Here is a 115343-nt window from a genome sequence, read left to right as displayed (position 1 = left end):
TTTGCGAAATATACGGCATGTCTCTGTCTTTTGGATCTGACCACGCGGCACCCATACAAAAACGAGTTGCGCCTTTTTGTTTGGCTAAACGCGCTTGTTCTACTACTTTTTCTACCTCTATTAGGCGTTCGCGTTCTAAGTCGGTTCGGTAATGCCCAGACTGCGGGCAATATTTACAATCTTCTGGGCAGGCACCGGTTTTAATCGATAATAAAGTAGAAATTTGCACTTCATTTGGGTTGAAATTAGCACGATGAACCGATGCGGCTTTAAATAGTAAATCGTTAAATGGCATTTCAAATAGTGCTTTAACTTCACTGTGGGTCCAGTTGTGACGAACAGGTGCAAGTTCCATAGTTTTCTACTCTCTTTATTTTTTTCATAACGGTGATATTGGCTTAGTCTACTTCTTGAAGTACCATTGTCAACAAACCCAAGCTCACTTAAGTTTACATATGATTAAAAAGAATACGATTGACCTAGATTTTGATCGCCAGCATATTTGGCACCCTTATACCTCTATGACCAAACCTATAATGGTTTACCCTGTTACCCACGCAAATCATAATATTATTGAGCTTGAAACAGGCGAGCAACTCATTGATGGCATGGCCTCATGGTGGAGCGCTATACATGGCTATAACCACCCAGTTTTAAATAACGCCATGATTGAGCAAATTAACTCTATGAGCCACATTATGTTTGGCGGATTTACCCATAAACCCGCTGTAGAGCTGTGTAAAAAGCTAGTAAGCATTACCCCTGCTAGCTTAACTAAGGTATTTTTAGCCGATAGCGGCTCGGTAAGTGTTGAAGTAGCTATAAAAATGGCGCTGCAGTATTGGCTTAGCCAAGGCATTTCTAACAAACAAAAATTAATGACTCCCTACAAGGGCTATCATGGCGATACCTTTGCGGCTATGAGTGTATGCGATCCAGTTAATTCAATGCACAGTTTGTACAGCGGCTTTTTACCCGAGCATATTTTTGTACCAGCCCCGGTAAGCCAATTTAATAGTGAATTTAACCAAGCTGAGGCAACCGAGCTTGAAGCGTATTTTAAAGCGCACCACCAGAGCGTTGCGGCATTTATTATTGAGCCAATTGTACAAAATGCTGGTGGCATGAACTTTTATCACCCTGAGTACTTAGCCTGCGTACGCAAGTTATGCACGCAATATAAGGTGTTACTTATATGCGACGAAATAGCCACAGGCTTTGGCCGTACCGGTAAATTATTTGCCGTAGAGCATGCTAATATTCAGCCCGATATAATGTGTATAGGCAAAGCACTCACTGGCGGCGCTATGACCCTATCGGCCACTCTTACCAGTGACAAAATAGCCACAGGTATAAGCGAAGGCGAAGCCGGTGTATTAATGCACGGCCCTACTTTTATGGGCAACCCGCTTGCCTGCGCTGTGGCCTGTGCCAGTATAGATTTACTGCTTGAGCAAAACTGGCAGCAGCGCATAACCAACCTAAACAGCCAACTACAACAACTCAATAAGTGCAAAGAGCTTGATGACGTAGCCGATGTACGCACTTTAGGCGCTATTGGGGTGGTAGAGCTAACAGCGGAAGCAGGCAATGTTGATGTGGCTAAAATTCAGGCTTATTTTGTAGCACAAGGTGTGTGGATACGCCCCTTTGGTAAACTTATTTATTTAATGCCGCCATATATTTCAGACCATAGCAGCATAAAAACCTTGTGTGATGCCATTTATAACGCCATTAAAGGCAAGCATTACGCTTAAACTTACCGCTAAATTAAAGTTTTAGGGTTAAAAGTTGTACACACTTTGCCCTAATAAACAAATAGCCCCTTAACTCACCTTTAGAGTATTGATCTCAGTGATCTTTACCTATATGATAATACCTATCATTTACAGTTACCTTTTCGGACTCTTTTATGAACTTATTATTTAAACCAGCTAAAGCGTTAGGCGTAAGCCTGTTATTAGCCTCTGCTTTTATAACGCAACCGGTACTTGCAAACGGCCCTATTGGAGAGCATGTTAATCATCTTCAGGCTAATCTTAAAAGTTACGCCGAAGAAGTAGAGTGGATGGTTGGCAAAGTCGATACCATGGTAAGCGACTACGATACTAAAGGTGCTAAAGCGGTAAAAACAGATGACCTTATTGAATATTGGGAGTCGGTTAAATTTCACAGCGCCATAGAAACCAATTTTGTACCTGTTTACGCTTCTATTTGGCAAGGTATTTACGGCGTAAAAATGGCTATCGAAAACAAACAGCCTGCAGCTGAAGTTCGTAAACAACAACAAGCCATGAACAATGCCCTATGGCAAGGCCTTGGCGCTGTTAAATTAGCGGCAAAATTTCAGCAACAGGGTTTATTAGCAAATGTAACAACAACAGCAACCAAAGAAATGACCCAAAGTGCCACTATCGACGAAATTAAGCACCGACTCGATCGTGTTGTTGCAAAGTTTGCTGAGCGTTTAAACGACGAAGCCACCGAAATTGTACACGACACTTACCTACACTTATTTGAAGGCGTAGAAGGCACACTGATAGCGCAAGACGCTAACTTAGTTGAAGTGTTAGAGAAAGACTTTAACGTAACACTGCCACTTGCTATTTCTAGCAACAAAAGCGTAGACGAAGTACGTAATGTAATAAGCGACATGCAAACAAAATTAGATCGCGCTAAAACGCTGATCGAAAAAGCCGAAAAAACACGTAAGGATGTATTTTAAGTGAAGCGTAGGACCTTTATACAAGGCCTGGTTGCGCTTGGGGCTGTCGGTGCATTACCACTGCCTCTTGCTCGCGCACTAGCGGCCAATATAGCAAACCCTGTGTCTGTAGATAGCTTACCTAAACTAGAGGGTGAGCTTACGCTTTATTTAGGGCGTGGTGAAGGTGGCTTATACGAAAACGTATTACAAGCTATCGAGAAAAAAAATCCAAACCTTAAACTCGGTATACGCCGAGGCCCAACTGCTGCATTAGCAAATACCATAGTAGCTGAAGCAAAAGCAGGCGTTCGCCGTGCTGACTTATTTTGGGCGGTTGACTCAGGCGCGATTGGTTTAGTTACCGATGCTGGCCTTGCACAGCCAATACCAAGTGATTTATCGGCTCAGTTACAACCGCAATTTAGATATAAAGAATGGACGCCGGTAACCGGCCGTATTCGTACCTTACCATACAACACGTCGCGTTTAACTAAAGAGCAAATTCCCACCAGCATTATGGAAATTGCCGACAGCGATTTAAGTATTGGTTGGGCCCCTGCTTATGCGTCGTTCCAGTCGTTTGTAACTGCAATGCGAATTTTAGAAGGTGATGACAAAACCGCTAAGTGGCTTAAAAAAATTAAAAAGCGCTCTAAAACCTATGCCGGTGAATTAGGTGTAGTTATGGGCGTTGAGCGCGGTGAAGTTGATATTGGCTTTGCCAATCACTATTACACACTTAGGTTAAAGTCGGGCAAGCCCGATGCTAAGCTAGATTTAGCTTTTACCCAAAACGATGCAGGCTGTTTGGTCAATGCCTCAGGGGTGTTAGCTTTAAGTGACGATCCGTTAGCAACTAATTTTATGCGTTATTTACTAAGCACCGAAGTGCAAAGCTATTTAGCCAGTGAAGCTTACGAAATCCCACTTGTTAATGGCATTAGTGTGCCACAGGGCATACCGTCTTTATCGAGTATTTCGCCGCCTAAAATTGATTTAACTCAGCTCGCCGATTTACGCCCCACTATCGATTTAATGCGCAGTAGCGGCGTACTGTAATGCGACTACCTGCATCCTATCCAATGGCGCTGCTTGCAGCGCTCATTACGCTTACCCCTATTTATGTGTTAATTACCCTTGCCAGCGACACAAGCTCAGTATTTGACAGCCATAACCTCGACATTTTAGCTAATACCTTATCGTTAATGGCGTTAACTGTATTGGGTTCTATTTTAATTGGCGTGCCACTGGCGTTTATTAGCGCTTATGTACATTTGCCATTTAAAAAATTATGGCTGGTTATATTTGCAGCTCCCTTAGCTATACCTAGTTATATAGGGGCGTTTACACTTTATGCAGCTTTTGGCCCTGGGGGGGAAATAAATAATCTACTTAGTATTCCTACCCCCTCAATGGACGGCCTTAGCGGCGCAGCCATAGTAATGACCTTGTACACATTTCCGTTTGTAATGATGACCACCCGCTCGTCCTTACTCAGCCTTGATGCCAGTATGGTAAACGCTGCACGTACACTGGGTATGTCGATGACACAAAGTGTATTTAAAGTAATATTACCCCGCGTAGTTAATGGTATTGCCGCGGGCTCTTTGCTTGTTGCACTTTATACTTTATCTGACTTTGGTACACCGGCAATGATGCGCTTAGATACCTTTACTCGAGTTATTTATGTGGAGTACAACGCCTTTGCTTTGGGCCGTGCGGCTATGCTCTCGTTGCAATTAATGGTTATTGTTGGCTTTTTATTAATGATTGAATCACAAATAAAAACCGCCACTGAACGCCAAGGCAGACCACTTATTTTATTCCCTAAAAAGTGGCAGTTAAGCGCTATGTTTATAACTTTTGCGCCTATTTTGCTATTAGCCATTGGCTTACCTTTAGCTATATTTTCGTTGTGGCTGGCACGGGATGGTTTTAGCGGCTTTGATTTTAGTATTGCTTGGAACTCAACATATGCCTCAGCAATTGCTGCTGTAGTAGCTGTAATTGTGGCCATTCCGGTTGCTCATGCGGCTCTTAGCGGTAAAGCAGGTAAAGTAATGGAGCGCGTAACTTACTTTGGCTTTGGTATTCCGGGCATAGTAATGGGCACAGCGCTTGTTTATGGCGGCTTGCAACTGCCCTTTTTGTATCAAACATTAGGGTTGCTTATTATTGCTTATACGCTGCGCTTTTTACCCCTTGCTGTAGGCTCAGTACGTACCAGCACCGAACACTTAGATCCAAGCTTGGTAAAATCGGCCCGGGTACTTGGTGCCAGCCCACGCGAAGCATTTATGCGTATAACACTGCCCTTAACTATGCGCGGTATTATTGCCGGTGCAGCATTAGTGTTTTTAGAGTCGATGCGTGAACTAGAGGCCACCTTATTACTTGGCCCTACGGGGTTTGAAACCCTCTCTACTTATTTGTGGCGTGTATACGAAGCCGGCTATTTTGGCCGCGCTGCTATTCCGGGGTTATTATTAGTTGTGATTTCTGCGTGCGCGTTAGCTATTATGCTCACTGGCGAAAAACGCAACCAGCTCGAACATTAAGGATTTAATAACAAATGCTATCTGTAAGTCAGTTGTCTATAGATTATGGCAGTAACCGTGTAGTAAGCGATTTAAACCTATCATTAGGCAATAACGAAATTCTTATGCTTGTAGGCCCTACTGGCTGCGGTAAAAGTACTATTTTGCAGGCATTAGCCGGCCTTATACCTATAAGCGAAGGCGAAATAAACAGTGGTAAATGGCGGGCAACGCCTAAAATTACTGTGCCTGCGGAAAAACGCAGTGTAGGTATGGTGTTTCAAGATTTTGCTTTATTTCCGCATTTAACCGTGCAGCAAAATATTTTTTTTAGGTTAAAAGACACCAGCCCAGGCGAGCATTGGATAAAGTTACTTGGCCTTGATGAGTTTAGAAATAAAAAACCAGCAACGCTTTCAGGCGGACAAAAGCAACGCGTAGCACTTGCGCGCACCCTTGCCCACCAGCCCGACTTTGTATTATTAGATGAGCCGCTTTCTAACTTAGACGCCGCACTAAAAGACATGCTGCGCTGGGATATTCGCAACGCGCTTAAAGCGGCGGGCGTACCTGCAATTTGGGTAACGCACGACCAAGAAGAAGCATTGTCGGTAGGCGATCGTGTGGGTGTACTGCAAGGCGGTAAAATTCAGCAAATAGATACACCAGAGCGCTGTTTTAGTATGCCTAACAATCGATTTGTGGCACGCTTTTTAGGGGAAGCCAGCTTTATAAGCGGCCAGTTTAGCCAAGGCCAAGCAACCACAAGTATTGGTAATGCCCCTGCCCACGGTGTTGATTGCGATAGTGGCGATGTAGATGTGCTGCTGCGCCCCGATGATGTATTACTAGTGCAAAGTAGTGTGGGTAATAATGGGGAAATTATTTGGGTGCGCTTTGAAGGTGGCAGCCGCTTATGTGCTATAAAGCTTGCCTGCGGAACTGTAGTAACCAGCCGCGTTAGCCATGAAATAGTGGTAAACCCCGGCGATGCTGTACATGTATCTTTAAGTACCTCACACCCGTTAGCGGTTTATAAACAACTCGCGCAATAATAAAGTATGCAACACTAAAAAGCCCATTAACATGGGCTTTTTTAATCTGTATAAATTACCATTCAAACATATAGGCCATTTTACTAATAGTTTTAAGTGGAATGTTATGGCTGTTACGCTTGGCATATAAATGCTGCATAGATTTGTCTTTTACTTCGCCCACAATCACTTCTTTTACTTGATAACCCAAAGCAACTGCCGCTTGCGCATAGGCAATAAATTCCCATTTTTTAATATTGGTGTTATCTACAATCACCAACGGAATATTTTGTGCTAAAGCGTTAATAAAGCGCGCTAAATTTAAATTATGGTATTGCGGCAATTTAAACTTATCAAATTGGTATTCACCTTGATCATTAATAAAATAATCATCGGTTGAGCAAATAACATATTGGCTTTCGTCTGCACCGGCGAGTTCATCGGCAAGATTTTGCGCATAATAAGACTTACCGCTTCCTGGTAGTCCTCGTAAAATAAAAACTTGTTTCATAGCATCCATTTTTTAGTATGTAATGGTAAAACGATTAATATAAAAATATCTGAATGTTCATAATGCCACAAAATGGGTAAACATAAGAGCAACAAATAACAATACTCACATTTAGGCCTTAAAACTGTATAAAAATAAAGCGCATTTATAAAAATTTTTAAAGAGTTGCCCACAATAGTTTTTTTATCTTACTTTACTAGGTAAGATACAGGGTTCAAGTGCAGCGCCGTTTAAGAGCAATTTTGCCAGCGTGTGGTGCGTAGTTAAATTATATAGTTAGGCAACTTATATCATTGGAGTGAAGATGAGCCATTTAGCGATTTCAGAGCTATTAAAAGGCAAGGTATCGGTAGACAGCCAAGTTACAGTAAAAGGCTGGATCCGTACTCGCCGCGATTCAAAAGCAGGAATTTCATTTTTAGCCGTTCATGACGGTTCGTGTTTTGATCCTATTCAAGCGGTAGTTCCTAATTCACTTAATAATTATGATGAAGTCACTAGCCTAACAGCCGGTTGTTCTGTGTCGGTTACCGGTGTTTTAGTGCAATCTGCTGGCCAAGGTCAGTCTTATGAGATTCAAGCTAACTCGGTTACTGTATTAGGTTGGGTAGAAAACCCAGATTCGTACCCTATGGCTGCAAAGCGTCATAGTATTGAGTACTTACGTGAGCACGCTCACCTTCGCCCTCGTACTAACATGATTGGTGCCGTAACCCGTGTACGTAACTGTTTAGCTCAAGCTATTCATCGCTTTTACCATGAGCAAGGTTTTTTATGGATAAGCACCCCTATTATCACAGCAAGTGACTGTGAAGGCGCAGGTGAAATGTTCCGCGTATCAACGCTTGATATGCAAAACTTACCGCTTACCGATAAAGGCGAAGTAGATTACAGCGAAGATTTTTTTGGTAAAGAAGCATTTCTTACTGTATCTGGCCAGTTAAATGGTGAAACTTACGCGTCGGCAATGTCAAAAATTTATACGTTTGGCCCAACCTTCCGCGCAGAAAACTCAAATACTTCGCGCCACCTTGCCGAGTTTTGGATGGTAGAACCTGAATTAGCATTTGCTGATTTAGAAGATATTGCAAAACTAGCAGAGCAGATGTTGAAGTATGTGTTTAAAGCCGTACTAGAAGAGCGCCGCGATGACATGGAATTTTTTGCACAACGTGTAGAAAAAACAGCCATTACTCGCCTTGAAGAATTTGTAGAAAAAGACTTTGCACAAGTTGATTACACCGAAGCGGTAGAAATATTAAAAGCCTGTGGTAAAAAGTTTGAGTACGCTGTTGAATGGGGCGTAGATTTACAGTCTGAACACGAGCGTTACTTAGCAGAAGAACACTTTAAAGCACCGGTTGTTATTAAAAACTACCCACGCGATATTAAAGCGTTTTACATGCGCCAAAACGAAGACGGTAAAACCGTTGCCGCAATGGACATAGTAGCGCCAGGTATTGGTGAGATCATTGGTGGCTCACAACGTGAAGAGCGCCTAGATATTCTCGATGCTCGTTTAGACGAAATGGGCTTAAACAAAGACGACTACAGCTGGTACCGCGATTTACGTAAATACGGTACTGTGCCGCACTCAGGCTTTGGCTTAGGTTTTGAGCGTTTAGTTGCTTATGTTACTGGTATGGGCAACGTACGTGACGTTATTGCCTTCCCTCGCACTAAAGGCAGCGCAACGTACTAATACGTTAACGCTTACTGTGTACCATAGTAAAAACCAGCCGATGGCTGGTTTTTTTATGCCTAAGTAACCTGAGATCCGGATAATAAACTTATCTCAAGCAGCTATTTTTCAGCGCTAACTGCGTTGAATTTTCTTGCAATAGGCCAGTCAGGTTAAGTGAATAAGTACCTTAGGTTTATTAGGCACAATCAAAAGCCGCAGCATCATAAAATGATACTGCGGCTTTTAATTTATCACTATAACTATAAATACAAATATAATTTTTAGTTATTAACTTATAGAGCTTGCTCTAGCTGTGGTAAAACATCAAACAGATCGGCAACTAAACCGTAGTCTGCAACCTGAAAAATAGGTGCGTCTGGGTCTTTATTAATTGCGACAATTACTTTTGAGTCTTTCATACCGGCTAGATGCTGAATTGCACCACTAATACCCACTGCAATGTACAAGTTTGGCGCTACAATTTTACCTGTTTGCCCTACTTGCATGTCATTTGGTACAAAGCCTGCATCAACTGCTGCGCGCGAAGCACCAATAGCAGCGCCTAACTTGTCGGCTATTCCGTGTAATAAACTAAAGTTTTCGCCATTTTGCATACCACGACCACCTGAGATAACCACAGTAGCTGCGGTTAATTCTGGGCGCTCTGATTTAGTTTGCTCATCGCTTACAAAGCTGCTTAGCGCAGAATCGGATACCGTATTAACTGCCGTTATTGGCGCGCTTGCTTGCTCTGTTTGTAAGTCGAAGCTACTAGCACGTACAGTGATAACTTTTTTGCTATCGAGTGACTTAACCGTGGCAATTGCGTTGCCCGCATAAATAGGACGCTTAAATGTTTCTGCGTCAACAACGTCAATAATTTCTGAAATTTGTGCAACATCAAGCAAGGCTGCAACGCGTGGCATAAAGTTTTTACCTGTAGTGGTAGCACTTACCACTATGTGGCTATAAGAATCAGCAAGCGATAGCACTAAATCTGCCATACTTTCAGCTAATTGATGTGCATATACTGCGTTATCTGCTACCAGTACACTGGCTACGCCATTAATAAGCGCAACTTCTTCGCTTAATACACCTAGGTTTTCGCCCGCAATAAGCACATCAATAGGAAAACCAAGTTTTGCTGCTGCGTTAATTGTTTTTGAGGTTTCTGGTTTTAATACACCGTTATCGTGCTCTGCTATTACAAGTGTTTTCATTTAGATTACCTTCGCCTCTGTTTTTAGTTTTTCTACAAGTTGCGCCACGTCCTCAACTATAATACCGGCAGTACGTTTAGCTGGCTCTTCAACGCTAATTAATTGCACACGGGCCGTTAAATCAACACCCAAAGTATCGGCTGCAATAACCTCAAGCGGTTTACGTTTTGCTTTCATTATATTTGGCAGCGACGCATAACGTGGCTCGTTTAAACGTAAATCGGTAGTTACAATAGCCGGTAAATTAAGCGCTACTGTTTGTAAGCCGCCGTCAACTTCACGGGTAACATTAACTTTTCCATCAACCACTTCAACTTTTGAAGCAAACGTACCTTGGCCACGTTTAGTCAATGCAGCTAGCATTTGGCCGGTTTGGTTATTGTCTGAATCAATTGATTGCTTACCTAAAATAACTAATTCTGGTGCTTCTTGTTCTACAATTTTTGCAAGTAATTTAGCAATGTGCAGCGACTCTAACTTTTCATCGGTTTCGATGTGAATGGCTTTGTCGGCGCCTAGGGCTAATGCCGTACGTAACTGTTCTTGCGAGGCTTTTGGCCCAATTGTTACGGCAATAACTTCGCTTGCTGTACCCGCTTCTTTTAAGCGAATTGCTTCTTCAATTGCAATTTCGCAAAATGGGTTCATCGCCATTTTTACGTTGGTTAAATCAACGTCTGTTTTGTCTGACTTAACTCGCGCTTTTACGTTGTAATCTATAACTCTTTTTATTGGTACGAGAACTTTCATATGGACTCCATCGTTATTTAAACCTACAAGCTGACGTGCACGTCAACCTATTTATTTTATGAAATCAGACTACTGTCTATTGACGTAAACATCAACCTAAAATAACCTTTAAACATTCACAACCCATAACTTTTTATTAGCATCTATCAAATGGGTTATGTATTTCATTAACGTGTAGTTAAATATAGGGTACGTTAACCATTCGAATAAGAGGTATTTATGATCACCCGGGAAACCATGGAATTTGATGTAGTTGTTGTAGGTGCAGGCCCAGCGGGTCTTGCATGTGCAATAAAACTGGCACAACAAGCGCAAAATAAACAACAAGAATGCATGATCTGTGTCGTTGAAAAAGGTTCAGAAGTGGGTGCTCATATACTCTCTGGTGCCGTGTTTGAAACCAAAGCGCTGGATGAATTACTGCCAAATTGGCAAGAGCTCAACGCCCCTGTAACCACCAAAGTAGCAAAGGATGAAATTTACTGGTTTAACAACGAACAAAAAGCCACCGCTATTCCGCACTTTGCTACACCAAAAACCTTTCATAATGATGGCAATTATATTGTCTCTATGGGGAATGTTTGTCGCTGGTTAGCTGAGCAAGCAGAAGCACTGGGAGTTGAGATTTTTCCTGGGTTTAGTGCGCATTCGCTTATTATTGAAGACGATACAGTACAAGGCATTATTACTGGCGATATGGGCCTTGATAAAGACGGTAACGAAAAAGATGGTTACATGCCTGGCATGGAGCTACGCGCTAAATACACCGTATTTGCCGAAGGTTGTCGTGGTCATTTGGGCAAACAACTCATTAATGAATTTGCCCTCGATGATGAGTCATCACCGCAGCACTATGGCTTAGGCTTAAAAGAAATTTGGCAAATTGATGAAAGTAAGCATCAATTAGGCACAGTAGTACACGGTACAGGCTGGCCATTACAAGGCGATACTAACGGCGGCGCATTTATGTACCACTGTGAAAACAACCAAGTTGTGGTAGGACTGATTGTTGATCTCAACTACTCAAACCCGCATTTAAGCCCGTTTGATGAGTTTCAGCGCATGAAACACCATCCTGTGTTTAAAAATGTATTAGCAGGCGGCGAGCGTGTTGCTTATGGTGCTCGTGCTATTGCTAAAGGCGGTTTGCACTCATTACCAAAAATGCATTTTCCTGGTGGGTTATTGGTAGGCTGCGATGCAGGTACGCTTAACTTTGCAAAAATTAAAGGTAATCATACTGCAATGAAGTCGGGTATGGTGGCAGCTGAAGTTATTTTTAAAGCATTAGAAAATGAGCAAGCAAATACCGACTTAAGCGAGTTTAAAGACGCGTTTGAGCAATCTTGGGCTTATAAAGAATTGCAGCAATCACGTAACTTTGGCCCTGTTATGCACAAGTTAGGTAAGTTTGTTGGTGGCGCATATAACACCCTAGATCAAAATATTTTTAATGGTTGCTTGCCATTTACCTTTAAAGATAACACCCCAGATCACGATACTTTAGTTGATGCGGCGGATGCCGATAAAATAGTGTATCCAAAACCCGATGGTAAACTCAGTTTTGATAAGTTGTCGTCGGTATTTTTATCAAATACTAACCACGAAGAGTCACAGCCGTGTCATTTGCAATTAAAAGATCCGAGTATTCCAATTGCAGTAAACTTAGTTAAATTTGATGAACCAGCGCAGCGCTATTGCCCTGCTGGGGTTTATGAAATTCAAGAAATTGCTGGCACTAAAGAGTTTGTGATTAACTCGCAAAACTGCGTGCATTGTAAAACCTGCGATATTAAAGATCCGAGCCAAAATATTACTTGGGTAACTCCGGAGGGGACTGGCGGGCCAAATTATCCTAATATGTAGTTATTATTGTTAATAAAAAGTAGGTTTTTACATATAAATTATAAACCTACACTAATTTGCAGGGGCTTGTGCCCCTGTTTTGCGCTATGCTTACCCTAGTTTTTATAAAAGAGAATTAGTTATGCCGTCGTCAAAAGTTGTTTTTCGTTTTTTAGCAGAGCCTACTGATGTAAATTTTGGTGGTAAAGTGCATGGTGGAGCCGTCATGAAGTGGATTGACCAAGCTGGCTATGCATGTGCTGCAGGCTGGAGTGGCCATTACTGTGTTACCGTATCTGTGGCTGGGGTGAAGTTTAGACGCCCTATTTTAGTAGGCCAAATTGTTGAAGTGGAAGCTAAAATAGCGCATACCGGTAAAACCAGTATGCAAATATTTATTCAAGTGCGTTGTGGCGACCCCAAAACACAAAATATGGTTGAAACCAACCACTGTGTTATTAGCTTTATTGCTATGGATGAAACCGGTTACCCAGTAGCTGTGCCTTCTTTTAAAGCGATTACCGAAGAAGATTTAAAATTAGAAAACTACGCTATAAAAATGAAAGAAATTGCAATAGAGACGGAAAACTTACTGCATAAGGTATAAGTAACTAAAGTGTGCCTGTAAAAACCTCACACTTTTTGTAAAACATGCAATAGAGCTTAGAAAGTAACAACTAATAAAAGTTCACTGCTGTACACGTATCATACAAACGGCCATAAAAACCAATACTAAAGTAGGTTTTTATGGCCGTTTTTTTATGTTTTTAATAATTGGCATGCTCACTGCACCTACCTTGATGACGTTTGATTTAATTACATCTTATTTTTTCAAGCATTTGATTTTTATTATTAAAGGAGCTAATTCATGATTAAAACACTTTCTCTTTCTACACTTGCTTTAGTAACACTGGGTTTTAATACTGCAGCTAAGGCTGATATTGCTGATTTCGATTCTCCACGTATCTACACGGGTGTTGGTTACGGTCAATATTCTTTTGAATTTGAAGACAGTGACAAAGACACTGACTTTGACGACGATGCACAAATGCTAAAAGGTTACGTTGGCGCACAATTTAACGAGTATTTAAGCTTAGAGCTTGCTTATCAAAACTTTGATGAAGTAAGTGATGTGGACAGCAAAGCTGAAATTGATGGCGTATCGCTTGCCGCACGCTTGGGCTACCCTATTACAGAGAGTTTTTCTGTGTATGCAAAAGGCGGTTGGCTTGAGTGGGATGCAGAATACACACAAGATTTACCAGTAGGTTCTGTTTCAGCTTCTACAGATGGTGGTGATGCGTTTTACGGTGCAGGTATTGAATATGCACTTACAACAAACGTTCAATTTCGTTTAGAGTATGAACGCTATAAACTTGATGACGATATTGACCCAGATATGGATGTAGCGTCTGTATCAGTGCAGTACATGTTTTAATTAAACCCTAAAACGTGTGTAAAAGGTAAGCTTAGGCTTACCTTTTTTGTTTTGAGTGGTTTAAACGCACATGCATATAAACCACTTAGTCTAATCAATACCTTTTAGACTAGGCTTCTATGAGTAATAAACTCACTTACAAGTAATGCCATAAACGCTAAATATGGGTAGAATAGCGCTCTATTTCATTTGCACCCGAGTACTATGAGCGATTATACCATTTCGGCTATTGGCCACATTCAATCTCCTTATAAACAAAAGTTTGCTATACCTAGGCAACCTCGTTTAGTGCCAGAAGCTAAAGCAAAGCTTATTTTTGCGCCTGACTTTAATCGTGAAGAATTTGTACGCGGGCTCGATGAGTTTAGCCATATTTGGCTGCTATTTCGTTTTCATGAAACAGCCGACAAAGGCTATTCGGCTATGGTGCGCCCGCCTCGTTTAGGTGGTAATGCCCGCAAAGGCGTGTTTGCCACGCGTGCCACTTTTAGGCCTAACGCCATTGGTATGAGCGCAGTAAAACTAGAAGGTATAGAGTATAAAAATGGCCAACTGAGCTTATTACTCGCCGGAATAGATTTACTCGATGGCACACCAATAATCGATATAAAACCTTACTTACCCTATTCTGACTCTATGCCAGAGGCCAGTGCGGGGTTTGCCGACACCCGCCCAGAAACCCACATGAGCGTTGAATTTACCCCTGAAGTACTAGATTTTATTGCGCAGCAAACGCAATATCCAGATTTACAGGCGTTTATAAGTAATGTGCTAAAGCAAGATCCTCGCCCTGCTTATAAAAAGCAAAAAGACGGACAGCAAAGCTACGGCATGACTTTGTATAACTATAATATTTGCTGGCAAGTTAATGAGTCACATAATTTAGTTACTAGTATAGAAAATACCTAAATAATTTATCACTTAGCGCTTTAGTGTAAATGCAACCGCTGGTAGACTGAAGCCCTTACAATATGTACATAATTACTCTAATTTCGGAAACAACATGCGTACCAGTCAATATATACTCGCCACACTTAAAGAAACGCCTTCGGATGCTGAAATTGTATCGCATCAATTAATGCTTAGAGCCGGTATGATCCGTCGTGTCGCTTCGGGTTTATACACTTGGTTACCCACTGGGTTACGGGTACTTAGAAAAGTAGAAAATATCGTACGTGAAGAAATGAATAAAGCCAATGCGATTGAAATGCTGATGCCAGTAATTCAACCAGCAGATTTATGGGAAGAATCAGGTCGTTGGGATGAGTTTGGTCCTGAACTTATGCGTTTTACCGATCGTCATAATCGTACCTTTGCGCTTGGCCCAACTCACGAAGAAGTGATCACTGATTTTGTGCGTAAAGAAATTAGCAGCTATAAACAGCTACCAATTTCTTTATACCAAATACAAACTAAAGTGCGCGACGAACGTCGCCCGCGTTTTGGTGTAATGCGCGCCCGCGAATTTACAATGAAAGATGCCTATTCATTTCACTTAAGTGATGAGTGTTTAGATGCAACGTACCAAGTAATGCACAAAGCGTATTGTAATATTTTTGAGCGTTTAAACTTAGACTACCGCCCTGTTATTGCCGACACGGGTTCTATTGGTGGTAGCGTATCGCATGAGTTTCATGTACTTGCAGAATCTGGTGAAGACGCTATTGCATTTAGTGATGGCAGCGACTACGCAGCAAATATTGAAAAAGCAGAAGCACTTGCACCAAGCGAGCCACGCCCAACTGCAACAAAAGAGCTTAAAGCGTTTCCAACGCCTGACGCTAAAACAATTAACGAGCTTAAAAAGCACTACGGTGTTAAACCACATCGCGGTGTTAAAACATTAATCGTTTACGCTGCGCCTGATGAAAACGGGGTACGTGGTTTAGTTGCGCTAGTTTTACGCGGCGATCACGACCTTAACGAACTAAAAGCTGAAAAACACCCGTTAGTAGATTCTCCGCTTGAAATGGCAACAGAGGCAGACATTGTTGCTGCTATTGGTGCAAAACCTGGCTCATTAGGCCCGGTTGGCCTGTCTATGCCAATTATTGTTGATAGAAGCGCTAACATACTAGCTGACTTTGTTGCCGGCGCTAATAAAGACGACGAGCATTACAGCGGCATTAACTGGGATCGTGATGTAACTGATTATGAAGTTGCTGATATACGTAATATTGTAGAAGGCGATGCAAGCCCATGTGGCCAAGGCACTTTACAAATTAAACGTGGTATTGAAGTTGGCCATATTTTCCAACTTGGCACTAAATACTCACAAGCAATGAAGGCTGGCGTATTAAACGAATCAGGTAAAAACCAAATAATGACTATGGGTTGTTATGGTATTGGTGTGTCGCGTATTGTTGCTGCAGCAATCGAGCAAAACAACGACCAATACGGTATTATTTGGCCACAACCAATTGCACCGTTTGATTTAGCTATTGTGCCTATGAATATGCATAAGTCGCATCGCATTCCAGATATTGCTAACAACCTTTACCAAGGCTTAAAAGATGCTGGCCTTGATGTGTTATTTGATGACCGTAAAGAGCGCCCTGGCGTTATGTTTAACGACATGGAATTAATTGGCGTACCATTTACATTAGTTATTGGCGAGCGCAACCTTGATGAAAACAAAGTTGAACTTAAAAACCGCCGCACTGGTGAAAAGCTAATGATTGATATTGATACAGCAATCGATGCAATTAAAGCAGCTGTTAAAGGTTAAGCATAAAATACACTTAACTATAAATAAAAAAACCGCTTTAAAGCGGTTTTTTTATATCTAAAATATAATCACTTCAGCTAAAAAGGTGACTTATTAAAAGCCGCCTATTTCGCTTTAGTGTTAACTCAACCACGTAATAAGCTTGTCTTTTAACGTTTGCGGCTTAATTGGTTTAGTAATGTAGTCGTTCATACCGGCCGTTAAACAACGCTCTCTGTCGCCTTCCATTGCACTTGCTGTCATCGCAATGATAGGCACATGAATATATTCTATTCCGGCTTTGGCGTTTCTAATTTCGCTGGTGGTATCGTAGCCGTTTAAATTAGGCATTTGGCAATCCATTAAAATAACGTTAAAAGGTTGCTGTTTATTGCTCTTTAACGCCTCTAAAGCTTCAAGACCGTCAGATGCACAGGTGATTTTAACTTTAGTGTGCTTTAAAATCGCTTTAGCCACTTCTATGTTGATCATATTATCGTCAACTAAAAGCACATGATAAGCTGATAAGTCTGCATCTACAGGCTCTTCAATTAAGCTCTTTGGTGGGGTAATAACAAACTCGCTACTGGCACCAAATAAACTCGCTAATTTGTAACTAAACTCATCTTGGGTAAGCGGTTTATTTAAAATATGTAGATGATCAGGAAATACTTTTTTCGATTGTTTGTTCATCACCATATCACGCAAAATTAGTACATATTTTTTATCGTACTGTTTGCAAAAGCTAATCAGGGCATTAACTTGTGGATGGTCGTCGTCAATAATTAATAAGTCCGCTTCAAACTCATCATGCTCACTAAAGTAATCTAATCTAACAATATTACTTTTATCTACTTTGCATGTTTGCAGTAATAAATCGCACACATTGTTATACACATTATCGCGAGCAATTAATGCAGCAACATCAATACTGGTAGCAAGCTCAATACCGGTATTTAGCTTTTTCTGGGGTGCTACATGCAGCTCAACGGTTGCAGTAAAAGTGCTCCCTACCCCTTTTTCGCTTGTTAGCGATATATTACCACCCATTAATTGCGCTAGCTTTTTACAAATTGATAAACCCAAGCCGGTACCGCCAAAATGGCGTGTGGTGCTTGAATCTTCTTGGGTAAACACTTCAAATAGTTTATCTATATTTTCAGCTGCTATGCCAATTCCAGTGTCTTTAACCGCAAAACTCATCTGTAATTTAGTATCGGTAATGTATTTAGAGCCTATGGTTAAGCTAACTTCACCTTTGTGAGTAAACTTAAAAGCATTATTAACCAAATTAATTAAAATTTGCTTAAGGCGATGGCTGTCACCTACGACCATACGATCAACAATATTGTGGGTGTGTAAAAATACTTCAAGTCCTTTGCGTTGCCCTTGTAGCGCTAATGAGTTAATCATATCGCTGCACACGGTAACAACATCAAAGCTGTGATTATCAATATCGAGCTTACCTGCTTCTATTTTTGAAAAATCTAAAATATCATTAATTAAATTCATTAAAGAATTAGCACTGCTATTTGCAAGTTTTAAATAATGATGCTGTTGCTCTGATAAGCCATCTTCTTTAAGCATTTCTAGCATGCCTAATACCCCGTTCATAGGGGTGCGTATTTCGTGAGAAATATTAGCTACAAAGTCACTTTTAGCTTGGCTTGCTGCTAATGCTTCATCTATTGCGCGTTCAAGCTCTCGGGTTCTTTGCGAAACTTTAAGCTCTAAAGTGGTATTAACTCCCTCTAGTTCAGCTTGAATATTTTTAAGCGAACTTATGTCTCTTAAAATAGCCGCAACTTGATAACGCTCATTAAACACATCATAAATACTGCTGAGGGTTATTGAGTAGTAGTATTTATTGCCCGAACTGTCGGTGTGCATGGCTTCAAAGGGCATTTTAGAGCCATTTTTAATGGTTTCTCTTATGCATTGCTCATCTTCTTTATTTAAAGTAAATAAAGAAATAAAATTTACGTTATCACTCTCTAGTATATCGCCAAACACTTGCTTAGCTGTGTTATTAAATTGCACCACTTTACCCGACTCTGAAATGCTAAAAATAGCATCTAAGGAGTTTTCTATTACTGTGTTATTTTGCTCTTTTAACGAGTTAATAAGTAACTTTCGGTTTATAAAGCGCTGATACAGCATGGTCATAACTAAAAACACACCAAAAAATACAGCTAATGTAGTAATAAAGCTTTGGCGTCTCTCGCTCACTTTTGCTAATAATGTTTGCGTATCTGCACTCACAGCAAGCTCGAGTGGCAGCATGGCAATATCATTACCAAAATAAATACGCTTTTGCAGTGTGTATTGTTGTGGGTAGTTATTTAACGGCAGCGTTTTGTCTGCAGCCATATTTTGCGCGCCAACAGACTCTTGCTCCCAGGTTCTGCTTTTATTAAACTCAAACCCAAAGCGCAGCTCTGGGTTTGGATGATATAAAAACTCACCTTGGTTATTCATTAAATAAATTGCAGTGCCTTGCGGAGACTCAAAAGTGAGGCTTTTAAATAGTTGCTCTGCATAATAATTCGTAACTAAAACCGCAGAAACCTGTTTGTTTTTGTCAAATACAGGTTTTGCTACCCGAAAGGTACTGATATAAGGCTGCTGAATTTTACCATTTTCACGGTTGTAATTTATTGGCGAAATATAAACAGTGTGCTCATCAAGCATACTGGTTTTAATAACGTAATCTCGTTGGCCTTTTTGTTGTAATTGCTCGCCTTCGAGTATGGTAATTTTGCCTTGCTCGGTCCGATCAACCCTTACGACTTCTTGCCCGCCTTCTGCTAGCATTATATAACGCGCTTGTAATATGCTTTCGTCGGTGCGCATAAAGCCAGAAAATATACTCGCTAAGCGATTTTTCCAAATGGCCATAGGCGTTGCAGATGCTGGATCTGACAATTGATTTTCACTAGCGCGTGATATTGCTTTTATAGGTGGGGTTGCATCTAAAAATCGAATGGCGTTAACGCTGTCGGTAAAGTGTTTTTTTAACGATAATGTTTTAGTTTCGAGTTCGCGTTTTAGCTCTATTTGCGCCGTGTGATAAATTTCACTTCTTACTTTTTGCTCAAATATATACATTGAAGGCAACGCAATGATCATAAAAATCATTACGGCAAAAAGTATTAGCTTATTACTTTTTGCAACTCTAGATAAAAAATTTCGTTTTAACATTTACTATTACCTACACTATAGTACTTACATAAGTAGTCTAGATTGAGAAACAATAAACCTCAAAATTAATTACTTACCTCTTTTATTTGCAATAAAGAGTGCCAAATTATGAAGTGTATTCTACCACTACCATTGCTCTTAATGAAATAAACTAAACGCTATTTATATTTGTTTATAAATGAAAAAAGGCAGCGAGTGCTGCCTTCAAAACTTAAAGCTTTGTCTATTAACTATCTAAATAACACATCTTCGCGGTTAAACCATTTAACGCAAAAAGCTAATAAAATACCGGCAATAATAGCTGTAGCTAAAAATATTAGCCCTATTAGCGTGTAATCTACTGTGCCTTTAACTATTTCTTTTATTGCTAACGCTACATTAGTGACAGGAATAAACGCTGTTTTAACAGTCAGTTCCACATTTGGCATTAAGGCAATTATTACCGGAAAAATAACGCCCAGAGATAACGGTGTCATGTAGTTTTGCGCTTCTTTAAAGGTACGTGCGTAAATTGAAATAGCTAACGCTAGCGCAGAAAATATAGCCGCCAGTGGTAACAGTAATACAAAAATCATTAATAAATCAGAAACGGCTAAGCTACTAAATGCAACTTTAATAAATTCAAGATCCGCAAAAGTAATCGCCAAGGCTATCCACACTCCCATACTCAGCACAGTAATGGTTGTAGAGGCAATCGAAGTAGTTAAAAGGGTAATAAATTTACCTAAAACAAGTTGCGTACGGGTGATAGGTGTTAACAACAATGTCTCTAGGGTGCCACGTTCTTTTTCGCCTGCCCCTAAGTCAATGGCAGGATAAGTTGCTCCCATTAATACTAAAGGCACTAATAAATACGGTAAAAACCCACCTATTTTTTCACCTAAGTTTTCACGTTTATCGGCGGTATCTACTTTTACAACTTCAATTGGTTCAAGTATTGCTTTTTGCGTTGCTTCGTCAATGCCAAAACTAAGCAGCTTTTGTACTTGTAACGCATCGCTGTATTCTTGCGCTAGCTCTTTCACCCGCTGAAACAAAAAGTTAATAGACTTAGCGTCGTTAAACACTACCTGCCATTTGCTTTGCTGTGCATTATTTAACGTTTGCTGTGCATTGCTTGGTAAATAAATGCCCATATCAATATCGCCAGCAATCACTGCGGCTTTAAGCTGTGCAACACTATTAAAGGTTTTAGTGCCTTTATACTGCTCAAAACTTTTATGGTAAAACACTTTGTCGGTAAACTCTGGCGCATAGTCGCCGTTTACAATAGCGTAGGTATTTACTTTTTGCTCTGCATCCATAGCTGCTTGTGCGCTAATAAAGGCAACAACGGCAAAAATAAGTGGGAACACTGCAACTGGCACAGCCACTACAAATATGAGCGTTTTTTTATCGCGTAGTAACTCTCTTAATTCCTTTTTAAATACTTCAAACATCACGTTTCTCCGTTAATATGTTCATAAACGCTTGGTTAAGTTCTTCACTGTTACCTGTTTGTTTAAACTCTTCTACAGTGCCATCAAAACAGCTTACGCCTTCGTTAATCACTGCTACGCGGTCGCACAGTAAAGCAACTTCATCTAGGTGGTGCGTTGAAAAAACAACCGGTGTGCCTTGCGCTTTTAAACCTTTTATAAAGTTAATTACCGTTTGTGTGGTCATAATATCTAACCCGGTCGTTGGCTCATCTAAAACCACTACAGCAGGATAATGCACTACTGCGCGGGCAATATTGGCTTTTTGTTTCATTCCGGTTGAGAGGTTTTCTGCACGCTTATCTATAAATTTATGCATATCGAGCAAGGTAAATAGCTCTTCGCAGCGTGTTGCAATATCTTTTTTACTCATGCCATGGAGTTTTGCAAAATATTCGATGTTTTCTTTTACGGTTAAACGCCCGTATAAGCCGGTTGAACCCGATAGAAACCCAATCGATTTACGCCCCAGCAATGGCTTTTTTATTATGTCGTTACCGGCAATGGTAATACTGCCGGCATCGGGTTTTAAGGCAGTAGAAATCATTCTTAACGTGGTGGTTTTACCTGCGCCATTTGGTCCTAGCAGTCCAAGTACTTCGCCTTTTGCACAACGAAAGCTAACATCTCTAACTGAATGAAAATAATCTTTATCTTCGCGCGGGTCTATTTCATCTACTTTGTTTTTTTTATGATCTTTAGTTAGCTTAAATTTCTTTTTAAGGCCAATAACTTCTATCATGTTCGTATCCTTCGTTTTTCTCTAAAGTAATCCGTATTATTATAAAATGTGTCGTCGGTGTTGTCCTCATGCCACCCCGGAACACCTAGTAGTGGTAAAGGTGAAAGGAGTTTATTGTCGGCTAAACACTGATCGGTTTTTATCATCTCATAAAGTCTTTGATCTAGGTACTGGTATTGGGTAACTAAATCTTTACAAAATATTTCATCGGGTACAGTTACAAACAACGCTTTACCCGTTAAACCAATATAGGGTTTAGTTAGCATTTCGTAATTTGCATGGCCAAACATAAATGGTTTGATGGTTTTTCCCCACTGCGCTCTATGCTCAACAAACGCTGTTTTCCATTGATGATCGCGCAACCACTGTTGCCATTGGGTATTGCTAATAGCCAGTACAACACCGCATTCGTCAAATAAGGTTAGGGCATTGCGATGTTTGGTACGCTGCTTTGTGCCATGTACTGCAATATCTGCTACATGGCGTTGATTAATAAGCGCTTTGGTTTTAGGAAATAAACACCAAATAAAGCCACCAAATAAGTCGTGCCAATTTTCAGTACGCGTAGGCACCTGCCCTGTTTCAAAAATAACTTGCTCGTAATAACGCTCAGCAAAATCTATTTTTGCATCATCGACAAAGCTAATAGCCAAGTTATTGGCATTAATTGCGTTTAAGTGTGGGCTAAACCAGCTAGGCAGAGGCCAATTTTTTTGCTCATGTATATTAAACAACGTGCGCAAATGCTCAAAAGCGCCGCTTTGTAAGCAGCTTGGCTGAAATTCTTCTGGGGGAGTAAAACGCTTCATTATTATTTGTACTTACTAGTTTATACCTTAAATTTTGTAACAGTTTACCGCAAAAACTGGTTCTAATTAATAGAACTTCATATACTGGGTTATCTTAAAACAAAAATAGAGCCAATATGAAACGTTATTTCTCTCTTACCCTTATCACTGCTGCCGTATTAGCGGGCTGCGCTACAACAAGTATTACCTCCGATGATGTAACTAAGGGCTACAACAGTATTCAAGCTGATGAAATTGCTAAGCATGTAAAAGTGTTAGCATCGGATGAATTTGGTGGCCGTGCCCCTTCATCGCCAGGCGAAAAGCTAACGCTTGATTACCTAACAGCCCAATTTAAAGCCTTGGGTTTAAAGCCCGGTAATGGCAATAGCTTTTTACAAGAAGTTCCGCTGGTTTCGCTTGAAGCAGACTCAGACATGGTATTAAAAATTGGTGGTAAAAACTACCAATACAAAACAGACATGGTAATGGGCAGTAGTCGCATTAGCGAAAACCAAGCAATTGAAAACTCTGAGCTCGTATTTGTTGGTTACGGCGTTAATGCACCAGAGTATAACTGGAACGATTACGAAGGCTTAGATGTTAAAGGCAAAACGGTAGTAATGCTGGTAAACGATCCGGGCTTTGCAACTAAAAACCCTGATTTATTTACTGGCGATGCCATGACATATTATGGCCGTTGGACTTATAAATACGAAGAAGCGAGTCGTCAAGGTGCAGCGGGCGCAATTATTATTCACGAAACAGCACCGGCTTCATACCCTTGGTCTGTAGTAGAAAACTCGTGGAGTGGTGAGCAGTTTGGTTTTCAAAAAGAAAACAACAATATGGACCGTGTAGCGGTTGAAGGCTGGGTAACAACAGACGTAGCCAAAGAGCTGTTTAATAAAGCAGGGCTTGATTTTGATACACTAAAAGCCAATGCTGCAAAAGGCGCTTACCACGTTGATATGGGCGATTTGACTGCCTCTATAAAGATAAAAAACACCATTAAAAAGTCTATCTCGTATAACTTTATTGCCACTTTACCGGGCAGTGAAAAACCAGATGAACATGTTATTTATTCTGCACATTGGGATCACTTAGGCACTGATAAAAACCGCAAAGGGGATCAAATTTTTAATGGCGCGCACGATAATGCTACCGGTACGGCTGGTTTAATTGAAGTGGCTGAAGCCTTTACTAAATTACCTAAGCACCCTAGCCGTTCAATGACCTTTTTAGCGGTAACCGCTGAAGAGCAAGGCTTATTAGGGTCAAAATATTATGCAGCTAACCCTGTTATTGCTGCCAATAAAACCGTTGCTAACATTAATATGGACAGCTTAAATTTATTAGGCAAAGTGAAAGATATTAGCGTGGTAGGTATTGGTAAATCACAAATGGATGATTTATTAACAACGGTTGCGCTTGAGCAAGGCAGAACAATATCTGGCGATCCTAATCCTTCTTCGGGTGGTTACTATCGCTCTGATCACTTTGCTTTTGCAAACATGGGCATTCCAGCCATGTACGCAGGTGGTGGCACGCAAGCCTTTGACGAAGAAACTGCAAACTACCGTAAGCGTATGAGCTTAGTACTGCGTGGTTGTTATCATCAACCATGCGATCGCTACCGTGATGAATGGGATTTATCGGGCGCGGTGCAAGACCTACAATTATTTTATAAAGTAGGTTTTAATATTTCTGAGCAAGAGCAATGGCCAACGTGGAACACTAACTCTGAGTTCCAACGTAAGTAATTTAATCTTATCTAATCGAAAAACTCAAATGATATTGATTATCATTTGAGTGCAATGTAAAGTGTAGCTTAGTTACTTACTAGGCCACACTTTATGCAATTACTCTCACATAGTGGATTTATAACAGCCAATTCAAAACGCTTTATGGGTCAAAACAAACGCTTATTATTACCACTTTTTATATTAGTGTGTTTAGCCCTACCTAATTTACGCGCTATTACTATTACTGCACTCAGTGACGCATTTTTTCAGGTCAGTGTTTTTGTAGCAGCTACCTTACTAATTTACTACTATGCCATAGCACGTTTACCACAATTAGAGCTTAGTTATTTAAGCGCTAAGTCGCCTATTTTAGAAGTTGCTTTTGCATCTATACTAGGTGCATTACCAGGCTGTGGTGGTGCAATTATTGTTGTTACCCAATTTACAAAAGGCCAAGCCAGTTTTGGCGCTATTGTCGCGGTTTTAGCTGCAACAATGGGTGATGCGGCATTTTTACTACTTGCTACTCGCCCTACTGAAGGGGTAATTATTATGGGTATTGGCTTGGTTGTAGGAACTTTAAGCGGGTTGATAGTAAATGCTATTCATAAAAAAGGCTTTTTGCGACCACTCCCACAACAGCATAAACAACAGGTTATACAGCTACCAACAGCTATTATTAAAATATCTAAGCCGGTATGGATGGTTGCTATTGTTCCAAGCTTAATTATTGCTTTGTTAATTGCGTTTAATGTTGATTTTAACAAGTGGGATACTAATATACCTAACATTATTAGCTCTTTTGGCGCTGCAATGGCACTGTTTATTGTCAGTATTTGGGCGTATTCGTCTAAAGGAGAGAGCTATAAAGAAGTCACCGCAGAAGACGATGCATGTAAGCGTAATCCTCCCTCTAATATTACCAAGGTATTACAAGACACTCACTTTGTAACTGCGTGGGTCGTTGCGTCATTTATGTTATTTGAAATATTAGTAAATGTGGCAGGACTTGATTTAAAAGCATGGTTTTTACACTATGCGTATTTAGCACCACTTATAGCGGTATTAATCGGTTTTTTACCCGGTTGCGGGCCACAAATAATTGTTACCACTTTGTACATTCAAGGTATTATTCCATTTAGTGCTTTAACTGCAAATGCTATTTCTAACGATGGCGATGCGCTGTTTCCTGCCATAGCAATGGCACCAAAAGCCGCGCTCATAGCAACTTTTTATACTGCAATACCGGCTTTAGCCGTGGGTTATGGTTTATATTTTTGGTGAGTAAATAATACTTTTAAATACAGTAAACAAAAAACCAGCAGAAGCTGGTTTTTTTAATAACAATAAGCGCGTATGTTTAGCTCATCGCCATCATCATTACCGATGGGTTTTCTAAGTACGATTTCCAAAGGTTATTAAAACGAGCAATAGTGCCGCCATCAATCACGCGATGATCGCCAGACCAGCTCACCTGCATTATAGCTTTGCTTACCACTTGGCCGTTTTCATCAAAACGCGGTAAGTGCTGTAATTTACCCAAAGCAACAATAGCCACCTCTGGTTTATTAATAATAGGCGTCGCAATAGTGCCGCCAATTGCACCAATATTTGAAATACTAATAGTACCGCCTTTCAAATCATCTGGCGCAACACGACCTTCTCGCGCTGAGTCGGTTAAACGGGTTAAATCGTTTGCAACTTCTACAATACTTTTGCTCTGACACGATTTAATATTAGGCACTAATAAACCTATTTTTGAGTCAACTGCAATTCCAATATTATGATCGTTATAATAGGTAAGCTCGCTGCACTCATCATTTACTTTAGAGTTAAGTACTGGGTACTCTTTCATTGCAAGCGATAATGCTTTAACAAAAAACGGCATCATGGTTAGTTTAATACCTTGCGCTTTATACTGCTCTTTTAAACTAGAGCGAAGCGCAATTAGCTTAGTTAAGTCTACTTCATCACTAAAGGTAAAGTGTGGAATGGTCGAAACCGACGCCACCATTTGTTTAGCCATTGCCGCTTTTATGCCTTTAATTGGCTCTACACGTGTACCACCTGAGTGTGTAACTGATGTTTTTTGCTCATTACCACTGTGCAATGGTGAGGTATCGATAGTGTTAGGAACTTCGCCTTTTACAAACTCTTCTATGTCTTGTTTATAAATACGGCCATTTTTACCACTGCCCGGTACACAAGTTAAATCAACATCAAGCTCGCGTGCTTTACGACGAACCGCTGGCGATGCAACTGCTTTTTTATTCACAATTTTAGTTGTTTGCTCAGCTTTAATAGCCGCTGGTTTATCTGCTGCATTAGTTTGTGCTTTTACCACTGCTTGATTTATATCTGCATCGGCTTTAGCTGTGCGCCCTGCTACCGTCATTTGAAATAACGGGCTGTGCACTTTGGCTATTTCACCTTTTTGATAATACAGCTTATTTACAACACCGGTATATTTTGCCGGTATTTGTACCAAGGCTTTGTCTGTCATTACATCACAAACCGCTTGATCCTCAACTATTTCTTCACCTTCGGCAACTAACCAGTCAACAATTTCACACTCAACAATACCTTCGCCTATATCTGGCAAAATAAAATCTTCTAAGTGCTCGCTGCTATTATTACTGACAACCGTTTGAGCTGCTTTTTCAAGTGCTGCATCAGCTTCTTCGCTAACTGCTTCACCACTTACATTCATAGCAAATAATGGCCCATGAACCTTGGCAATTTCACCTTTTTGATAATAAAGCTTGGTAATTACCCCATCATGTACAGCGGGTATTTGCACTAATGCCTTGTCTGTCATTACATCACAAATAGGCTGATCTTCAGCCACAGTGTCACCTTCTGCCACAAGCCATTCAACAACTTCGCATTCAACTATGCCTTCACCAATATCGGGTAATATAAAATCTTTAGCCATGGTATCCCCTAAAAATCCATTGATTGTTTAATTGCGGCCAATACTTTTAATGCATCCGGTACATATTCTTTTTCAAGCGCTAACGGATACGGCGTATCTAAGCCACACACGCGCATAATTGGCGATTCTAAATGTAGGAAACATTCTTGACCAATGGTTGCCGCTATTTCTGCACCAAAGCCATTAGTAATTGGCGCTTCGTGGCTAACAATCAAGCGTCCAGTTTTAGTCACCGACTGTGCAATTGCCTCTACATCCCATGGTAAAATACTGCGTAAATCAATTACTTCGCAGCTAATGCCTTGTTCACTTGCTTGTTTGGCGGCGTCTTCTATTATTTCCATTTGCGCGCCCCACGCAAGTAAGGTCACGTCTGTACCTTGCTGTACTACCTCGGCTTTTCCAAGCTCAATGGTGTAATCTTCTTCTGGCACTTCGCCGATTGATGCGCGGTATAAGCGTTTTGGTTCAAAAAACAATACCGGGTTGTCATCTTTGATTGCCGCGCGTAATAAGCCTTTTGCTTGGTACGGGTTACGCGGCACAATAACTTTTAAGCCTGGTGTATGTGCAAAGTAAGCCTCGGGTGATTGTGAATGATACAAGCCCCCTGCAATTCCGCCGCCGTAAGGTGTACGAATAGTTAAATTACCCACATTAAACTCATTACCACTGCGGTAGCGAAATTTAGCTGATTCATTAACTATTTGGTCAAAGGCTGGAAATATATAATCTGCAAACTGAATTTCTGCCAGCGCTGGAGCGCCAAAAGCCGCTAAACCATTCGCAAAACCTAAAATACCTTGCTCTGTAAGCGGGGTATTAAATACACGGTGTTTACCGTACTTTTCTTGTAAGCCTGAGGTTGCTCTAAATACACCACCAAAGTAACCCACATCTTCGCCAAAAATACAGGCTTGTGGATGCTCTGCCATAGTAATGTCAAGTGCAGAGTTAATTGCGTGTAGCATGTTCATTTTAGCCATTACTTAATTCTCCCTGCTGTAACTGGGTAGGCATCTGGATGCAGTTTTATATGCGCTTTTAGTTGCTCATATTGGCGTTGCAATGATGGAATTGGGGTATCGTAAACATCTGATATTAATTCTTCTAAAGCTGGCTTTGCCACTACTTCGGCACGTTTTAGCGCAGCTAAAATTTCTTCACGAATTGATTCTTTAGCTTTTACATCGTCGGCTTCGTTTAGCCAGTCTTGCTTAATTAGCCATTTTCTAAACTTGTCGATTGGGCATACTTGATGATTAGCTTCTTCATCTTTAGAGCGATAACCACTTGGATCGTCTGAGGTAGAATGCGCACCTAAGCGATAAGCAATTGATTCAATTAAAATTGGCTCGCCTGTGCTCACTGCAATTTCACGGGCTTTTTTAGTTGCCGCATACACTGCAAGGGCATCTGTGCCATCAACACGAATTGTTTTAATACCGTAACCAACGCCACGAGAAGCAATGCCGTCACCTTTAAACTGCTCATCTGCAGGGGTCGAAATAGCATAACCATTATTACGGGCAAAAAATATTACCGGCGCTTGATGCACTGCGGCCATATTTACACCGGCATGAAAGTCCCCTTCAGACGCTGCGCCTTCACCAAAATAACAAATAGTGATGTTATCTATAGTGCTGGCAAGCTCACCTGTTTTAGCATCTATATGTTTAATTTTTTGACCATAAGCGTAGCCAGTCGCTTGTGGAATTTGTGTTCCTAATGGCGATGATATGGTCATATAGTTTAATGCTTTAGAACCATAATGAATCGGCATTTGACGGCCTTTGCCTAAATCCAGTTCATTAGAAAACATTTGGTTCATAAACTGATCAAGCGTAAAACCACGATAGTGAAGCGCCGCTTGTTCACGGTACTGAGCCATAATCATATCATTTTGATCAAGCGCAGCTGCAGAGGCTGTTACTGCAGCTTCTTCACCTAAACATTGCATATAAAAGCTAATGCGGCCTTGGCGCTGTGCACCTTGCATGCGCTCATCTAACAAACGTATAAAGCGCATGGTTTCGTATAATTTAATTGCGGTATGTTTTGAAATGTCGGGTGCGGTTGCACCTGGATGAATCTCGCCGTCCTCAGTTAAAATACTAAGGGTTGGAATAGTTAACGCATTGCCATCGATAAACTCAAGCTTATGGTTAATATTCAGCGATACGTTATTTGGATTACTCATAACCTACCTTCTTTTGTTGTCGATAAAACAGTGCCCATTAAATTATTATTGTGGGTTGATTGCTGCGAATAAACTTTGCAACATCTGCACTGTCTTTAATTAAAGCTGCCGACACTTTACGTTAACGTAAAGTGTTATTCAACAAATCTGTGACGAAACAAAACTAAATAGTGAGTATAAAAATGGCAAGTTAACTATACAGATATTTTACTATTTATTAATCATATAGTTAACTTATTACAACAAGTGGTCTGATCAGCTATTTTAAATAAAATTACTGTCTATCGCCATTGGCACAACGGTTAACAGCGCTCGCTGCCCAATAGCTACGTTTGCATTGGGGAAAATAATCGCTTCTCCTTGCACATCGGCGTAGTAAGGTGTATCGCCATCAGTAGCTAACAACTCACCCTTGGCAAAACCTGTGAAGTTTTCGGCCTGATCTGAAAATGGAAAACTAAATTCATTCTGCGTTCTATTTATGGTGCGGTGCACAGTAAACAACTCGAATTCATCTGCATTAAATTCTGGATATTCAACCTTATCTTGGCTAATTAATGCAGTGAGTGTTTGTTTGGTTTTTGCAAAGCGGCTCATGTCATTCTCACCAAAGGACTTAACTTGGCCAAGCTCGACCGTAAACGAATCGGCACCATGCACAAATGATGAATAATAACTAAAGGTGGTTGCTGGGGATTTCATCATTAATACGGTATTTACCCCACAACTTAATAAAAACTGTAATTGCGACTTTTTCCACGGTTTACCATGTAAATAAGGGTACACTGCAAACTTTTCGTTTTTAGAGCCACGAATTGCAGTATGTAAATCGTAATGGCAGCGGCTGCTACCTTGCTCACCTCGGCTAAAAAAGTCACTTACGTACTGCTCTAATTTGGCTGCACGGGTACGTTCGTTATTCATTGGTACGCCGTCTACGCTATGGTGGCCATTAAACAACCTGTTAAGGTTTTCTTCTACAAAACGCAAACCAATATTAATTGATTGCGGATTACCAAAAATAAATAAAACGCGCTGCTTTAGGAGCAGCTCACCGGCGATTATTTGTTTAATTAATTCGTCGCATATTTCGATTGGTGCGGTTTCGTTTCCGTGCACTGCACTTGAGTACACTACGTCTTTGCTTGAAACATTGGCCGGTTGAAACTCTATAACACCGGTATCATGAATAGTAACTACTGTGCCATTATTAAGGGTGAACTCCCCTGCGGCTAAGTGCCATTCGTTATTGCGGCTTAGCGTTAAAAAGTCGCCAGTTTGTTTTAATTCTTCGATGTAATCTGGAGTAGTGGCTGACATATGGATAAAAGCCCTTTGTAAAATTGAAATTATTATTATGCAATTAAAAACAAAAACGGCTGATTAAATCAGCCGTTTTTAAGTAATATAAGCGATATTAGCTAATAACTGAGTCTACTAGCTTTTTAGCTTCTTTTTCAAGTAGTGCTAAATGCGCTTCACCTTTAAACGACTCAAGGTAAATTTTGTATATATCTTCAGTACCCGATGGACGCGCTGCAAACCAACCACTTTCGGTAACTACTTTTAAACCACCAATTGGCGCATTATTACCTGGCGCATGGGTTAGCTTTTGTAAAATAGGTTCACCTGCGAGTGTATCGGCTTTAACGTCGTCGGCACTGAGGGCTTTTAAACGCGATTTTTGCGTGCTTGTAGCCGGTGCGTCTATACGTTTATAAAGCGGCGAGCCAAATTCTTGCTCTAACTCTTTATAAAGAGCAGACGGTGTTTTACCGGTAACAGCAAGTATTTCGGCCGCTAATAAGCCCATAATAAAGCCATCTTTGTCGGTACACCAAACACTGCCATCAAAACGTAAAAATGCGGCGCCAGCACTTTCTTCGCCGCCAAAGGCTAACTTGCCTTTATTTAACCCTTCAACAAACCATTTAAAGCCAACCGGTACTTCTTTTACTTTACGGCCATTACGCTCAGTAACTTTGTCGATCATGGAGCTGGAAACTAACGTTTTGCCAATTTGCACATTTGCGTTCCAGTCTCGATTTTTAAGCAAATAATCAATCGCAACCGCTAAAAAGTGATTAGGGTTCATTAAACCATCTGGCGTTACTATGCCATGGCGGTCGTAATCTGGATCGTTACCAATGGCAATATCAAAATCATCTTTAAGCGCAATAAGGTTGGCCATTGAATAAGGTGATGAGCAATCCATACGAATTTTGCCATCTTTATCAAGTGGCATAAATGCAAAACGAGGATCAACAACATCATTTACAACGCTAATGTCTAAATTATATTTTTTAGCGATAACCGGCCAAAAATTAATGCCTGAGCCGCCCAGCGGATCAACGCCAATTTTGATACCCGCTTCGCTAATCGCTTTTAAATTAACAATATTTTCTAGATCATTAATATACGGGGTCATTAAGTCTTGGTATTTAATAAACCCTGAGCGCGAGGCTTTAGCAAACGGAAATAATTCCACTTCAACTAAGTCCTCTAGTAATAACTGATTAGCTCTGTCTTCTATCCATTTAGTTACGTCGGTATCGGCAGGCCCGCCATCGGGTGGGTTGTATTTAAACCCGCCATCCTCTGGTGGGTTATGCGAAGGCGTAACTACAATGCCGTCGGCTAATTCATTTGGGTGCAGCTTGTTGTAACTTACAATAGCGTGGCTAATTACCGGTGTTGGAGTAAAGTCACCATCGTCTTGGGTGATCACTTGCACTTCGTTGGCTACTAATACTTCTATTGCCGAATTAAAGGCCGCTTCACTTAAAGCGTGGGTGTCTTTTCCTAAAAATAACGGGCCAAAAATATCGTTTTGTTTTCTGTAGTCACAAATAGCTTGAGTAATAGAGAGTATGTGCGACTCGTTAAATTTAACATCGTAGGAGCAACCACGATGCCCTGATGTACCAAATGCAACACAATGCTCTGGATTCTGCTCAAGGTCTGGCTCATTTAAATAATACGCAGATACTAATTTAGGTACATTTATTAATACCGATTGTGGAGCTGGTTTGCCCGCACCTGGATGAATAGCCATAGTATTTCCTTACAGGTAGTCGCGAATTTTTTCAGCTTGTTCTGTGCTATAACCTAAACACAAAGCAACTTCATGAAGCATCATTTTTTTACGTGTAGTGTTAGAGTTTGTCATTACCCAGTACTCACTGTCGGTGATGTTTTTAGGGTTCATACTGCTACCACTATTAACTAAGTCTTCTTTGCTAGTAGCAAAGTAAACGCGATCACGGCCTTTGATATCTAATACGGCGCGAAAGTCAGTTTTATGGGTACGGTAAAATGCACTTAAAATAAATAAAAAACGACCCACAACGCCTTTTTGCATTGCCAACTCTTCTTTATTTAATACATTAAATACATTCGCATTTTTTTGCTGCACAGACTTCTCAGCTACTGCACTTGGCTTAGCAGCAAGCGCAGGTGTTTGCTCTGCTACAGGGGGAACTTTAGGCAAGGTAGTTGTTGTTTGATTATTTTGATTAAGCTCTACGTTTGCGGTCTGAATTTTTTCGCCGCTCAGATTTAATAAACGACGTAAAATAGTGGATGCGCTCTCACCAATACTTTGCGTATTGCTGGCAATATACTGATATAACTCGTCGTCTATGTCGATTTGTTTCATGTTCTTCCTGTCATTACGGCCACATTTTTCTTTCCGTGTGATTATACCCAAACCAGTTAGAAATGCGAGTTACAACAAACCCCGCTGTAAACATATATTTTAAATTACTTATGTGCGCTATTTAAATTACTATTTAGCACGATTAAATAGCTAAATATTGTTGATAAAACAGGCTACAGCCCAATATTATATTTTGTGACTGTATTTTTTGCTTTTTAAGCAAATGCTCGTCACACTATGGCGAATTTTACACTGAGGCTAATATGCAGTTAAATTATAAGCAACAAGGGCAAGGCCCACATGTTATTTTAATTCATGGGCTTTTTGGATCATTAGAGAACTTAAACGTGATCGCAAAACCCCTTAGTGAATTTTATACCGTAACCAATGTCGATTTACGTAACCATGGCAAATCGCCCCATAGCGATACAATGACTTATGCGGCAATGGCCCAAGATATTATTGAATTATTAACGCATTTGAACATAGATAAAGCGCACATTATAGGCCACTCTATGGGCGGAAAAGTAGCAATGGAATTGGCATTAACCCATCCAGAGCACGTTAATAAATTAATTGTGCTTGATATAGCACCTGTTAGTTACCCTGCTCGCCACACTAAAATTATTCAAGCGCTTAAAGCGGTTGCAAACGAATCTATTACAGATAGAAAGCATGCCGATGCAATTATGCAGCCTTTTATAGACGAGATGGGTGTGCGTCAGTTTTTATTAAAAAGTTTAGCTAAAAACGATGAAGGCAATTTTGCATGGCGGTTTAATTTATTGAGTCTTGATAAAAATTATTCGATAATTACCGACAATGTTAATGAAAACAATTCTTGTTTGTGCGACACTCTATTTATTAAAGGTAATGATTCTGACTATATATTAGCTGAGCATAGAGCGGCTATTAAGGCGCGCTTTAGTAATGCCAGTGCCAAAATAATTCACGGTGCTGGCCACTGGTTGCATGCGCAAAAGCCATTAGCAGTGAATAAAGCAATAAATGACTTTTTAACTGCGATTTAAACTCATTTTAATCGCCTGTTTTTGATTTTGCGTACTAAAAAGTCGTATATTTATATGCTATAGTATGCGCCGTTTAATTTAAAGGTTACACGTTGATGGTCAGTCAGTTAATTAACGAATTTGATACCTTAGGGTTGTATTTTGGCTTAGCCGGTATTTTTATATTTATCGGTATGGCAATTAAAGACGTACTAAAAAGCGGCAATGTACCCAAGTTTGGTCGTTACATTGTTTGGGCTGTACTCTTTTTAGGGTGTTCTGGCTTTATTGCTAAAGGACTTATTCAAGTATTTTGGCAAGGCGCAGGTGTAGGTTAAGCATGGCCAAGTCAGAAACAGATAGAACAACGCTCGATTTATTTGAATACGAAAAACGCCCAGGCAGACCTAAAACCAATCCCCTTCCACGGGATATGCAGTTAAAGGTTAATAAACGTAATCAAATAAAAAGAGATAAAGCACGTGGTTTAAAGCGTGTTGAATTTAAAGTTTCTTCACAGTTATATCAGGCACTTAGTGATATGGCAGATGCACAAAATATTAGCCGCAGTGTGTTGATTGAAACAATTTTACAAGAAAGATTGGCTATTGATAGATAAAAGGTTTAATCCATGGCAAGTGTAGGCATTTTTTTCGGAAGTGACACAGGTAATACAGAACACGTAGCAAAAATGATCCAAAAAGAATTGGGTAAAAAGCTCGTAGCTGTACATGATATTGCAAAAAGCTCTAAAGAAGAGATTGCGGAATTTGATTTAATCTTATTTGGTATTCCTACTTGGTATTATGGCGAAGCGCAATGTGATTGGGATGATTTTTTTCCTGAGCTTGAAGAAGTAGACTTTGAAGGTAAGCTGGTTGCTATTTTTGGTTGTGGTGACCAAGAAGACTACGCAGAGTACTTTTTAGATGCAATGGGCATGATTAACGATATAGTTACTGAACGTGGTGCTATTGTGGTTGGTCATTGGCCAAGTGAAAGTTATAACTTTGAAGCATCTAAAGGTATTGCTGATGACAAACATTTTGTTGGTTTAGGTATCGATGAAGACCGTCAACCAGAACTCACTGAGCAGCGTGTTAAAGCCTGGTCTGCCCAAGTTTATGAAGAAATGTGTTTAAGCGAACTTGCTGATTAACTTTATTTTTTCTTGGTTTTTGCTTAAATTAGTAGCAATATATTAGTAAATGCGTTTTTATCGGTATTTATTAGCTTTGACCTTTGCACTTAGTAGCTAGGCACGTTACCCTTACCGGTTGATGTGTCGTGTACATCTATTCGTGTACATCCTTGCAAGGTGTCTAGTATAACCAAACAAAATTGAGACAGATTTAATGACTGATCATAATTTGGAATTAAAAAAAGCCGGTTTAAAGGTTACTTTACCGCGAATTAAGATTTTAGAGATTTTACAATCACCTGATAACCAGCATATTAGTGCTGAGGATGTTTATAAAATTCTTCTAGATTTGGGTGAAGAAATCGGTCTTGCAACTGTATATCGCGTACTTAATCAATTTGATGACGCTGGTATTGTTACTCGCCATCACTTTGAAGGTGGTAAATCAGTATTTGAACTTGCAACCAGCACTCACCATGACCACTTAGTATGTCTAAAATGTGGTAAAGTGGTTGAGTTTGAAGATGATGTTATTGAACGTCGCCAACTTGAAGTTGCTGAAAGAAATGGTATTAAATTAACCAATCATTCTTTATATTTGTATGGTGAATGCGAAGACAAAGAAGCGTGCAAAAATTTTGCTAATAATATAAGTTAAGCTTGTATTATAAACAAAAAAAACCTGCTTAATGCAGGTTTTTTTGTCAGTAAAATTCCCAGTACTCATTACTAACACTTCCTAGGTAATAATGAGTACAGAGGCGTTAACCTTTACTGGGTTTTTGACCATGAGTCACGCAGACCCACTGTTTGATTAAATACTATGTTTTTCGCTTTTGAATCTCGCGAAAAATAGCCAGTACGTTCAAACTGAAAACCTTGCTCGGCTGCTGAATTAGCCAACGATGGCTCTAACTTAGCATTCGTTAAAATAACTAATGAGTCAGGGTTTAAGGTGCTTTCAAACTCATCGGCTGCTGCTGGGTTTGGTACGCTAAATAAACGGTCATACAAACGTACTTCTGCTGTAATCGCTTCACTTGCCGATACCCAATGAATAACCCCTTTAACTTTACGACCATCACTTGGGTTTTTACCTAGCGTTTCTGGATCATAAGTACAGTAAATAGTGGTAATTTCACCGTTTTCGTCTTTTTCAACACGCTGTGCTTTAATAACATAAGCACCACGTAAGCGTACTTCTTTATCAAGTACTAAACGTTTGAACTTGTTATTAGCTTCTTCTTTAAAGTCTTCACGTTCAATATAAATTTCACGTGTAAATGGCACATCACGACGACCCATTTCTTCTTTATTTGGGTGATTAGCCACAGATAAGGTTTCTACTTTATCAGCATCATAGTTTTCAATAACGATTTTAACGGGATCAAGTACCGCCATTGCACGTGGTGCATTTTCGTTAAGATCTTCACGAATACAGGCTTCAAGCATGCCCATTTCAACCATGTTTTCTTGTTTGGTTACACCAATACGTAAGCAGAACTCACGAATGGAGGCTGGGGTATAACCACGACGACGTAAGCCTGCAATCGTAGGCATACGTGGATCATCCCACCCTTCTACATGATTATTCACTACTAAGTCGCTGAGCTTACGCTTAGACATAATAGTGTACTCTAGGTTTAAGCGTGAAAACTCAATTTGTTGTGGATGACACTCTAAACTGATGTTATCAAGTACCCAGTCATATAAACGACGGTTATCTTGAAACTCCAGTGTACACAATGAATGAGTAATACCTTCTAGCGCATCAGAAATACAGTGAGTAAAGTCGTACATTGGGTAAATGCACCACTTATCTGCAGTTTGATGATGATGAGCAAAGCGTACACGATAAATAATAGGATCGCGAAGCACCATAAATGAGCTTGCCATATCAATTTTAGCGCGCAGTACACACTCGCCTTCTTTAAACTCGCCATTACGCATTTTTTCAAATAACGCGAGATTCTCATCACTTGCTGTATCGCGGTATGGGCTGTTTTTACCCGGCTCTTTTAATGTGCCACGGTATTCACGGGCTTGATCTGCCGTTAAAAAGCACACATACGCTAAGCCTTTATTTATTAGCTCAACTGCATAATCGTATAATATATCGAAGTAATTAGACGAGTATTTAATTTCGCCATCCCAATTAAAGCCTAACCACTGCACGTCTTCTTTAATAGAATTAACGTAGTTAATATCTTCTTTTTCTGGGTTTGTATCGTCAAAGCGTAAGTTACATAAACCGTTATAGTCTTTTGCGATGCCAAAATTTAAACAAATTGATTTTGCATGGCCAATGTGTAAAAAACCATTTGGTTCGGGTGGAAAACGAGTATGCGTAGACGCATGCTTTCCACTTGCTAAATCTTGGTCAATGCGGGTTCTAATAAAATTACTTGGGCGATTCTCGATTTCCGCCATAGGAGTATGATCCTCAAAATAGTGCGTGATAACAAAACTAATGCATTATTACAAAAACATACACTAACATACAGCAATAGATTAAGGTTTATTTTAGATCTTGGTTAACTTTAATTCAGTAACGAGTCAGTTAATGAATAAACTTTGTTTTAGCGCAATAATAACGTCATCAAAGGCCATTATAGTAAGCAAATAACCTGACTTAAAGGAACCATGATGGCTATACAAAATCAACACCGTGTTTATATTCCAACCAATGCCCGTACCAATCACTACCTTTTAGCTGAAATAACCCCTACCACTGATTTTTATAAAAGCTTTAGTAATATTAACTGTTGTTATGAGCGTATAGCACGTGAGCTTTTTTCTTGCTGTGATGAGCTTGGCTTACACAATGTGCATTTATTAGCGAACGACAAACTACCTGTAGTACGCTTTAACGATGAGTCGTATCAGCTTGAAACGAATAAACAAATGTTGTTTTTTTATAACCCTCGCTACCACGAAGCACATAAAGCGTACTACACTGAAAATATAGCCAGTAAAAAAATCAGGCTGTTATTTTTAGCAACCGGTGACGATCTGCGTGCAAATTCAGCACTGTTTCATAGCAAAGTACAAAAGGTATTAAATAATTTACAACAGCAGTTATTTTTAGAACAACCACTGTTTAAACTGCGCGATCATCAACATTTAACCTATGACTTATTTGCTAAAGATAAAGGCAATAAACAAACCTACGGTTATAAACTGCGTAGCCTCTACCCTCGCTACCAGTCAAGGCAGTGTAATATTCCCAGTGATCATGCCCAAATGAGCTATGCAACCTTCGCTATTCCAGTGTCACGAGCAATCAAAACGCAATTTCAAACACAAATAAATAATCGTGATTTTAAGCAATTTTATACATACTTTACCGATTTATTTACCCAAATTTGTAATACCAATAAGTTAACCCACGGGGCTATGGTTGCTAATGGCGCTATACCAATTATTCGTAATAGCAGCATTGATAAAAATGACGGTAATCAAGAATTACAAAAGTTAAGCTTTGACATAGAGACTGATCAAGTGCAAATTAAAGCGCTATTTAATGAAGATAAATTAGTAGAAACACTGCATTTTGTAGTGGTAGCTGCGCAGCATAATAATAATGAAATGGGCTATGGGCGGTTTATGAATCAAGTAGAGAAAACGATTCATACTTTGTGCGATGAGTTAGCTATAAATAAACAACGCCAAGATTTATCAGTGCGGTTTTATCAGCATATAAGCTACCTATACTAAGTGTAAAAGTAAAAGTGCAGATAACAAAAAGGCTCGCATTAGCGAGCCTTTTTAGAGCAAAAAAGCGATTACCAGCCTGTTTTCTCTTTAAGTGCTTTACCGATATCAGCAAGTGAACGTACAGTTTTTACGCCCGCAGCTTCTAGTGCAGCAAATTTCTCATCAGCAGTACCTTTACCACCGGCAATGATTGCGCCAGCGTGACCCATACGCTTACCTTCTGGTGCAGTAACACCAGCAATGTAAGATACTACAGGTTTAGTAACGTGTGCTTTGATGTACTCTGCAGCTTCTTCTTCTGCAGTACCACCAATTTCACCGATCATTACGATCGCTTCAGTTTGTGGATCTTTTTCGAACATTTCTAAAACGTCGATAAAGTTAGTACCTGGAATTGGGTCGCCACCAATACCAACACATGTAGACTGACCAAAACCAGCATCAGTAGTTTGCTTAACTGCTTCGTACGTTAATGTACCAGAGCGAGAAACAATACCTACTTTACCAGGTTTGTGGATATGACCAGGCATGATACCAATCTTAGTTTCACCAGGAGTAATAACACCTGGGCAGTTAGGACCGATCATACGTGTACCTGTTTGATCTAGTTTGATTTTAACATCAACCATATCAAGTGTAGGAATACCTTCAGTGATACAAACAATCAGCTCGATGCCTGCATCGATTGCTTCTAAGATTGCATCTTTACAAAAAGGTGCTGGTACATAGATAACAGACGCAGTTGCGCCAGTTTCTTGTACTGCTTCACGCACTGTATTGAATACAGGAAGACCAAGGTGCGTTTGACCGCCTTTACCTGGGCTTACGCCACCAACCATTTGTGTACCGTACTCAAGCGCTTGCTCTGAGTGGAAAGTACCTTGGCCACCGGTGAAACCTTGACAGATAACTTTTGTATCTTTATTGATTAATACAGACATTATTTGCCCTCCGCAGCAGCAACTACTTTTTCAGCAGCGTCTGTTAGTGATTCAGCAGCGATGATGTCTAGACCAGAGTTTTTAAGAACTTCACGGCCTAGTTCAGCGTTAGTACCTTCTAAACGTACAACTACTGGTACGTTTACGCCTACTTCTTTAACTGCGCCAATGATGCCTTCAGCAATCATGTCACAACGTACGATGCCGCCAAAGATGTTAACTAAAACAGCTTTAACATTATCATCAGAAAGAATGATTTTGAATGCTTCAGAAACACGTTCTTTAGTCGCGCCGCCGCCAACATCTAGGAAGTTAGCCGGTTTGCCACCGTGTAGATTTACGATGTCCATAGTACCCATTGCTAGGCCTGCACCGTTAACCATACAACCAACGTTGCCATCTAGCGCTACGTAGTTAAGCTCAAAGCTTGCTGCATGTGCTTCACGTGAATCTTCTTGTGAAGGATCGTGGAATTCACGGATTTTAGGTTGACGGTAAAGTGCATTACCATCGATACCGATTTTGCCGTCAAGACAGTGAAGGTTACCTTCGTCTGTGATCACAAGCGGGTTGATTTCAAGTAATGCGAAATCAAAATCAGTGAACATTTTACCAAGACCCATAAAGATCTTAACAAACTGTTTCATTTGTACTGGGTTAAGACCCAATTTGAAACCTAGTTCACGTGCTTGATAAGCTTGAGGACCTACTAATGGGTCGATCTCAGCTTTATGGATAAGCTCAGGTGTTTCCTCAGCAACAGTTTCAATTTCAACGCCGCCTTCAGTAGACGCCATGAAAACAACTTTGCGAGATGCACGGTCAACAACTGCACCTAGGTACAATTCGTTGGCGATGTCAGTACAGCTTTCTACTAAAATTTTAGCAACTGGCTGGCCTTTCTCGTCTGTTTGGTAAGTAACTAGGTTTTTACCTAACCAGTTAGCTGCAAACGCTTTAACTTCGTCGATAGTTTTTACTAGCTTTACACCGCCAGCTTTACCACGTCCACCTGCGTGAACCTGAGTTTTAACAACCCACATATCGCCGCCAATTTTTTCAGCAGCAGCTGCAGCTTCTTCAGGTGTATCGCAAGCGTAACCTGTAGAAACTGGTAAACCATATTCGGCAAAAAGTTGTTTTGCCTGATACTCATGCAAATTCATGATGCTTTATCCAAATTTTTATACTAAAAGAGCCGAATATTTTTTCAAATAAACAACTATCCCAAATTGCGACCATAGTATAGATCCCAAGGCTTAACATGAAAACCCCAGTATGACCAAAGGCGCAAAAAAAAAGCTGTGAATGTTCATTCACAGCTTACATTTCATACAACTAAATTAAACATCCAGTAATAAGCGTGTTGGATCTTCAAGTAACTCTTTAATTGTTACTAAGAAGCCAACAGATTCTTTGCCATCAATGATGCGGTGGTCATAAGAAAGTGCTAAATACATCATAGGAAGTATTTCTACTTTACCGTTTACAGCCATTGGACGATCTTGGATTTTATGCATACCCAAAATTGAAGACTGCGGTAAATTAATGATAGGAGTAGATAGTAAAGAACCAAATACACCGCCATTTGTAATAGTGAAGTTACCACCCGTCATATCATCAAGTGTTAGCTTACCATCACGACCTTTTAGTGCTAGCTCACGAATACCTTTTTCGATTTCTGCAACTGATAACTTGTCACAATCTTTAAGTACTGGCGTTACTAGACCACGAGGTGTAGATACAGCGATGCTGATGTCGAAGTAGTTGTGATAAACAATATCGTCACCATCAATTGATGCATTTACATCTGGGAAGCGCTTAAGTGCTTCAGTAACCGCTTTCACGTAGAAAGACATGAAACCTAAACGAATACCGTGGCGCTTTTCAAACACTTCTTGATACTGCTTACGAAGGCTCATGATAGGTTCCATGTTCACTTCGTTGAATGTTGTTAACATTGCAGTTGAGTTTTTCGCTTCAAGTAAGCGCTTAGCAATTGTTTTACGTAAACGCGTCATAGGAACACGTTTTTGTGTACGATCGCCCATTGCTGCTGCAGGTGCCGCCGCTGGTGCTGCTTTTGCCGCTGGTGCAGGTGCTTTTAAGAAAGTATCTACGTCTTCTTTAGTTACACGACCGTTTTTACCCGTGCCTTTAATTTTTGCAGCGTCTAGGCCTTTTTCAGCAATTAAACGACGTACTGAAGGTGTTAACACATCAGAGCTGTCGTTTGACTCACTTGCTGCTGGTGCAGCTGCGTCTGCTTTTTTAGCTGGTGCTGCTGGAGCGCCGCCCGCTTTAACCGAACCAATTACTTGCTCGCCTAATACAGTGTCGCCTTCGCCGTGGATTATTTCACCCATGATACCGTCTTCTTGAGCAACAACCTCAAGTACCACTTTATCAGTTTCAATATCTACTAAGTTTTGATCGCGAGTTACTGCGTCGCCTGCTTGTACATGCCATGTAGCAATTGTTGCGTCTGCAACTGATTCTGGAAGTACAGGAACTTTAATATCCACTTCTTTACCTTCTGATGCTGGTGCTGATTGCGCCGCTGGCGCGTCTTCTGATTTAGTTGCTGCAGATTCTTCAGTTGAAGAGTCTTCTTTTGGTGCATCTTCACTTGCTGGTGCTGCATCAGCATCGCCAAGTAAACCGATAACTTGATCGCCAAGTACCGTAGCGCCTTCTTCTTGTGTAATTTCAGTAATCACACCGTCATGTTGCGCAACAACTTCTAAAACCACTTTATCTGTTTCAATGTCTACTAAGTTTTGGTCGCGAGTTACTTTGTCGCCAACACTTACATGCCATGTAGCAACGGTAGCATCTGCAACCGACTCAGGAAGAACAGGAACTTTAATTTCTGTGCTCATTGCTTATCCTTTATTTTCGATAGTAAGCGCGTCGGCAACGAGCGCTTGTTGTTCTTTAGTATGTACTGACATATAACCACATGCTGGTGATGCTGAAGCCTTACGACCCGCATACGTTAGTTTAGCGTTTTGTGGAATAGCATCTTTGAAGTGATGTTGCGAGCAATACCATGCACCTTGGTTTTGCGGCTCTTCTTGACACCATACAAAATCAGTTACGTGCTGGTAACGCTCTATAATAGTTTTCATTTCGTCGTGTGGGAACGGGTAAAGCTGCTCTACACGTACGATAGCAATATTATCTTGTTCAAGCTTGCGGCGCTCTTGTAATAGTTCATAGTAAACTTTACCACTACAAAAAATAACGCGCTCTACTTTCTCAGGGTTAATATCATCAATTTCGTCAATCACATTATGAAAAACACCTGCAGAGAGTTCTTCTAGCGAAGACACTGCTAACGGATGGCGTAGTAATGACTTAGGCGTCATAACAATCAGTGGACGACGCAATGGTCTAACTGATTGACGACGAAGCATTGCATATACTTGCGCTGGCGTTGAAGGTACACATACTTGCATATTGTGATCAGCACAAAGTTGTAAAAAGCGCTCTAAGCGTGCAGAGCTGTGCTCTGGACCTTGGCCTTCGTAACCATGTGGTAATAAAATAGTAAGGCCGCATAAACGCCCCCACTTTTGCTCACCCGAGCTTAAAAACTGATCAAATACAACTTGTGCGCCGTTTGCAAAGTCACCAAACTGTGCTTCCCAAATAATTAATGACGTTGGCTCTGCCGTTGCGTAACCATATTCAAAAGCAACAACCGCTTCTTCAGAAAGAACTGAATCGAATACTTGGAAAGTACCTTGATCTTTACCAACATGCTCAAGTGGAGTGTAAGTCGCACCATCGGCTTGACTATGTACTACCGCATGGCGATGGAAGAAAGTACCACGACCAGAATCTTGTCCAGTAAAACGAATATCTGTGCCTTCTGCTGCAATAGTTGCATAAGCTAGTGTTTCTGCCATGCCCCAATCAAGCGGCTTTTCGCCAGATGCCATTAGCTTACGATCGTCGTAAATTTTCTTCACGCGCGATTGCGCTTTATGACTCTCTGGGTAGCTAGACACTATGTTGCCAAGCTCTTTTAGTTTTTCAACCGAGACACTTGCATCGTAATCAACACTCCATTCATGGCCAACATACTTTGCCCAATCTGATGAATGTGATGTTTCTGGCTGTATTTCATCAACCACACAATTACCTTCGTCTAAACCATTACGGTAATCATCAACAAGTGCTTTAACCTCATCTTCAGTGAATGAGCCTTCGGCAATTAATTGATCAGCGTAAATTAAACGTGGAACTGGATGCTTTTTAATTTTTTGATACATAACAGGCTGAGTAGCATTAGGCTCATCAGCTTCGTTATGACCATGGCGACGGTAACAAACAAGGTCAATTACAACGTCACGCTTAAATTGGTTTCTGAAATCAAGTGCCAGTTGAGTAACAAATGCCACTGCTTCTGGATCGTCAGAATTAACATGAAATATTGGCGACTGCACCATTTTAGCAATGTCAGTACAGTATGGAGTAGAACGTACATCGTCTTGTTTAGACGTTGTAAAACCAACTTGGTTATTTACTACTATACGAATACTACCGCCACAGCTAAAGGCGTTTGTTTGTGACATGTTAAATGTTTCTTGTACAACACCTTGACCAGCAATTGCTGAGTCGCCATGAATTGTAATTGGCAGTGCTTTAATACCTGAGCTGTCACCTAAGCGGTCTAAACGAGCACGTACTGAGCCCATAACCACTGGATTTACAATTTCAAGATGCGATGGGTTAAACGCAAGTGCCATGTGCACATTGCCACCTTTAGTAGCAAAGTCAGATGAGTAACCCATGTGGTATTTAACATCACCCGAGCTTAACGTGTCTTTGTGTTTACCGGCAAACTCATCAAATAACTCTGATGGATTTTTACCAAGTACGTTCACAAGAACGTTTAAACGGCCGCGGTGAGCCATACCAATAACAGCTTCTTTTTGGCCACTTTCACCAGCGCGGTGAATCAGCTCTTTAAGCATAGGTACTAACGCATCGCCACCTTCAAGTGAGAAGCGCTTAGCACCTGGGAACTTAGCCCCTAAATATTTTTCAAGACCATCGGCTGCGGTTAATCCTTTAAGGATACGTAGCTTTTCGTCTTTATTGAATTTTGGCCTAGACTGAACAGACTCTAAACGCTGTTGTAACCAACGTTTTTCTTCTGTTGATGTGATGTGCATATACTCGGCGCCAATAGAACCACAATATGTGGTTTTTAGTGCTTGGTATAACTCACCTAGAGGCATAGTATCGCGCCCTACAGCAAACGATCCTACATTAAATTCGCGGTCAAAGTCAGCATTGGATAGGTCGTGGTAATCTAGCTCTAAATCTCGTACGCGCTCTCGCTGCCAAATACCTAACGGATCTAAGTTAGCATTTTGGTGTCCACGAAAACGGAAAGCATTAATAAGTTGCAATACTTTAACCTGTTTAAGGTCACCGCCACTGCCCTCTGCTACCACTACTTCTCTATGCTTGTTTTTAGCAAGCGCCGCAAACTGTGCTCGAACTTCTGAATGTTTTACTTCAACATCCACACCATCAACTTTAGGTAATTGTTCAAACACTTCTCGCCATTCTTCTGGCACCGAAGTCGCATCGTCTAAATACGCTTCATAAAGCTCTTCAATATAAGCAACGTTACCGCCGTTTAAATGTGAAGATTCTAGCCATGCCTTCATCACACCTTCGTGCATTTATAAGCCCTTTTCTTTAGCGCAGAAATTAATAGTTATGATAACAGGATGACTAATTAGTATTAGCCATCCTACATTTACTAAGTAATTAAACCGCTCGGTTTAATAACATAGATTTTATTTGTCCAATTGCTTTGGTCGGATTAAGACCTTTAGGACAAACGCTAACACAGTTCATTATACTGTGGCAACGGAACACACTGAAAGCATCGTCTAAGTCAGCTAAACGCTCTTCTGTTGCTGTATCTCGGCTATCAGCCAAGAAACGGTAAGCATGAAGAAGGCCTGCTGGACCAATGAACTTGTCTGGATTCCACCAGAACGAAGGACACGATGTTGAACAACATGCACATAAAATACACTCATAAAGCCCATCTAACTTATCACGTTCTTCGATTGTTTGAAGACGCTCGCCAGCTGCTGGCGTGTCATTAATTAGATACGGTTTAACTTTTTCGTATTGAGTGTAGAACTGACTCATGTCAATAACAAGGTCACGAACCACAGGTAAGCCTGGTAATGGACGCACTACTATTTTACCTTTGCCACCTTTTTGCAGCGTAGATAAAGGAGTGATACATGCCAAACCATTTTTACCATTCATGTTAACACCATCAGATCCACACACACCTTCACGGCATGAACGACGGAAAGATAATGTTGGATCTTGTTCTTTTAAAAGAATAAGTGCATCCAAAACCATCATGTCGTGACCTTCCTCTGTTTGCAAGGTGTATTCTTGCATACGAGGTGCGTTGTCAACATCGGGATTATAACGATAAACTGAAAATTGTACTTGTGCCATCGTCTATCTCCTAGTACACACGTGCTTTAGGTGGGAAAGCTTCACGCGACTTAGGCGCGTAGTTTACGTCACGCTTGCTCATTTCATCCGTTAACGGATTAAATACTGAGTGACATAACCAGTTTTCGTCATCACGATCTGGGAAGTCAAAGCGAGAATGTGCACCACGGCTTTCGGTACGGAAGTTTGCAGCTACTGCAGTTGAGTAAGCTGTTTCCATTAAGTTATCTAGTTCAAGACATTCAATACGCTGCGTGTTGAAGTCTGATGATTTATCATCAAGACGTGCATGTTGCAGACGTTCACGAATTTCTTTAAGTTCTTGCAGACCAGCAGCCATTGAGTCACCTTCACGAAATACCGAGAAGTTAAGTTGCATACATTGCTGTAAGTCTTTTTTGATTTGAACTGGATCTTCACCTTGGCCAGCCGTTGAATTTTCCCAACGATTGTAACGTGCAAGTGATGTTTCTAAATCAGACTCTGATGCCGCTTTAGAAATTTCAACATCATTTAGGTATTTACCTAAGAAGTTACCGGCCGCACGACCAAATACCACTAAATCAAGTAATGAGTTACCACCTAACCGGTTAGCACCGTGTACTGATACACAGGCAATCTCACCTACCGCAAACAAACCTTCAACGATTGTTTCTTTGCCGTTTGCGTCGATTTGTAGCGCTTGACCATTTACGTTGGTTGGCACGCCACCCATCATGTAATGACATGTAGGAATTACTGGAATTGGTTCTTTTGCAGGGTCAACGTGAGCAAATGTTTTAGCAAGGTCACATACACCAGGAAGACGCAGATTTAGTGTTTCTGCACCTAAGTGATCTAGTTTTAGCTTAAGGTGAGGACCCCAAGGACCATCACAACCACGACCTTCACGGATCTCAGTCATCATTGAACGTGCAACCACATCGCGAGACGCTAAGTCTTTTGCGTTTGGTGCATAACGTTCCATGAAGCGCTCGCCATCTTTATTTAAAAGATAACCACCTTCGCCACGACAACCTTCAGTTACTAGCGTACCCGCGCCAGCAATACCCGTTGGGTGGAACTGCCACATTTCCATATCTTGCATAGAAATACCAGCACGTGTTGCCATACCAACGCCGTCGCCGGTGTTGATGTGCGCATTAGTAGTTGATGCAAAAATACGACCCGCACCACCTGTTGCTAATACTACTGCTTTAGATTTGAAATAAGTGATTTCACCTGTTTCAATTTCAATTGCAGTACAACCTACTACATCACCATTATCGTTTTTAACTAAATCAAGTGCATACCATTCTGAGAATACATTTGTTTTGTTTTTAACATTTTGTTGATAAAGAAGGTGTAATAGTGCGTGACCAGTACGATCGGCAGCTGCCGCAGTACGTGCAGCTTGTTCACCACCAAAGTTTTTCGATTGACCACCGAAAGGACGTTGGTAAACACGGCCATTTTCAAAGCGAGAAAATGGGAGACCCATGTTTTCTAATTCAGTAATAGCTTCTGGGCCTGTTTGACACATATATTCAATAGCGTCTTGGTCACCGATAAAATCGGAGCCCTTAACGGTATCGTACATGTGCCATTCCCAGTTATCTTCGTGCGAGTTACCAAGCGCTACTGTAATACCACCCTGTGCTGATACAGTGTGTGAGCGAGTTGGAAATACTTTAGAGATTAAAGCACACGTTTTGCCAGACTCAGTAATAGCTAAAGCAGCGCGCATACCTGCACCACCGGCACCGATTACTACGGCGTCAAATTCACGAACAGAATATTTCACTTATACACCCCATAATACGATTAGACCAATAGCTACGTAAGCAAAGGCCATTAGGTTTAGTACAAAGCCTAAAACAGCACGAAGCTTAGCGCACTTAACATAGTCTGTTAGAACTTGCCAAAGGCCAATGCGGGTATGAACCATAATGCAAACCAGGGCAATTAAAGTAAACCCTTTCATTGCTAGGTTAGAGAAGAGGCCTGTCCAGGCTTCGAAAGTGACTTCTGGCGTTGCTAAAAAATAGCCGATAATAAAAATCGCATACGCGCTTATTATTAATGCCGTGGTACGTAAAGATACGAAATCTTGTACACCATCACGTTTAAGAGTTGCTTGATTTAAAACCATATCCACACCCCTGCCAATACGGCAAACACAACGCCAAGAGCCATTGCAATTTTAGCGCTGAGGTTACCTGATTCAAGTTCTTCCCAATGTCCCATATCCATAATCATATGGCGAATACCACCAATAAGGTGATAACCCAATACAGACACGGTGCCCCAAGCAATAAATTTGGCAATGAATCCGTTAAACAGACCCTTGACGAATTCAAAACCTTCAGCAGAAGAAAGAGACTCTGACCAAGCCCAAATGACAAACGTTAAAGCAAAAAATAATGCAACACCGGTGACGCGGTGGAAAATTGACGCTTTAGCCGTTGCCGGCATAGATATAGTTGTTAGATCTAGATTTACAGGTCTTTGCTTTTTCACAGTTACTTGCCCATCTTGCCCACAGTGGGGCTCATCTACTTGTTTTTCTAAAACCCACCAAATATTTCTGATGGAACTATCAAAATAAACGTCTCTTTACAAATAAAGTTCACTATAATGCAAAAATTATAATGTAAAAATATGTTTACCTAAATACAATACGGTTAAAAACCTTCGACAGTATATATAGCCGCAGGCCTTTTTACAATTCTTGTTTAGTTAGAGCCATTTGCAAATTAGCCAATGGTATAATATTCAAACCATACCGAATATTTATTATACGTATACGCATAATGCTTATAAAAATTGACTTTATACCCCTCTTTCACGTTAAAATGAGAAGATGTGCTTAAAACAGATTTTAGAGTATAAAATCAGAATAGTTATCTTAATAGGAGATACATAGATGGCGGATAAGAAAGCCACAGTCCATATTGATGGTCTAGATCCAATCGAACTTCCAATTTATCAAGGTACTGCTGGCCAGGATGTAATTGACGTACGTACATTAGGTTCACATGGTCACTTTACTTACGATCCAGGTTTTATGTCGACTGGCTCTTGTGAATCTACAATTACTTATATTGATGGCGGCAAAGGTGTTCTACTTCATCGTGGTTACCCAATTGAGCAGCTTGCTGAAGACTCTAACTATGTAGAGCTATGTTACTTACTATTAAACGGTGAGTTACCTTCAAAAGAGCAGTATGAAGAATTTGCACAACAAATCACTCGCAGCACTATGCTAGATGAAAAAATTGCAACTTTCTTCCAAGGTTTTCGTTTTGATGCACACCCTATGGCAATGCTATGTGGCGTGGTTGGTGCTTTATCATCTTTTTATCATGAAGATCTTGATATTACAGACGCAAGCCAACGCAAAACAAGTGCAATTAAATTAGTAGCTAAGTTACCTACTATTGCAGCTATGGCTTATAAAACAAACATTGGCCAACCATTTGTATACCCACGTAACGATTTAAGCTACGCCGAAAACTTCTTACATATGATGTTCTCTGTACCTGCTGAAGAGTATAAAGTTAACCCTGTAACGGCTAAAGCTATGGATAAAATATTCATGCTTCATGCTGATCATGAACAAAACGCATCAACGTCTACTGTACGTCTTGCAGGTTCATCTGGTGCTAACCCATATGCTTGTATTGCTGCTGGTATCGCATCTCTTTGGGGCCCTGCACACGGCGGCGCTAACGAAGCATGTTTAAACATGTTAGAAGAAATTGGTTCTGTTGATCGCATTGACGAATACGTAGCTAAAGCAAAAGATAAGTCAGACCCGTTCCGTCTTATGGGCTTTGGTCACCGTGTTTACAAAAACTTTGATCCACGTGCAACGGTAATGCGTCAAACGTGTCACGAAGTACTTGCTGAGCTAAATATTCAAGATCCATTGCTTGATATTGCAATGAAGCTTGAGCAAATTGCGCTTGAAGACCCGTACTTTGTTGAGAAGAAACTCTACCCTAACGTAGATTTTTACTCAGGTATTATCTTAAAAGCGATCGGTATTCCAACAAGCATGTTCACTGTAATTTTTGCAATGGCACGTACTGTTGGTTGGATCACTCACTGGGATGAGATGCTATCTCAACCTGGTCATAAGATCAGCCGCCCACGTCAGCTTTACACGGGTTACACACAACGTGACTACAAAGCAACTGACAAGCGTTAATTCGCTGTAATATTGCTTAAGTATTTTAAAAGGTCGCTATTGCGGCCTTTTTTGTTACTCAGCACTTGAGAATTATCTTAAACAGATTACAATTCTCGCCCTAAATTGACTAATTAAATGAGCTTATGTCTGTTTCCACGTTTGATATCACTAAAATACGTAATGATTTCCCTATCCTAAATCAAACGATTAATAGCCAAACTTTAACTTATTTAGACTCTGGGGCAACCACACAAAAGCCACAATGCGTTATTGATACCACGGCAGAGTTTTATGCAGCGCAAAACGCGAACGTACATCGTGGACGCCATACCCTCAGTGAGCAGGCTACTTATCGTTATGAGCAAGTACGCGATAAAGCTGCAGAATTTTTTGGTGTTAATAGTAATGAAATTGTATGGACTAAAGGGGCAACTGAAGCTATAAACTTAGTCGCTAATGGCTTAAAAAATCAAATAAAAGCCAGCGATACCATCATTATTACGCCTATTGAGCATCATGCTAATATTGTACCTTGGCAGGTTTTGTCTCAGCAAACTGGTGCTAAGCTTGCTATTTTACCGCTTAACGACGATGCCACCTTTGATATACCTGCATGCTGTGAATTTATAAAGCAGCATAAACCTAAGTTATTGGCCATTAGCCAAGCCTCTAATGCGCTTGGTAATATCACTAATTTAGCGCCGTTGATTGCCAGTGCGAAAGCGGTAGGCGCATTAGTACTGGTTGATGGCGCACAAGGGGCAATGCATTTAAAAGCTAATTTAAGCACACTTAATTGTGATTTTTACGTTTTTTCTGCCCATAAAATGCTGGGGCCAACCGGTTTAGGTGGCTTATATGGCCGCTACGAGCAATTAAATGCCCTCACCCCATACCAAACCGGGGGAGAAATGATCCAAACCGTAACCTTAACGCACAGCACTTATCGCGATGCACCGGCAAAGTTTGAATCGGGGACGCCAAATATTGCCGGCGTATTAGGCTTTGGTGCAGCACTTGAGTATATAAATGCATTAAATCATCCTGCTTTAATTGAATATGAACAAACGCTATTTAATTATGCAGCCAATAGACTACAGCAAATTGATGGCATCACCCTATTTAGTGACCTTAAGCATAATATTGGCACTTTATGTTTTAACTATAAAGATGAGCATCCATACGATTTGGCAACTTTACTTGACGGATATGGGGTTGCACTGCGCAGTGGCCATCATTGCACTCAGCCTTTAATGGCGCATTTAGGGGTCAATGGCACCCTTAGAGCAAGCTTAGCTTTCTATAATAACCATACAGATGTAGATAATTTTATTGATGCACTACAAAAATGCATTGCTCTATTAGACTAATGTTGGATAAGAATATGACAAATACTTTTAATAAAGCAGCCCAAGGGATAAAAAATGCACCTGCATGGCAGCAAAAATACCGAGAAATAATGTTACTTGGTAAAACATTACCAGTACTTGCTGACGTTTTGAAAATAGACAGCGCATTAGTCCCTGGCTGCGAAAGTAAAGTGTGGCTATTTGTGGAGTTTGATTTAACCGAAAATACACTCGTGGTGATAGGTGATTCTGATACCCGTATTGTAAAGGGCTTACTTGCCTTAATATTAGCGCTATACAATGGCCTTACCCCAGAGCAAGTACTGGAGATAAACGCCTATCAAGAGTTTGAAAAACTAGGGTTAATTAGCCACTTAAGTCCATCTAGAGGGAATGGTATTAAAGCCATGGTAGAGACGATTCAAACCATGGCTAAACAAAAAATAAGTTAAATTAACTCAAGATCCGGTTAAATTATAAGCAGCGTTATGCTTGGGAACTAAGTAAACGCTGTTTTTTATCTAAATATTTACGAACGGCTTTTGCAGCTACAAAAAAGCCAAAGCTGCCAGTGATCATAGTCACTGAGCCAAAGCCATTATTACAATCCATATTCATACTACCATCGGCATTTTGCTTAGCATGGCAAACACTGCCATCACTGCCTGGGTATACCAGCTGCTCTGTTGAATATACACAATCAATATTAAACTTACGCTTAGGGTTATTACTAAAATTATATTGCTTGCGTAAAATATAACGCACTTTAGCTAAGAGTGGATCTTGGGTAGTTTTAGCCACATCGCCAAACGTAATTTGCCCCGGATCAGTTTGCCCACCTGCGCCGCCGGTAGTAATTACAGCTAGTTTATTGCGTTTACAATGCGCAATTAATGCCGCTTTTTCTTTCACTGCGTCAATACAATCAATAACATAATCAAAGCCCTGAATATGCTCATGAATGTTATCTAAAGTAATAAAGTCATCAATCACCTGCACTTCACATTGTGGGTTAATTAACTCACAACGCGCTTTCATCGCCTCCACTTTAGCTTGGCCAATGGTGCCGGTAAGTGCGTGTATTTGTCTATTTACATTAGTGGCACAAATATCATCTAAATCTATTAGGGTTAATTTGCCAACCCCAGTGCGCGCCAATGCTTCTGCGGCCCAACTACCAACACCACCAATGCCAACAACACAAAAATGTGCCTGCTGTAACCAGTCAAACTGTCGTTGTCCGTATAAACGTTTGATCCCGCCAAAACGTATGTCTGTTACTTTTTCAGTCATTTACCAATCCAGTTGCCATGGTGTTTTCCATGCTTGAAAATCTTGATGTTTAATTAATTGTGTAAACTCATCCCCATTATCGGGTAAAAGAGTAAATTGTATTTGCTGCTCATTCCATAAGAAATCAAGCGCAAATGCATGCAAGTAAGTACGTGCGCTATGCGCACCTGCATAAGAGGTATCACCTAATATAGGTGCGCCTATACTTTTTAGCGCTACTCTTAATTGGTGCGTTTTACCTGAGTAAGGTTTTAAAATATACCCCCTAAAACCGGGTTTATAACTTACAGAATAAAAACGACTAATAGCAGGATTAGCTGTTGTTGTAAGTAACTTAAAAGTACCACGGCGTGATTTTGCCATATCGCCTTTTATCCAACCCTGCTTTTTTTTAGGCTTGGCGTCGCTAATAGCCAAGTAAAACTTATTAATTGTGTGCTCAGTAAACATTTGCGTAAATTTAGCGGCGGCGAGTTTATTGCGCGCTAAAATAAGCAAGCCTGAGGTCACTTTATCGAGGCGGTGTACTGCAAAGAGTTTTTCATTTAATTGCTGCTCTGCTAATACCACAAAACCTGCGGCGTCTTCTGAATGAAAATTCAGCCCTGCAGGTTTTGCTAAAATATAAAAGTCTCTATGACTATGCACAACTTTTAAATAGGCTTTATTCGTAATGCTCACGCGTGTTTACTTTGCAAATAGCTAATTACTTTAGCTAAATCTTCTGGCGTATCGACACCCGCTTGTGGAGTAATATGCGCTTGCTCTATTTTAATATTGTAGCCATGGTAAAGCACACGTAATTGTTCTAGTGATTCTAGCTGCTCTAGCGGTGACACACTTAGCTCAATATATTGCTTAATAAAACCAGCTCGGTAGGCATAAATACCCACATGGCGTTGAAACGGCGTTAAATCCAGCGTGCTCTGCTCGCCCATCATGGCGCTACGATCAAACGGAATACTGGCACGCGAAAAATACAATGCATTTTTATTAATATCGCTAACGACTTTAACTGCATTAGGATTAAAAACGTCTTCTTGCTCTTCTATCGCTACACTTAAAGTGGCCATAGGTGCAGTTGATTCATTTAATAACGTGGCAACTTGAGATACATTTTCTGGTGCCAATAATGGCTCATCACCTTGCACATTAACTACAATAGTGTTGTTATCAAGCTTAAGTAAATCAACAACCTCTGCTAAACGTTCCGTGCCTGACTGATGATCTTCACGCGTCATTAATACATCACTTGTAAAGGTACTCACAGCATCAAATACTTTTTGATGATCGGTCGCAATAACAACTTTACTCGCACCCGATAAACAGGCTTTTTCGTAAACATGCTGGATCATTGGCTTACCACAAATATCGGCTAGTGGTTTGCCTGGTAAACGGCTAGAAGCGTAACGCGCAGGAATAACAACTACGAATTCCACTTTTGTACCTCATCAAGTGACAATTCACGCGCTTCATTTTCAAGCAATACTGGAATGTCATCGATAACCGGATACGCCAACTTAGCGGCTGTACTTATTAGTTCGCTGTTTTCTTTATCAAAACGTAATTTACCCTTACATACTGGGCAGGCGATAATTTCGAGTAATTTTGTATCAAAGGCCATTGAGGATCCCTTTATCTTTTAATAATGAATTTAATTTGTTTATAACGCTATCGGTAGGTTGAGCATCCACTGGTAAGTAATACCAATTTTGTTTTGCAAAAGCACTACACTTTACAGCATCTTTTTCGGTCATTAACACATTTTCATCACCAAACTGAGTAAAATCATCAGCAGTGTATGCATAATGGTCTCGATAATGATGGGTTGATACTAAGGTAATACCTTGTGCTTGTAATGACTGTTCAAAACGCAGCGGATTACCAATAGCACTCACAGCGTGGGCTGTTAATATAGGCTCTGTTAGCGTACTATTATTGAGCACAGATTTTAAAGCTGCAGGCTGCAAATTATAACGTTGTGGGTTGTTGCCGCCATTTTCTATCACTAAATCAACGCTCTTTAAGCGCTTTTTAGTTTCGCGAAGCGGGCCTGCTGGCATTAACAAACCGTTGCCAAATTGACGTGCACTATCAACAATACAGCATTCAATACTGCGTGCCATTTTATAATGTTGCATGCCATCGTCAGATATAATTACATCAATAGCAGAGGTTTGTTCCAGTAATTCTATATTTTGTTGTCTGTTTGGGCCAACCGCTATGGGGCACTGCAAACGATGATATAAAAGTATCGGTTCATCGCCCGCCTCAAGCGTAGTACTGTTATGATCAACAAGCAATGGATATTGCTTAGCATGCCCGCCGTAGCCTCGGCTAATAATACCTACAGATAAACCTTGCTGAGTTAAATGAGCGTGTAGCCACAGTACAAATGGCGTTTTACCATTGCCGCCAACACTAATATTACCCACTACAATTACAGGTGTTTTGCTACTAAATTGCGTTAGTATACCGCATGTATAAAGCCATTTACGTAATGTTGATATTAGCCAAAACAGTGCAGCTAAAGGCAGTAATAATATAGTAATTAAACTGACGGGCTGATACCAGCTTTGTTCAATTTTGCTCACCCTTGCTCACCAAATTGCATTTTGCATAATGCTGAATAAGTGCCATTATTTGCCAGTAAACTTAAATGATCGCCACTTTCAATAACACTGCCATTATCTATAACATAAATTCGGTCGCTATTTTCTATCGTCGATAAGCGATGCGCAATTACAATCGAGGTTTTGTCTTTCATTAATGCCTCGAGTGCTTGCTGAATTAGTTTTTCTGATTCAGTATCGAGCGCAGATGTTGCTTCATCAAGGATTAAAATAGGCGCATCTTTTAATATTGCACGAGCAATAGCAATACGTTGGCGTTGACCACCAGAGAGCATTACCCCATTTTCGCCAACCATAGTATTTAGCTGCTCTGGTAAGTCTTTTACAAACTCCCATACATGCGCTTGCTTGGCTACTTTTTCCAGTTCTTGCTCCGATATTTCACGCTGTAAACCGTAACAAATATTATTGGCAATGGAGTCGTTAAATAACACCACTTGTTGCGACACTAGCGCAAACTGACGACGTAAATCGGTTAGCTTATAATCATGCAGTGCAATGCCATCGAGTAAAATTTCACTCGGCGCTTCTAAATCGTAATAACGTGGCAATAAGTTAGAAATAGTTGATTTACCTGAGCCCGAACGCCCAACTAAAGCAATGCTTTCACCCGCTTTAATAGTTAACGATAAATTGTTTAATACCGGCTCATCTTTAGTTGGGTATTTAAAGGTGACATTTTTAACTTCAATCAAGCCTTGTACTTTATCTACGCTTACTGTACCTGTGTCTTTTTCGACTTCCTCGTCGAGTATTAAAAACACACTTTGCGCAGCTGAAACTCCTCGCTGCATATCACTATTTACATTAGCCAGCTGTTTTAGCGGGCGAAGTAACATCATCATTGATGAAATTAATACCACAAAATCGCCCGAGCTTATGGTGTCAATCATCGAAGGCATTGACACAACCCATAAAATAACCGCCATAGCGCTGGCAGCCAATACTTGAATGATTGATACACTCAAGGCTTTAGTTGCGTCCATTTTAATTCGTTGCTGACGATTATGATTATTTACTTTTGAAAACTGATCTATTTCTTGATTTTGGCCACCAAAACCATGGATCACTTTGTGACCACTTAGCATTTGCTCTGAGCTACGAGTAACTTGCCCCATAGCTGATTGAATACTTTTAGAAATGTGTCTAAAGCGCTTTGACACCACAGTTACTATGACTGCAACTAAAGGAATAATAACTAAAAATATCAGCGATAATTGCCAACTGGTATAAAACATAACTGCGAGTAAAAATACTACAAAAGCACCTTCACGCACTACAATTAATAATGCCTTGGTAATAGCTTGTTGTACTTGTTCGGTATCAAAGGTTATTTTAGAAATGAGATCGCCGGTGGAATTTTTATCATGAAACGAGACCGGTAAATGTAAAATATGTTCAAACAACTCTTGGCGCAGCGAGCGCACAACTTGTGAGCCTACATAACTCAAACAATAAGACGACATAAAGTTAAATACACCACGTCCTATTACCAAAGCAATAACTACAAAGGGGGCATATTTTAGTACATCAGCATTTCGCTCATTAAGACCTTCGTCAATAAACGGCTTCATAAGCTGAATAAATAAAGCATCCATACCTGAATACCCTATCATGCCAATAATAGCGACGATGGCGACAGTTCTGTACGCACCAACGTAAGAAATAAGACGTTTATAAATTTGTGTAGTACTTTGATCCATAACACTCTCTTTATACAGTTACAGCCCCTATTGTATCCTCAGGGAGGCTAAAACAAAACGTCAATCTTTAATAAACCAATAACTTTCACGCCCTCTGGCCGTTTCAACATGCAAATTAGTACTATAAAATTTAATTCTAATTTGTCCTTGCTGCCCAGTAATATATTGCGCAGCGCCAATTTTATTAAACCGCGCAACCACTTCATCATTAGGAAAGTGCCATTGTCCTTTGTAAGCACTCGAATGCACCACAACTTTAGGGTTAACAGCCACAATAAACTCACTACTTGATGAAGTACCACTACCATGATGCGGGCTTATTAATACATTGCTTGCTAAATTATATCCTGCGGCAATCAGTGCGCGCTCTCGTTGCTTAGAAATATCACCGGTAAAAAGTACACTGTGTTGCGCGCTACTAATTTTGACTACGCAGGAGTCATCGTTGTTATTATTAAAAGTAATTGAACTAAATGTTTGTATTTTTAGCCCATAAAAATCCACAGTCATGGGTTTGCATAAACTGGGTATGCCATTTGGATGAAAAGCAGTGAGAGTCGATTCAAAGCCTGCCTCTATAAAATGTTTAATGCCTCCTGCATGGTCGTTATCTTGATGGCTTAAAATAGCGGTAGCAATATTCAGGTTATTAGCTTTTATATACGGCAGTAAAATACTACGTGTTCGGCTAAAACGGTTAAAATAACTAGGTCCAAAATCATAAATTAATGCATTGTTATCTTTTTCTAACAACACCATCAAGCCATGCCCAACATCAAATATGTTTACTTGCCAATCACTTTTGGGGGTAAAGTAACTATCAACCAGCAATACACTTAACGGAATACTAGCAAGCCATTTGAATTTCACTAAATACAGCAGTAGCATGGTTACATAACTAAAAAGCACTATGTCTATAGTAATTGTGCCCACATTTAACCAACGCCAACCTGGCGGTATTGCCATTAATTGTTGATACAAAAAATACAATACGGGGTCAAATAACGACACTATCATGCTCATATCAATAACACTGCTCAATATCGCAACCACTAATAATAATGGCATAATGATAAAGGCGAGCAACGGAATAGCGATTAAGTTCAAGACCAACCCAGCCAAACTCACACCATTAAAAAAGTATAACGACAAAGGCAATAAACCTATAAATAGTGCCCCTTGTATAGCACATAACATGCCTACTTTAGCGACAACAGAAGCCCCCTTAAAAGGTACTTTTGTAATAACAATAAAGATGATAGCCACAGCTAAAAATGAAAAATACAAACCTGGATTTAATACATTAAAAGGGTTAATCATTAAAACTAAAACCAAGGCGTATAAAATACTGCGCCAACGTAGCGATTGTTTAGCTAGGTAATACAATAATAAGTAGCACCCTAGCATTATTAAAGCCCGGGTCGCAGAGACAATAAAAGCGCTTAAATATACATAAAAAAATGCCGCTATAAAGCCCATTAAGCTATAACAAGTTGCTAGGTTAATTGTTTGTTTTATTCTAATTCTGGTTCGGCTTACAAGTGACCGTGTTACAAAAAAAGCAAAGCCAAATACTAACGAAATATGCAACCCAGAAATTGCCAGTAAGTGGCTTAACCCCAGCGTTTGCATGGTCAGCTTTTGTTCAAAGTTCATTAAGGACTTGTCGCCAGTCAGCAGCGTATAATAAAGCCAGTTAAGCTTAGACTCTTTAAATATGTGTTTAATATAGTGGCGATAAGCTATAACGTGTTGGTTTCTTTTTGTATCAGTAATAATTAAATTTTTATTGAGTACTTTGCCTTTAAAAAATATTTTTTGCGTAAATGCATAAAGTTGATTGTCAAAAACAGTAAAGTTTTTTGTGCTTCTAAAATTTTTTAAATGTGCGTGAGCACTGAAGGTTGCGCCTACTTCTAATATTTGCGCTGAATCAACACTTAACATAGCGCTAGGGGCGGTAAAGTAAGCGTAATCTTGTTCATCAAGCTTAATAATTTTTGCTTTTATATATTGTGGAGCATTAGCTGATACAACGTCTTCAACAATTAACTTTACTGAATATGCATACTTTTCACCCTGCGCTGGTAGCTCAAACGAGTAAAAAAGTGTGAAATGCACTAAGATAGCAAAAATAGCGCAAATAAAGCCTAACAAAACATTTGAAAACGGCTTAAAATAAGCGCTCGCAATTAGGATTGAAATTGTGATGAGTATAAATTCGAGGGTTTGAAAGTAAAATACGGTTGCAATACTTCCGCACACAAATCCAAGACTAATCCACATTGATGTAAATGGTTGCTTTAAATGGCTAAAAAAACGATCCAACGATTTTTACCCGATCCAAATAAAATTAGGCATCACAAATCTCTTAAAATATTTGGCCGTTTGTTACAAGACGCGAACCTTTGGCATTTAAATCGACGCTCTGCGCGTGGTGCATTCGCTGTCGGGTTATTTTTTGCGTTCATCCCTGTTCCTTTTCAAATGGTCCTAGCTGCAGCAACCGCTATTGTGTTTAGGGTAAACCTGCCCATTTCAGTAGCCTTAGTATGGATAACTAACCCCGTTACCATGCCACCTATTTTTTACTGCTCTTATCTTATTGGCACCCTAGTACTAAACCAGCCAGAACAACACTTTTCCTTTGAAGCAAGTTGGCCTTGGTTTATCGAAAGCTTAACGACTATTGGCCCAGCATTTTTAGTTGGGTCCTTGGTGTCGGCATCAGTTGCCGCTATTATTGGCTATTTTGGAATAGATATTATTTGGCGGCGTTCAGTTAGAAAAGCATGGTTAGTACGTAACAAGTAGCCAATAGTTATAATGACTATAGACAAAAAAAGCCCAACTTAACAAGTTTGGGCTTTTTTTGTTTCTCTGCTTAAATTTTCGATTTAAATTCTATTAAAACCTAAATACTCGTCTAAACGCAATGAGTGGTAATAATAATAATCCATACCAAGAGAAGCTTGCAGAGCGACGTTCATAAACTTCAGCCTCTGGTGGTGCACAATCTTCTATCGTGCCATTAGGGATTGGCGAAAGCTTTACTGCTACAGCAACACTTTCATATTCAGTTTTACCATTAACATCGGTTACAACTTTACCTAATGAGTCACGCTTTTCAACAGTTTTAGTGGCCACACCAAATATTTCATTATTTTCGTTAATCACTTTAGCTTCACTCATGCTATAGCTATAACTACTAGTACCGTCCATGCCGTAACACGGCAATAAGTCATTTAAATTAGTGATTTTATCATCACCTATTTTATAAATGAACGCTGCTGAGCGACGTGAATTATCAGAAATACCAACCTCACCTTCGCCAACAATATAACCTTGGTTATTTATACTGTTACCGTATGAGCTTGAGCTCGTAAAATAGCTGTCTGGATAAACTGTAGTACCCGTTGCTATATCATGATAGAAAAATTTATTACGTAAGGCGCCATCAATACGCCTTGTGGCATAACCTGTCACAACATTATTATCGTTGATTGCTAAAGACTTACCGCCTTGCCAACCATCTGGTTGATTTATAAATTCAACCGCTTTGCCATCTTTAAAATAAGCTGGCATAGTTAAAATGGTACTATAATTATCATAATAACGCGTGTTCGATACACCAACAGCAACCCCTTGGCTGTTAACTGCTAATGCATTACTGATAAACGTGGTATTTTCAATTTCATCCACATCTGGCACCAAAGCTAAACCAAGTGCTTCGGTAGACGTGATATTAAATGCGTTATCAAGCGTCCATTTCGCTGCTTGCTTATTAAATATCCCACGGGTTGTTTGATTATTAATAATTTCAATACAGGTTGAAAATGGCTCATCTTTTTCATTACAGTAATCAGTAATAATGGTTTGACGCGTTTGCGGTATACCAAGTGACATATTACCAACAACAATATAACCATCTGCGGCTTTTACAATATCAGAGGCTTGGCTAGTACCACCATACTCACTAAATCGGGGTACCAAAGGAACTTCCATACCGCTTTCAGATATAATAATACCGCGCTCTATAAAGTCACGAGTAAACCATGATGTAGGATCAGTTTCTTCCTCTATGGTAAACTCTATTTTATCAAATGGAGCACTGCCCCAACCAACTGTAGTGCCATCTTCTGCAACAGCGTTGTAAAAGTTAGTTACAGAGCGGGTAACACCTGGGTAATCTGGCGAGTTTATATCAAACAAAGTTTGCTCAACAGCAGCGCCACTATCATATTTTATTGCGGTTAGTGAGCTTAACTTTTGAAACTGATAATTAGCCGACACATTATTAGCTAAAAAACGAATCATGAAGCTATGTGCATCTGCGTTAGTTGCTACAGCATTGTTTTTTTTAATGTCATCTAACGTAAAAGTAATATCTTTATCACTAAGCTCAAATGCATTAACTTCATTAGTGTAAGCGTTTTGAATTAAACTCAGTGAAAAGTCAATATGCTCAATATCTACAGGTAAATTATATAAGCCATTAGCTATACCTATAATATGGCCACTTTCACTTACATCGGTAACATAAGAATATTTCGCGCCTTCAAGTGCACCTAATTCCGTTAATTGATAAGTCGCACTTAATGCTGAAGTACTCATTGTTGCTAAAATACTGGCAGCGAGTAATTTATATTTCATTTTAGTCCTTACTACTGATTTTTTAATTCTTCAAGTTCTTCCCAGCGCGAAAACGCGGCCTCAAGGTCTGACTCAAGTTTTGCCAAATGGTTCAATGCCTTAGCCGTTATATCACTGTCTTGCTTAAAAAAATCAACATCACTAACTATAGCTTGTTGAATTTCAACATCGGCTTCGAGTTGTTCCATTTTATTAGGCAGCTGCTCTAATTCAAGTTTTAATTTGTAAGAGAGCTTATTACCTTTAGCCTCTGCTTTAACTGCTGGCGCAGCAGGTGCTTTTTCAACTTTTTTAGTTGCTTGCTGTGGTTGACTTTTTTGTTGCTCTGCTAAGTAATTAACATAGGCTTCGTAATCACTGTAGCCGCCAACAATATCAGTAATCTTGCCATTACCTTCAAATGCCCAAACACTAGAACAGGTATTATCAATAAACTCACGGTCATGGCTTACTATTAATACGGTGCCTTGATACTGGTTAATAATATCTTCCAAAAGCTCTAATGTTTCTATATCCAAATCATTAGTTGGCTCATCGAGCACTAATATGTTTGACGGTTTTAAAAACAGTTTAGCCAATAACAAGCGGTTTTTTTCACCACCCGAAAGCGCTTTTACTGGCGTACGGGCACGTGCTGGCGGGAACAAAAAGTCTTGTAAGTAACCTAATACGTGGCGCGAGCGACCACCCATCATTACTTCTTGCTTACCCTCAGCAACGTTGTCTTGTACTGTTGCTTCTTCGTCTAACTTTTCACGGTATTGGTCAAAGTAAGCAAATTCTAAATTAACACCTTGCTTAGTTTCACCGCTATCTGGGGCTAGGCTACCAAACATTAATTTTAATAACGTTGTTTTACCAATACCATTTGGACCAACTAAACCAATACGATCGCCGCGCATAACCAAGGTTGAGAAGTCATCTGCAATCACTTTATCTTTAAATGCATGACAAAGATGCTTAGCTTCAAATACCAATTTACCCGAACGGTCTGCCGTTTCAATATTAAAGTCTGTTTTACCTACTTGGTCAACACGTTGTTTACGCTCGTTACGTAGTTGCTTAAGTTCTCGTACGCGCCCTTCATTACGCGTTCTTCGTGCTTTAACACCTTGACGTATCCACGTTTCTTCTTCGGCTAAACGCTTATCAAATAAAGCGTTTTGGCTTTCTTCAACTTTTAAGTCGTGGGCTTTTTGCTCTAAATAAGTAGCATAGTCGCCAGGGTATGATATTAATTTACCACGGTCTAAATCTAGAATACGCGTTGCAACAGCACGAATAAAGGCACGGTCATGCGATATAAATACAATGCCGCCTTTAAATTCTTTTAAAAATTGCTCAAGCCACATAACACTTGCCATATCTAAGTGGTTAGTAGGCTCATCGAGTAATAATAAATCTGGCTCACTAACCAATGCACGAGCAAGCGCAACTTTACGCAACCAACCACCTGAAAGTGATTCAAGCTTAGCATCAGGTGTTAACTCTAATTGGGTTAAAACCACTTGAATGCGACTATCAAAACGCCAGCCATCAACCGCTTCTAATTGGTTTGATAAACGCTCAAGTTTATTTAATAATTTATCGGTACATACGGTTTGTAGCTCTGTACTCACATGATGAAAATCAATCAGTAAGCTAGCAATTTCAGGCATACCTTGGGCAACATAATCAAATACAGTGCCGCTTGCGCCTTTAGGTGGATCTTGTTCTAAACGAGAAATTCTTATACCACCAAGCTGGTTTATTTCACCATCATCTAATAAAACCTCACCATCGAGTACTTTTAATAACGTTGACTTACCAGCACCATTTCTACCTACAACACACACGCGCTCGCCACTTTCAATCACTGCATCTGCTTTATTAAGCAATGCATGAGTACCAAAGGCCAGTTGTGCTTTTAAAATTCTAATTAAATCCATAATTCTTCTTTGCTCTTATTCTGCTTGCGCTAAAAATTCACGCACGTCTAGTGCAGTAAAAGGCCAAAATAATTGTTGGCCTTGCTCACTTTTAAATACCGGAATACTAACCTGATAATCAGCAATAAGCTGATCATCAGTCATAATATCTACTAGCAATAATTCATTGTGGCTATTAACTAATCCCTTAATTAATTGCTCAGCTTGTTCACACAAATGACAACCATCTGTGTGATATAAAATCCACTTAGCCATGGGTAATTAACCAGCTATTATGAATTTTTTTATTACGCTTAAAATCAGGCGATAAGGTTTTGTCAGAAATATTAACCGCTTTTAAGCCCAAGCCAATTAAACCCACTTCATCCATAACAAAGCCACGTTTATTATTAGAAAAAATAAGCGTACCCGACGGGCTTAATATTTTTTTAACCCAAGTTAATAACTTAATATGATCGCTCTGCACATCAAATGCATCTTTCATACGCTTAGAGTTTGAAAACGTCGGGGGATCTAAAAAGATTAAATCGTACTGCGCCGTCGCATGCTCTAGCCACTTTAAGCAGTCTGCTTGCTCAAAACGGTAGCGAGTATTACTAATATTATTTAAATCAAAGTTGTCTTGGCCCCATTTTAAATAGGTTTTTGACAAGTCAACCGTGGTAATTGCTTTAGCGCCACCAAGTGCTGCATGTACTGACGCTGTACCTGTGTAGGCAAATAAGTTTAAAAAGCGCTTATCTTTGGCGTTTTCTTGAATATAACGACGCATTAAACGGTGATCTAAAAACAAGCCAGTGTCTAAGTAATCAAATAAATTCACTTTAAACTTAGCGCCAAACTCTTCAACCACCATAGTGCGGTTTTGTTTAGCCATTGGCGTGTATTGCTCTTCGCCTTTTTGCTTTTTACGTACTTTTACAGCAATATTCTCTGGTGCTATTTTGAGTTGTTCAGCGGTTAAGCTGATCACATCTTGTAAGCGTTTTTCAGACGTTTTTTCATCAATTTCTTTCGGGGCTGCGTATTCAAAAATAACCGCTGAGTCACCGTAAATATCTACAGCAACGTTGTACTCAGGAATATCAGCTTCGTATACACGGTATGCTGTAATTTCGTTTTGCTTAAGCCAGTTTTTTAAACCCTGCTTGTTCTTTTTCAATCGATTAGCAAAAGACATTGAACCTTCAAAATTCAGCGCTTTTTTATCATCGGTTGTCAGGCTTACTTGTTTGTCATCAAGTTGATACAAGTTAAGTTCAACATCTAACGGGCCATTTTTAAATTTATAACGTTTCAGCCTAACCAACTTTAACAGCTTAAATAAGCTCTCATCCATACCCAGTAAAGCAAGCTTCCAATGATTGAAGTGCTTTTTAAAGCCCACACCTAAATTACGATGTAAATCTACAAGCTCAGCCATAGAACCAATACGCTCACCATAAGGTAAGTTAGATATAACTACGCCAGGTAATTTAGCCACTGCGGTTAGTTTAGTTGCATCACTTTGTTTAAACTTAATAATATCGTCTAGCTCAGCACGTTTTGCGTTATCAATTGCCTTACCTAATACTTGAGCGTCGTAATCGTGGCCAATGAGCCATAATTTAGGGTCTATAATATTGCCCAGCAATTCTTCTTTTAGCTCTTTAAATTTCGCAGCTCTAAAACTTGGTAAGCGCTCAAATGCAAAGCCTTCGCGAAATAAGCCGGGAGCTTCGTTGCGCGCCATACCGGCAGCTTCAATTAAAATAGTACCTGCACCACAACATGGGTCAAACAAAGGCTGATTTACATTTTCAAGCCAGCCGCTGCGTTTGATTAATGCCGCTGCTAAATGCTCTTTTATAGGTGCTTTACCTTGGCCCTGTCGGTAACCACGCTCAGATAAACGCGGGCCAGAGTAATCTATATACATAGATACGCCATAACGATTTAAACGCGCAACCACACGCACATTAGCGTCTTGTTTATCAACATTAGGGCGCTGCTCGAATAAGTCGTTAAAGTAATCAACTATGGCATCTTTTATAACTAAACCAGAAAACTGTGTATTTTTTAATGAGTCGTTGGTGCCATTAAAGTCGACAGCAAACGTTTGTGTAGGCCCAAACCATTCTTGCCATGGTTGTGAGCGAGCAAAGTTATACAGGCTATTTTTGTCATCTACGCCTTCTTTTTCTTCAATAAGCATAAGCACGCGCGTAGCAAAGCGAGTCGATAAACACACCTTTTGCGCCAATAATGAGTCTGCCTCAAAGCGAACAGAACCAACAGTTTGCTTAGACACAGTTGCGCCAAGTTCTGTTAGTTCATCAACCAATAAATTTTCGATTCCGATAGAAGTAAGTGCGATAAATTGCAAAGTAGTAACCCTTAATAGCTAATTGCGCAGGATTATAACATAGGTTTGCATACAAACACGCCATAAACACGGGCTGAAAATAAAATTAGATTAAGCTATTTTGCTATGAATATGCTGATTTAAGAGAGGATGTACACGATTGTTTAAAACGCGAATGGCTTCAAACTGTACTAATGATAAATTATCATCTAATTGAAAATTTTCACTTAGGTTAATACACACAGATGCATCACTGCTGTGCTCTACAATTAAAAACTCTCCCGACTGCGCTTTAGAGGTTAAATTAATAACGGCTTCAGTACTTGGAGTGCTTCCTGTGTATTGCTCAAAAAACCAACTTTTAGCAAGTACTGGCTTTAATTGAAATTTCACTGCGGTTGCATTGAGTGATATTTGACATAATTGCGCTGGATTCCACAGCTTAAATTGCACAAGATATTGATAAACTTGTTCATAAAAAGCGGCATCTTCTAAGCTAAAATAAGGGTTTTTAAATGTACTGTCAGTAAGTTGTCTTAACTTATAAGGAGTGCAGAGCTGCATATCTTCATTTAAATCAAGTAATAAGCGGTTTTTTTTGGCGCAAGATATCCACTGCCATTGCTTTGATGCTTGTAACATATCCCCTCCACGCTTAACATTTAAATATAATAAAAACAATAAGCACAAAGTATAGCCGCTTTTAATCATTTTTAAAATGTTTTATTAGAACATTTATTGAACGATCAAAAGCTTAGAGGGCAAGTTAGCCTTTTAGTGTTAAAACAAACTTAACTTTTAAGGCTAAGTAGCCCTATTTTTTATAAACTATCAACTATCGATTTAATTAATTGTGGGCCTTTATAAATAAAGCCAGTATAAATTTGTACTAAATCGGCACCTGCGTTTATTTTTTCTTTCGCCGATGACACATCGTCAATACCGCCTACACCAATAATAGGTAACTGCCCATTAGTTAAGCGCTTTAGCTCGCTAACTACATGCGTCGCACGCTCCCTAACTGGCTGCCCCGATAAACCACCGGCTTCGTCAGCATATTGCTGACCCGCAACCATGCTACGCTCAAGTGTAGTATTGGTAGCAATTACCCCATCTATTTTATTGCTTAGTAAAGATTCACTTACTTGAGCAATTTGGATTGGATCTAAATCTGGCGCAATTTTTACCAGCATAGGTACCTGTTTACCATGTTTAGCAACAAGATCAAGCTGCTCGTTTTTCAAACTTTGTAGTAAATCATCAAGGGCTGCACCGTATTGTAAATCACGAAGCCCTGGGGTATTTGGCGATGAAATATTAACAGTTATATACGAGGCATGTTCAAACACCTTGCGCATGCAATGTATGTAATCGTCTTTGCCTTGCTCATTCGGTGTGTCTTTATTTTTACCAATGTTAATACCTAAAATACCGGTATAGTTGGCTGCTTTAACGTTATTAACTAAATTATCAACGCCTTTGTTATTAAATCCCATGCGATTGATAATGGCATTTGACTGCGGCAATCTAAACATACGTGGTTTATCGTTACCAGCTTGTGGGCGCGGAGTAACTGTACCCACTTCAACAAAACCAAAGCCCATTTGTGCAAATGCAGTAATACACTCTGCATTTTTATCAAGCCCTGCAGCAAGACCAACGGGGTTTTTAAGTTCTAAGCCTAAAAAATTAACTGGTTTATTCACAATATTTTGTGACCAAGCAGCGCTTAATGGTGTATTGGCAAAACGACTTAAATTATTAAGAGCGAACTCATGCGCCCACTCCGCATCACGGGTAAACATAAAACGGCGAGCTAAATCGTAAAACATGAATATAATCCTCTTAAAATGCAGACAAAAAAATACCTCAGACTAGGCCGAGGTATTGTATAACAATTTTAACCATTAACTCATTATTTTCACCAAGGAAAATAATGAGTAGGCATTAATTATGGTTTTTATTCTATTACACGCAGTTATGGCTTAATAACATGAGTTCACGTAGTGCTACTGAAAACTTAGCAAAATCGTGAGTTTGTGATGTTCTAAACTCTGCAAGCATTTGCTTCCAACGTTGTAATAATAACTCTTGGCTATCCATCCATTGCTCAATTTGGCCATTAACATCTTTGTTATCATCGGCAAAACCGTTTAATACCACTTCTGCTAATGTACGTTGTTGCCAATCAAGCTCTTCGCGGTACGATGCACGCGCTAATGCCTGCCAATGGTTTGCTACTGGTTGCTTAGTAATTTGCTCTAAGAACCAATGTAAGCCCATGTTTGCACCAAGCTTGAAGTAAGTATGCGATACAGTATCGATACTTTGTTTCGAACTTGCTGAGATTTCAGCTAAGTCCATAGCAGAAAACAAGCTAGATAAACCAGTAATGCGATTAGCTAGTTCTGCAGGCACACCACTTTGTGTTAACTCTTGGGCAGCTGCAACTAAAAGCTCGCCTTCTTTATCAACCATATACGTTGTTAAATTAGCACTTAAATCTGCAAATGTTGGCGCAAAAAATTCAACTGTTTGGGTAATTGTTTGTGCTTTGTTGCGATGACGTAAGAACCAACGTGTTACACGACGAACCGTGCGACGTAATTGGTATAGCATTTCGGTTTGTACAGCAGCCGGAATTTTATTATCAAGTGCAACAACCGAGGCCCACGTATCGCTCATTTGGAACAACTCGCTGGCAATTGAATAACATAAAGCAATTTCAGCTTCATTTGCACCGGTTTCTTCATGCATACGCACCATGAAGTTAAGACCCATATCGTTAACAATTTGATTAGCCAGTTTAGTGGCAATAATTTCTTTACGAAGTGGGTGATTATCCATCGCTTCGTTAAACTTCTCACGCAGTGGTAACGGGAACGAATTAACTAACAATTGACGGTAATATGGATTTTCCGTAATTTCATCTGTAACAAATGACTCTTTAAGTACCATTTTAGAGTACGACACTAAAATCGCTAACTCTGGACGTGTTAAGTCTTTGCCAGCTGCTGCACGTTCTGCTAATTCTTCATCACTTGGGATAAACTCAATCGCACGATTTAGCTTGCCTTCTTTTTCAAGAGCATGAATAAAGCGAATTTTCTCTTTAAGCGTTGATGAGCCTTTAGATTGAGTAATTGAAATAGTGTGTGTTTGACGATAACAATCATTCAATACCAGCTTAGACACTTCGTCTGTCATAGCGTATAAAAGTTCATCGCGTTGCTTGCGCGTTAAGTCACCTGAGGTAACTAAACCATTAAGTAAAATCTTAATATTAACTTCGTTATCTGAACAAGTAACGCCACCTACGTTATCAATAAAGTCAGTATTAACACGGCCGCCTTTCGCTGCAAATTCAATACGTCCTAACTGAGTTGCACCTAAGTTACCGCCCTCGCCAAATACTTTAGCACCTAGCTCGCCACCGTTAATACGCAGTGCATCGTTTGCACGATCCCCTACATCGGCGTCAGTTTCTTTGCTGCTCTTAACATAAGTACCAATACCACCATTCCACAATAGATCGTAATCCATCATTAGCGCAGCTTTGATCAGTTCAGTTGGTGTCATGCTGGCTTTTTTAGTGCCTAACATTTTTTTCATTTCTGGGCTTAGTGTAATCGACTTAGCCGCACGAGAGAAAACACCACCACCGGCAGAAATTAAATCTTTATTAAAGTCTTCCCACGATGAACGCGGTAATTTAAATAAACGTTCACGCTCAGGATACGTTGCTGCTGCATCTGGTGTTGGGTCAATAAAAATATGCATATGGTTAAATGCAACTTGTAAACGAGTATGTTTAGATAACAACATACCATTACCAAATACATCCCCTGCCATATCGCCAATAGCTACCACGGTAAAATCGGTTGTTTGACAATCAATATCCATTTCGCGGAAATGACGTTTAACTGATTCCCACGCGCCACGTGCTGTAATACCCATTTTCTTATGGTCATAACCCACTGAGCCACCTGATGCAAACGCATCACCTAGCCAAAAGTTATATTCATTTGCAATGCCATTAGCAATATCAGAGAAAGTTGCAGTACCTTTATCGGCTGCTACAACTAAATAAGCATCATCGCCATCGTGGCGAGTTACATCTACAGGCGCAACAATTTCACCTTGTACAATATTATCTGTGATATCTAACAAACCACGAATAAAGATTTTGTAACACTCTTGGCCTTCTTTTAAGAATGCTTCACGCTCAGTTGGCAATTGTTTACAAACAAAACCGCCTTTAGAACCTACTGGCACAATTACCGCATTTTTCACTTGTTGTGCTTTAACTAAGCCAAGTACTTCAGTACGGAAATCTTCACGGCGATCTGACCAACGCAAGCCACCACGGGCAACACTACCGTATCGTAAATGCACACCTTCAATACGCGGAGAATATACAAAAATTTCAAACGCCGGTAATGGTAATGGTACGCCAGGAATTAAGCTTGGCTTAATTTTAAACGATACATACGATTTAAATTGGCCATTGCCATCTTTTTGAAAGAAGCTAGTACGCAGTGTTGCCACTATCATATCAACGTATAAACGTATAATACGGTCATCATCAAGATTGGCTACGTTTTCAAGTTCTAAATATATTTCTGTACTAAGCTTTTCAAGTGTTTTTTCACTTGCAGGGCTTTTAACTGAGAACTTTTTAGTAAACAAGTTAACAATTTTTGCTGCAATGTGTGGATAATTTGCAAAAGTGCCTTCAATGTAAGCTTGCGAGAAGGTAACCCCAATTTGGCGCATGTATTTAGCGTACGCACGTAATATTGACGCTTCACGCCCAGTAAGACCACCCATTAATACTAAACGGTTAAAACCGTCGTTTTCTAAGCGGTTATTCCAAACACTGGTTAACGCAGCGCGAAAACGTGCTGAAATTTTATCAAAATCTGCCATCCCTTTGCTATCAATTAGCATAGAGAAATCCATGATCCAATTAATGCTACCATCGCTAGTTTTAACTGAATAAGGTGTTTCGCCAACGACACGTAAGCCAAAGTTTTCTAGCATCGGCATCACATCAGATAAGTGAATAGGCTCATCTTTATGAAATAAGCTTAAACGCACAACATTGCTGTTAGCTTCTTCTTGCGGGCGATAAAATAACATTTCAAGTTTGTTTTCATCGTTAAGCATTTCTAGCTTTTCAATATCAACAACAGCTGCACTTGGTAATACTTCATCTTTATATGAGCGAGCAAATGCTTGAGCATACTTACGGTTTAATTCATTACCGCGTGCTTCGCCAGCTTGCTCTAGTAAGGCTGATTGTAATTTATCTTCCCAAGTACGGGCCGCTTCAACTAAATTGTTTTCAATGTCTTTCACTTTATACTCTATATTATTATCAGTCACACGCACGGTATAATGAGTACGGGCTAGTGTTGACTCAGAGAAATAGGTTGTAAATTCGACTTTTTCGTCAGAATTAAATGCATTTGCTAAAATATTTTGCGTTTCATGACGCAGTGCCGTGTTATAGCGCTCACGTGGTACATAAACCATACATGAGAAAAAACGTCCATAGGCATCTTTACGTACAAACAAGCGACACATATCACGCTCTTGTACTTGCAACACGCCCATTGCAACTTCTAGCAATTCGCTTTCGCGGGCTTGTACAAGTTCATCTCGCGGGTAGGTTTCTAAAATATTAAGCACCGCTTTATAAGCATGGGTGCCTTTGGCAAAATCACACATTTGCATAATACGGTCAATTTTACTTTTAAGAACCGGTACGTCTGCCGCACTGTAGTTATAAAAGTTTGACGAGAACAAGCCAATAAAGCGATCCTCACCAATAACATTGCCTTTGTCATCAAAACGTTTTACACCAACATAGTCGATATAAGCCGGACGATGTACGCGTGATAATGAGTTAGTTTTAGTTAAAATTAGTAAGTTACTACTACGCGCATCTTGGCGAGCAGCTTCTGGTAATTCCGAAAGTAGACGAGTGTGTTCTACACCGGCATTTTTCATCAAACCTAAACTGGTTTCCATTACGCCTTTTAACTCGTAATCACCCTGTATTGGCGATAACTCATATTGGCGATAGCCCATTAGGGTAAAGTTGTCTTTAACTAACCAGTCTAAAAACTCAACCGTTTCATCTACTTCAGCATTATTTTTGCCAGCACGACGTTTTGGTAGCTCTTTACTAACTGCAATTAGCTTTTCGCGAATTGGCTGCCAGTCTTCTACCGCTACCGATACATCTGTAAGTACAGACTCTAACTCTTGTTTGAAAGACTCAATCACAGCTGAATCTGTTTGACGGTCAATTTCAATAAAGAATACTGTTTTGGTCGAGGTTGATTCTTGCTCTGCTTTTAAACCAGATAAACCTGAGATCTTGTCATTTTCATCTCGTTGGATTTTAAGCGGGCTATGTAGTAATAAGTGAGAGGCAATATTTTCACGAGTCATGGCCATACGTACTGAATCAACTAAAAACGGCATGTCTTTAGCTATAATCTCAACAATGGTATGCGATGACTGCCAGCCATCTTTTGCCACTTCTGGGTTGAAAACGCGAATAACCGCGTCATCAGACGTGTTCTTTTCTAGCGAATTCCAAAGGCTTAGTGCAGCACCATATAAGTCACTATCGTTACGATTAGCCAAATCCTCTTTAGACATATTGCTGTACAAGGCTTTGGCGAATTTTTCAACGAGTAACACATTATCAGCGCGAACTTTTTTGTGGATAAGCTTACAAACATTATCTAAAATAACTGAGGCTTGACCTTCATTTCGTGTCATTGTTTATTCCTTAAATCTATTACTGCTTAATAGCAGAATATTTGTACAGCATTTATTAGCGTGGAGTCGAGCAAATTCTAACTCGTTTACAACTAATAAACAGCCTTTTACGATGAAAACATTTTTAGCTTTTCAGCTATTTGGTCATCTATTCACAAATTATAGATATAAATGGCCTTTACAGGCCATTTAGGAGCAAACTTATTCACTTTATTTTTTCTGGTCAGTCCAGAGCAAGCTACCAATTGCTGGTAAAAGCAGCACTGCACCCAGCATATTTACTAAAAACATGAAGGTAAGCAAAATTCCCATATCAACTTGAAATTTCAAATCAGAGAAAATCCAAGTACTCACGCCAATAGCAAGTGTAATACCGGTAAATAATACTGCACTACCGCGCTCAATTAACGCATTTCGATAAGCAACACTCAGCGGTACATTTTGTTTTAACTGTCCCATCATCGACGACAATATATAAATACCATAATCAACGCCTATACCCACACCTAATGCAATAACTGGCAGTGTAGATACGGTTAAGCCAATTTCCAGCTGTACCATTAATGCTTGTGCAAGAGTAGATACCACATACAGAGGTAACACTACTGCAATGGTTGCTTTTACGCTTCTAAAGCTTAGTAAACACAAAACAATTACAGCGCCGTAAACATACAGCATCATCGGAATTTGCGCCGCTGACACTGACTCGTTTGTGGCTGCCATTACACCTACTGGGCCTGATGCGAGTTTAAACGCAACTTTATCTGTACCCTCTTCTTGTGCAAAGCGTTTAACACTTTCAATTACAAGATCAATTGTTTGCGCTTTATGATCATCTAAAAAGATAATCACTGGCATCACTGAGCAATCGCCGTTGAGTAATCCCGTGCTGGTTTCTACCCGCGAGGTAGATTGTACTAAGCTTGCAGAGTTACGTGGCAGGCTTTGCCATTTAAGGTTACCTTCGTTATAACCGGCATTTACCGACTGCGCTACCGAGCTTAAGCTTACCGCTGATTGCACACCGGCAACATTCTCTACTTTGTATTGAAAACGGCTAATACGCTGCATCACATCATGCTCAGTACATGCTGCAGGATACGCTTCTACAATTACCTTTAAGATATCAGACGAAATGGTGTATTTGTCCGAGATTAAAAATGTGTCTTGGTTATAGCGTGCATCTTGGTGCAATGATGGTGCGCCAGCATGTAAGTCCCCAATACGCATTTTATCTGCTTGCCAATAACCAAGTGCAAATAACACTAAAGTAAAAGCAATTATCATTTTAGCAATTTTAGGATCGGTGGCTTTAACCAATAAATCTCTAATTGCATCAAGCATATTTGGTTTTTTAGCATCACCCGATTGAATATGTACACTATTTTCAAAGTGCATATACGACGCCCATACAGGGAGTAAAATCAGGTTAGTAAATATAATTACCGCAACACCTAAACTAGCTGTTATAGCAAGCTCTCTAATAATACCAATGTCAATGGTTAGCAGAGTTAAAAAGCCAACCGTATCCGATAACAACGCAATGCCGCCTGGGATCAATAATGCTCTAAAGCTTGACTGACAACATTCTCGCGTACTTTTACCCTCGCCTACTTTTTTACCTATCGCGTTAATCATCTGCACACCATGGCTCACACCAATTGCAAATACTAAAAAAGGTACCAAAATAGACATAGGATCTAAGCCAAAGCCTAAACTCGACAGTAGCCCTAATTGCCAAATTACAGCAATGATCGAACACATTATAGGTAAAATAGTCAGCTTTAAACTGCCACAAAATAGCCAAACCATAATAAAAGTAAAGGCAATCGCGATGGCAAAAAATACCACCACACCTTTTGCACCTTCGGCTATATCACCGGCCATTTTAGCAAAACCAATTATATGAATACTCACCTTGTCGGTGCTTAGCGGTTCACGTAGTTGTGTTTCGAGTTTTTGCGCAAATGCTAAGGTATCGAGCTTTTCTTGGGTTTGCGGATCGGTTTCCATTAATTGCGCTGTCACCATCGCACACGAATAGTCACTGGCAATCATGCGCCCAACTACTTTCGCTTTTTCGATATTTTCTTTAACGACCCCTAAACCCTGTTTATCGGCTTTAAAATTAGCAGGAATTATTGGCCCGCCGGCAAAACCATCTTCAACTACTTCAACAAATCGAGCGCTGGGTGAAAATATTGAATTTACTAAAGGTCGATTAACACCAGGGATAAAATATAGCTGGTCGTGTACCGCTTTTAATTGGGTAAAAAATTCAGGATTAAATATATCGCCGCTGTCGTCACACACCGAAATTAAAATACTGTTAGCGCCACCAAACTGCTTTTCATGTTTGGTGTATACCTTCATATAATCGTGGTTTAACGGAATGTTTTTATTAAACGAGGCATCAAGTTGAATTTGTGTCGCTTTAAATGCCAATAAACAGGTTATAAGCACAAAGCTTATAACCATAATTAAGCGATGTTTAAATATCGCATTTTCTATAAAGTCTAAAATCTTATGCATTAAGGGGTCAACTCCTTCACTTTAATGCCATCTTCTGTTGCCATGATTAGTTTATTATTTAAAATCACACCATCTAGAATTGCTTTACCGTCGGCCAACTGCTCATGTGTAAGCTCAGCGTTTTGCAAATGAAAAATCACGCCGCTATTGGCCAACATTAGCCATTGTTCATTGTTATAATTTATGATGTTGTTAATCGTTGCTGTTTTTTTATTATCAAGGTGCTGCCAATTTTGATCACCTTGCTGGCGAGTAAAAACATTGCCTCGTAATCCTGCCACTACCTCTTGCTGCGCATTGGCGCTAAATGCAAAAAATGATCCTGGGTAAATTTCGTCAACTCGCTGCCATGTTAAGCCTGCATCGGTACTTTTTGCCATTAAGCCCATTTCACCCACTAACATTAAACCGTCTGGAGTTTGCTCAATGCGGTTAAAGTGCGGCAAAATTGAGGCTGTTTCTGCTTCATAACCTTCTGGGTCGTGTTCTTTTAAATCACTCAAATATTCTCTATCGTCACTAAATAATAGCGAGTCTAAAAAACGTTTTTGCCAGTGCTTACCACCGTCGCTGGTTTGATAAAACATGCCATAAGCCCCCACAGCATAACCATGTAGCTCATCTTTAAATAAAATATCTAAACACGGTTTATCTATCTCTGGCTTAGCTTGTTGTAAATGCCACGTTTTACCACCATTTGTAGTATTTATTATTGTTGCATCGTGCCCACAGGCCCAGCCATTGTTTTCATTAGTAAAATCAACCGCAGTTAACAATACTTGAGTTGGCACCGATTCTGCTTGTTGCCAATCAATACCATTAATACTTGTAATTACAGTGCCATGCTTACCAACAGCCACTAAACCCGCTTTAGTTTGGGTAATATCAGTCAATAACGTTTTATCGGCGTTTATTGCACTAATAGCAAATTGAGGAGTTTCTTGTGCAACACTCGCACCGCTGAGGATCAGGCTGGCATATACCAAATACTTCATAAATTTAAATCGCCTTGAACTGGGGAATTGTTTGTCTATTTAGGTGAGGAAAAGCCCTGCGCGTCAAAAAGACAAACGCGATGAGAAAGGAAAAAAGGCACCTAACCAATCGGTTAGGTGCCTACTATTAACTATCTACCTTCGCGACGTAATGCGCTTGATGTAAACTCATTGTCGTTAAACGACTGAGAAAAATCATACATTTTGTGCTGGTTATCTAAACCAATTGCTAAGTAACGACGAGAGTTTAAATCATGATAAACCTCTAACGTACTCCACTGCGTTGGTACTTCATAGTAGTTAAGGCCATAAGCCATAGCTACACGGTAAAGTTGGTCACGGTTATCGTAAATATCGGTAACCTGTACTTGCCAGCTATCTTCATCAATATAAAACACACGTTTTTTATAAATATGGCGCGTATCATCTTTTAAGTTAGCTTCAACCACCCACACACGGTGCTTTTCGTAGCGTGTATGCTCAGGGTTAATATGTCCTGGCATTAATATTTCGTCATAGCTTAGTTTATCGCTATGGAGCTTATAACTATTGTATGGAATATAAAGCTCTTGCTTACCTTTTAATGTCCAGGTGTAACGGTTTGGTGACCCGTTAAACATGTCAAAGTCATCAGTGGTACGTAAGCTGTCAGCTGCTGTACCTGGTGCATCATAAGCAACGTTAGGTGCACGACGAACACGACGTTGACCACTGTTGTAAGTCCATGCTTGGCGTGGCGTTAATATTTGGTCCATGGTTTCATGCACTAATAACGCAGTACCCGCTAGGCGTGCCGGCTCTGTTACTTTTTGTTTAAACTTAAACAAAATATTTGAGTCTTGCAGTTGCGCAGGTGTAGCACTTGGATCTGAGTATTTAACTAGTAGTTGCTCATCAAAACCAACATAGTTATACGAACCCGAAGCGTTAGGTGCTGCTTGGCCGCCAAAACGCTCAATAGACTGACCACGGTAACGTAGCAAGTGATTCCAAATTGCCTCTAAACCAGTTTTAGGAATAGGAAATGGAATACCAATTGCTGTACTTTTAATCCCATTACCGCCTTCTATTAGCTCTGCAGTGGGTGCAAATTGCTTAGTTGCATCATATACAAATTGCGGGAACGAAGCAGAGCGGCGAGTTGCATATACTGGCATTTTAAAGGTATCAGGATACGCTTCAAATAACGCAATTTGGCCAGGGCTTAAGTTCGCTTTATATTTTTCAATATTGCTTTTATCAATAGTAAACAACACTTTATCCGTATTAAACGGGTCTAAGTGATGCATACCTGCTTTATAACCTGCCGGTGCTGCGGTAATACCACCATTCCACGCAGGAATAGAACCATCTGCATTGCCTGCTTTTTGAGCGCCTAGTGGCGTTAAGTCTGCACCTAAGCGCGCAACTTCTTCGCTGCTAATTTTAGCTAAAGCAGCGTGACTTGCAAACAAGCTACAAAATGCAGTAGCAATGAGGGTAGGTTTTTTAATCATAATAATATTACCCCTAAATAGAATATTTTAAGTTAAATGAAATGTAATCGCGATCAGAGAAGGTATTAATGTCGCCGCCACCCCAAAATGAGTTGTAGCTAACATCTAATGACCACGCATTTTGATAGTTAAAGTTCATGGTTGCACCTAACGATTTACGATCCTCTATAAACAAAAACATAGGATCTGGCGTGCTACCATTTACGTCATGAGAAAATACAAAACGTGGCGAAAAGTTAATACCGTTATACAGGTTATAATAATCACCTTTAGCAATTAAGCGATAACCCCACGATGTAGCCGTAGCAAATTGTTTTTGCTCTGCTCCATTTGATAACGCCATATGTAGCGCAGAATAATCAGAACTGCCTGGGCCGGTCATAATGCCGCTTCGACCTGTACCTGACACATTCAAACGAATATCATCATATTCAGGCATGCCGTTAATATGCACAGCCCCTACTTCACCAACCACAGCCCAGCTATCTGCACCTAAAGATGGGCCAAATAAATGCGTCGCGGTAAATTGAAGTTGACTGGTATTGCGTTCAATATAACCTTTAGCCAAAGCACCTGGTTCAGCAGCACTTGTAAATGTGTCACCATTAGGTAAAGTAGTAGTCCAATCTCCAGGGACTTGGGAAATTCTTTCAAACTCTGGATTTAATCCTGCAGCTGCAAGCTGTTCAGGCATACCTGCATAGAGTAACTCTACGTCGTCAATTTGCAGTGGCTCATCCTCACGAAAAGTGAACTCACCAGCAAATGCCGTTTCACCTACCGACGTATTAAAACTTAAACCATAGAGCTTTATATTTTCTGGATACTCAATTACACCCTGTGAAAATGCTTGTAAATTTGTAATGTTATCTTCTGTAATTATATTGTCTAAAATATAATCTACATCTTTCCCAATAGCATCGACAGTAATAACTTGAGCAACACCATTTTCATCTATCTCTACTTTCTCTTCCAGAAAATTGGATACTTTTCCTGAAATAAGTGGACGACGGCTATGGTAATTGACATGGTAAAATGCAACTTCGGTGTCATTAAATTCAGGTAAAAATATCCCTAAGCGCAAACCATATTGACCTGTATCTTTTGGCTCCAACTTCCCATTTTTACCCTTACCTTTAAGAGCTACTTTTGTTGGGTAGGCTAAATACATCGCCTCCATCATAGCTTTGCCTTGACCATTGGAAGGATCTAAGCCTTGAGATTTAACAATTTCATCCAAATTGTTTAAGCTATTAGTTAAAAAAGCTAAATCAATATCCGGGTTAGAAGTGAAACCAAGTTGAATGTTTTGCGAATAGCCATTTTCAGCAGCAAAGTCATTCGTCGAAAAATATGTACCTGCAGCTGGTAGCCGTGTTTCTTGCCATTGGTATTGATAAAAACCCTCTAAGGTTACGTTATCAGTAATACCTAACGATGCCCATAACATACCAACAGGTATAAAGGCTTCTTTAAGCTCTGCACCAGGCGCTTTTAAACGGTCTATGTCAACTGGGTTAACGTTAATACCATGTGATATTAATGTACTTTCACCCCAATTTATTACTTGTTGACCAACGCGAATTGATAGCGGGTTTTTTCCTTCATTTAAATCAAAGCTTGCCCATACATACGCATCTAATAAACGGATGTCAGCACAGCTTTGTGCTTTTGTATCTTTGTCATCACATGGATCGACGCCTTGGCCTGAGGTAGGGTTTACATAAGCACGATCGCCATCCATTAATTCAAAGTCATAAAAATACATAAATCGAGTAAACAAACCATAATTATCTTTACTGATAGATAGATCATGGGTGCCCTTTAATAGTTTTGAAAACGAATCACCACTATCAAAGTTTAAATCGCCTGCATCACCATTGTTTGAATATGATCCTGGTTGCGCCCACACATCTTGCGATGAGTAAACGGTATTGTTTAAGGCTGGGTTATAACCCGTCCAATCGAATGAAGGGTTGTTACTTTTACCTATTAAGCCAAAGTCTCGGTCTTCTACACGAATACTTTGCCCATAAGAAAAAGTGGAGTCGAAAGTTATATCAAAACCTCCGGCTTCAAAAACTGCCGCTTGTGCAGTCATTGCAGATAACCCTAAGCTTGCGGCTGCTAAACCTATAGCGATTTTATTTTTAACAAAAAGCGATCTTCTTATCATTTTGGTTTCCCCCCTGTCGCGGGTCATTTTGTGTGATCAAGTTATTGTTTTTAGTGTAATCGTAACGATAGAAGCGAATTAAACAAATTACAAACAGTCGCCTTCAATCAGTCATAATCTTTTTTTATTCACTGACGTTTACGCAATGGTAAGACGTCATACCAGTAATTTATACACGCAAATTAACAATAGGACAAATCGAAATTAACAAAAAGGCAATATTTATGTATATCTATAACATAAATACAAGCGCTTAGGCTACTCGTTCGAGGCGGATAAACTTATTTTCGGGGGTAAGTATCAATCTAAACCTACCTCGCACCCCTAAACTAGAAATGTAGGGGCGCAGGTAGTTTGCGGCAAATCGAATGGTTTTACCGCTGTCATCTACAACTTGTACTGAGCTATAACGTCCATGGTAGTAATCCATGCATTCGTTGTAGCTCAAATTTAATCTAAAATAATATTCAATCATGATTTAATTTAAGGCTTTTTCAACCTTCTCAAATAAATCGTCGCTCAGCGTATCTAAATCAGCTAAACGCTGCAGTTGTGTTTTCATTGCTGCAGAACGTACTTTATCGTAACGTTTCCACGACATAAAAGGCGTTAACATGCGTGATGCATTTTGCGGATTAATAGTATTGAGCTTAATGAGTAAATCACCAAGCAAAGCATAACCTTTACCATCTAGGCGATGAAATTGCGCGGTATTAAAGTGGCTAAAACTGCCAATTAAAGCACGCACTCGGTTAGGGTTTGAAAAGTCAAAACAAGGATGTTCATACAGTGCTTTAATATTGTCAATTGCATCATCACCCGACTGCATGGCTTGCAGTGCAAACCATTTGTCCATTACTAATACGTCGTGTCGCCATTGGCTATCAAAATGTGCAAGCAAGGTGTCACTTAATGTATGCGACGCTTTTATAGCACCACTGAGCGCACCGAGCACATTGGTCATATTAGTTGAGCTTGCAGCTTCTTTTATAAATTCAGCCGCTGGTAAACTGTCTGTTTTTGCTAGGTAATACAAACATTGTTGTTTTAATGAACGTATTGCCACAGCAGCCGCATTAACACTACCATCGTCTTCAAGTGCTTGGTAACAATTAATAAATTCTTGTTCAAGGGTATCAGCTATTTGCTGTTCAAACTGCTGTGTAATAGTAAGAATGGCATCAACTGGGATCGTCTCAAACTCAGCTGCTAAGGTATCAAAGCTAGGGAGTTTTAACAGTTCAGCAAGTAATGCCAAGTCACCTGCTCTACTGGCTATTAATACCTGTAATGCTGCTATTATTTCATTACTTAATGGTTCAGGTTTTTTGCTTGCAATACCACGCTTAACCGCATTAATAAATAGCTGTTGCTGTGCATCCCAACGCGAAAAATCGCTACGCGCAAAGCGCATTATGTGCAATAGGTCTTGATCGTTACTGTGCTGCTTTAATATACACGGGGCTGAAAAGTCTTCCAATAAAACGGCAACAGGTTGCTCTGCTAGCTGATCAAAATTAAATGTTTGCGTTGCTTTAGTTACATCAAGCACATGATCAACGCTCTGACCTTTATATTGTAACGGTACACTTTTCCCCTTGCTATCTAACAGCTCAATTGCAAAAGGAATATGCAAAGTATCGTTTTGTGGCTGATTAATTGGCGCAGCCTGCTCAATGGTAAGGCTAAACGTTTGCGTCTCGCTATGATAACTTTGTTGTACATTTAAACGAGGAGTACCCGATTGGCTATACCAGCGTTTAAATTGCTCTAAGTTAATATTAGATGCATCACTCATAGCACTTACAAAATCGTCACAGGTAACCGCTTGGCCATCGTGGCGTTCAAAGTAAAGTGTCATGCCCTTTTGAAAGTTAGTTTCACCAAGCAAGGTGTGCATCATGCGAATAACTTCAGCGCCTTTATCGTATACAGTCACAGTGTAAAAGTTATTCATTTCAATTACTTTTTCTGGACGAATAGGATGCGCCATAGGCCCTGCATCTTCACTAAACTGGTGAGTACGCATTACTTTAACGGCATCAATACGGTTTAGCGCTCGCGAGCCCAAATCACTGCTAAATTCTTGATCTCTAAATACTGTTAAGCCTTCTTTTAACGATAACTGAAACCAATCTCTGCAGGTTACGCGGTTGCCGGTCCAGTTATGAAAGTATTCATGCCCAACAATAGATTCAATGGTGTGATAGTCTTTATCGGTAGCGGTTTCTTGATTTGCCAAAACACACTTACTATTAAAAATATTAAGCCCTTTATTTTCCATCGCTCCCATGTTGAAAAAATCAACGGCAACAATCATATAAATATCAAGGTCATATTCTAAATTAAAGCGTGTTTCATCCCACTGCATCGCTTTTTTAAGTGAGCTCATTGCATGCGGTGTTTTTGACAAGTTACCTTTATCTACAAATAAGGCTAAATCGACATTCTTACCACTTTTTGTAGTATAGCTGTCATTTAATACATCAAAGTCACCCGCCACTAACGCAAATAAGTAACTTGGCTTTTTAAACGGATCTTGCCACTTAGCAAAATGACGACCGTCTTGCGTTTCACCGCTATCTACCATGTTGCCATTAGAGAGTAACTGCGGGTATTTTTTGTCTGCTATTATGGTTACATCGAATGTTGATAAAACATCTGGACGGTCCATATAGTAAGTTATTTTTCTAAAACCCTGCGCTTCACACTGAGTACAATAAGCCCCACCCGATAAATAAAGTCCTTCTAGAGAAGTATTTGTTTGCGGAGAAATTTCGGTCACTATACTAAGTTGGCAGTGATCTGGTAAATTATTAATAATGAGTTGCTCACCCACTATTTTATAATCGCTAATATCATGAGTATCTATTGAAAGCGACACTAAGCGTAAATCAATGCCATCGAGTACTAAAGGTGCCGTTTTAGCGCCCACGCGGCTCAATGTAAGTAGCGCAGTGACTCTTGTTGTTAATGGCTGTAAATCAAAGTTAAGCTCGGTGTGATTAATTAAAAAGTCTGGCGCTTGGTAATCTTTTAAATATTGTGTTTGCGGTTTTTGTGCGGCAGTCATAAATACTCCAAAAAAAGCCCCTTTTATGTTTAAAAGAGGCTGTTTAAATTAAGCAGTCTGTTTTGGTTTAATACGTAATATTTTAATACCTAAATAAGCATAAATAATTGCCAATACAGGGTTAATTAAATTAAAGAAAGCATACAGTGCATAGTCAAATGGATTGATCAGTAACACGCTTTGCATATAGGCACCACAGGTATTCCATGGGATCAGCGGGCTGGTAATTGTGCCGCCATCTTCTAAGGTACGCGATAAATTAACCGGTTTTAAACCACGGTTTGCATATTCTTCTTTAAACATCCGCCCCGGTACCACAATAGCAATATATTGATCCGCCGCAATGACGTTTGTACCAATACAAGTCGCTATAGTTGCAGTGATTAACGAACCTGTGCTTTTTGCGATTTTAAGAATACTCTTAACAAACACATCTAACAGCCCCGTTTTTTCCATAATAGCGCCAAACATCAGTGCCGTCATAATTAGCCAGGTTGTTGTAAGCATACCTGACATACCGCCCCCACTGAGGAGTGCATCCATATTGTCGTCTTGGGTACTAATACTAAAACCATCAAAAAAAGTGGTCCAAATTAATTTAAAGTAGCCTATTAGCTGGCCTTGGCTTATATCTATTTGGCTGGCAATTAAATCAGATTGAAACAACACAGCCCACACAGCGCCAAGTACCGCGCCTATCGATATAGCAGGAAACGCTGGCATTTTGCGTATCGCAAGTACTAAAAGTACAATTAAAGGCACTAGCATTTCTAAACCAATATTAAAGTTTTGCTGCAAAATAGCAGTAATTTCATCAATACGCCCTGCTTCACTCGATGCAGTCGCGTTAAACCCCATAAATATAAAGATTATTAAGGCAATTACAAAGCTCGGTACTGTAGTCCATAGCATATGCTGAATATGTTCAAATAAATCTGCCCCCACAACCGCAGGCGCTAAATTAGTAGTCTCTGATAGTGGACTAAGCTTATCGCCAAAATACGCGCCCGATATAACCGCACCAGCCGTTACTGTTTGCTCTAACCCTAAGCCTGTAGCAACGCCTAATAAAGCCACACCTATTGTAGCCGCTGTGGTCCACGAACTACCAATGCTCATTGCTACAATGCCACAAATTAAACAACTAGCTGCATAAAACCAACTCGGATTAATAACCTGTAAGCCATAGTAAATTAGCGTAGGTACTGTGCCCGAAAGCAACCAAGTGCCTATTAACGCACCTACCATAAGTAAAATTAAGATAGCACCTAACGACAAGGTGATCCCTTCAATCATCGCATCTTCTAGTTTTTTCCAATTGTAGCCATTTTTTAGACCTATTAATGCTGCTGCAAAAGTAGCAAATAACAAAGCTATTTGATTTGGCCCAGAAGAGGAATTATCACCAAATAGGTAAACAGCCGCACCAAGTAAACAAATGAGAACTGAGATTGGAATGAGTGCATCAAAAAACGAGGCGGGTTTTATTGGTTTTTCTTCTAATGACTTCAAGATAAAGACTCCTACACACATCTAATGCATGTTAATTATTCTTCTTAGCACATACAGCGCATTAATCGAGCAACATTGATCTAGCTCAACTTTGTGTAATCAGCGATTATAACAATCTTGTAAATTATGGGTAGCAAAAAAGGCGCAATTGCGCCTTTTTTTATAGAGGTAAACCAATTATTACTTTTTGGCTATACGCCCGTATTTAATATAGTCTTGAGTGATCAGGGCTGCTTCCTCTAAAAATGGATCCAGCTTTTCAATTACTTCCGGCACATCATCTAGGTTTTCGATTGGTTTTTCACCTAAACGCGCTAAACGCTCATTAGTACGCACTAAAGCGCGTGCTTCATTTTCATCTTTTTCTTTAATACGCTGAGCTTCTACTAACGAAATAGTTTTGCGGTCTTTCTCTTCGTTGTAGCGAGTAATGTCTTCAAATACATAATTAAACTCTGGCTCTGACTGAATACGCTGCGCATGTTGCTTATCTAAATACGTAATAATCGGTTTTAAGTCACCCATTTCTTGGTATCTAGCGCGTACTATGCTATCCCACGGCAGTGCATTATCTTGTTTACTTTCTCCCCACTCTGCGGGATCGATTGCAGATGGAAACGAAATATCAGGAATAACGCCTTTGTGTTGTGTGCTACCACCATTTATGCGGTAAAACTTAGCAATTGTATACTGCACACTGCCAAGCTCGTTGTCGTACAGGTCGTACGCTCGCCCTAAGCCTTTGTGCTGTTGTACAGTGCCTTTACCAAAGGTTTGCTCGCCAATCACAATACCGCGACCATAATCTTGTATCGCTGCTGCAAAAATTTCAGAAGCAGATGCACTGTATCTGTCTACTAGAACAGTTAACGGGCCATCGTAGTACGTAATACCATCGCGGTCTTTCTGCTCTTCAATACGATTATTAAGAGTGTGAATTTGTACCACTGGGCCTTGGTCGAAAAACAATCCAGAAAGCTGTGTTGCCTCGTATAAAGAACCACCACCGTTTTGACGTAAATCTATAATAACACCGTCTACTTTAGCTTCTTTTAGTTTAGCTAGTTCAACTTTTACATCTTGCGACAAGTTATTATAAAAGCCAGGTATTTCAATAACGCCTATTTTACTGGTTAAATCGGAATACTGTGCTTCAAACACTTCAGATTTAGCTGCTCTGTCTTCTAGGCGTATTTTATCTCGGGTTATTTCAACTATTTTAGGCGTACCGTGCGCATCAGCGCCTTTTAGATACTGTAAACGTACTTTTGTACCTTTAGGGCCTTTAATTAAATCAACCACGTCATCTAAGCGCCAACCTATCACATCAACAAACTCTTTACCGTCTTGGGCAACGCCAATAATGCGGTCATCGGCTTTAATTTGTTGAGATTTATCGGCAGGACCACCCGGTACTAAACTGCGAATAACGGTATAGTCTTCGTCTGGGCTTAATACTGCACCTATGCCTTCAAGCTCTAGGTCCATATCCATTTTAAATTGCTCTGCACGGCGCGGCGATAAATAAGAGGTATGCGCCTCTATACTGCGTGCAAGCGAATTCATTACTATTTGAAAGGCATCTTCGGATTTTGATTGTACTAAACGCTTTTGTGCATTTTTATAGCGCTTTACAAGTACATCCTTTATACCTTCCCAATCTTTACCGGTCATTTTTAAGCGTAGTGCGTCATATTTAACGCGCTCACGCCATATTTCATCAAGTTCGTCTTGGGTGGTTACCCAATCAGCATCTTCTCGATCAAAAAAGTATTCATCTTGTTTATCAAACGTCATCTCATTTTCAAGTAATGAAAGCGAGTAATCATAACGCTCAAAGCGACGTTTAAGGCTTAGGTTAAAAATATCAAACGTAAAGCCTAACTTGCCGGTTACCAATGCGTTATCAAAGCCATTACGATATTGCTCAAATGACGCAATATCGCTGGCTAAGAATACACTTTTATTAAAATCAAGGGATTCGATATAACGATCGTACACTTTACTTGAAAGCTCATCGTTAAATCGAACCGGTGTATAGTGTGAACGAGTAAATAAGTTAACCACTCGTTTGCTGGCTGTAGCATGTTGACTTTCTTGCTTGAGCAACGGTAAGTCTTTTAACGTAACGGCTTCAACAGCAGCAAATAATGAACCTGAAAACAGGGCAGCAACTAACGGAATGAGCGTAAACTTTTTACTCATACACAACTCCTTAATTTATTTTCAGCTTAAATAATGTATAAGCTGTCAGCTTTGGTTTTAACTTGCATACCAGTCACTAATTCAACATGAACGTCGTCTTTGTTCACTTCAGTGATTATTGCATTAACAAGTGCTTGGCCAAGTTTAACCTTAACCTTATTATTAACCTTGACCTCACTTGCTGGTAAAGGTTCAATTTTTCCTGAACGCTTAACCGGTGCGGCTTTAGCTGTTTTATCTGCTGAAGTAGCATTTTTAGCGGCATGAGCAGGTTTCTTTTTGAAAGATTTTGCATCTGCATCTGGACGCGGACGTTGCTGCTTTTTGCGTTTAGCCATTTTCGCGCGGCTTTCTTCCAATGCTTTTTGTGCATGGTCGATATGCTCTTGCTCAACTTTTTCAGCTTGATTACCATCAAGATCAATACGAAACTCTGACTTAGTCACAGCTTCTAAATAACGCCAGTTAGACGTGTATTTTCTAAGCGCTTGGCGCACTTGAGTCTTGCTTACTTTTTCAGACCCTTCAATACGCTCAGCAATATCTTTAAAAATACCGACTTTAAGCGGTTTGATACCGTCTTTTTGTTTAAAACACTGCGGGAATTCTTGATATAAAAATTCCAACACTTCGTTCATATCTTTTAGCTTGTTTGTGGTTTCCATTTTAGAACCTATTTTTCACATCTTTTCATCAAGGGACGAATCAACATAGTGTATTACCCAGTCGACCAATTCTTCGAAGTCGGCCTCAATTACAGCCATATCACCACGAAGGTGTTCCCAAATACCATTAATTGTTTCATCGATAAATTCACACTCGGCTTCGTCTGGTAGACGATCCCAAGCAATATGAATCAAATCATTGAGCGTTTCCGCTACATGTTCTTCATCGCCTTCCCAATCGCCCACATCTTGTACGGCAAAAAGGTAGTCTTGAACATTTAGCAAGTCTTTCATTATAGGCTTGCCTCTAAGCATTTTACTAATGCTTCAAGACCCGCTTGATCGTCAGTATCAAATCGGCTAATACTTGGGCTATCTATATCAAGTACAGCAAATACTTTACCAGCTTTCATAATAGGTACAACTACTTCAGAATTTGACGCTGCATCACAGGCTATATGCCCATCAAAAGCGTGAACATCTTCTATTAATTGTGTTTGTCCGGTTGCAGCGGCGGTTCCACATACACCCTTTCCTACCGGAATTCGAATGCAAGCCGGGTTACCTTGAAACGGACCAAGCACTAATTCGGTAGGTGAATCCATAAAATAAAAGCCCGCCCAATTTACATCATCTAATGAAGTAAATAACAGCGCGCTTATATTTGCCATATTAGCAATTACATTCGATTCACCGCCTATCAGCGATTGCGTTTGCTTAACTAATGACTGGTAAAAATCGTGCTTTTGCATACCAAACTACTTCTTATTAAACATACAGTAGCTAAAGGTACTCTTTGTCGTGAAAAATTGAAACCTTTTGCGGCTAAAAAAAAGGAAAATGCACGCTTTATCAGCATTCTTGCTTAATAATGCTACGATTATTTTTTTGCGGTTTTGCGCAGCCCAAACAAAAACAGCCCTGCAGCAAACCCAGACATCACACTATTTATTAAAAATATCTCGCCCGTAGTAGCACTAAGTAAGTAACTAAAAATAGCGCCGCCTAATAAACCAAGCGTTAAAACCCCTGAATAATTTACTTTAGCGTACTTAAACATAAGTAAGTAACCTGGCACTACAAATGCGGCCATCGTTAACCCTACAATATGTGCGTTTGCTATTGCCGTCATCAATAATTGAAAAAATATTGATAAAAAGTCGCCACTCATAGCAAGGCCATAATAAACACCCAACATACCACCAATAATGATTGGGGAGAGTAATGAAAGCCCGACACTTTTTGCAAGTTGATGTTTCATCGTAAAATCCTTAAATATACAAACATAAGCCTCAATAATATAAGCATGCCCTAAGCGAGGTAGCTTATAAATAGAGACTATGGTCGTAATTTAAACTTACAAAACAAACGCGTTATTTTATATGAGGCACAAAAAAGCCCGCTAATTAAGCGGGCTGTTTTGTTATATGGTGGAGAGATAGGGATTTGAACCCTAGATGGGCTATAAACCCATGCCGGTTTTCAAGACCGGTGCATTCGACCACTCTGCCATCTCTCCGATACTGCTATAGTTAAAAATAAGAGTGTATTTTAAACTATTTTAAATAAATGCTTATTATTGATTTTAAAAACCAAAACACCATTTATTTGTTAAATAAGTGGTGGAGAGATAGGGATTTGAACCCTAGATGGGCTATAAACCCATGCCGGTTTTCAAGACCGGTGCATTCGACCACTCTGCCATCTCTCCGCACGGCCTGAATAATAGGGAAAGCGCAGAGGTTTGTGAAGCTTTATTTTAAATTAATTGTTTAAGTGATTAAAAAACAACTAATTTGTTTAAAGTTAAAGCAAAAGTGGCCTGCATTAATTGTAATTGAACTTTTATTTAAATATTTCACTCTATTGAACTACAAAGGTTTGCCCAAACATATAAGAGTTGTTAATCTAAATTTAGTTAAATTATCGGAACTACTCAGTTTCAACCACAGGAGCTCTACAATGGCGTTTAATCAATCGTACAATACCGCTAAACCGGTAATGTCTACCATTGAAACAAACAAGGTGCTTAAAAACACCTACCTATTACTTGCTATGACACTCGCATTTAGCGCTGTTACAGCGGGTATTTCAATGGCACTACAGTTACCATACTTTATGGGATTAGTGTTCACACTTGTCTCGTTCGGCTTATTATTTGTAGTAAATAAAAAAGCAGAAACTGCATCTGGTGTATTTTGGGTATTTGCTTTTACCGGCTTAATGGGCGCAGGCCTTGGCCCAATGCTTAACCACTATGCAGAAATGCCTAATGGCCCTATGCTAATTATGCAAGCGCTGGGCTCTACCGCGCTGATATTTTTTGGTTTATCGGCTTATGCACTTAACACTAAAAAAGACTTCTCATTTATGGGTGGCTTTTTAACGGTTGGTTTAATCGTTGTTATTGTGGCAAGCATTGTTAATATTTTCATCGGTAGTTCACTGATGTTTATGGTACTTAATGCTGCTGTAGTATTAATTATGTCTGGTTTAATTTTATTTGATACCAGCCGTATTATTAACGGTGGCGAAACAAATTATATTCGCGCAACTGTGTCACTTTACCTAAGTGTATATAACTTATTTACTTCATTACTTGCTCTGCTTGGCGCAAATAATGACTAATTAAAAAGTTCTGTTAAAATAGCCCCTTAATTGGGGCTTTTTTTTGGAATAATTTTGTCGCGTTTCGTCTTGTCTTTACATACTCCACCCTCTGATCACGATACTACGCAGCGTTTAGTTAAATTTGCGCACGCTTGCTTAGCGCAAGGACACACCATAGACGCTATATTTTTATATCAGCAAGGGGTTTATCATGCTTCAAACCACTTTGATCTTCCCACTGATGAGCTACAAATTCCGATGTTATGGCAGCAATTAGCAGATCAAAAAATTAATTTAATGTTATGTGTAACCGCCGCTGAAAAACGTGGTTTAGACATTAAACACACCAATGTGTTTAATGTTGCTGGGCTTGCTGAATTTGCCATGCTTGCTAGTGATGCCGACAAATGGATACAGTTTAAATGATTAACGTACTCGTAATGAGCCAATGCAGTCCTTTTGATGACTTGCATATTCGCGACGCCCTAGACATGACCCTCATATTTGCAGCTGTCGATCAGAATATCAGTTGGCTCTTTAGTGGCCCAGCTGTACTGGCACTAAAAAAGCAACAACAACCAAATATGCTTGGTATAAAAGATTTTTTTAAAAACATTAAAACATTGGAAATTTATGACGTTGAAAATATTTACGTCTGCGAAAAGTCACTACTCGATTATGGCTTAAACAAAAATGATTTATTGTTAGATGTGCAAGCACTAAACTTTGATCAGCAAAAAGCGCTAATTAAAACCCAGCAACATGTGGTGAACCTATGAGTAACCTACAAACTAATGCTTTGAGCACCTTACATATATTTTCTAAACCACTTAGCTACTACAGCGCCAATCGATTAGAAAACCTAATTCAAGCAACTGATATTGTACTTCTGGTTGGCGATGCCTGTTATGCAGCAAAGCAGTATCGACAATTTGCCGAATCATTGTTTATTTTAGCGCCTGATGCGAGTGCTCGCGCTATAAAGCTAAATAATAACGATAAAGTAATTAGCTATGACGAATTTGTAACCCTTAGCTTATCAACCAATCAATCTATTACCTGGTAACTTATGCTTGAAATTAACAACCAACAGCTTGAAACAGACAAACAAGGTTATTTACTTGACCATACTTTATGGTCAAAAGAATTAGCGCCCATTATTGCACAGCAAGAAAACATTAGTTTAACTGAGCAGCATTGGGAAGTTATTAACTTTGTTCGCAACTTTTACCTAGAATACAACACCAGCCCCGCTATTAGAATGCTGGTAAAAGCCATGGCTAAAGCACTCGGTGAAGATAAAGGTAATAGCCTATATTTATATAAATTATTTCCTAAAGGCCCGGCAAAACAAGCGACTAAAATTGCCGGCTTACCAAAACCTGCCAGGTGCATATAATGAATAATAAGTCAGCTAATAAGCAAGAGTACACAGCTAAACCCAAACGTAATACTGGCAGAACCTATTCTCGCAGCACGCTAAAAAGCGTCGCTTCAAAAAGAGAAATAAAACCAGCAATAGCTGCACAAGATATAAAAATAGTCTTATTTAATAAGCCTTTCGACGTTTTGTGCCAATTTACTGATGATGCCAACAGAAAAACCCTTGCTGAATTTATTCCTATAAAAGAAGTTTACGCTGCAGGCAGACTCGACAGAGACAGTGAAGGTTTATTACTGCTCACCAATTGCGGTAAATTACAAAACACCCTAACCGCACCGGGTAAAAAAACCAGTAAAACTTATTGGGTTCAGGTAGAAGGTGAGCCGAGCTCAGAGTCAATTGCTGCACTATGCACAGGCGTAGAATTAAAAGATGGCCTTACATTACCCGCTAAAGTGAGCATCATCAGTGAGCCAACGCTGTGGGCGCGTAACCCGCCAGTAAGAGAGCGAAAACTAATACCTACAACTTGGCTCAGCATAACAATAAGTGAAGGGCGTAACCGCCAAGTTAGACGCATGACAGCACATATTGGGCACCCTACTTTGCGTTTAATTCGCTATAGTATTGGTAAGTACACCCTAGATGGCATTAAAAACGGCGAGTATAAAGTAATGACAGGTATAAAGCATACCTAACTGATGTAAACCAACTTACAATCGCTAATTTATAAGCCATTATTAACTTTAAATTAGCGTTTAAGCTATTTGCCAGGGCTTAGCGCAATACAATTACCTCCTTGGTTTTTTGCATAATAAAGAGCATCGTCGGCAGCTTGAATAAATGTTAAATGATCATCACACTGATGATGATTAACAGTATTAATTCCCATGCTTACTGATAAATACCCTGTAAAGCTATCTTCATGCACAATTGCCAACATTTCAATTGCTTTTTGAATTTGTTCAGCCACAAATAGCGCCCCTTGTTTATCTGTTTGTGGTAGCAATACAACAAACTCTTCACCACCATAACGGGCAACAAAATCCTCTGGACGACTCACTGTGTCGGCAAGTTTTTGTGCCACAGCGTATAAGCACTTATCGCCTGCAATATGCCCGTAACGGTCGTTAAATTTTTTGAAGTTATCAATATCAATTATAATGAGTGAAAGCTGACAGTTTGCTAATTTAACACGGGAAAATTCATCAACAATTTTTTCATCAAAGCGGCGCCTATTGGCAATTTTGGTTAACGAATCTAAAAACGCCATTTCGCTTAAAATCTCATGTGCTTTAATCCGCTCAGTGGCGTCATTAAAAACAACCAAAAATTCATTACCAATATTAATACCCGATACTTGCATAATGACTTGCTCACCATTTTTGCAGGTTATTTGGTAGTCGTTTGCAGGAATATCGCCTTTATTACTTTCGGCTTGTGCAAGCGATGCGCTCCATAATGCCCGAGCAGCATTTCTTTTATCAATATCTGGGTAGGCTTTTCCCCACCAAATATCTACATTGGGCGTATCATTTATAGTAAAACCAAATACATCAATATAACGCTGGTTAACTTTTAATATATCACCCGTTTCAACGCACACATTACAAATAGGCATAGGAAGCACTGTAAATAATTTCGCATAATGGCTCAGCTCATGATTACGCATAGGGTGATGCGTGTGAGCAATTAAATACTTTTGTTGTGGGTCGTTATGTTCGTTAAGTAATTTGGCATTCATAGTCGCTACAAAATGCCATTCAACCCACCATGTTTCTAAATGCTCTAATAATGCTTTTTCTACTTTTAGATTAGGGCTCAACGACTGTTCAATTAATTTAAATAACTCAACAATAGGATGTGGCTCTTGGAAAAAAATAGGGGGAGTTATTGTGATCAATTCATCAAACAAATAATAAGCTGTTTCTTTAAGTTCACTCAACGGGTTGTTAAGCAACTCACTTATATCGGTTTTTTTTGAGTAATCTAAAATAAAAGATTTTACTTTGTTGACGTGAGAAGCATAGTTCATATATTCATTCCATTGAGTATATTAATAATAACCTTAGTTACGCTTAAATATAACACTATAAAGCAATATAAAGCTATAACTCCTCCTACTATTACACAGCTAATATTCACACTTATTTACTATTTATATTTATTTTGCTTACTGCAAATAGCAAAAACGTTTTGCTGACGCTATAAAAATAACTACAAAAGCGCTGCATTAAGGCTAAGCCTCTTTAAGCGCTGCTTAAATACATGCTATAATCGCGGCCTTTCCAAGATGTTATTAATAACAGTAATCTGTATAAGCGAAATTATTCATGAGCGAAAATAGTCACATTAAAGTCATCGTAGGTATGTCCGGCGGTGTTGATTCTTCTGTATCTGCATATTTGTTAAAGCAACAAGGCTATCAGGTAGAAGGCCTGTTTATGAAGAACTGGGAAGAAGACGACAATGATGAATATTGCGCCGCAGCTGATGATTTAAAAGACGCGCAAGCTGTTTGCGATAAACTCGGTATTGAACTGCATACAGTTAACTTTGCCGCTGAGTATTGGGATAACGTATTTGAGTACTTTTTAGCTGAATACAAAGCAGGTCGTACACCTAACCCAGATATAATGTGCAATAAAGAAATTAAATTTAAAGCCTTTTTAGAATTTGCGGCCCAAGCATTAGGCGCCGACTTTATTGCCACCGGTCACTATGTACGCCGCGAACTACGCGATGACAAATACGTTATGTGCCGCGGGTTAGATGATAATAAAGATCAAAGCTACTTTTTATACACGCTTAGCCACGAACATATTGGCCAAACATTATTCCCTGTTGGCGATATTGCTAAGCCAGAAGTACGCCGCATAGCTGAAGAGCAAGACCTAATTACTCACGATAAAAAAGACAGCACAGGTATATGTTTTATTGGTGAGCGCAAATTTAAAGACTTTTTACAAAAGTTTTTACCTGCCCAACCTGGTGTTATCGAAGACACTGATGGTAACAATGTAGGCGAGCACGAAGGATTAATGTATCACACCCTAGGTCAACGCAAAGGCTTGCTAATTGGTGGTATGAAAGAAGGCTCAGGCGAGCCATGGTATGTAGTAGATAAAGACCTTGAGCGAAATGTACTTATTGTTGGCCAAGGTAAAGATCACCCTCGCCTATACAGTAATGGCCTTAATGCTAACCAATTGCACTGGGTTGACCGTATTGGCCCTAAAGGCACTACTCGCTGCACAGTTAAAACCCGTTACCGCCAAGAAGACTTAAGCTGTACGCTACTTGTAGGCGAAGACGGCATGGCACGCGTATTATTCGACGAGCCACAAAAAGCCGTTACTCCAGGTCAATCTGCCGTATTTTATGCAGAAGATGTGTGTTTAGGTGGTGGTATTATTGATTCGGTGATCAAATAATGAATCAACACCAAGTCATGGCGCTTGCCGCCATGTGCCAAGTTGCTAAACAAGTTCAAAAAGTTGCTCAGTACGGCAATAATAATGAACACGATTTAGAAATACTACTTTCGAGTATTATTCAAACCTCGCCGGCATCGCCAGAGGATGTATATCAAGGCACAGATAACCTACGCGATGGCTACAAAACATTATTGGCACAGCTAAGTGCTGGTGCGCAAAAAGATGTTGAAATTGTAAAATACGTCGGTGGTTTAATGCAGCTAGAACGTGCCTTGAGTGCAAACGACAAAAGCTTAAACGAATTAGGTAAACGTATTGATGACATTCATCGACGTTTAGATCATTTTGCTATAACCGACGAGAGCGTTGTCGCCGGTTTAGCGGATATATACTCAACGGTGCTAAGCCCCCTTGGGCACCGTATACAGGTTTATGGTAAACCTGAGTTACTAAAGCAGCAGCTCACTCAAAATAAAATCCGCGCATTATTATTAGCCGGTATTAGAAGTGCAGTTTTATGGCGACAAATGGGCGGTAAACGCCGTCACTTTTTCTTTGCAAAAAGAAAAATAATCGCCATTGCTAAAGCAAAAATTTAATTATCGTTCAAACTAAAATTTAGGAGTTATTATGGAGCTTTCAGCGTTAACGGCTATCTCTCCAGTGGATGGTCGCTACGGCAGCAAAACCACTGAACTACGCAGTATTTTCAGCGAATTTGGCCTAATCAAATACCGCGTAACCGTTGAAGTGCGTTGGTTGCAAGCGTTAGCTGCAGCGAGCGATATTAAAGAAGTCCCTGCATTTAGCGAACAAGCTAATGCATTACTAAACGCCATTGTTGATAACTTCAGCGAAGCTGATGCACAGCGCGTTAAAGATATTGAACGCACAACAAATCACGACGTTAAAGCGGTTGAATACCTTCTAAAAGAAAAAGTAGCCGATAACGCAGAACTACATGCAATTAACGAATTTATTCATTTTGCATGTACCTCTGAAGACATTAACAACCTATCTCATGGTTTAATGCTAACTGAAGCACGCAATAATGTATTACTACCATATTGCGATCAGTTACTTAGCGCAATTAAAGAAAAAGCGATTGAGTACAAAACAATCCCTATGATGACACGTACGCACGGACAACCTGCTACACCGTCTACTATGGGTAAAGAGTTTGCTAACGTTTACATGCGCTTAAAACGTCAACGCGACCAAATTGCACAAGTAGAAATGCTAGGTAAAGTTAACGGTGCTGTAGGTAACTACAACGCTCACCTTAGTGCATACCCAGATTACGATTGGCACACACATGCAGACAAATTTGTATCAAGCCTAGGTTTAACTCTAAACCCGTTTACTACACAAATTGAACCGCATGACTACATTGCTGAGCTTTTTGATGCTATTGCCCGTTTTAACACAATACTGCTCGATTTTGATCGTGACATGTGGGGTTACATTGCCCTTAATCACTTTAAGCAAAAAACCATTGCTGGCGAAATTGGCTCATCAACAATGCCACATAAAGTTAACCCTATTGATTTTGAAAACTCAGAAGGTAACTTAGGTTTAGCAAATGCTATTTTTTCTCACCTTGCACAAAAGCTGCCTGTTTCTCGCTGGCAACGTGATCTTACCGACTCAACGGTATTACGTAACTTAGGTGTAGGTATGGGTTATGCACTTATTGCATACCAATCAACACTTAAAGGTGTAAGTAAGCTTGAAGTAAACGAGCAACGTTTATTAGAAGAGCTTGATCAAAACTGGGAACTGCTAGCAGAGCCAATTCAAACAGTTATGCGTAAGTACGGTATCGAAAAGCCATACGAAAAGCTTAAAGACTTAACCCGTGGCAAACGTGTAAACCAAGAAATAATGGCAGACTTCATCGATGGTTTAGACCTTCCTGAACACGCTAAAGTAGAAATGAAAAAACTAACACCTGCTAATTATATTGGCCGCGCTGTTGAGTTTATTGATGATTTAGTTTAATAACTAAACTAAAATCAATGAAAAAGCGAAAGGTCTCCTTTCGCTTTTTTTGTTTTAATACCACTTGCACTAATTTGTAGGGCCACTGTATGTATCAATTAAAAATAAATGACTTATCAGAGCAAGAGTTTTTAACTCAGTTCTGGCAAAAAAAACCACTCTTAATTAAACAAGGTTTTAGTAATTTTCAGGACCCGCTTGATGCGAATGAACTTGCAGGCCTTGCAATGGAAGACAGCATAGAGTCGCGTATTGTTACTAATCATAATAATGAATGGCAATCGCACCAAGGGCCGTTTGAAGACTTTGAACAGCTTACAGAGCAACACTCTACTTTATTAGTACAAGCGGTTGATCATTGGCATAACGATGCAGCACAGCTGCTAGAGCCGTTTCGATTCATCCCAAACTGGCGCATAGATGATTTAATGATCAGCTATTCAACGCCTGGCGGTGGTGTTGGCCCGCATTTAGATCAATACGATGTATTTATTATTCAAGGTGAAGGCAAACGCCATTGGCGAGTAGGCCTACCAGATCCTAGCCTTAAACAATTCACCCAAAATAAAACATTATTGCAAGTAGAAGCGTTTACTGCGGTTATTGATTGTATTTTAGAACCCGGCGATATTTTATATATTCCACCAGGTTGCCCGCACGAAGGTTATGCCGTAGAAAACGCCCTTAATTATTCGGTGGGTTTTAGAGCGCCAAATCAACAAGATTTACTCTCTAGCTTTGCCGATCATATTATTGATACCGAAAGCGGACAAAAGCGTTACACCGACCACAACCTTACATTAAGAGAGTCTAAGGGCGAGCTGAGCGATACTGAGGTTGATAAAGTAAAAGTGCTAATGCAGGCATTACTAAACGACCACACCTTATTTAAACAATGGCTTGGCACAACTTTAAGCCAACCAAAGCACGATATGGACTTAATGCCTGTTGAGCAACCGTTTAATGCGGCGCAAATAGCCGATGCAATAAACAGTGACGACATAAGCTTTGAACGCCTAGGTGGAACGCGTGCTATATATCAGCAAACAGCTGATGAATTATTAGTAAGTGTTAACGGAGAAAACTACTCTGTACCAAATAGTGACTTGAATGCTGTTAAGTTACTTACTGATTTTACAGGTTTTAATGCGCAACAGCTAAAAAACACGGCCCCAAGCCTAGTTTTTATTGAAATATTCACTACACTAATTAATGAGGGTATTTGGTTCAATTAGAGGTGTATTATGGACTACCGGGTAGAACAGGTCGATTGGCACAGCCAAAAAGCGCTACTGCAGCAAATAAGAGAGCGTGTATTTGTTTATGAGTTACATATTCCTAAACATATTGAATTTGACAACCTAGACCCACTTGCCCAACATATTCTTGTCACCTGTATTACCAACGACACACAGTCTCCTGTAGCCACAGGCAGGCTGTGTAGCGATGGCCTTATAGGCCGTATAGCTGTATTACCCGCCCACCGCAATCGCAATGTTTACAAATCCCTACTTAACTTTATTGTTGCACTTGCTGCAGAGCAAAATATTGAAGTACTGAGTATTAACTGCATTTTAGAAGAAGTTGAATTATTTAAACAAAATGGCTTTAGCCAACAAGGCAATGTATTCATGGAGGCTGGCATTGCAAAGCTACGAATGCAATGCCCTGTTACCAGCTTTGAAACTCGTCCATTTACGTTAACGCATTAAAAAGCGAGCTACAATAAATAAAGTAGCTCGCTTTTTAATTTGTTATACAAACATATTAAACTTATTTAGGCTCGTTAGCCCACAGTTGTTCATTTTCGTGCATTTCGTATAAACCATGGGCACGATTGATCAGTAAATTGGCAAAATCAACCTTGGTTTTATCACTCGCCCCTGTTTGCATTATTTGATCAGCTTTTAACTGCCATTGCAGTGAAAAATAACGTATTGCATCGCGAGCATCTTTTGCAGCACTCACTTCAGCATGATCAGTTGGTAAACGACCGGTAATTACCCAATAGTTTTTACCATTTTGCGCCTTAAATTTCCATAGAGCACAAAATGGGGCTAAAAAACGACTGTCTTTTTCAATCAACGTTTTAGGCATAATGCCTTTTTCAGCTAAATGCTTTTGTGCGTTTTGAAAGCATTCACGCTGCCATAATATATTTTGCTGCTCTACTTGAGCTTGTTCTTGTGCTGTTAACGGTTTTTTTTCTTGTTGTGTCATTATTAATAACCTTTTACTTCTTTTTTAACACTTTAAGGGCTTAACAAATAAGGTGCAAGTACAAAAATAGTATTTTTTAGCCTCAAACCCGCTGTTTGCCTGGTTTTTAGCCAAATTTATAAGCTTTACTTAACTATTTTAATATTATGATCGAATGAGCCCACATCCCCCGGAAATACCACCGGCGACTCAATCCCTTCTTTATTAATGGCTGCAACACCAAAATAGTAATTATCAATTACTACATTGTTAAGTGTAGCTTGAGTAACCTTACCCACGGTTTTACTAAACTGCCATTGTGGCTCGCTGGTATAACGCCAATAAATACGATAACCGGTTATATTATTGTCTTTAGATGCCTGCCACGACAAACGCGTATTAGCCGTTACCGCACCCGCGATTTTCACGTCTTTAGGAGGGGCTGGTGCCCACGCCATCGACGCTAAACTTACAGCATTAAGTGCGGTTAATTTGGCCGCATAGTCAAAATCAACGCCTTTGATCGTATCGCCATATTCAATGCCGTTTTCAATGCGTAAGTCTTGATGCTGGCGATCGTAATGCTCGTTTGTTTCCATAATGCGCACTGCAGCAAAGCCCGCGTCATTAAAAGGTCTATGGTGCCCACCTCTACCAAATCGGTCTAACCGATAAACTAACATAGTATTTAAATTAGCAATGTATCTGTCGGCAATGGTATCTATGTAACGCGCCAAGTTACGACTAGCTGAGTCAACCTCGCCCCCCGTAAAGCGCCGCGTTCGTGCTTGCTCTTTAGTTTCTATTACGCGCGTACCTTCAGAAAATATCCGCGCTGTGGTGTTATCGGTTACGCCATTAACCCCGGTAATATTGCCTATCATGTCGTTGTTTAGTACTGCGTGTACTTGCCAGTCGTGTTTTTGCGCATAAGCGGTTAAAATTTTACCACCAAATAAACCCTGCTCCTCGCCCGACAGCGCCGCGTACACCACAGAGCCATTAAATTTATGTTTACTCAATACACGCGCCGCCTCTATTACGCCCGCCACACCAGAGGCGTTATCGTTAGCCCCCGGCGAGTCGCTAGTAAAATCCATCACATCGCTTACGCGTGAGTCTATATCGCCCGACATTATTACCATACGGTTAGGCTCGCTTATACCGCGCTGAATAGCGACAATATTAACCACTTCGGTTGCATCAGGAATTCGTTTTTCGCCCGATATAGTGTCTTTTACTTCAATAATCTCTAGGCATCCGCCGCATTGTGCTGATATTTTTTCGAACTCTTGTTTTATCCAGCGCCTTGCTGCACCAATGCCACGGGTTTCCGATTTAGTGTCTGATAATGTATGGCGCGTACCAAAATCCACCAGCGTTTGAATATCGCCACCAATACGCTGCGCTGAAATATCACCGGCTATAGCATGCAATTTTTGTTGATCAGTGTATTTAATCTCGCCCGCTGCCAATGCTTGCGAAGTTAAACCCACAAAACAAGCAGCTGTAAGGGTACTCACGCTAAGTAATTTTGTTGTTATTTTAAAAGGTGTTTTAAGCATCTAATGGCTCCTTATTTTTATTATAATCACCATTACGTAAGTAAGCTTAGTGCGCAATACTTTTGCGGTAGGCACCACAAAAAAGTAAGTTAAAGCACAGATTAAAAGTTTAATTAAGCCAAATAATCTGCAACTAGAATGTTTAGTAATATAGTTATTTTATTTATGCCACACTAGGGTTTTTATTTATTAAAAACTTTATGCGCCAATTAAAAAACGATACCAAGCTCAGTAATCAAATCTATCATGCCGACAGTAAGTTTGGTCCGGTACGCGTTTATCAAAATGAAGATTATAGATGGCTCACTTTTAATAACGATCCGCCGCTAGGCTCTACCCTTCAAGGAGTAATGAGCAAAGCCCGGCCTGAACTATTATGTGTACCAATATATCAAAGCATGTTGTTATTTTTATTAGCCCCGGTTAGTGAGCTACGTATTTTAAATTTGGGCTTAGGCACTGCAGCAATAGAGCGCGCACTTAAACACATTGAATCTAGCCGCCGTAATTTAATTGATACGTTTGAAAGTGTAGAAATAAACCCTGATGTTATAAGTATCGCTAAGCAATTTTTTAAATTACCCAGTGATCATACTGTGCACTTGCAATGTGCTCAGCAATTTATTAGTCAATGCACTCAACAATACGACCTAATTTACATAGATATATTTAGTGGCGAGCACCACCAAACGTTTATTCAAAGCGAGTCGTTTTGGCACGCCATTAACCACTGCATTAATAAAAGCGGCCAGGCAATCATTAACCTAAATCCTAAAACAGGGCAAGAATTACAAACTACTTTAGTACTGTTACGCCATTACTTTAACTGTATTGCACTTATAGAGTTTAACGAGTACAAAAACATTGTTCTTATACTAAGTAACCTTTCGTTAAAGCATATAACGGTAGAGGCAATACAAGCCTCAACAGTAATGCAAAGCATAGCGCCAAACTTGCATAGCAATATAAATACTATTTACCATATAGCAGCAGTATAAAAATTAACGACCAGGCTCAAATGTATCGTAACAAGGTAGGCTCGTTTCTAGCAGTTCCCAATTAGCCCTAGAAGTCACAAAATTATGTGATAATGGCTTTTCTGTAATTGTTGAATCTATAAGGCCTAAGCGAATTCTGTACCGAGATTTATCATCCGCATTAGCACTATAAATAGGTGAACCACAACACTTACAGAAATAACGTGTGCGCCCTGCTTTAAAAGAATACTTACTTAGTAAATCATTGCCTGTTGAAATTGAAAATTCATGCACATTTATAAACCCGTTAGTTGCAAAAGCGGTTCCGCTATTTTTTCTGCAAAGTGAACAATGGCAATGGATAATACTCGTAATAGCACCCGTTATTTTTACTGTAACCTCACCACATAAACATGAACCTGTGTACATACAACTTCCTTATAATTAAATTATTATTTTTTAACCTAATGAATGACTAAAAACAATCTTAGTATTGTTTTAATGCTTACTAATATTAATTATACCTTAGAGTATGAGTAATTAAGCCTCTACTAAGCTGCATTTAAAAACACAAAAATGCTATGATAGCTGCAATTACTTGCCATTTAAGCTATTAAAATGTATCGACTATTTGAGCGCATTACTAAGCCGTTCCCACAAGATAAACCAACGCAGCCACCTAACACGCTGCTTGCGTTTTGTCTTCATTACACCAAAGGCATGGGGCTGTCGCTAGCACTACTCTCGTTAAGTGCCGCCTTGCTCGCTATTTTAGAAGTATCGCTATTTAGCTATATGGGGCAACTAGTTGATTGGCTGGCAATTTATACACCACAAACACTCTTTGTAGAGCAGCAGTCCGAGCTGACAAAAATGGCCCTTATGCTCCTTGTGGTGCTGCCTGTAGTGGTGTTTTTTCATTCTGCAATTTTGCACCAGGCATTACTGGGCAATTACCCCATGTCGATTCGCTGGTTAGCACATAGATATTTATTGCGCCAAAGTGTTAGTTTTTATCAAAATGAATTTGCCGGACGCATCGCCACCAAGGTATTACAAACCTCTCTGGCTGTGCGCGAAGCTGTAACAAAACTACTCGACGTATTAATGTACATAATCGTTTATTTTGGCTCTATGTTGTTTTTAGTAGCCGAGGCCGATTGGCGCTTAATGTTACCCTTACTTGTTTGGCTTGTTTTGTATATTTGCATTCAACTTTACTTTGTACCGCGTCTTAAAAAAGTGGCTACCTCACAAGCCGATGCCCGCTCAGAAATGACCGGCCGCATTGTCGACAGCTACACTAATATTGCTACCATTAAACTATTTTCGTACACCCAACGCGAAGAAGAATACGCAAAACAAAGTATGGATGTTTTTTTACAGCCGGTGTACAAGCAAATGCGTTTAGTTACCAGCCTCAACTTTGTTATTCAAACTTTAAATTACTTATTAGTGTTTTCGGTCACTGCGGTATCACTTTACTTGTGGTCGCTAAGTGCCATTAGCGCAGGAGCAATTGCCGTTGCGGTAAGTTTAGCCCTTAGATTAAACGGCATGGCGCAGTGGATCATGTGGGAAATAAGCAGCTTATTTGAAAATATTGGCACCGTAGCCGATGGCATGCAAACCCTCTCTAACCCAATTGCAGTAGCCGATAAACCCAATGCCAGCACTCTTAACGTTAGCCAAGGTGCAATTGAATTTAACAATGTGCACTTTAACTACGGCAAAGCAGCAAGTGAAACGCTGCGTGGCCCAGTTATTAACGGTTTAAACTTAAATATTAAAGCCGGTGAAAAAATTGGCTTAGTGGGTCGCTCTGGCGCGGGTAAATCAACGCTAGTTAATTTACTACTACGCTTTTACGACACCGACTCTGGCAGTATAAAAATTGACGGCCAAAACATTACCGATGTGAGCCAAGAAAGCTTACGCCGTTACATTGCCATGGTAACTCAAGACACTTCCCTGCTGCACCGCTCAGTAAAAGACAACATTTTATACGGCAGACCAGATGCCACTGAAGCCGAAATGATCGATGCCACCAAGCAAGCTAAAGCGCTAGAGTTTGTAACCGACTTAGTTGATAGCAAAGGTAATAAAGGCTTTGACGCGCAAGTAGGCGAACGTGGCGTTACCTTATCGGGTGGGCAGCGCCAACGTATTGCTATTGCGCGCGTACTGCTTAAAAACGCCCCTATTCTCATACTCGACGAAGCCACCAGCGCGCTTGATTCAGAAGTAGAAGCCGCTATTCAAGCAAGTCTTGATGATTTAATGACAGATAAAACAGTAATTGCTATTGCTCACAGGCTATCAACCATAGCGCAAATGGACAGGCTTATCGTACTTGATAACGGCGGTGTTGTTGAGCAAGGCACACATGATGAGTTAATAGCTAAGAATGGGATTTACGCTGCACTTTGGGCACATCAAACAGGTGGGTTTATTGGCGTTGAATAGTTTTTTTAAGTATTAACAACAAACTTAAAATATTAAACCATAACGAAAAATGCGTTATGGTTTAATATTGTTTTATTACGTGCTAGCTCGCTTTACTTTTTTCTATGGTGTGAGTAGCCGATAATTCTAAAAAGTATTCTAATGAATCATCAAGTACATCTAACCACGGCACAGGAAGCTCAGGTGCCAAGGTATTTGTTAAAGTAGAGCGATACGCTTTTTCTCTAAAACACATAATGTCTTGTTGTTTATCTTTTTGCCATTCTTTGAGAATATCTGCCTGTTTTTCAACTGCAAATTCAGGGTAATCTGTGGCATTAGTTAAATCACGAATATACGCTGCTTGATAATCAATAGAGCCTTCAACATTCGTTACTTCATCGTACTTAGCTAACCAATTTTTTTCATCTTCTTGTCGTGCTGCTAATGCTGGTATTTTTATTTTGTCTAAAATTTCGTCGCGTACATACCATGCTTGCGCATCAAACATATTAAAAGTGAAGTACTGATCTTGCATGCCTAAATAAACTAACTTAGGGTTTGGCTGCCAAAAAACACCCTTATACAAGTTTGCCGGATACAAACAGTTATGTGTTTGTAAACGTAGTTCGTCAGGTAAAAATGGAAAATGAAATAAATACCCAGTACACATAATCACAGCATCAAAGCGCTTACTAGTGCCATCTATAAAATGAGCAACGTCCCCTTCAAAGTGGGTCACAAGTGGCATTTCTGCAATGCCGTCTGGCCAATTATAGCCAAGTGCTTTAGTACGGTAGCTTATAGTTACCGATTTAGCGCCATACTTATAACACTGCGTACCTATATCTTCGGCAGAATAGCTACTGCCTATAAGTAAAACTTCTGAATCTTTAAATTCTAGTGCGTCTCTAAAGTCATGAGCATGTAATACTCGACCAGAATACTCTTCTAGCCCTTCAAAATAAGGCATGTTTGGAGTAGAGAAATGACCTGTAGCAACAATAACATAATCAAACTCATTCACTTCCTGCTCGCCGGTTTTATGGTTCATAACCGTTACAGTAAACATTTGTGTTTCGTCGTCAAATGTAACCCAACGAACCGGGCACTCAAAGCGAATGTATTTACGAATATCTTGCTTGTTAATACGCCCCATTATGTAGTCTTTAAGCACTTCACGAGGGGGATACGAAGGAATAGGTCTACCAAAATGTTCTTCAAAAGAATAATCAGCAAATTCTAAGCATTCTTTTGGTCCGTTAGACCAAAGATAACGATACATACTGCCATGTACCGGCTCACCATTTCTGTCTAGCCCAGTGCGCCATGTATAGTTCCACATGCCACCAATATCATTTTGTTTTTCGTAACAAACAACTTCCGGTAAATTCTCAATACCGGCTAAACGAGCTGCTTCAAATGCACGTAATTGTGCCAAACCGCTTGGACCTGCGCCCAAAATAGCAATTTTTTTCATTATAAAAGTCGACTCCTAATAGCTAATACGAGCCTTACTATAACATTTTTTCATGCAAATTATTTGCCACAATAAAAATAAATCCTTTTTTATAACATTTACCTTTAAAAAAACATAAAATAAATCAATATTTTATTAACTAGCCGTCTATTATCACCGTAACTTATTTGGCTTAAAAAATTTAATCAGTAAGCACTCAGCCATTAGTTTATAACGGCTTAAATTTAAGTAATAAAAAAAGCGAAGATGCTGTTTATGCTCCTTCGCTTTTACTACCATTTAATACTTAAATTAAAGCTTTATAGTATTGTTACTGTGATAAAAAATAGCTTATAGGCGTTTGCTGGTATCTTTAAAATAATGATGCGTTAAGCCATAAGTGCAGTATTATGCTGGCCCCGTAACCTAACGCAATCACAGGCGTCCACTTTAGGTGACCAAAAAAAGTATAGTAGCCGCGTGCTTGCCCCATTAATGCCACTCCCGCAGCCGAGCCAATCGAGAGTAAACTACCGCCTACCCCCGCAGTTAAAGTGATCAGCAACCATTGCCCATGCGACATTTCAGGATCCATAGATAACACCGCAAACATAACCGGTATATTATCGATCACTGCAGAAATCACCCCAAGAAAAACATTTGCCGTTGTAGTAGACCAATTGCCGTATAGCATCTCAGACATAAAGTTTAAATAACCTAAAAACCCTAAGCCACCCACGCACATAACAATACCGTAAAAAAATAATAACGTGTCCCACTCTGCCCGTTGCACTCTACTAAATACGTCAAATGGTACAACACTGCCTAGTTTAGCTAATCGTTCTTGATCGCCCAACTGCTCTGCATGGGCTCTTTTACGAGCCAGTGATCCTGGTAAAGTCATTCTTAAAAAATAACCAAAAAACTGTAAATAGCCTAGCCCCATCATCATACCTAATACTGGTGGCAGGTTTAAAAAGCTATGGCAAGCAACGGCAGTGGCTATGGTAAGTAAAAACAACACTAATATTCGCACTGCGCCGCGTTTTAGCTCAACCGCTTCGTATTGTGCGGTTGGGTGCTTATCGGCAACATAAAAGCTCATAATGGCTGCGGGCACTAAGTAATTAACTAAAGCAGGTAAAAACAGCACTAAAAACTCGTTAAAATGCACCAATCCAGCTTGCCACACCATTAGCGTGGTTATGTCGCCAAAGGGGCTAAATGCGCCGCCTGCATTAGCCGCAATAACAATATTAATACAGCTGATGTTTATAAATGGCTTATCACCTTCGGCAACTTTCATTACCACTGCACACATTAATAACGCGGTGGTAAGGTTGTCGGCAATCGGGGAGATAAAAAATGCTAAAAAACCGGTTATCCAAAATAAATTTTTATAGTTAAAGCCTTTACGGATCATCCAAGCGCGCAATGCATCAAATACTCCTCTTTCTTCTAGCGCATTTATGTAGGTCATAGCGACTAGTAAAAAGAGCATAAGCTCGGCAAACTCAAGTAAATTATGCCTAAATGCAGTTTCGGTAAGTTCAGTAATATCATGGCTAACGTAGTAGGCACCTATTAATATCCAAATTAATCCTGCTGCAACCAATACTGGTTTCGACTTTCTTAAATGTAGCTTTTCCTCGAGCATAACCACGGTATAAGCAATTAAAAATATACCAATACACAACCAACCAATACTCGATGATGTTAAATCTAACTGCCCTTGCGCAGCCCAAACTGGCGAGCAAAAAAACAACATAGCAATACATACTATGTTGAACCCCCGTAACAAACTCTTCATTTTACATTTCCTGTTTTAATTACATAAATCAGCTAGCTTTAATTACAATAAAGCAATTTATCTGCTTTATTGATACGCATTTTGGTGAGTATTTATTGGTTATTATTTTTTCACCACAATAAAATAGCACAGCATTACCAAGTGGCTATTGTACTGAGGTCTATATATGCATAGATGGTTGCTATATTGTAAATAGGGTGTGTGAATGGTGGTTATGCAAGCTTTAATATTTACAGGTTAATTATTTAAAATTCAATTGGTTATATTGTTTTTATTTGGTGCTGCGAAGTAGTTAACAAAAAAAAGCGAAGTTGCTATATAAGCAACTTCGCTCTTGATTAATTGTTGTTTGTTATTTAATTTGTATTAGGCAATTAACCTTAAACCTACCATTACTAGCATCACAACATTGGCAAGTACCCCAATTAAAAAGAAGTAGCTACGCGGGCTAGGATTTTTATTAGTAGCAATTGCGTAGTACAGCACCATATGAATTAATCGCGCAATAACGTATATCCATACACATAGTGCAAATATTGGGCTTTGATAATTTATTACAAAAGCAAACAACACTGTTCCTATAAATAACGCACTATTTTCAAGGGTATTGTGAAAAGTACGGTGTGCTCTAAATATAAAACTATCGTGAGATAAGTCGTCACTTATTTTACCCGGCACTGCATTAGGCTGTTTTGCTTTGCTAAAAGTTGCTACCGCCCACTGTACAAGCAACATAATTAAATACAGGTAAAACGCCAAATACGCCGAAAGTGCAATATTAGTCATAGTTAATTTCCTTGTTTTTATTAAAGATTATCAATTTTTAGATGTTTAACATTAATAACAGGCAAGTTTTAGGCCGAGTTTAATTATTTGATAGTTATACAAATAATTAAAGCTATCGTTTAAACTCAGTAATTTATTCCGACGTTTTTACATAAAAGCACTTAATACTTAAATTAAAAACCGTAAAAGTATTATTGCTAAACAAATATTCTTAGCAATATTAATCATTAAAATTATAGCCTACGACCTCAAAGTTAAAGTAACTATAACCACCCCATGGTCGGTACTTAAATCGTCTCGCTCAAATACTGGGTTAATTAAATGCCGATCGTAAGTGTTATAGTCACTTACTTCAAAAAAGCTATCATGGTAGCTGGCATCAAATTCACTAGACAATAAAATATAGTCAAGCACTGAACTGCTCGCGCCATAATAATGGGTTGGCGTGCGTGGAGTTGCTGGCTTAGCCACATTATTTGTATCACCTTGCTCAATTACAACACTCACTATATCGCCATCAACACGCAAGTCGTCTGTTGGTGCTTGTGGCTCAGCACTTGCCAATTGCGACTTTGTAAATAAGTCCCATGCATCATTTAAACAATATTTAGCAAGGTAAGTTTTAGCGTCAAAAGCAGAGGCAAAACGCAGTGTATTAGTAAGCATGTGGCTTAACACACCATCAGCTATGCTGTTATTAAAGTCGCCCATTAAAATCATAGGCTGCTGCGTAGCTTCGCGGCGCGCAATCATTTGTATCATTAATAATGTAGCTTCGCTGCCGCGCTGAATAGTTGATCCCCAGCCACCCGCTACATTCGCTTTTAAAATCTCAATTATGTTCTTTTCGGGCGAAAGTGCTTTATTGTGCTCATCAACCTCAATCATTGGGCGTTTAGACTTAAAATGCACCACATAACAATCGGTATTACCTATGTGCGGCAAAGTTACTGTGGCTCTTAATACCTTGCGGCTAAATGTAAAATCAGCACTAAGCCCAAGGGTAGCTACAAGTTCATTATCGTGCTGCACCGCAGCCACTTCAACAATAGGATATTTTGCGGCAATTGCCACTACGGGGCGTTTATAAATAAAGTCGTCAATCACCTCGGGCGTATCTACCACTGCAAAGTGCTCATAACCTTGCCCACGTACTAATTCTTGTAACGACTCAATACTAAACACTTCCTGAAAACCAATCACATCAGGTGCGTGCTCTGTTAAATAATCAATAACCCACTGCTGCTTTTTAGCCCACTGTTGCGCGGTATAAATTTTCTCAAACTCATAGTATGCATTGGGTGGCTCAAGGTAATTAAACAAGTTAAATGTGGCTATTTTTAGTTGAGTGTTTTTTATCAAAAGAGGTTCCACTGCTGTACATTTTAAAATAACAAACATCGCTGAGTTATTAGCCCTAATGCTTGCTTAAATGAATACGTAAAAGTATGTAATAGCAGTATACCCTATTGCTTATCGTTTTTAAGGCTTTAGGGGGGTGTTCAAAACCTGTGCTATTTAAGTAAACTTGTAAAAATAAGATCATACATGGCAAATCAATTCAATTTCATACATCAAACAATAGCATTACAAATTTAGCTGCTTACGTATTCGTACGCTTTGTTTTTACCCTTGAGTATCGCTACGCGCTATTAAAACCAAAAACCCCCTCATTTTTTACAAATATCTCCAAAAAGCACAGTGCCTATTTTATTACTGCTTTATTATGCTTATATGCAATGAGGTTGCAGTAACAACCTTTAAAACTACGCATTGAATAATTCTCAACTTACTATTTTAGCCCTTTATTTAGGCTATACTGCCCTTTCCATTACCTACAAACGCTATGTATTATGAACTACTCAAACTTTGGCACTAAATTTACACAACCCAACGGCATTACTCAGTTAATGGAAGACTTAGGCAGTGCTAAAAGCAGTAACAATCCTAATATTGTTATGCTTGGTGGCGGTAACCCTGCATTAGTACCACAAGTAAATGAGGTTTTTTTAAGTGAGTTACAAAAGCTCGTTGCCAGTAATAAAGTATCGCAAGTATTTGGCCTTTACGACGGCCCAACCGGTAACGACGAGTTTAGAGCTGCATTAGCAAGCCAACTAAGTAAAGAATATGCATGGGATATAAGCGCCAATAACGTAGCACTTGGTAATGGCTGCCAAGCTAACTTTTTTGTGCTGTTTAATATGTTTGCAGGCGAAATGCCTGATGGCAGCCATAAAAAGATTTTATTTCCCCTCGCGCCAGAATACGTAGGTTATGCCGACCAAGGTTTATCGGACGATATGTTTGTTGCCATAAAGCCCGATATCGAAATTTTAAATACCGGTAGCACATCTAAACAATTTAAATACGTTATTGATTTTAAAGCGGTTGAAAAAATATTAGCAAACGACAGCAGTATCAGTGCGCTGTGCGTATCGCGCCCTACCAATCCAACCGGTAATGTAATAACCGACGAAGAAGTAAAACACCTTGATTTACTCGCTAAGCAATACAACATTCCACTCATTATAGATAACGCATATGGCGATCCATTCCCGGGCTGTATTTACACCGACGCAAACCTAACCTGGAACTCAAACATAATTTTATGTATGTCGCTTTCAAAGCTTGGCTTACCGGGTTTACGCAGCGGTATTGTGGTTGCAAACAATGAAATTATTAAAGCAATTGGCCGCGTAAATGGCAGCATGGTTTTATCGCCAAATAGTATAGGCCCAAGCTTAGTTACCCGTTTAATTAACGACGACGAACTACTGCCGCTGTGTCGTAATGTTGTGTTGCCTTTTTATCGTAATAAAGCACAAGTAGCGATTGAACTGTTTGATGAAATATTTGCCGATATGAGTGTTTACTTGCATAAAGTTGAAGGCGCATTTTTTATGTGGCTGTGGTTTAAAGATGCAAAAATAACAAGCGAAACACTATACCAAAAGCTTAAAGAGCAAGATGTGTATGTAATTCCTGGACACAACTTTTTTATTGGCATTGACGATAGCTGGGCGCACAAGCACGAGTGTATTCGCATTAACTATGCAACCGATGAAGCAACACTACGCAAAGGTTTACAAACCATAAAGTATTTAATGGCGTAAATTAATGCTTATGCTATCTACGCTTTGGCTATAACGTAACATCCACTATAACGGCACGCTATTGAGCAAGTGTTGCCTTTATCCCTTATTTACCTCTGTAATACTGTACTCTTTTTGTGCAAACGCGCGCTATACTCTTTAAATTTATATATAAACTGTTATTCTACGCGACCTTTTTTACACGCTATTTACTAGCGGGTAGCATAAAAGGTAGTTCAGGCTGCAAACGCTTACTAAGTGGCAGTAATAAAACGCGCGCCCATACAGGTGCACACTTTAAACACCAACATACAGGTAAATTATGCGATTAGGACCAGGACTACTAGTCACCGCAGCCTTTATAGGACCAGGCACCATAACGACTGCTAGCGTAGCAGGTGCAAACTTTGGCTTTGCACTTATCTGGACATTACTTTTTTCAGTAATAGCCACTATATTATTACAATCTATGGCTGCTCGCCTTGGCGTAGCAACAGGCAAAGATCTTGCTCAAGCACTGCGCGCGCATATTCATACCCCAGTGCTTAAAATTCTCGCTAGCTTTTTGGTAATAAGCGCCATTGGCGTGGGCAGCGCCGCCTATGAAGCGGGTAACCTTAGTGGCGCTAGCATGGGTTTAATAAAGATATTTCCGACAATAAATGCGCAAATATGGACGCCGCTCATTGCTTTTATTAGCGCATTGTTACTGTACAGCGGAAAACATAAAGTGGTAGAAAACGCGCTCATTTTATTAGTGATTTTAATGAGCCTAGTGTTTATTTCTACTTTAGTTATGGCTGCTCCGCCTATAAGCCAAGTACTAGCGGGTTTTATTCCTACTATGCCTGAGGGCTCTGTTACCACTGTACTTGCACTGATTGGCACCACCATAGTACCTTATAATTTATTTTTGCATTCAGGAGTGCTCGCAGCAAAATACAACAATAATAGCGATAAACGTAAAATAATTAAGCAAACAAATATCGATACCAGCTTATCAATCACTTTAGGTGGAGTGATCACTTTGGCTATTTTATCTACCGCCTCGGTGGCTTTTTATGGTACCGACGCAGGTAAAGTTAGCGCAGCAAATATGGCAGTACAGCTTGAGCCATTATTAGGTGGCGCTGCCCATTACTTTTTTGCTATTGGTTTATTTGCTGCAGGTTTAACTAGTGCAATTACTGCTCCTTTAGCGGGAGCCTATGCAGTTTGCGGAATGCTTGGTTGGTCTAACAAAATGCAAAGTAGCCGTTTCAAATCGGTAGCATTAGTTATCTTATTGTTTGGCGCAGCTGTTGCCTCTTTGGGGTTAGATCCGGTTGCCGTGATCATTTTTGCCCAAGCTGCTAATGGCTTATTACTGCCTATTATTACTGTTTATTTACTCTGGTTGGTAAATCAAAAAGCGGTGATGGGCAATTACACCAATTCTGTGTTATTAAACCTTATCACTGTGCCTATATTACTGCTTATATTTGGCTTAAGCAGCTACAAGCTGATTAGTTTGATTTTTTAATTAAACTAAAAACATCTAATTAAAAGCCACTGTTCACTACAAACAGTGGCTTTTTACTTATTCATTATAATAAAAACCTTTCCTGTATCCTGCAGTAATTAAAAACAAATAATATTTGTTTTTGTTAAGCGTGAAAACACATAGCCCCCAGCTGCACCAGCAAGCAATTGAGTATAAAACCCCCAACCTCTTGCACCCGCTATAATATGTATATTCATAATCGACTCAATGGCAATTAACACAATAGCAAACGCCACAATGCCAGCAATAACAAATAGCTGAGTACGGTATTTTTTAACCTTTTTATTAAGCTGCACCGTAACTAAAAAAGCGATGGCAAGTGCAATGGCAATAATAGCGCCGTAGGTAGGTAATAAGCCCAACCAATCATCCAGTGTTAAACTAACGCGGTCGCTAAAGCCCACTACAACACCTACATTAACTAATTGATTGACAACGTATTGGCTATGAAACAAGCTAGCAAGTGTGAATGTAAATAACCAAGAAACTAAAAATGAGGGCAATATACGTGTTAAAAATGACATGGTTATCTCAACTTAAAATAAAGTTTTTTTCTTATATAAGCCATGCTAGCAAAGGCTTACCCCGTAAACAATGTATCTCTTTTTTTACTCTGCTTTCGCTTTTTGCGTTTTCTGTAAATGCAGGCGCTGCGTTACCAAAAAAGCAATACAGTACAAAAACCCTTGCTACACAATTACAGTCTCCGTGGAGCATGGTTGAACTAGCAAACGGTACATGGTTAATTACAGAGCGCGATGGCCACGTAGTTATAATTAAAAATAATGAGCAATCAAGAGTAAAACTAAACCTAGAGGGCTTATACCTTGCAGGCCAAGGTGGCTTGCTCGATATAGTGTTATCGCCAGATTATAGCAACTCCAAAGAAATTATTTTTACCTACGCCCAAGGCGATGCCAACGCAAACAGGCTTGTTGTTGCCAAAGCCACCTTTAATGGTACTCGTTTTTCAAAGCCGCAAATTATTTATAAAGTAGCTACCAATAAAAACACACCACAACATTACGCTGGGCGCGCCCTTGTACTACCCGACAATACGTTATTAGTTTCAACGGGCGATGGCTTTGACTTTAGAGAACAAGCACAAGTTATTACCAGCCAGCTTGGTAAAATATTACGTATAAACTTAAACGGCAGTATTCCAACAGATAACCCATTTATTAACCATACAAACCCAAATGCCCATGCTGTTTACTCACTTGGCCACCGTAACCCTCAGGGCCTTGTATATGATTACGATACACAGCAAATTATTAGCCACGAACACGGCCCCGCAGGCACGGCAAGATCATTATAAATTGAACTTATAGAGCAAGTAGTGATCAGATCAAGGCATAATAATTACTTGGTCGCATAAATATGAGCACTACTTTTCTGAAACATTTTAATTCAATTACAGATCCTCGCATTGAACGTTGTAAAAAGCATGAACTTATCGATATTCTTCTCCTTGCTATTAGCGCTGTGCTCTCTGGTGCAGAAGGATGGGAAGATATTGAAGACTTTGGGCACCTAAAACTTGATTGGTTAAAAAAATACGGCACGTTCAACGCAGGAATTCCAAAACATGACACGATTGCGCGCGTCATGTGTCGGTTAAAAGCAAATGAAATAGAAAGGGCATTTCAATCTTGGATATCATCACTGATTGAAACCACAGGTGCAGATATCATCGCTATTGATGGCAAAACCGCACGGCGTTCATTTACCACAAAAGACAGAAAAAGTGCCTTACACACGGTCAGTGCATGGAGTTGCCAACACCAGTTAGTGCTTGGACAGACGGCTGTTGATAATAAAACAAATGAAATCACCGCAATACCAGAATTACTCACCCTGCTCGATATTGAAAACAGTATCATTACGTTAGATGCGATGGGATGCCAACAAGAAATAGCAAAACAAATCATCCAACAAAAAGCAGATTATATTCTTGCACTTAAAGGAAATCATTCAGGCATGCAAAAGGAACTAGAAGCGTGG

The 115343-nt window shown here is 39.8% G+C and carries 97 protein-coding genes, 2 tRNA genes and 1 pseudogene (1 of these 100 running past the window's edge); 40 read left to right on the top strand and 60 right to left on the bottom strand.

The genetic code is table 11. The features are described 5' to 3' along the window. On the bottom strand, positions 1-355 hold the start of the coding sequence (gene bioB / locus HC000_RS04300; RefSeq protein ID WP_086993375.1) for a biotin synthase BioB. It extends 686 nt beyond the left edge of the window; only the first 355 of its 1041 coding nucleotides appear in the window; it begins with the start codon at positions 353-355; its stop codon lies off the left edge, out of view. A gap of 100 nt (positions 356-455) precedes the next feature. Between bioB and bioA the strand changes: the two genes are divergently transcribed. The 5 genes from bioA (at position 456) to HC000_RS04275 (ending at position 6299) form a co-directional block, all read left to right on the top strand. Beyond that, complete coding sequence (gene bioA, locus HC000_RS04295; RefSeq protein ID WP_179807025.1) at positions 456-1757, top strand: adenosylmethionine--8-amino-7-oxononanoate transaminase; 1302 nt, start codon at positions 456-458, stop codon at positions 1755-1757. A gap of 155 nt (positions 1758-1912) precedes the next feature. Next, positions 1913-2725 carry a hypothetical protein gene (locus tag HC000_RS04290; RefSeq protein ID WP_011328289.1) on the top strand — a complete coding sequence of 271 codons (813 nt, stop codon included), beginning with the start codon at positions 1913-1915 and terminating at the stop codon, positions 2723-2725. Then, a complete protein-coding gene (locus HC000_RS04285; RefSeq protein WP_011328290.1) occupies positions 2726-3766 on the top strand; it encodes an extracellular solute-binding protein in 1041 nt (346 codons plus the stop codon). It begins immediately after the preceding gene. Next, on the top strand, positions 3766-5265 hold the full coding sequence (locus HC000_RS04280; RefSeq protein ID WP_179807024.1) for an iron ABC transporter permease: 1500 nt from the start codon (positions 3766-3768) through the stop codon (positions 5263-5265). Before HC000_RS04285 ends, HC000_RS04280 begins: the two co-directional genes overlap by 1 nt. A gap of 14 nt (positions 5266-5279) precedes the next feature. Then, complete coding sequence (locus HC000_RS04275; protein WP_179807023.1) at positions 5280-6299, top strand: ABC transporter ATP-binding protein; 1020 nt, start codon at positions 5280-5282, stop codon at positions 6297-6299. A gap of 55 nt (positions 6300-6354) precedes the next feature. Here HC000_RS04275 and HC000_RS04270 read toward each other — a convergent pair whose 3' ends face one another. Further along, complete coding sequence (locus HC000_RS04270; protein WP_011328293.1) at positions 6355-6789, bottom strand: ATP-binding protein; 435 nt, start codon at positions 6787-6789, stop codon at positions 6355-6357. Between the two features lie 304 nt (positions 6790-7093). Between HC000_RS04270 and asnS the strand changes: the two genes are divergently transcribed. Continuing rightward, complete coding sequence (gene asnS, locus HC000_RS04265; protein ID WP_011328294.1) at positions 7094-8491, top strand: asparagine--tRNA ligase; 1398 nt, start codon at positions 7094-7096, stop codon at positions 8489-8491. A 275-nt stretch (positions 8492-8766) separates the two neighbouring features. Here asnS and HC000_RS04260 read toward each other — a convergent pair whose 3' ends face one another. Then, entirely contained in the window at positions 8767-9693 is a 927-nt protein-coding gene (locus tag HC000_RS04260) for an FAD-binding protein (protein ID WP_086993365.1), read from the bottom strand. After that, complete coding sequence (locus tag HC000_RS04255; RefSeq protein WP_011328296.1) at positions 9694-10443, bottom strand: electron transfer flavoprotein subunit beta/FixA family protein; 750 nt, start codon at positions 10441-10443, stop codon at positions 9694-9696. Positions 10444-10662: 219 nt separating this feature from the next. Between HC000_RS04255 and HC000_RS04250 the strand changes: the two genes are divergently transcribed. The 5 genes from HC000_RS04250 to HC000_RS04230 all read left to right on the top strand — a co-directional run bounded on the left by HC000_RS04250 (position 10663) and on the right by HC000_RS04230 (position 16454). After that, positions 10663-12309, top strand: coding sequence for an electron transfer flavoprotein-ubiquinone oxidoreductase (locus HC000_RS04250; RefSeq protein WP_179807022.1), 1647 nt, complete (start codon positions 10663-10665; stop codon positions 12307-12309). A gap of 121 nt (positions 12310-12430) precedes the next feature. Then, on the top strand, positions 12431-12895 hold the full coding sequence (locus tag HC000_RS04245; RefSeq protein WP_011328298.1) for an acyl-CoA thioesterase: 465 nt from the start codon (positions 12431-12433) through the stop codon (positions 12893-12895). A gap of 261 nt (positions 12896-13156) precedes the next feature. After that, positions 13157-13726, top strand: a complete 570-nt coding sequence (locus HC000_RS04240) for an outer membrane beta-barrel protein (RefSeq protein ID WP_011328299.1) — start codon at positions 13157-13159, stop codon at positions 13724-13726. Positions 13727-13930: 204 nt separating this feature from the next. After that, entirely contained in the window at positions 13931-14635 is a 705-nt protein-coding gene (gene tsaA / locus HC000_RS04235; protein ID WP_041454438.1) for a tRNA (N6-threonylcarbamoyladenosine(37)-N6)-methyltransferase TrmO, read from the top strand. 94 nt (positions 14636-14729) lie between these two features. Further along, on the top strand, positions 14730-16454 hold the full coding sequence (locus tag HC000_RS04230; RefSeq protein WP_179807021.1) for a proline--tRNA ligase: 1725 nt from the start codon (positions 14730-14732) through the stop codon (positions 16452-16454). Between the two features lie 120 nt (positions 16455-16574). Here the strand turns inward: HC000_RS04230 and HC000_RS04225 are convergent, their stop codons facing one another. The 4 genes from HC000_RS04225 to HC000_RS04210 form a co-directional block, all read right to left on the bottom strand. Next, entirely contained in the window at positions 16575-19634 is a 3060-nt protein-coding gene (locus tag HC000_RS04225; protein WP_179807020.1) for an ATP-binding protein, read from the bottom strand. A gap of 230 nt (positions 19635-19864) precedes the next feature. Further along, the gene (locus tag HC000_RS04220) at positions 19865-21073 is read right to left on the bottom strand and encodes an ABC transporter permease (RefSeq protein WP_011328303.1); all 1209 of its coding nucleotides are present in this window, start codon (positions 21071-21073) and stop codon (positions 19865-19867) included. Beyond that, on the bottom strand, positions 21066-21854 hold the full coding sequence (locus HC000_RS04215; protein WP_011328304.1) for an ATP-binding cassette domain-containing protein: 789 nt from the start codon (positions 21852-21854) through the stop codon (positions 21066-21068). Before HC000_RS04215 ends, HC000_RS04220 begins: the two co-directional genes overlap by 8 nt. Next, a complete protein-coding gene (locus HC000_RS04210) occupies positions 21851-22663 on the bottom strand; it encodes a DUF3025 domain-containing protein (RefSeq protein ID WP_011328305.1) in 813 nt (270 codons plus the stop codon). Before HC000_RS04210 ends, HC000_RS04215 begins: the two co-directional genes overlap by 4 nt. Positions 22664-22779: 116 nt before the next feature. Between HC000_RS04210 and HC000_RS04205 the strand changes: the two genes are divergently transcribed. Further along, positions 22780-24405, top strand: coding sequence for a M28 family metallopeptidase (locus HC000_RS04205; protein WP_089368342.1), 1626 nt, complete (start codon positions 22780-22782; stop codon positions 24403-24405). A 93-nt stretch (positions 24406-24498) separates the two neighbouring features. After that, a complete protein-coding gene (locus tag HC000_RS04200) occupies positions 24499-25671 on the top strand; it encodes a putative manganese transporter (RefSeq protein ID WP_179807019.1) in 1173 nt (390 codons plus the stop codon). A gap of 76 nt (positions 25672-25747) precedes the next feature. Here HC000_RS04200 and HC000_RS04195 read toward each other — a convergent pair whose 3' ends face one another. The 6 genes from HC000_RS04195 to seqA form a co-directional block, all read right to left on the bottom strand. Then, entirely contained in the window at positions 25748-27322 is a 1575-nt protein-coding gene (locus HC000_RS04195; RefSeq protein ID WP_179807018.1) for a dihydrolipoyllysine-residue acetyltransferase, read from the bottom strand. Between the two features lie 8 nt (positions 27323-27330). Next, a complete protein-coding gene (locus tag HC000_RS04190; protein WP_011328309.1) occupies positions 27331-28308 on the bottom strand; it encodes a transketolase C-terminal domain-containing protein in 978 nt (325 codons plus the stop codon). Beyond that, positions 28308-29522, bottom strand: coding sequence for a thiamine pyrophosphate-dependent dehydrogenase E1 component subunit alpha (locus tag HC000_RS04185; protein WP_011328310.1), 1215 nt, complete (start codon positions 29520-29522; stop codon positions 28308-28310). The genes HC000_RS04190 and HC000_RS04185 overlap by 1 nt, the downstream gene beginning before the upstream one ends. 264 nt (positions 29523-29786) lie before the next feature. Beyond that, positions 29787-30842: a succinylglutamate desuccinylase gene (astE, locus tag HC000_RS04180; protein ID WP_179807017.1), complete on the bottom strand. Its 1056-nt coding sequence runs from the start codon at positions 30840-30842 to the stop codon at positions 29787-29789. A 97-nt stretch (positions 30843-30939) separates the two neighbouring features. Next, the gene (gene pgm / locus HC000_RS04175) at positions 30940-32577 is read right to left on the bottom strand and encodes a phosphoglucomutase (alpha-D-glucose-1,6-bisphosphate-dependent) (RefSeq protein ID WP_011328312.1); all 1638 of its coding nucleotides are present in this window, start codon (positions 32575-32577) and stop codon (positions 30940-30942) included. 9 nt (positions 32578-32586) lie between these two features. Next, positions 32587-33180, bottom strand: coding sequence for a replication initiation negative regulator SeqA (seqA, locus tag HC000_RS04170; RefSeq protein WP_011328313.1), 594 nt, complete (start codon positions 33178-33180; stop codon positions 32587-32589). A gap of 263 nt (positions 33181-33443) precedes the next feature. Between seqA and HC000_RS04165 the strand changes: the two genes are divergently transcribed. The 5 genes from HC000_RS04165 to fur all read left to right on the top strand — a co-directional run bounded on the left by HC000_RS04165 (position 33444) and on the right by fur (position 35989). Next, positions 33444-34211: an alpha/beta fold hydrolase gene (locus HC000_RS04165; RefSeq protein ID WP_011328314.1), complete on the top strand. Its 768-nt coding sequence runs from the start codon at positions 33444-33446 to the stop codon at positions 34209-34211. 95 nt (positions 34212-34306) lie between these two features. After that, a complete protein-coding gene (locus HC000_RS04160) occupies positions 34307-34528 on the top strand; it encodes a DUF2788 domain-containing protein (RefSeq protein ID WP_011328315.1) in 222 nt (73 codons plus the stop codon). A gap of 2 nt (positions 34529-34530) precedes the next feature. Next, complete coding sequence (gene ybfE / locus HC000_RS04155) at positions 34531-34809, top strand: LexA regulated protein (protein ID WP_011328316.1); 279 nt, start codon at positions 34531-34533, stop codon at positions 34807-34809. A gap of 12 nt (positions 34810-34821) precedes the next feature. Then, entirely contained in the window at positions 34822-35349 is a 528-nt protein-coding gene (gene fldA, locus HC000_RS04150) for a flavodoxin FldA (RefSeq protein ID WP_011328317.1), read from the top strand. A 196-nt stretch (positions 35350-35545) separates the two neighbouring features. Beyond that, complete coding sequence (gene fur, locus HC000_RS04145; RefSeq protein WP_011328319.1) at positions 35546-35989, top strand: ferric iron uptake transcriptional regulator; 444 nt, start codon at positions 35546-35548, stop codon at positions 35987-35989. Between the two features lie 113 nt (positions 35990-36102). Here fur and glnS read toward each other — a convergent pair whose 3' ends face one another. Next, positions 36103-37761, bottom strand: coding sequence for a glutamine--tRNA ligase (glnS, locus tag HC000_RS04140; RefSeq protein ID WP_011328320.1), 1659 nt, complete (start codon positions 37759-37761; stop codon positions 36103-36105). Positions 37762-37977: 216 nt separating this feature from the next. Here glnS and HC000_RS04135 point away from each other — a divergent pair, with 216 nt between their 5' ends. After that, positions 37978-39048: a DUF3083 family protein gene (locus HC000_RS04135; RefSeq protein WP_011328321.1), complete on the top strand. Its 1071-nt coding sequence runs from the start codon at positions 37978-37980 to the stop codon at positions 39046-39048. A 68-nt stretch (positions 39049-39116) separates the two neighbouring features. Here HC000_RS04135 and sucD read toward each other — a convergent pair whose 3' ends face one another. The 8 genes from sucD to sdhC form a co-directional block, all read right to left on the bottom strand. Beyond that, a complete protein-coding gene (gene sucD / locus HC000_RS04130) occupies positions 39117-39989 on the bottom strand; it encodes a succinate--CoA ligase subunit alpha (protein WP_011328322.1) in 873 nt (290 codons plus the stop codon). Then, a complete protein-coding gene (gene sucC / locus HC000_RS04125; RefSeq protein ID WP_011328323.1) occupies positions 39989-41155 on the bottom strand; it encodes an ADP-forming succinate--CoA ligase subunit beta in 1167 nt (388 codons plus the stop codon). The genes sucD and sucC overlap by 1 nt, the downstream gene beginning before the upstream one ends. A gap of 177 nt (positions 41156-41332) precedes the next feature. Continuing rightward, a complete protein-coding gene (gene odhB / locus HC000_RS04120) occupies positions 41333-42871 on the bottom strand; it encodes a 2-oxoglutarate dehydrogenase complex dihydrolipoyllysine-residue succinyltransferase (protein WP_011328324.1) in 1539 nt (512 codons plus the stop codon). A 3-nt stretch (positions 42872-42874) separates the two neighbouring features. Beyond that, positions 42875-45694 carry a 2-oxoglutarate dehydrogenase E1 component gene (sucA, locus tag HC000_RS04115; RefSeq protein WP_011328325.1) on the bottom strand — a complete coding sequence of 940 codons (2820 nt, stop codon included), beginning with the start codon at positions 45692-45694 and terminating at the stop codon, positions 42875-42877. 88 nt (positions 45695-45782) lie between these two features. Then, positions 45783-46499: a succinate dehydrogenase iron-sulfur subunit gene (locus tag HC000_RS04110; RefSeq protein ID WP_011328326.1), complete on the bottom strand. Its 717-nt coding sequence runs from the start codon at positions 46497-46499 to the stop codon at positions 45783-45785. Between the two features lie 10 nt (positions 46500-46509). After that, entirely contained in the window at positions 46510-48282 is a 1773-nt protein-coding gene (sdhA, locus tag HC000_RS04105) for a succinate dehydrogenase flavoprotein subunit (protein ID WP_011328327.1), read from the bottom strand. Further along, positions 48283-48630, bottom strand: a complete 348-nt coding sequence (gene sdhD / locus HC000_RS04100) for a succinate dehydrogenase, hydrophobic membrane anchor protein (RefSeq protein WP_011328328.1) — start codon at positions 48628-48630, stop codon at positions 48283-48285. It lies immediately after the preceding gene. Next, positions 48621-48998 (bottom strand): succinate dehydrogenase, cytochrome b556 subunit, encoded by a 378-nt coding sequence (sdhC, locus tag HC000_RS04095; protein WP_011328329.1) that lies wholly within the window; start codon positions 48996-48998, stop codon positions 48621-48623. The genes sdhD and sdhC overlap by 10 nt, the downstream gene beginning before the upstream one ends. 406 nt (positions 48999-49404) lie before the next feature. Between sdhC and HC000_RS04090 the strand changes: the two genes are divergently transcribed. From HC000_RS04090 to HC000_RS04080, 3 genes are all read left to right on the top strand, one after another. Next, the gene (locus tag HC000_RS04090) at positions 49405-50691 is read left to right on the top strand and encodes a citrate synthase (RefSeq protein WP_011328331.1); all 1287 of its coding nucleotides are present in this window, start codon (positions 49405-49407) and stop codon (positions 50689-50691) included. Between the two features lie 125 nt (positions 50692-50816). Further along, positions 50817-52043: a SufS family cysteine desulfurase gene (locus tag HC000_RS04085; RefSeq protein ID WP_179807016.1), complete on the top strand. Its 1227-nt coding sequence runs from the start codon at positions 50817-50819 to the stop codon at positions 52041-52043. A 14-nt stretch (positions 52044-52057) separates the two neighbouring features. Beyond that, complete coding sequence (locus tag HC000_RS04080; protein WP_011328333.1) at positions 52058-52474, top strand: SufE family protein; 417 nt, start codon at positions 52058-52060, stop codon at positions 52472-52474. Between the two features lie 34 nt (positions 52475-52508). On the opposite strand, the gene tcdA is transcribed toward HC000_RS04080, so the two are convergent. The 7 genes from tcdA to HC000_RS04045 are packed head-to-tail and all read right to left on the bottom strand — an operon-like array spanning position 52509 to position 59979. Then, positions 52509-53315, bottom strand: coding sequence for a tRNA cyclic N6-threonylcarbamoyladenosine(37) synthase TcdA (gene tcdA / locus HC000_RS04075; protein ID WP_179807015.1), 807 nt, complete (start codon positions 53313-53315; stop codon positions 52509-52511). Next, positions 53316-53996, bottom strand: coding sequence for a TIGR01621 family pseudouridine synthase (locus HC000_RS04070; protein ID WP_179807014.1), 681 nt, complete (start codon positions 53994-53996; stop codon positions 53316-53318). It lies immediately after the preceding gene. After that, positions 53993-54754 carry a 3-deoxy-manno-octulosonate cytidylyltransferase gene (gene kdsB, locus HC000_RS04065; RefSeq protein WP_011328336.1) on the bottom strand — a complete coding sequence of 254 codons (762 nt, stop codon included), beginning with the start codon at positions 54752-54754 and terminating at the stop codon, positions 53993-53995. The genes HC000_RS04070 and kdsB overlap by 4 nt, the downstream gene beginning before the upstream one ends. Then, positions 54742-54939 (bottom strand): Trm112 family protein, encoded by a 198-nt coding sequence (locus tag HC000_RS04060; protein WP_011328337.1) that lies wholly within the window; start codon positions 54937-54939, stop codon positions 54742-54744. The genes kdsB and HC000_RS04060 overlap by 13 nt, the downstream gene beginning before the upstream one ends. After that, the gene (gene lpxK, locus HC000_RS04055) at positions 54929-55909 is read right to left on the bottom strand and encodes a tetraacyldisaccharide 4'-kinase (protein ID WP_011328338.1); all 981 of its coding nucleotides are present in this window, start codon (positions 55907-55909) and stop codon (positions 54929-54931) included. The genes HC000_RS04060 and lpxK overlap by 11 nt, the downstream gene beginning before the upstream one ends. Beyond that, on the bottom strand, positions 55906-57651 hold the full coding sequence (msbA, locus tag HC000_RS04050; RefSeq protein WP_179807013.1) for a lipid A export permease/ATP-binding protein MsbA: 1746 nt from the start codon (positions 57649-57651) through the stop codon (positions 55906-55908). Before msbA ends, lpxK begins: the two co-directional genes overlap by 4 nt. Before the next feature lie 60 nt (positions 57652-57711). Beyond that, positions 57712-59979 (bottom strand): DNA internalization-related competence protein ComEC/Rec2, encoded by a 2268-nt coding sequence (locus HC000_RS04045; RefSeq protein ID WP_179807012.1) that lies wholly within the window; start codon positions 59977-59979, stop codon positions 57712-57714. On the opposite strand from HC000_RS04045, the gene HC000_RS04040 reads away from it, so the two are divergent. After that, the gene (locus HC000_RS04040) at positions 59959-60465 is read left to right on the top strand and encodes a DUF2062 domain-containing protein (RefSeq protein WP_179807011.1); all 507 of its coding nucleotides are present in this window, start codon (positions 59959-59961) and stop codon (positions 60463-60465) included. The two genes, HC000_RS04045 and HC000_RS04040, sit on opposite strands and share 21 nt — an antisense overlap. A 93-nt stretch (positions 60466-60558) precedes the next feature. Here the strand turns inward: HC000_RS04040 and HC000_RS04035 are convergent, their stop codons facing one another. From HC000_RS04035 to HC000_RS03935, 21 genes are all read right to left on the bottom strand, one after another. Continuing rightward, positions 60559-62304 carry a DUF3466 family protein gene (locus HC000_RS04035; RefSeq protein WP_179807010.1) on the bottom strand — a complete coding sequence of 582 codons (1746 nt, stop codon included), beginning with the start codon at positions 62302-62304 and terminating at the stop codon, positions 60559-60561. An 11-nt stretch (positions 62305-62315) separates the two neighbouring features. Beyond that, the gene (locus HC000_RS04030; protein ID WP_179807009.1) at positions 62316-64232 is read right to left on the bottom strand and encodes an ABC transporter ATP-binding protein; all 1917 of its coding nucleotides are present in this window, start codon (positions 64230-64232) and stop codon (positions 62316-62318) included. 15 nt (positions 64233-64247) lie between these two features. After that, the gene (locus HC000_RS04025) at positions 64248-64487 is read right to left on the bottom strand and encodes a glutaredoxin family protein (protein WP_041454446.1); all 240 of its coding nucleotides are present in this window, start codon (positions 64485-64487) and stop codon (positions 64248-64250) included. Beyond that, positions 64480-66597 (bottom strand): bifunctional 23S rRNA (guanine(2069)-N(7))-methyltransferase RlmK/23S rRNA (guanine(2445)-N(2))-methyltransferase RlmL, encoded by a 2118-nt coding sequence (gene rlmKL, locus HC000_RS04020; protein WP_011328345.1) that lies wholly within the window; start codon positions 66595-66597, stop codon positions 64480-64482. Before rlmKL ends, HC000_RS04025 begins: the two co-directional genes overlap by 8 nt. Before the next feature lie 90 nt (positions 66598-66687). Beyond that, on the bottom strand, positions 66688-67218 hold the full coding sequence (locus tag HC000_RS04015; RefSeq protein WP_011328346.1) for a cell division protein ZapC: 531 nt from the start codon (positions 67216-67218) through the stop codon (positions 66688-66690). Positions 67219-67397: 179 nt separating this feature from the next. Continuing rightward, entirely contained in the window at positions 67398-68408 is a 1011-nt protein-coding gene (gene pyrD, locus HC000_RS04010) for a quinone-dependent dihydroorotate dehydrogenase (protein WP_011328347.1), read from the bottom strand. A gap of 136 nt (positions 68409-68544) precedes the next feature. Continuing rightward, a complete protein-coding gene (locus HC000_RS04005) occupies positions 68545-73374 on the bottom strand; it encodes an NAD-glutamate dehydrogenase (RefSeq protein WP_011328348.1) in 4830 nt (1609 codons plus the stop codon). A gap of 210 nt (positions 73375-73584) precedes the next feature. Continuing rightward, positions 73585-75906: an MMPL family transporter gene (locus HC000_RS04000; RefSeq protein WP_179807008.1), complete on the bottom strand. Its 2322-nt coding sequence runs from the start codon at positions 75904-75906 to the stop codon at positions 73585-73587. Beyond that, on the bottom strand, positions 75906-76901 hold the full coding sequence (locus tag HC000_RS03995; protein WP_011328350.1) for a YCF48-related protein: 996 nt from the start codon (positions 76899-76901) through the stop codon (positions 75906-75908). Before HC000_RS03995 ends, HC000_RS04000 begins: the two co-directional genes overlap by 1 nt. 131 nt (positions 76902-77032) lie before the next feature. Next, positions 77033-78397 carry a DUF1329 domain-containing protein gene (locus HC000_RS03990; RefSeq protein ID WP_179807007.1) on the bottom strand — a complete coding sequence of 455 codons (1365 nt, stop codon included), beginning with the start codon at positions 78395-78397 and terminating at the stop codon, positions 77033-77035. A 13-nt stretch (positions 78398-78410) separates the two neighbouring features. Continuing rightward, on the bottom strand, positions 78411-80573 hold the full coding sequence (locus HC000_RS03985; protein WP_179807006.1) for a DUF1302 domain-containing protein: 2163 nt from the start codon (positions 80571-80573) through the stop codon (positions 78411-78413). A 253-nt stretch (positions 80574-80826) separates the two neighbouring features. Beyond that, entirely contained in the window at positions 80827-81048 is a 222-nt protein-coding gene (locus HC000_RS03980) for a DUF2835 domain-containing protein (protein ID WP_086998601.1), read from the bottom strand. A 3-nt stretch (positions 81049-81051) separates the two neighbouring features. Beyond that, positions 81052-83646 carry an aminopeptidase N gene (pepN, locus tag HC000_RS03975; protein WP_179807005.1) on the bottom strand — a complete coding sequence of 865 codons (2595 nt, stop codon included), beginning with the start codon at positions 83644-83646 and terminating at the stop codon, positions 81052-81054. Between the two features lie 48 nt (positions 83647-83694). Continuing rightward, on the bottom strand, positions 83695-85158 hold the full coding sequence (gene nhaC / locus HC000_RS03970) for a Na+/H+ antiporter NhaC (RefSeq protein ID WP_172459226.1): 1464 nt from the start codon (positions 85156-85158) through the stop codon (positions 83695-83697). A gap of 180 nt (positions 85159-85338) precedes the next feature. Next, positions 85339-87363: a carboxy terminal-processing peptidase gene (prc, locus tag HC000_RS03965; protein WP_011328356.1), complete on the bottom strand. Its 2025-nt coding sequence runs from the start codon at positions 87361-87363 to the stop codon at positions 85339-85341. Positions 87364-87389: 26 nt separating this feature from the next. Continuing rightward, on the bottom strand, positions 87390-88028 hold the full coding sequence (gene proQ / locus HC000_RS03960) for an RNA chaperone ProQ (RefSeq protein WP_086998613.1): 639 nt from the start codon (positions 88026-88028) through the stop codon (positions 87390-87392). A 15-nt stretch (positions 88029-88043) separates the two neighbouring features. After that, the gene (locus HC000_RS03955; RefSeq protein WP_011328358.1) at positions 88044-88322 is read right to left on the bottom strand and encodes a hypothetical protein; all 279 of its coding nucleotides are present in this window, start codon (positions 88320-88322) and stop codon (positions 88044-88046) included. After that, on the bottom strand, positions 88322-88780 hold the full coding sequence (locus HC000_RS03950; RefSeq protein ID WP_011328359.1) for a GAF domain-containing protein: 459 nt from the start codon (positions 88778-88780) through the stop codon (positions 88322-88324). Before HC000_RS03950 ends, HC000_RS03955 begins: the two co-directional genes overlap by 1 nt. 128 nt (positions 88781-88908) lie before the next feature. Next, complete coding sequence (locus tag HC000_RS03945) at positions 88909-89289, bottom strand: hypothetical protein (RefSeq protein ID WP_011328360.1); 381 nt, start codon at positions 89287-89289, stop codon at positions 88909-88911. Between the two features lie 167 nt (positions 89290-89456). Next, positions 89457-89547: transfer RNA gene (locus HC000_RS03940), tRNA-Ser, on the bottom strand. Positions 89548-89648: 101 nt separating this feature from the next. After that, a tRNA-Ser gene (locus tag HC000_RS03935) sits at positions 89649-89739 on the bottom strand. A 251-nt stretch (positions 89740-89990) separates the two neighbouring features. Here HC000_RS03935 and HC000_RS03930 point away from each other — a divergent pair. The 6 genes from HC000_RS03930 to HC000_RS03905 are packed head-to-tail and all read left to right on the top strand — an operon-like array spanning position 89991 to position 92720. Further along, positions 89991-90656: a Bax inhibitor-1/YccA family protein gene (locus tag HC000_RS03930; RefSeq protein ID WP_041454448.1), complete on the top strand. Its 666-nt coding sequence runs from the start codon at positions 89991-89993 to the stop codon at positions 90654-90656. 54 nt (positions 90657-90710) lie between these two features. Continuing rightward, positions 90711-91064, top strand: a complete 354-nt coding sequence (gene tusD / locus HC000_RS03925) for a sulfurtransferase complex subunit TusD (protein WP_011328362.1) — start codon at positions 90711-90713, stop codon at positions 91062-91064. Beyond that, complete coding sequence (gene tusC, locus HC000_RS03920; RefSeq protein WP_041454449.1) at positions 91061-91417, top strand: sulfurtransferase complex subunit TusC; 357 nt, start codon at positions 91061-91063, stop codon at positions 91415-91417. The genes tusD and tusC overlap by 4 nt, the downstream gene beginning before the upstream one ends. A gap of 20 nt (positions 91418-91437) precedes the next feature. Next, positions 91438-91704 (top strand): sulfurtransferase complex subunit TusB, encoded by a 267-nt coding sequence (gene tusB / locus HC000_RS03915; RefSeq protein ID WP_041454715.1) that lies wholly within the window; start codon positions 91438-91440, stop codon positions 91702-91704. Positions 91705-91707: 3 nt separating this feature from the next. Further along, the gene (locus HC000_RS03910; protein ID WP_011328365.1) at positions 91708-92037 is read left to right on the top strand and encodes a TusE/DsrC/DsvC family sulfur relay protein; all 330 of its coding nucleotides are present in this window, start codon (positions 91708-91710) and stop codon (positions 92035-92037) included. Next, positions 92037-92720, top strand: a complete 684-nt coding sequence (locus tag HC000_RS03905) for a pseudouridine synthase (protein ID WP_179807004.1) — start codon at positions 92037-92039, stop codon at positions 92718-92720. The genes HC000_RS03910 and HC000_RS03905 overlap by 1 nt, the downstream gene beginning before the upstream one ends. A 65-nt stretch (positions 92721-92785) precedes the next feature. Here the strand turns inward: HC000_RS03905 and HC000_RS03900 are convergent, their stop codons facing one another. After that, positions 92786-94057, bottom strand: coding sequence for a sensor domain-containing diguanylate cyclase (locus HC000_RS03900; RefSeq protein WP_179807003.1), 1272 nt, complete (start codon positions 94055-94057; stop codon positions 92786-92788). 298 nt (positions 94058-94355) lie between these two features. Between HC000_RS03900 and mnmA the strand changes: the two genes are divergently transcribed. From mnmA to HC000_RS03875, 5 genes are all read left to right on the top strand, one after another. After that, complete coding sequence (gene mnmA, locus HC000_RS03895) at positions 94356-95456, top strand: tRNA 2-thiouridine(34) synthase MnmA (protein ID WP_011328368.1); 1101 nt, start codon at positions 94356-94358, stop codon at positions 95454-95456. After that, complete coding sequence (gene hflD, locus HC000_RS03890) at positions 95456-96058, top strand: high frequency lysogenization protein HflD (protein ID WP_011328369.1); 603 nt, start codon at positions 95456-95458, stop codon at positions 96056-96058. The genes mnmA and hflD overlap by 1 nt, the downstream gene beginning before the upstream one ends. Positions 96059-96089: 31 nt before the next feature. Further along, a complete protein-coding gene (gene purB / locus HC000_RS03885; RefSeq protein WP_011328370.1) occupies positions 96090-97460 on the top strand; it encodes an adenylosuccinate lyase in 1371 nt (456 codons plus the stop codon). Between the two features lie 89 nt (positions 97461-97549). Beyond that, entirely contained in the window at positions 97550-98695 is a 1146-nt protein-coding gene (locus HC000_RS03880) for a cupin domain-containing protein (protein ID WP_011328371.1), read from the top strand. Between the two features lie 9 nt (positions 98696-98704). After that, complete coding sequence (locus tag HC000_RS03875; RefSeq protein ID WP_011328372.1) at positions 98705-99172, top strand: GNAT family N-acetyltransferase; 468 nt, start codon at positions 98705-98707, stop codon at positions 99170-99172. A 61-nt stretch (positions 99173-99233) separates the two neighbouring features. On the opposite strand, the gene HC000_RS03870 is transcribed toward HC000_RS03875, so the two are convergent. Beyond that, on the bottom strand, positions 99234-99680 hold the full coding sequence (locus HC000_RS03870) for a DUF4826 family protein (protein ID WP_011328373.1): 447 nt from the start codon (positions 99678-99680) through the stop codon (positions 99234-99236). Positions 99681-99805: 125 nt separating this feature from the next. Further along, on the bottom strand, positions 99806-101224 hold the full coding sequence (locus HC000_RS03865) for a M28 family metallopeptidase (protein WP_086998636.1): 1419 nt from the start codon (positions 101222-101224) through the stop codon (positions 99806-99808). 200 nt (positions 101225-101424) lie between these two features. On the opposite strand from HC000_RS03865, the gene HC000_RS03860 reads away from it, so the two are divergent. Next, the gene (locus HC000_RS03860; RefSeq protein WP_179807002.1) at positions 101425-102222 is read left to right on the top strand and encodes a hypothetical protein; all 798 of its coding nucleotides are present in this window, start codon (positions 101425-101427) and stop codon (positions 102220-102222) included. Positions 102223-102225: 3 nt separating this feature from the next. Here HC000_RS03860 and HC000_RS03855 read toward each other — a convergent pair whose 3' ends face one another. After that, positions 102226-102630, bottom strand: a complete 405-nt coding sequence (locus HC000_RS03855) for a GFA family protein (RefSeq protein WP_086998643.1) — start codon at positions 102628-102630, stop codon at positions 102226-102228. 189 nt (positions 102631-102819) lie between these two features. On the opposite strand from HC000_RS03855, the gene HC000_RS03850 reads away from it, so the two are divergent. Continuing rightward, positions 102820-104667 (top strand): ABC transporter ATP-binding protein, encoded by a 1848-nt coding sequence (locus tag HC000_RS03850; protein WP_058373524.1) that lies wholly within the window; start codon positions 102820-102822, stop codon positions 104665-104667. 82 nt (positions 104668-104749) lie between these two features. Here HC000_RS03850 and HC000_RS03845 read toward each other — a convergent pair whose 3' ends face one another. The 4 genes from HC000_RS03845 to HC000_RS03830 all read right to left on the bottom strand — a co-directional run bounded on the left by HC000_RS03845 (position 104750) and on the right by HC000_RS03830 (position 110024). After that, complete coding sequence (locus HC000_RS03845; protein ID WP_179807001.1) at positions 104750-106126, bottom strand: NAD(P)/FAD-dependent oxidoreductase; 1377 nt, start codon at positions 106124-106126, stop codon at positions 104750-104752. A gap of 352 nt (positions 106127-106478) precedes the next feature. Further along, positions 106479-107873, bottom strand: coding sequence for a sodium:proton antiporter NhaD (nhaD, locus tag HC000_RS03840; protein WP_257025426.1), 1395 nt, complete (start codon positions 107871-107873; stop codon positions 106479-106481). 408 nt (positions 107874-108281) lie between these two features. Further along, on the bottom strand, positions 108282-108701 hold the full coding sequence (locus HC000_RS03835) for an MAPEG family protein (protein WP_011328379.1): 420 nt from the start codon (positions 108699-108701) through the stop codon (positions 108282-108284). Positions 108702-108941: 240 nt separating this feature from the next. Then, the gene (locus HC000_RS03830) at positions 108942-110024 is read right to left on the bottom strand and encodes an endonuclease/exonuclease/phosphatase family protein (RefSeq protein WP_179807065.1); all 1083 of its coding nucleotides are present in this window, start codon (positions 110022-110024) and stop codon (positions 108942-108944) included. A gap of 530 nt (positions 110025-110554) precedes the next feature. Between HC000_RS03830 and HC000_RS03825 the strand changes: the two genes are divergently transcribed. After that, on the top strand, positions 110555-111817 hold the full coding sequence (locus HC000_RS03825; protein WP_179806999.1) for a valine--pyruvate transaminase: 1263 nt from the start codon (positions 110555-110557) through the stop codon (positions 111815-111817). Positions 111818-112118: 301 nt separating this feature from the next. Continuing rightward, positions 112119-113318, top strand: a complete 1200-nt coding sequence (locus HC000_RS03820; RefSeq protein WP_179806998.1) for an Nramp family divalent metal transporter — start codon at positions 112119-112121, stop codon at positions 113316-113318. 98 nt (positions 113319-113416) lie between these two features. Here HC000_RS03820 and HC000_RS03815 read toward each other — a convergent pair whose 3' ends face one another. Continuing rightward, positions 113417-113863 (bottom strand): hypothetical protein, encoded by a 447-nt coding sequence (locus HC000_RS03815; RefSeq protein ID WP_179806997.1) that lies wholly within the window; start codon positions 113861-113863, stop codon positions 113417-113419. On the opposite strand from HC000_RS03815, the pseudogene HC000_RS03810 reads away from it, so the two are divergent. Then, positions 113848-114639 (top strand): annotated as a pseudogene (locus HC000_RS03810) (PQQ-dependent sugar dehydrogenase); the annotation flags it as partial. The gene HC000_RS03815 and the pseudogene HC000_RS03810 overlap by 16 nt on opposite strands. An 80-nt stretch (positions 114640-114719) precedes the next feature. Beyond that, positions 114720-115343, top strand: a 624-nt coding sequence (locus tag HC000_RS03805; RefSeq protein WP_179806996.1) for an ISAs1 family transposase, incomplete at its 3' end; no start/stop codon positions are given.

Source organism: Pseudoalteromonas sp. MIP2626, assembly GCF_013414205.1.
Taxonomy (GTDB): domain Bacteria; phylum Pseudomonadota; class Gammaproteobacteria; order Enterobacterales; family Alteromonadaceae; genus Pseudoalteromonas; species Pseudoalteromonas nigrifaciens.
The sequence above is the reverse complement of the archived record's forward strand: the minus strand, read 5'-3'. Positions and strand labels throughout refer to the sequence as shown.

Bases quoted from the DNA above. Each gene is read 5' to 3' on its own strand.
- bioA (WP_179807025.1), top strand. From the start codon at position 456: ATGATTAAAAAGAATACGATTGACCTAGATTTTGATCGCCAGCATATT.
- HC000_RS04290 (WP_011328289.1), top strand. From the start codon at position 1,913: ATGAACTTATTATTTAAACCAGCTAAAGCGTTAGGCGTAAGCCTGTTA.
- HC000_RS04280 (WP_179807024.1), top strand. From the start codon at position 3,766: ATGCGACTACCTGCATCCTATCCAATGGCGCTGCTTGCAGCGCTCATT.
- HC000_RS04275 (WP_179807023.1), top strand. From the start codon at position 5,280: ATGCTATCTGTAAGTCAGTTGTCTATAGATTATGGCAGTAACCGTGTA.
- HC000_RS04270 (WP_011328293.1), bottom strand. From the start codon at position 6,789: ATGAAACAAGTTTTTATTTTACGAGGACTACCAGGAAGCGGTAAGTCT.
- asnS (WP_011328294.1), top strand. From the start codon at position 7,094: ATGAGCCATTTAGCGATTTCAGAGCTATTAAAAGGCAAGGTATCGGTA.
- HC000_RS04260 (WP_086993365.1), bottom strand. From the start codon at position 9,693: ATGAAAACACTTGTAATAGCAGAGCACGATAACGGTGTATTAAAACCA.
- HC000_RS04255 (WP_011328296.1), bottom strand. From the start codon at position 10,443: ATGAAAGTTCTCGTACCAATAAAAAGAGTTATAGATTACAACGTAAAA.
- HC000_RS04250 (WP_179807022.1), top strand. From the start codon at position 10,663: ATGATCACCCGGGAAACCATGGAATTTGATGTAGTTGTTGTAGGTGCA.
- HC000_RS04245 (WP_011328298.1), top strand. From the start codon at position 12,431: ATGCCGTCGTCAAAAGTTGTTTTTCGTTTTTTAGCAGAGCCTACTGAT.
- HC000_RS04240 (WP_011328299.1), top strand. From the start codon at position 13,157: ATGATTAAAACACTTTCTCTTTCTACACTTGCTTTAGTAACACTGGGT.
- tsaA (WP_041454438.1), top strand. From the start codon at position 13,931: ATGAGCGATTATACCATTTCGGCTATTGGCCACATTCAATCTCCTTAT.
- HC000_RS04230 (WP_179807021.1), top strand. From the start codon at position 14,730: ATGCGTACCAGTCAATATATACTCGCCACACTTAAAGAAACGCCTTCG.
- HC000_RS04225 (WP_179807020.1), bottom strand. From the start codon at position 19,634: ATGTTAAAACGAAATTTTTTATCTAGAGTTGCAAAAAGTAATAAGCTA.
- HC000_RS04220 (WP_011328303.1), bottom strand. From the start codon at position 21,073: ATGTTTGAAGTATTTAAAAAGGAATTAAGAGAGTTACTACGCGATAAA.
- HC000_RS04215 (WP_011328304.1), bottom strand. From the start codon at position 21,854: ATGATAGAAGTTATTGGCCTTAAAAAGAAATTTAAGCTAACTAAAGAT.
- HC000_RS04210 (WP_011328305.1), bottom strand. From the start codon at position 22,663: ATGAAGCGTTTTACTCCCCCAGAAGAATTTCAGCCAAGCTGCTTACAA.
- HC000_RS04205 (WP_089368342.1), top strand. From the start codon at position 22,780: ATGAAACGTTATTTCTCTCTTACCCTTATCACTGCTGCCGTATTAGCG.
- HC000_RS04200 (WP_179807019.1), top strand. From the start codon at position 24,499: ATGCAATTACTCTCACATAGTGGATTTATAACAGCCAATTCAAAACGC.
- HC000_RS04195 (WP_179807018.1), bottom strand. From the start codon at position 27,322: ATGGCTAAAGATTTTATATTACCCGATATTGGTGAAGGCATAGTTGAA.
- HC000_RS04190 (WP_011328309.1), bottom strand. From the start codon at position 28,308: ATGGCTAAAATGAACATGCTACACGCAATTAACTCTGCACTTGACATT.
- HC000_RS04185 (WP_011328310.1), bottom strand. From the start codon at position 29,522: ATGAGTAATCCAAATAACGTATCGCTGAATATTAACCATAAGCTTGAG.
- astE (WP_179807017.1), bottom strand. From the start codon at position 30,842: ATGTCAGCCACTACTCCAGATTACATCGAAGAATTAAAACAAACTGGC.
- pgm (WP_011328312.1), bottom strand. From the start codon at position 32,577: ATGGCTATTCATCCAGGTGCGGGCAAACCAGCTCCACAATCGGTATTA.
- seqA (WP_011328313.1), bottom strand. From the start codon at position 33,180: ATGAAACAAATCGACATAGACGACGAGTTATATCAGTATATTGCCAGC.
- HC000_RS04165 (WP_011328314.1), top strand. From the start codon at position 33,444: ATGCAGTTAAATTATAAGCAACAAGGGCAAGGCCCACATGTTATTTTA.
- HC000_RS04160 (WP_011328315.1), top strand. From the start codon at position 34,307: ATGGTCAGTCAGTTAATTAACGAATTTGATACCTTAGGGTTGTATTTT.
- ybfE (WP_011328316.1), top strand. From the start codon at position 34,531: ATGGCCAAGTCAGAAACAGATAGAACAACGCTCGATTTATTTGAATAC.
- fldA (WP_011328317.1), top strand. From the start codon at position 34,822: ATGGCAAGTGTAGGCATTTTTTTCGGAAGTGACACAGGTAATACAGAA.
- fur (WP_011328319.1), top strand. From the start codon at position 35,546: ATGACTGATCATAATTTGGAATTAAAAAAAGCCGGTTTAAAGGTTACT.
- glnS (WP_011328320.1), bottom strand. From the start codon at position 37,761: ATGGCGGAAATCGAGAATCGCCCAAGTAATTTTATTAGAACCCGCATT.
- HC000_RS04135 (WP_011328321.1), top strand. From the start codon at position 37,978: ATGGCTATACAAAATCAACACCGTGTTTATATTCCAACCAATGCCCGT.
- sucD (WP_011328322.1), bottom strand. From the start codon at position 39,989: ATGTCTGTATTAATCAATAAAGATACAAAAGTTATCTGTCAAGGTTTC.
- sucC (WP_011328323.1), bottom strand. From the start codon at position 41,155: ATGAATTTGCATGAGTATCAGGCAAAACAACTTTTTGCCGAATATGGT.
- odhB (WP_011328324.1), bottom strand. From the start codon at position 42,871: ATGAGCACAGAAATTAAAGTTCCTGTTCTTCCTGAGTCGGTTGCAGAT.
- sucA (WP_011328325.1), bottom strand. From the start codon at position 45,694: ATGCACGAAGGTGTGATGAAGGCATGGCTAGAATCTTCACATTTAAAC.
- HC000_RS04110 (WP_011328326.1), bottom strand. From the start codon at position 46,499: ATGGCACAAGTACAATTTTCAGTTTATCGTTATAATCCCGATGTTGAC.
- sdhD (WP_011328328.1), bottom strand. From the start codon at position 48,630: ATGGTTTTAAATCAAGCAACTCTTAAACGTGATGGTGTACAAGATTTC.
- HC000_RS04090 (WP_011328331.1), top strand. From the start codon at position 49,405: ATGGCGGATAAGAAAGCCACAGTCCATATTGATGGTCTAGATCCAATC.
- HC000_RS04085 (WP_179807016.1), top strand. From the start codon at position 50,817: ATGTCTGTTTCCACGTTTGATATCACTAAAATACGTAATGATTTCCCT.
- HC000_RS04080 (WP_011328333.1), top strand. From the start codon at position 52,058: ATGACAAATACTTTTAATAAAGCAGCCCAAGGGATAAAAAATGCACCT.
- tcdA (WP_179807015.1), bottom strand. From the start codon at position 53,315: ATGACTGAAAAAGTAACAGACATACGTTTTGGCGGGATCAAACGTTTA.
- HC000_RS04060 (WP_011328337.1), bottom strand. From the start codon at position 54,939: ATGGCCTTTGATACAAAATTACTCGAAATTATCGCCTGCCCAGTATGT.
- msbA (WP_179807013.1), bottom strand. From the start codon at position 57,651: ATGGATCAAAGTACTACACAAATTTATAAACGTCTTATTTCTTACGTT.
- HC000_RS04040 (WP_179807011.1), top strand. From the start codon at position 59,959: ATGGCTAAAAAAACGATCCAACGATTTTTACCCGATCCAAATAAAATT.
- HC000_RS04035 (WP_179807010.1), bottom strand. From the start codon at position 62,304: ATGAAATATAAATTACTCGCTGCCAGTATTTTAGCAACAATGAGTACT.
- HC000_RS04030 (WP_179807009.1), bottom strand. From the start codon at position 64,232: ATGGATTTAATTAGAATTTTAAAAGCACAACTGGCCTTTGGTACTCAT.
- HC000_RS04025 (WP_041454446.1), bottom strand. From the start codon at position 64,487: ATGGCTAAGTGGATTTTATATCACACAGATGGTTGTCATTTGTGTGAA.
- HC000_RS04015 (WP_011328346.1), bottom strand. From the start codon at position 67,218: ATGTTACAAGCATCAAAGCAATGGCAGTGGATATCTTGCGCCAAAAAA.
- pyrD (WP_011328347.1), bottom strand. From the start codon at position 68,408: ATGTTTTACGATTTAGCTCGCCGTTTTATGTTTACCCGTGATGCGGAG.
- HC000_RS04005 (WP_011328348.1), bottom strand. From the start codon at position 73,374: ATGACACGAAATGAAGGTCAAGCCTCAGTTATTTTAGATAATGTTTGT.
- HC000_RS04000 (WP_179807008.1), bottom strand. From the start codon at position 75,906: ATGCATAAGATTTTAGACTTTATAGAAAATGCGATATTTAAACATCGC.
- HC000_RS03995 (WP_011328350.1), bottom strand. From the start codon at position 76,901: ATGAAGTATTTGGTATATGCCAGCCTGATCCTCAGCGGTGCGAGTGTT.
- HC000_RS03990 (WP_179807007.1), bottom strand. From the start codon at position 78,397: ATGATTAAAAAACCTACCCTCATTGCTACTGCATTTTGTAGCTTGTTT.
- HC000_RS03985 (WP_179807006.1), bottom strand. From the start codon at position 80,573: ATGATAAGAAGATCGCTTTTTGTTAAAAATAAAATCGCTATAGGTTTA.
- HC000_RS03980 (WP_086998601.1), bottom strand. From the start codon at position 81,048: ATGATTGAATATTATTTTAGATTAAATTTGAGCTACAACGAATGCATG.
- pepN (WP_179807005.1), bottom strand. From the start codon at position 83,646: ATGACTGCCGCACAAAAACCGCAAACACAATATTTAAAAGATTACCAA.
- prc (WP_011328356.1), bottom strand. From the start codon at position 87,363: ATGAGTAAAAAGTTTACGCTCATTCCGTTAGTTGCTGCCCTGTTTTCA.
- proQ (WP_086998613.1), bottom strand. From the start codon at position 88,028: ATGGAAACCACAAACAAGCTAAAAGATATGAACGAAGTGTTGGAATTT.
- HC000_RS03955 (WP_011328358.1), bottom strand. From the start codon at position 88,322: ATGAAAGACTTGCTAAATGTTCAAGACTACCTTTTTGCCGTACAAGAT.
- HC000_RS03950 (WP_011328359.1), bottom strand. From the start codon at position 88,780: ATGCAAAAGCACGATTTTTACCAGTCATTAGTTAAGCAAACGCAATCG.
- HC000_RS03945 (WP_011328360.1), bottom strand. From the start codon at position 89,289: ATGAAACATCAACTTGCAAAAAGTGTCGGGCTTTCATTACTCTCCCCA.
- HC000_RS03930 (WP_041454448.1), top strand. From the start codon at position 89,991: ATGGCGTTTAATCAATCGTACAATACCGCTAAACCGGTAATGTCTACC.
- tusC (WP_041454449.1), top strand. From the start codon at position 91,061: ATGATTAACGTACTCGTAATGAGCCAATGCAGTCCTTTTGATGACTTG.
- HC000_RS03910 (WP_011328365.1), top strand. From the start codon at position 91,708: ATGCTTGAAATTAACAACCAACAGCTTGAAACAGACAAACAAGGTTAT.
- HC000_RS03905 (WP_179807004.1), top strand. From the start codon at position 92,037: ATGAATAATAAGTCAGCTAATAAGCAAGAGTACACAGCTAAACCCAAA.
- HC000_RS03900 (WP_179807003.1), bottom strand. From the start codon at position 94,057: ATGAACTATGCTTCTCACGTCAACAAAGTAAAATCTTTTATTTTAGAT.
- mnmA (WP_011328368.1), top strand. From the start codon at position 94,356: ATGAGCGAAAATAGTCACATTAAAGTCATCGTAGGTATGTCCGGCGGT.
- hflD (WP_011328369.1), top strand. From the start codon at position 95,456: ATGAATCAACACCAAGTCATGGCGCTTGCCGCCATGTGCCAAGTTGCT.
- purB (WP_011328370.1), top strand. From the start codon at position 96,090: ATGGAGCTTTCAGCGTTAACGGCTATCTCTCCAGTGGATGGTCGCTAC.
- HC000_RS03880 (WP_011328371.1), top strand. From the start codon at position 97,550: ATGTATCAATTAAAAATAAATGACTTATCAGAGCAAGAGTTTTTAACT.
- HC000_RS03875 (WP_011328372.1), top strand. From the start codon at position 98,705: ATGGACTACCGGGTAGAACAGGTCGATTGGCACAGCCAAAAAGCGCTA.
- HC000_RS03870 (WP_011328373.1), bottom strand. From the start codon at position 99,680: ATGACACAACAAGAAAAAAAACCGTTAACAGCACAAGAACAAGCTCAA.
- HC000_RS03865 (WP_086998636.1), bottom strand. From the start codon at position 101,224: ATGCTTAAAACACCTTTTAAAATAACAACAAAATTACTTAGCGTGAGT.
- HC000_RS03860 (WP_179807002.1), top strand. From the start codon at position 101,425: ATGCGCCAATTAAAAAACGATACCAAGCTCAGTAATCAAATCTATCAT.
- HC000_RS03855 (WP_086998643.1), bottom strand. From the start codon at position 102,630: ATGTACACAGGTTCATGTTTATGTGGTGAGGTTACAGTAAAAATAACG.
- HC000_RS03850 (WP_058373524.1), top strand. From the start codon at position 102,820: ATGTATCGACTATTTGAGCGCATTACTAAGCCGTTCCCACAAGATAAA.
- HC000_RS03845 (WP_179807001.1), bottom strand. From the start codon at position 106,126: ATGAAAAAAATTGCTATTTTGGGCGCAGGTCCAAGCGGTTTGGCACAA.
- nhaD (WP_257025426.1), bottom strand. From the start codon at position 107,873: ATGTTGTTTTTTTGCTCGCCAGTTTGGGCTGCGCAAGGGCAGTTAGAT.
- HC000_RS03835 (WP_011328379.1), bottom strand. From the start codon at position 108,701: ATGACTAATATTGCACTTTCGGCGTATTTGGCGTTTTACCTGTATTTA.
- HC000_RS03825 (WP_179806999.1), top strand. From the start codon at position 110,555: ATGAACTACTCAAACTTTGGCACTAAATTTACACAACCCAACGGCATT.
- HC000_RS03820 (WP_179806998.1), top strand. From the start codon at position 112,119: ATGCGATTAGGACCAGGACTACTAGTCACCGCAGCCTTTATAGGACCA.
- HC000_RS03815 (WP_179806997.1), bottom strand. From the start codon at position 113,863: ATGTCATTTTTAACACGTATATTGCCCTCATTTTTAGTTTCTTGGTTA.